A 110022-nucleotide genomic window follows, 5' to 3' on the forward strand; every position below is an offset into this window, starting at 1 on the left:
TGAGTTCTCAAGGAACGGACGCTTCCTTCGTACTCACCCTCTCGGGCTTTCCTCCGGGCGCTTCCCTTCGGTGTTTCCAACCTTACCAGATCCGATTTCCGGCCCTGGCCCCCTGCTGGAGCGGGGTCTTTCTCGCCTTTCCGCTTTCGCGGCCCGGCGTGATCACTACTTTAGCGGATTTCCCCGACGGCTCCCAATCGAGCCGTTCGGCACCGTATTTCGACACAGCAAAATACGACCCCGTCCGGGGCATCCTCGTGAGTAGTGGTGGTGCCGCCCAGGGCTGCGCACGGCGCTGCCCGGCTCAAGCGGCTCGGGCTACGTTAGGGGGTCCCGGCCACGGAGTCAAGCAGCCTGTCCGGCCGTCCGGTTCCGGTTGCGCGGCACATGGGCCCGGTACGGGCTGACCGTGGGATCGCCGTCGATCCAGAAGCGCCAGGGGTGATCGGCGCCGTCACCGCCGACTCCGGTGCGGGGGCCGTTGCGGATGCGCTCGGGAGGCACGGGGTGCCCGGTGAGTACGGAGAGCGGGGAGTCCTGGCCGGAGCAGAGGTCGGTGCCGTTGAGGCCGCGGTCGACGTCGAGCGCTGTGGCCAGGCGGGCGGGGCCCTGCGCCAGTTCGCGGTCCCGGCGGGCCTTGGGGCGGCGGGTGCGGGCGAGGTCCGCGCCCTTGACCACTTCGCCGCCGCGCAGGAGTACGCCGCTCGCGGTGCCTTCCGGCCCGCAGACGAGGTTGAGACTGAACCACATGCCGTAGATGAAGTAGACGTATGCGTGGCCGGGTGGTCCGAACATCGCGGCATTGCGTTCGGTGCGGCCGCGGTAGGCGTGCGAGCCCGGATCGGCCTCTCCTGCGTAGGCCTCGACCTCCGTGATGCGCAGTTCGATCGGACCGTCCGGGGTTCTGCGGACGAGGACGCGCCCGAGCAGTTCGGGGGCCACGTCCAGGACAGGGCGGTCGAAGAACTCGCGGCCGATCGGCCGACGGTCAGGCGCGGAGGTCATGCCGAGCGAGCGTAGTGGACCCCGGGGCACGGCCGCTCCGCGCCTTTAGCCGGCCGCTCCTCAGCCGAGCAGCACCGCCAGGGGTGCCTCGCGGTCGGCCCAGTAGTCGACGGCTTCGGTGAGGATCGCCTCCGCGGTGCGGGCGTCCTTGGGGGCCGCCTTGCTGAAGGGGTCCCAGTCCTCGGTCAGCAGCAGGTAGCCGCGGGCCTTGCCCTCGTTGCGCCACCAGGACAGGTCCATGAGGCAGTCGGCGAGGGCGTCCCAGTTCTTGCCGAACCAGGCGGGAAACTCCAGGTCGGAGGCGCTCTGGTCCAGGAAGGCGGCCTTGCCGGTGACGCCCTTGAGGCGCAGTACGGCCGCGCGCCAGTCGCTCTCGGCGGCGAGGGACACCGCCAGGGGGACGGACTCGGTGGGCGGCAGTCGGTAGACGCCCGGGGGGATGGAGCCGTTGAGCAGCCCGGGGACTCCGGGTGCGGGCAGCAGTCCGGTCATGGTTGCACCACCGCTTCGAAGGTCTCGTAGTGGTCGCTGGTGTAGTAGCGCTCGGAGTGGTCGCCGGTGATGATGCGCTGGGCGCCGCGGTTGCGGGCGCCGGGGGTGGGGACCGTGTACTCGTGGTAGTAGCCGCGGCGCTGCTTGGGCAGGCGGTTCTCGTAGTTGCCGAAGACGGTGCCGTCCTTGTCGTACGGGAACGGGCCGCCCTTGTCGATGAGGTCGAGGGTGTGCCGGGCCTCGGCCGGCAGCTTGCTGCGGGAGACCGTCTTCATGCCCTTCGCCCAGGGCGGGGTCGCGGCGGCGGCCGCCCCCGAGGTGGCGCCGGGCGCCGGGGCGGCCGTACTCCCGGAGGAGCCGGCGGCCGGGCGTTCGGTCTTGTGCCCGCCGGAGGAGCAGGCGGGCAGCAGGAGCAGGGGCAGGGCGGCCAGGAGGGCGGTCAGCGTGCGCAGGGCGCGTCCGGCCGGTCTCCGCCCGGGAGTACGTGCGGAAGAAGTCCGGGGCAGGTTTCGGGGGGTGGGCAGGGCGAGGAGTTGTCGTAGCTGTCGAAGCACGCTCGTATGGTCGCAGCCCGGGCGGAGTTCGCCTCGTTAGGCTGGCGTTTTCACCGTTCCTCGCGTACAGGAGGTGTCGCCAGTGTCCGAGCAGAAGCGTCGGCCGCTGCCCCACGATTTCCACCCGCCGGTGCCGTCGTTCGCCGTGGTGAGCGACGATGTGACGCCCGGTGGGAAGCTCGGCAGCGCTCAGGTGTACAGCGGGGGCAACACCTCGCCGCACCTGCGGTGGGAGGGCTTCCCCGAGGGGACGAAGAGTTTCGCCGTGACGTGCTTCGATCCTGACGCTCCGACAGGCAGCGGGTTCTGGCACTGGGTGCTGTTCGATATTCCGGCGTCGGTCACGGAGCTGCCGGCGGGGGCCGGGAGCGAGGGTTTCAAGGGGCTGCCGGCGGGTGCGGTGCACGCGCGCAACGACTACGGGACGCGGGACTTCGGCGGCGCGGCGCCGCCGGCCGGGGACGGGCCGCACCGGTACGTGTTCACGGTGTACGCCGTGGACCGGGAGAAGCTGGGCCCGGACGCGGCGGCGTCGCCGGCGGTGGTGGGCTTCCACCTGCGTTTCCACGCGCTGGGCCGGGCGCAGTTGATCGGCGAGTACGAGGTGCCGGCCGGGGGCTGAGGACCGCAACCGGCGTGCGGCGTCCGGAAATTCCGTTGCGCCCCGCCGCCCCGGGCCGCACAGTGGTGCGTGGCCGCTCGGCAGTCGGACCGCCTGTCGGGCAGCGGGCACCGCAGTGGCGGGGGCGGCGGGGCGCGCGAGCGCCGGGCCGTCCGCCGGAGCCCGGTCCTCGTACCGGGTGACCGCGTCCGCTGCCGTACGCTCCGGGCCCGCGTCGATGACACGGGGGAACGGGCCCGGAGCGCTGCCCCGTCAGTCCCTGCCGATCAGCTGGACGATGGCGACGACGCCGACCGCGACGATGACGCCGCGCAGCACGGTGGGCGGGAGCCTGCGGCCGACCTTGGCGCCCAGGCGGCCGCCGAGCGCGGAGCCGGCGGCGATGAGCAGGACGGCGCGCCAGTCGAAGCGGGCGGCGCAGAGGAAGAAGAGCGCGGCGACAGCGTTGACGATCAGTGCGAGGACGTTCTTCAGGGCGTTGATGCGCTGCAGGTCGTCGCGGAGCAGTACGCCCATGAGGGAGAGGTGGAGCACGCCCTGGGCGGCGCCGAAGTAGCCGCCGTAGGCGCTGGAGAGCAGCAGGCCGGCCAGCAGGACGGGGCCGCCGTCCGGGGATGCTGCCCGGTTCCCTCCGGGGGAGCGTTCGCGGCGGCGGGCGAGGGCGGCGGCGAGTCTCGGCTGGAGGACGACGAGGACCAGGGCGAGGCCGATGAGGGCGGGCACGATCACATCGAAGGCCCGTGAGGGGAGGGCGAGCAGCAGGACCGCGCCGACGAGCCCGCCGGTCAGGGCGGTAATGCCGAAGCGGATGATCCGGCCGCGCTGGCCGCGCAGTTCACGGCGGTAGCCCAGGACCCCGCTGATGTTGCCGGCGACCAGGCCGAGGGTGTTGGAGACGTTGGCGGTGACCGGTGGCAGGCCGAGGGCGAGCAGGACCGGGAAGGTGACGAGGGTGCCGGAGCCGACGACGGTGTTGATGGTGCCCGCGCCGATGCCGGCGGCGAACACCGCCGCCGCCGCTGCGAGTGTCATGTGCCGCTCTCCCCGTCATGATCGGTGGCCGGTCGGCACGATCATGACGGACGAGGGGGCGGGAGAGAGGCCGGCGGACGGATGTGCCGACCGGTGCGCTGCCGTCCGGGCGACGGCCCCGGCGGTGTCTCAGTCGATGGGGGGCTGCTCGCGGCGGGGCTCCCCCTTGGTGAGCTTCGGGCCGCCCCCGGGGGAGCCGAAGTTGCCGACGGCGCCGCTGAGGCCCTTGAGGGCGTCGCCGATCTCGCTGGGCACGATCCAGAGCTTGTTGGCGTCGCCCTCGGCGATCTTCGGCAGCATCTGCAGGTACTGGTAGGAGAGCAGCTTCTCGTCCGGGTCGCCGGCGTGGATGGACTCGAAGACCGTGCGGATCGCCTGGGCCTCGCCCTCGGCGCGCAGGGCGGCGGCCTTGGCCTCACCCTCGGCCCGCAGGATCGCGGACTGCTTCTCGCCCTCGGCGGTGAGGATCTGGGACTGGCGGATGCCCTCCGCGGTGAGGATCGCGGCGCGCTTGTCCCGGTCGGCGCGCATCTGCTTCTCCATCGAGTCCTGGATGGAGGTGGGCGGTTCGATGGCCTTGAGCTCGACGCGGTTGACGCGGATGCCCCACTTGCCGGTGGCCTCGTCGAGGACCCCGCGCAGGGCGGCGTTGATCTCCTCGCGGGAGGTCAGGGTCCGCTCCAGGTCCATGCCGCCGATGATGTTGCGGAGCGTGGTGACGGTGAGCTGTTCGATGGCCTGGATGAAGCTGGAGACCTCGTAGGTGGCGGCACGGGCGTCGGTCACCTGGTAGTAGATGACGGTGTCGATGTTGACGACGAGGTTGTCCTGGGTGATCACCGGCTGGGGCGGGAACGGCACGACCTGCTCGCGCAGGTCGATGCGGTTGCGGATCGAGTCGATGAACGGGACGACGATGTTCAGGCCCGCGTTGAGGGTCCGGGTGTAGCGGCCGAAGCGCTCCACGATGGCGGCGCTGGCCTGTGGGATGACCTGGACCGTCTTCATGAGGGCGATGAAGACGAGCACCACCAGGATGATCAGGACGATGATGATCGGTTCCATCGTGGCTCCCCGTGCCTGTCGAGAGTGATCGAGTCGCTGGAGTCTTTCAGAACGCGGCGCCGTCGTGCAGCGGTTGGGGGCAGATCGCGCCCCGTGCGGGTCGCCCGGGAGGGTGGATCACGGTTCACATCACCACGGCCGTGGCGCCGTCGATCTCGACCACGTCGACCTGCTGGCCCACGTCGAAGGTCCGCTCGCTGTCGAGGGAGCGGGCCGACCAGACCTCGCCGCCGAGTTTGATCCGGCCGCCCTGGGCGTCGACCCGCTCCAGGACGACGGCCTGGCGGCCCTTGAGGGCGTCCACGCCGGTCGGCAGTGAGGGGCGCCGGTCGCGGTGGCGGTTGGCGAAGGGGCGGACGACGGCGATCAGGGCGACCGAGACCACGGCGAAGACGATGAACTGGGTGACGGTGCCCCCGCCGAGGCGGGAGGTGACGGCGGCGGCGACGGCTCCGAGCGCGAGCATGCCGAACTCGGGCAGCGCGGTGACGACCAGCGGGATGCCCAGTCCGACGGCGGCCACGAGCCACCACACCCATGTGTCCACGTGTTCATGGTAGGCGCGGTGGCCGCCCCCGGACAGGGCACCGGGCAAGGGCGTGGGGTCAGGACAGCGGCAGGCCCTGGGCGGTCCAGCGGTCGCCGTTGCGCTCGACGACCAGCGGCAGGCCGAAGCAGTGCGAGAGGTTGCGTGAGGTGAGCTCCAGCTCGACGGGGCCGGCCGCGAGCACCTTGCCCTGACGGATCATCAGCACGTGGGTGAAGCCCGGGGGGATCTCCTCCACGTGGTGGGTGACCATGAGCATCGAGGGGGCCAGCGGGTCGCGGGCGAGCCGGCCGAGGCGGCGCACCAGGTCCTCGCGGCCGCCGAGGTCGAGGCCCGCGGCGGGCTCGTCGAGCAGCAGCAGCTCGGGGTCGGTCATCATGGCGCGGGCGATCAGGGTGCGCTTGCGCTCGCCCTCGGAGAGGGTGCCGAACTTGCGGTCCAGGTGGTCCGACATGCCGAGCACGTCGAGGAAGGCGCGGGCGCGCTGCTCGTCGACGGCCTCGTAGTCCTCGCGCCAGCCGGCCGTCATGCCGTAAGCGGCGGTCAGGACGGTCTGCAGGACGGTCTGGCTGCGCGGCAGCTTGTCGGCCATGGCGATGCCGGCCACGCCGATGCGGGGGCGCAGTTCGAAGACGTCGACCGTGCCGAGCTTCTCCCCGAGGACCTTGACGGTGCCCGTGGTCGGGAAGAGATAGCTGGAGGCGACATTGAGCAGGGTGGTCTTGCCGGCGCCGTTGGGGCCGAGGATCACCCAGCGCTCCCCCTCCTTGACCGACCAGGAGACCTGATCCACCAGAGCCCGGCCCTCGCGGACCACGGATACGTCCACCAGTTCCAGCACTTCGCTCATGAGCGCCTTGTCTCCCATTGCCGTGTCGTCGTCGCCTGCGCCGGTGGGCGCGGCTCCCAAGGAAAACCTACGCCACCCGCTGTCGGTGCTGGTCCTTAGGCTGGGGCCATGCTCCTTGAACACCGCTCAGGACGGTTCACCGCGTGGGGAAATGCCCTCATTGCCGGTTTTGCTGCGCCGGATGACGCCGCGCACCACATCACGGGGAGTGACGCCGTGCACCGCGTCACCGGGCTGCCGGGGGAGAGCGGACCGGTCGGCCTCACGCTCGCGCTCGGCCGGCTGCGCGCGCTCGGCGCGACGGGGCTGCGGCTGGCGCTGCCGGTGCCCGGGCATCCGCTGGGCCTCAGCGGGCCGCCGGAGTTCAATGCCCGCGCCCTGGAGGCCGGCGAGGCCGTCGTCGCCTCGGGCGCGGCGCTGGGGCTCGTCCCGGAGGTCGCGGAGTACGGGCCGGAGGGCGATGTGCACGCCGAGGTCCAGTGGCGCTGCCTGGCCGTGCGGGACGCGCCGCCCGCAGACGTCCCCTCGCTCGGCGAGGCCGAGCGGGAGCTGGCGGAGGCCCTGCGCGAGGCGACCGAGGTGCTCGCCCGGCTCGACGTGGCGGGCTCGGGCCCGGTCGCGCAGGCCGCTCTGGAGGCGTACCGGGCGCGCGCGGAGCGCGGCCGCGAGCTGCTCGCTCCCGGCTATCCGCCGCGGGCGGCGCGGGTCCTGGAGCTGGCCCAGCGGGTGGGGGCGCTCGTCGCCATCGCCCACCGGCCGGGGGACGGCGGCGGCCGCGAGCACGGGGCGGCGGTGAGCGCCTCGCAGATAGCGGCCCGGGCGGAGGCGCTGCGCCCGGTGGAGCGCACGGCACGCCGGGCCGAAGTCGCCGCGTACAACGCGATGGTGGAGGAGCGCGAGCGGCGACGCCCCTGAAAGTTCCGTGCTTTCCGGGCACTTGGGCTTGCGCCGTGCCCAAGTGGGCTCCTCGTCGAGCGGCTTGGCGGACCATAAGGCGGCTCGGCACGCGAAGGCCCCCCGGACTTCCGGTCCGGGGGGCCTTCCTGACGTGGGCTCAGTCCGCGTTGACGCAGGTGTTGCCGAACGTCGGGTTCAGCAGACCGATGATGTCGATCGTGTTGCCGCACAGGTTGATCGGGAGCTCGATCGGAATCTGGATGACATCGCCGGTCAGGATACCGGGCGACCCCTTCGCGACACCTTCGGCGTCGGCCCCGCCATGGCGTCGGCCGTGATCCTCGTCGTGAGCGGACGCAACACCGACCGAGGCACTGACGGCGAGGCCCGTCGCCGCCAGGACGAGGGCCGCCTTCTTGGCTCTGTTCATGAGGTCTTCCTTCTGCTGATGTCCTTGACGGGCCCCAGCCGCGGGGCCGCGTACTGATGAACGCCAGCGCACCGCCGATGGCACGGCCATCGGCGGTGTTTGCCCTCGTTCGGACGATTGATCGCCCTCGCCCGCCCGGCCGGGCAGCCCCCGCGGCCGGGCGGAGCAGGTGTCGCTGCTTACTCGTTCACGCAGAGGTTGCCCATGGCCGGGTTCATGGCGCCGACGATGGTGATGGTGTTGCCGCACAGGTTGGTGTCGACATCGACGGGCACCTGGACAACATTGCCCGAGACAACGCCGGGGTTGCCCTCCGCCTTGCCCTGAGCACCATCCCCGCCGTTCCCGGACGCGGACGCGATTCCGGCACCGGCGAGGGCGAGGCCGCTGGCAGCGATCGTCAGGACAGCGGCCTTCTTGATGTTCTTCACTCTTCTTATGCCTTCCTCAAGCACGTTCGCCACGGCCAGGCGCCGCGGGGTACGCCATGGAGAACGGGCCGCCGGAAGCGGAGTTGCGGGGGCGGATCGACCACCACACGACCGTATGAATCTCTCATCGGAAGAACGACTTCCGGCACGGCGGGCACATACGTGCCGGAAGGCTGCCCGCACCCTCGCGCGTTCAGTCCCCGATCCCATGCCGTACGGCCCACAGGGCCGCCTGGGTGCGGTCGGCGAGGTCGAGCTTCATCAGGATGTTGGAGACGTGGGTCTTGACGGTCTTCTCCGACAGCACGAGAGCGCGGGCGATCTCACGGTTGGAGCGGCCGTCCGCGATCAGGGCGAGGACCTCGCGCTCCCGGTCGGTGAGCGCGTTGCCGCGGCCCTGGCCGCCGCCGGCCTCCTCCTGGGAGAGCAGCGCGCCGGCCACCTCGGGCTGGAGCAGGACGTGCCCGGCGTGCACGGAGCGGATGGCACCGGCCAGGGCGTCGGGGTCGACGTCCTTGTAGACGTAACCGGCCGCGCCCGCGCGCAGGGCGGGGATCACGGTGCGCTGCTCGGTGAAGCTGGTGACGATCAGCACCCGGGCGGGGTTGTCGCGCTCGCGCAGCCTGCGCAGTGCCTCGATGCCGTCGGTGCCCGGCATCTTGACGTCCATCAGGACGACGTCCGGGCGCAGTTCCTCGGCGGCGGCCACGCCCTCGTCACCGTCGGCGGCCTCCCCCACGACCTCGATGTCGTCCTGCACCTCCAGGAAGGTGCGCAGGCCGCGGCGGACGACCTGGTGGTCGTCGACCAGCAGTACCTTGATCACGTCTTCAGCCACCGGGCACCTCCATCTTGATCGCGGTGCCCTTCCCGGGCTCCGACACAACGCTCAGCCGGCCGCCCACGCCGCTCGCGCGGTCGCGCATCGACACCAGGCCCAGGTGGCGGCCCGCCCGGCGGACGGCGGCGGGCTCGAAGCCGCAGCCGTCGTCGCTCACGCACAGCGCGGCGCCCGGGCCGCGCCGGGTGAGGGTGACCTCCACGTGCTCGGCGCCGGAGTGGCGCAGGGCGTTGTGGAGGGCCTCCTGGGCGACCCGCAGCAGCGCCTCCTCCTGGGCGGAGGGCAGCGCCCGTACCCCGCGGGAGGCGAAGGTGACGTGCGCGGCGTGGGCGCGGTCGAGTACCTGCACCTGGGTGCGCAGGGTCGCCACCAGCCCGTCCTCGTCGAGCCCGGCCGGGCGCAGTTCGACGACGGCGGCGCGCAGTTCGTCGGCGGCCTCGGCGGCGAGCCGGTTCACCTCCTGCAGCTCGCCCTTGGCGCGCGCCGGGTCACGGTCGACGAGGGCGGTCGCGGCCTGTGCGGTCAGCCGCAGGGAGAACAGCTTCTGGGCGACGGCGTCGTGCAGCTCGTGGGCGAGGCGGGCGCGTTCCTCGACGATGGTCAGCTCGCGGCCGCGCTCGTAGAGGCGGGCGTTGGTCAGGGCGATGGCGGCGTGCTGGGCGAGGACGCGCAGGAGTTCCTCGTCCTCGGTGGTGAAGGAGCAGCCGTCGGTGCCCGGGCCGCAGGGCTGCCCGTGCCGCTGCTTGTTGGCGAGGAACAGGGCGGCGAGGATCTCCTCGCCGTCGGCCACCGGCACGCCGATGAAGTCGGACATGTCGGGGTGGGTGGCGGGCCAGCCGCGGAAGCGGGGGTCCTTGCGGACGTCGGCGAGGCGGGTCGGGGTGCCGTGCTGGAGCATCGCGGCGAGGATGCCGTGCTGACGGGGCAGCGGACCGATGGCCTTCCACTCGTCGTCGCTCACGCCGTCGACGACGAACTGGGCGAAGCCGCCGTGGTCGTCAGGGACGCCGAGCGCGGCGTACTGGGCGTCGAGCAGCTCCCGCGCGGAGACGACGATGGTCTTGAGGACGTCGTGCACCTGCAGATGTCTGCTCATGGCGAGGAGTGCGGTGCTCACGGCTGTCAGTCCGGAGCGCGGGCCATGGGTCATGGGGCTCACGGTACCGAGGCGCGTACGGGGGTGTATCGGCCCGTCGGTGGCAGGGCGCTGGGGCCGGGGGCCTAGGTCCAAGGGCCCGGACGCTCACGGGGCGGGGGACGGGGTCCGGGCGCGAATCCGCGCGTACGGCTCCCGCGGCGCCCGGACGGGCACCAGACTCTGAACATGCCCACATCAACGACGCAGTGGACCCCGACCTACGGCGACCCCTACCGCCCGGTGCCCTACCGGCCCGGGCGGATGCCCGCCGCCGAGTCCCTCGCGCGCGCCGCCGAGCTGCGCGAGCGCATGGACCGGCGCCGGACCGTACGCCAGTTCTCGACCGATCCGGTGCCCGAGCAGGTGGTGCGGGACGCGATCGCGTGCGCGGCGACCGCGCCGTCCGGGGCGCATCAGCAGCCGTGGACCTTCGTCCTGGTCAAGGACCCCGAGGTGCGCCGGAGGATCCGGCGGGCGGCGGAGGAAGAGGAGCGGATCTCGTACGCCGGGCGGCTGGGCGAGGAGTGGCTGGCGGCGCTGCGGCCGCTGGGCACGGACGAGGTCAAGCCGCATCTGACGGACGCGCCCGCGCTGATCGTGGTCTTCCAGCAGCGGTACTGGCTGGGGCCGGACGGGGCGAGGCGCAAGCACTACTACGTGGACGAGTCGGTCGGCATCGCGGTGGGGATGCTGCTGTCCGCCCTGCATCTGTCGGGGCTCGCGGCGCTCGTGCACACGCCGAGCCCGATGCGGTTCCTCGCCGAGGTGCTGGGGCGGCCGGAGAACGAGAAGGCCTTCGCGGTGATCCCCGTGGGCTATCCGGCGCCGGACTGCCAGGTCCCGGACCTGGTGCGCAAGAGTCTCCAGCAGGTGCTCGTCGAGGTCTGAGCCGCGCGCCCCGGCGGGCGCCGCCGGTGCTCGACGATCACACACGGTCCGTACGGAAGGGCTCACAGCGGGCGACCCGGGCGGGTGCCCGGTGTGAGCCCGGGCATAGGACCCAGATCACGTACGAAGCCGCCTAGTGGACGCATAAGGCGGCGATAAACACACGCTGAGAGCGTGTCCTCTCCCTCTCGCGGCCTCTCCCCCGGGGCCCCGCAACGAAGCCGGGTAGTACGTCGCGGCTTTGCTTCGGGATTTTGCGGCCGCTAAGAATTTCCCCCGTCGCAGGGCGCCGCCGATCGAGGGGTGGCGCTTTTTTGCGCCTCCTGGGCCACTGCGACGTCAAGCGATTGGAAGAGGTTCAGCTCAGTCATGCGCTCCACCATCTCCGGCAGTCGTCGGCTGTCCAAGGTCCACATGTTCTCCGCCGCCGGCATCGCCGCCGCGGGCGTCGCGACCGTGGCGTTCGCCGTGGTCCCCGCGGGCGCGGAGGACAAGACCCGGGCCGTCTCCGTCAAGCCGGTCGCCTGGAACACCGCCGACTTCGGCACGCTGGAGCAGCAGGACCACCTCAACCAGCAGGCGGACAACGCCGCCCGGCAGGCGAAGGCCGAGGCCGAGGCGAAGAAGAAGGCCGAGGACGAGGCCGCCGCCAAGGCGAAGGCCGACAAGGAGCGCGCCGAGAAGGAGGCCGCGAGCCGCTCCGAGGAGCGCGCCCCGCTGCAGGCCGCGCCCGCCGCCCCGGCGAAGAAGGTCTACGCGAACAACCTGGACGGCTGGATCCGCGAGGCCCTGGACGTCATGCAGGCCAAGGGCATCCCCGGCTCGTACAACGGCATCTACCGCAACATCATGCGCGAGTCCACCGGCAACCCGCAGGCCATCAACCTGTGGGACTCCAACGCCGCCAAGGGCATCCCGTCCAAGGGCCTGCTCCAGGTGATCGACCCGACCTTCAAGGCGTACCACGTCGAGGGCACCTCCTGGGACATCTACGACCCGGTCGCCAACATCACCGCGGCCTGCAACTACGCGGCCAAGGTCTACGGCTCCATGGACAACGTGAACTCGGCCTACTGAGCCGGTCCGTCCGTTCACGCACGACGAAGGGCGGCCGCCCCGGACATCCCGGGGCGGCCGCCCTTCGTCGCACCGCACGCGGCTACTTGCGCATGACCTCCGGCTCGTGCCGCCGCAGCAAACGCGCGACTGCGAATCCGCAGAGGATGCCGAGGGCGGCGAGGACGCCCACGTCGACGGCCCACTGGCCCGCGCTGTGCGTCCAGAGCGGGTCGAGGTTGTCCCTGTTGTTCTTGTCCATCGGCGCCATGATGTGCGAGAGGTCCAGCGTGGTGCCGAGGCCCGCGAGCGCCCAGCGGGCGGGCATCAGCCAGGCGACCTGCTCGACGCCGGGCGCGTCGTAGACCTTGAACAGGATGCCGGTGAAGACGATCTGGACGATCGCGAACATCACCAGCAGCGGCATGGTCTTCTCCGTGGTCTTCACCAGGGAGGAGATGACGAGGCCGATCATCATGCACGTGATGCCGAGCGTGGTGACCACCAGGCACATCTCGACGGCGGGCAGGGACTTCAGGACCAGGCCCTGCTCGGGCAGCGTACGGACCGAGAAGCCGATGCCGCACATCAGGGCGGCCTGCACCGCGGCGATCACGCCCAGGACCACGACCTTGGACATCAGATACGCCGAGCGGGACAGGCCGACAGCGCGTTCCCGCTCGTAGATGACCCGTTCCTTGATCAGCTCACGGACGGAGCCCGCGGCACCGGCGAAGCACATGCCGACCGCGAGGATCAGCGTGATCACGCCGGCGTCCTGGTTGAAGTGGCCCTTCGCGGGGACGCCGAGGCCGTAGTCGGCCGGGATGACGGCGCTCACCCCGCCGATGACGGCCGGCAGGGCCAGCATCAGGCCCATGAAGCCGCGGTCGGAGGCGATGACCGACACATAGCGCCGCATGAGCGTCCACAGCTGGGAGCCCCAGCTCTGCGGCTTGGGCGGGCGCACGGTGGACCGCTGCGCGGCGGCGGACTGCGGGGCGACGGCGTCGATGTCCGCCGCGTACATCTGGTAGTGCTGCGAGCCGCGCCAGCGGCCGGACCAGTCGTAGTCGCGGTAGTTCTCGAAGGCCGAGAAGACATCGGCCCAGCTGTCGTAGCCGAAGAAGTTCAGGGCCTCCTCGGGCGGGCCGAAGTAGGCGACCGAACCGCCGGGGGCCATCACCAACAGCTTGTCGCACAGGGCGAGTTCGGCGACGGAGTGGGTGACCACGAGCACCGTGCGGCCGTCGTCGGCGAGGCCGCGCAGCAGCTGCATGACGTCGCGGTCCATGCCCGGGTCCAGGCCGGAGGTGGGCTCGTCCAGGAAGATCAGCGAGGGCTTGGTCAGCAGCTCCAGGGCGACGGAGACGCGCTTGCGCTGGCCGCCGGAGAGCGCGGTGACCTTCTTGTCGGCGTGGATGTCGAGCTTGAGCTCCCCGAGCACCTCGGCTATCCGGGCCTCGCGCTCGGCGGCCGCGGTGTCGCCGGGGAAGCGCAGCTTGGCCGCGTAGCGCAGCGCCTTTCTGACGGTGAGCTCCTTGTGCAGGATGTCGTCCTGCGGGACCAGACCGATGCGCTGGCGCAGCTCGGCGAACTGCTTGTAGAGGTTGCGGCTGTCGTAGAGGACGTCGCCCTCGTCGGCGGGGCGGTAGCCGGTGAGCGCCTTGAGCAGGGTGGACTTGCCGGAGCCGGACGGGCCGATGACCGCGACGAGCGACTTCTCGGGGACGCCGAAGGAGACGTCCTTGAGGATCTGCTTGCCGCCCTCGACCGTGACGGTCAGCCGGCGGGCCGAGAAGGACACGGCGCCGGTGTCGACGAACTCCTCCAGCCGGTCGCCGACGAGGCGGAAGGTGGAGTGGCCGACGCCGACGATGTCGTCGGTGCCGATGATCTGGCGGCTGACGGGCTGGCCGTTGACGTAGGTGCCGTTGTGGCTGCCGAGGTCGACGATCTCGAAGCGGCCGTCGGCGGTGGCCCGGAACTCGGCGTGGTGCCGGGAGACCTGGAGGTCGGAGACGACGAGCTCGTTCTCCAGCGCGCGGCCGATGCGCATGACCCGGCCGACCGCCACCTGGTGGAAGGTGGTCGGGCTGCGGTCGCCGTAGACGGGGGCGGCGGCGCCGTGCGCGGCGTCCGGTCCCGCCGACTGCGGTGGGACGCAGGGCTGTTGCTGCCCTGACTGCCAGGCGTCGGGGGACGGCTGCGGGTACGGAGCCTGCTGCGGCCGGCCCTGGGACTGCGGTTGGGCCTGGGGCTGATCCTGGGACTGGGATTGGGGCTGGGGTGACCAGCCGGGGCCGGGCTCTGCCTGCGGCTGGTGGTGCGCCGGGGGCTGGTGCGGATGCTGCTGCGGCGCGGTGGTGGCCGCGTGGTGGGCCTGCGCTGCATGAGCCTCCGCGCCCGGGGCGGCCACGCCCGCCGGGGTCGCGGCACGGACACTCAGCCGCGGGCCGTCGGCGGCGTTGCCCAGGTGCACGGCCGCACCGGGGCCGAGCTCCAGCTCGTGGATCCGCCGGCCCTCCGCGTAGGTGCCGTTGGTACTGCCCTGGTCCTTCAGGACCCAACTGCGGCCGCTCCAGCGGAGGGTGGCGTGCCGCCACGAGACGCGGGCGTCCTGCAGCACCAGGTCGCCCTGCGGGTCCCGGCCGAGGGTGTACGACCTGGACGGATCGAGCGTCCAGGTCTGTCCATTCAATTCCAGTACGAGTTCAGGCACTCCATGCCCCACTACTTGTCCCCCGACGAGCGCCCTGTCTGCACAGGGAGTCCAGGGATGGCGAACATCGGGAGGCACTATTTCAGGCACAGTCACGGAACGGGAAGTCGGGGACTCGCGCACTCCGCGCCGGGCGCCGTTGACTGCGGAGAAAAGCGCCCTGAGAGTAGGTACCACCACGGATACGCACGGATCATCAGCATCCGGGCAAGCGGGCGGGGGACGGGGGTCCGTGATGGACAGCGCCGGGCGGGGCCGGACAGGGCGGGGCAGCGAGCTGCTGCTCTCCTCGATATCCGCTGTGAGCTGGGCTTTTATCGCCATGACCGGGGTCGCGGCGCTCGGTCTGCACCTGCTGGGGGCGGATGCCGCGGGCTCGCTCGGACCGATGACGGCGGCGGTCGTCGTCCTCGCCGTGGGCGGTTCACTCACTCCTTCAGGGGCTGTCGAAGCATTCGGTCTGACGGGCGCCGGGGCGCACAGCACCGTCGAAATCACGCCACTCGGTGTGAGTCTGGTGGGGGCTCTGTTACTGGGCGGCATCTTCGCGCGGTCGCTGCGGAGGGCGGGGCCGGTGCTGGCCGCCCGCGAACTGGCCGCGCGGGCGGGCACGGTGGCCGTTCTCTTCCTGCTGCTCGTCGCCGGACTGGCCTGGGCGGGCTCGGACACGATCACCTTCGACGGCCTCGGGCTCGGGGGCTCCGGTGCGTCACGGCAGGGGCTGCCCGGGCTCGGCGACCTCGGTGACCTCGGCGGCGAACTGCCCGACCGGCTCGCGGGGCTCGCCCGCGCCAAGGCCGAGGTCGGTTTCACCGTGCGCACCGGCCCCTCACTGCTGCACGGCGCGGTATGGGTGCTCGTCGTGCTGCTGATCGTGCTGCTGACGGCCCGCCGGGCGCCGCTGCCGCGCGGCTGGGAGCCCCTGCACCGGGGGCTGCGGCCGGCCGCCTCGGCACTGCGGTCGGTGCTGGTGCTCGCGGTCGGCGCGGGGCTGGCGGCGGCGCTGTACGCGGCGGCGGGCGACGACCACCCGGGGCGGGTGGCGGGCGCCGCGCTGCTGGGGGCGCCGAACGGGGTGTGGCTCGGGGTGCCGTTGGGGCTGTTCGTCTCCTGGCACGCCACGGCGAGCGGCGGCCTGGTGCACGTACTCCCCTCCCCCGTCGACGAGTTGCTCGGCGGGCGGGCGGAGGAGTCGCTCACGGTCGGCCGGCTGGCGGGGCTCGACGCGGGGGTGTGGCTGCTGACGGTGGCGTGCGTGGCGATGATGCTGACGGCCGGGGTGCTCACGGCGGTCCGTACGCCACGGACGGGCCCCGGGGCGCTCGCCTTCGCGGCCCGCTGCGCGCTGTGGCTGGGGGTGACCGGCGCGGTGGCGATGCCGCTGCTGGTGCTGCTGACCCGGGTGAAGGCGGACGCGAGCCTGTCGGTGCTGGGCGTGGACGCCTTCGGGGCGGGGCTGGAGCTGCGGGGCGACACGGCGATGGCGGTGGTCCTGGGCGCGGCGTGGGGGGCGGCGGCCGGACTCCTCGGCGGCCTGCTGGCCTGCGCGGCGGGGGCGGCGGGGCGCGGGGCGCTCGCGTACGGGCCGGGGGGCGCGGGACCGTCGGCGACGGCCGGGGGCGGGGGCGGACGGACGGTGCCGGAGCGTGCCTGGCCCCCTGGCGTGGGGGCTCCGCCGGCGAACCCCGGAGCGGCGGGCGGGCGCCACTCACCGTACGGGGGGCCGAACCCCTACCGCACCCCGCAACCACCGGAAGGCGACCGGACCGCCGGTACGCGGAACCCGGCAGGACCTGCGGGGGCTCCCCCGGCGAACCCTGGAGCGGCGGGTGGGCGCCGCCCGGCATACGGGGAGCCGGACCCATACCGCGTCCCGCAACCACCGGAAGGCGACCGGACCGCCGGTACGCGGAACCCGGCAGGACCTGCGGGCCCTCCCCCGGTGAACCCCGGCGCGGCCGATGGGCGCCACTCGCCGTACGGACGCCCGGACCCGTCTCCGGCGGGCCCCGGGGCCCCTTCTTCTGCGGGCCCCGTGCCGTACGGAGGCCCGAATCCCTGCCGCACTCCGCACGCCACAGAGCCGGGACAGCCGCCGGACCCGTACCGGCGGCCGTCCCTCGGTGCTCCGACGCGGCCGGGGCGGCCGCTGCCTCCGCCGCCGCAGGGGCACGGCTAGGGCCACGGGGCAGGGGCGGCACTGTCTCCGCGCCCGCAGAAAACCCGCACGTCAACGTTCCGTGGGCAAGCCGTCACCAGTTCTTCGCCGACCGGTCGGCGGGACACCTGTACGGTTCGATCGTGGCGCCCGATACGGTTAGAAGACCATGAGCGCATCCCAGATCCCGCCTGCCACCACTGTCGCGGGCGACGACGATCCCACTCTCCTCGTCAAGATCTACGGGAAGGACCGGCCGGGCATCACCGCCGGCCTCTTCGACACACTCGCCGCCTTCGCGGTCGACGTGATCGACATCGAGCAGGTCGTCACCCGGGGCCGCATCACCCTGTGCGCGCTGATCACCGCGCCCGCCGGGAACGGTGCGACGGAGGGCGAACTGCGGTCCACGGTGCACAGTTGGGCCGACTCGCTGCGTCTGCAGGCCGAGATCATCTCGGGCCGGGGCGACAACAGGCCCCGTGGCGAGGGGCGTTCGCACGTGACCGTGCTCGGCCATCCGCTCACCGCCGAGTCGACGGCGGCCATCGCGGCCCGGATCACCGGCACCGGCGGCAATATCGACCGTATCTTCCGGCTCGCCAAGTACCCCGTCACCGCCGTGGAGTTCGCGGTCTCGGGCGCCGAGACCGAGGCGCTGCGCACCGCGCTGGCGATGGAGGCGGCAGCGCGCGGGGTGGATGTCGCGGTGGTGGCGGCCGGGCTGCAGCGGCGTGCCCAGCGGCTGGTCGTCATGGACGTGGACTCCACCCTCATCCAGGACGAGGTCATCGAACTGTTCGCGGCCCACGCGGGCTGCGAGGCCGAGGTCGCGGAGATCACCGCGCGGGCGATGCGCGGCGAGCTGGACTTCGAGGAGTCGCTGCACGCGCGCGTGGCGCTGCTGGCGGGCCTGGACGAGTCGGTCGTGGACAAGGTACGGGCGGAGGTGCGGCTCACTCCGGGCGCCCGGACCCTGATCCGCACCCTGAAGCGGCTCGGCTACCAGGTGGGCGTGGTCTCCGGCGGCTTCACCCAGGTCACGGACGATCTGCGGGAGCGGCTGGGGCTGGACTTCGCCTCCGCCAACACCCTGGAGGTGGTGGACGGCAGGCTCACCGGCCGGGTCACCGGGGAGATCGTGGACCGCGCGGGCAAGGCCCGGCTGCTGCGCCGCTTCGCCGCCGAGGCCGGGGTGCCCCTGGCGCAGACGGTGGCCGTGGGCGACGGCGCGAACGACCTGGACATGCTCAACGCGGCGGGCCTGGGGGTGGCCTTCAACGCCAAGCCCGTGGTGCGGCAGGCCGCGCACACGGCGGTGAACGTGCCGTTCCTGGACACGGTGCTGTATCTGCTGGGCGTCACGCGCGAAGAGGTCGAGGCCGCCAACACGCACGAGTGAGCGCGCCCGGGGCACGGCCTGGCCGTGCCCCGGGGGCGAGCCCCCGTGCTGCGCCCCGCCCCGGGGCGGCGGCCGGCGCCGACGGCCCCGCTGCTGCCGCCCTCCCCCGCGCCGGGGCGCGCCCCGGCCCCGGGCACGCGGCCGCGCTCCGCGCCAGAGCCTTGCGGTGCCGGCCGACCCGCGCTCAGGCACGACGCAGCACCGGGCACACGATCGGCGGCTCGCCCCCGAGCGCGCTCCGCGCCAGGGCCCCGCAGCGTCCGGTCGGCCCCCGCCCGGCCGCCCGGGTCCGGCAGCGCTCGCAGTCGGCGCGAACCGCCCGGCGGACGCGGCTCCGGCGACGTCAACGGGCCCACGGGGCCCCTCAGTCGGCCTGGCCGGGTCGACACCCGGCCGGCCCGCGGTCAGCCCCGCGGGGACCAGTAGGCGACCAGCCGGGCCACTCCGTGCTCGACGGACTTCCAGGAGCCGGTGAAGGTGAGCACCGCCATCGCGCTGGTGGGGAAGCCGGAACGGTTCATCCGCGGCAGGAGATCGCCCTCGGCCTCCCCGGCCAGGGCGTCGGCCAGTGCGTGCATCCCGGGGTTGTGGCCGACGAGCAGCAGGTCGGCCACCTCGTCGGAGACCGTGTTGAGCAGGGCGATGAGCTCGCCGAGAGACGCTTCGTACAGCCGGTCCTCATAGATCGTGCGCGGCCTGTCGGGCAGTTCGTGGGCGACGAGCTTCCAGGTCTCGCGGGTGCGGGCCGCGGTCGAGCAGAGAGTGAGGTCGGGGATGATGCCGGAGCCGGCGAGCCAGCGGCCGGCGACGGGGGCGTCCTTGCGGCCGCGCTCGGCGAGCGGGCGCTCGTGGTCGGACTCCTCGGACCACTCGGCCTTGGCGTGACGGAGAAGGACGATCCTGCGAGGTGTATCGACGCTCATGTTTTCCAGCTTCGCATGAAACAGGCCCTCGGTCGCGGGGTGTTGACAGGGCGGGGAGCACGGGCACCGGCTGCCGCGGAGCGGGCACTCCGGGCCCCGGGGAGGGGAGCCTGCGGGAGGCGGCCGGGCCGGATCGCCCGCCCGGCCGCGCCCTCAGGGGGCTATGGCCCGCAGCGCGTGGGCGACCGCCCCGACGATCCCGGAGAGCGAGACTCCCGCCCCGGGGGCCGGGCCGGAGGCGGCCGCGGAGGCCGGGCCGGGAAAGACCGTCAGGGCCAGCAGCACCGCGAAGACAGCGCCGGGGATCAGCAGGGCCCACCACGACAGGCGGCGCTGCGCGGTGCCGTGCGTCGGGTACTGCGTGCCGGCGGACATGGGATCGCCTCCGAGGCTCCGGGAAGGGGTCGGCGCACCGCCGTCCCGCGGTGCACTTCGACGTTACGGAGCCACGCGTCCCCCGGCCATCCGGTGAACCACCCACTTACCCCTGACGGCCACCCCCTAGGGGATCACTGGGGAAGACCCCACCCCCCGGGGGACCGCCGTCCGGGATCAGGGCGAGGCGAGCGTGGCGATCACGGCGATGACGACGGTGATCGCGAGCATCACGCCGAGAATGGTGACCAGGGTCTTCTGGCCGTTCTGGGGATTCGGTTCGAGCACGGGCATGCGCCCAGTGTCCCACCCCGGCTCCGGGCCCCTTGCGGGGGTGTCCCCGCCGGGCTCCTCACAGCTCGTCCCCGACTCACAGCCTGCCCCCGACTCACAGCTCGTCCTCGACCGTGCGGTTCCGCCCGGCCAGCACGCCCGCGATGATCTGAGGCACCATCAGCGCGGCCATCAGCGCGAGCGGCGCGTTCCAGCCGCCGGTGGTCTCGTTGAGCCATCCCACGAGCAGCGGGCCGGGGATGGAGACGAGATAGCCGACGCTCTGCACGAACGCGGACAGCCGCACCACGCCCGCGCCCGTGCCCGCCCGCATCCCGATCATGGTCAGGGCCAGCGGGAAGGAGCTGTTGGAGGCGCCGAGCAGCACGGCCCACACCCACGCGCCGCCCGCCGGGGCCAGCCACAGCCCCGCGTATCCGACGAGCCCGCAGGCCGCCAGCGCGACGGCCAGGCCACCCTGCTGCGACATCCGGGCGGCCAGGCGCGGCAGGACGAAGGAGAACGGCACGCCCATCACCATCGTCACCGTGAGCAGCACCCCGGCGGTGGAGGCGGACACCCCGGCGTCCCGGAAGATCGCGGGCATCCAGCCCATGGCGATGTACGCCTGGGTGGCCTGGACGCCGAAGAAGATGCCGAGGGCCCAGGCGGTGGGGCTGCGGGTGATGCTGGTGCGCGGAGCCTGGGGGGCCTGTCCCGGGGCGGGGGCGGCGGTACCGCCCGTACGGGAGCGGACGGTGATGACGACCCACAGCAGGGCCGCCACGGCGGCGAGCACGGCCCACGCGGCGAGCCCGGCGCGCCAGCTGTCGCCCAGTGCCTCGGCGAGGGGGACGGCGGTGGCCGGGGCGATGGCCGCGCCGCCGGAGACGCCCATGGAGTACAGGCCGGTCACCGGGCCGACCCGGTCGGGGAACCAGCGCTTGACGACCACGGGCATCAGGACGTTGCCGATCGCGATGCCGGCCAGGGCGAGGGCGCTCAGAGCGAGGAAGCCGGGCACGCCGCCGAGGAACGGCCGCAGGGAGAGGCCGACGGCTATCGCGGCCATGCCGCCGCAGACGACGCCGGCCGGCCCGTACCTGCGGGCCAGTCTGGGTGCGGCGAGGCCGAAGAGGGCGAAGCACAGGGAGGGCACGGCGGTCAGCAGTCCGGCGACGGTGCCGCTCATGCCCAGGTCCGCGCGGACCTCCTTGAGCAGGGAGCCGAGGCTGGTGACGGCCGGGCGCAGGTTGAGCGCGGCGACGACCAGGCCCACGAGCAGTAACAGGCGCTGCGGGCCGTCGGCGGGGGGCGCGGTCGGCGGGGCCGCCTCGGGTGCGGCGGCGGGGGACGGTGCGGCGCGGTGGCCGGCTTTGAGGTCTTCGTCTGCCGTGCGGTCCATGCAGGCATCATAGAATCATGGGATGAATGGAGGTCACTGATGCCCCTGACGTCCCCCCGGCGCTCCCGGCTCGTCGACCAGGTGATCGCGGAGCTGCGGAAGCAGATCGTGTCCGGCGAGTGGCCGGTCGGTTCGCGCATTCCCACCGAGCCCGAGCTGGTCGAACAGCTCGGGGTGGCCCGCAACACGGTGCGCGAGGCCGTGCGCGCCCTGGCGCACAACGGGCTCCTGGACATCCGCCAGGGCTCGGGCACCTATGTCGTCGCGACGAGCGAGCTGGCCGGAGTGATGCACCGCCGCTTCGCCGATTCCGACCCGCTCGATGTCGCGGAGCTGCGCGGCGCGCTGGAGGTGAGGGCGGCCCGGCTGGCGGCCCGCCGGCGCACCGAGCAGGACCTGGTGCGGCTGGCGGCGCTGCTGGAGCGCCGTGAGCTGGCCTGGCGCTCGGGGGACGCGGAGCGCTTCGTCGAGGCGGACGCGACGCTGCACGCGGCGGTGGTCTCGGCGGCGCACAACGAGGTGCTGGCCGCGGTCTACGCGGACCTGGGCGGGGTGCTGCGCGCGGGTCTGCGCGCGCATGTCGACGAGGGGCTGCGCCCGGAGGCGCATGTGGACCACGAGCGGCTGGTGACGGCGATCCAGGAGGGCGACGAGGAGACCGCGGCGGTGGAGGCGGGCTCGTACACCTCGGCCTGCCGCGGCTAGCCGGCTAACACGGGGGAAGCGCGGGAAGACGACGGGCCCGTGCGGCCGTTCCTCGGAGGAACGGCCGCACGGGCCCGTCGAGTCGGCCGGTCAGGCACCCATCATGTGGACGCCGCCGTCCACGTGGACGATCTCGCCCGTGGTGCGCGGGAAGAAGTCCGAGAGCAGGCCGACGACACCGCGGCCGGCCGGCTCCGGGTCGGCCAGGTCCCAGCCGATCGGGGCGCGGTGGTTCCACACGTCCGCGAGCTCCTCGAAGCCCGGGATGGACTTCGCGGCCATGGACTTGATCGGCCCGGCCGAGACGAGGTTGCAGCGGATGCCCTTGGGGCCGAGGTCGCGGGCCAGGTAGCGGTTGGTGTTCTCCAGGGCCGCCTTGGCCACGCCCATCCAGTCGTACTTCGGCCAGGCGAACTGCGCGTCGAAGGTCAGACCCACGATGGAGGAGCCCTCCCCCATCAGCGGGAGCAGCGCCGTGGCAAGCGACTTGTAGGAGTAAGCCGAGACATGGACGGCCGTGGAGACGTCCTCCCAGCCCGCCTCCAGGAAGTTGAAGGCGCCCTGCGGGCCGAACGCGATGGAGTGCACGACGCCGTCGAGCCGGGCGTCCTCGCCCTGCACCTCGCGCACCTTGTCCGCGAGCCCGTCCAGGTGCTCCTGGTTGGTGACGTCCAGCTCGATGACCGGCGCTTCCTTGGGCAGCCGCTTGGCGATGCGCTCGACCAGCGACAGCCGTCCGAAGCCGGTCAGGACGACCTCGGCGCCCTCGTTCTGGGCGACCTTCGCGGCCTGGAAGGCGATCGACGCCTCGGTGAGGACGCCGGTGACCAGGACGCGCTTGCCTGCGAGGATTCCACTCATGACGTTCAGTGACCCATGCCCAATCCGCCGTCGACGGGAACGACGGCTCCAGTGATGTATGCGGCGTCGTCGGAGGCGAGGAAGCGCACCGAGGCGGCGATCTCCTCCGGCTGCGCGTAGCGCGCGAGCGGCACCTGCTTGACGATGTTCTCGCGCTGCTCGTCGCTGAGCACCCGCGTCATGTCGGTGTCGACGAAGCCGGGCGCGACCACGTTGACGGTGATGTTGCGGGAGCCGAGTTCGCGGGCGAGCGAGCGGGCGAAACCGACCAGACCGGCCTTGGAGGCGGCGTAGTTGGCCTGGCCCGCCGAGCCCATCAGGCCCACGACGGAGGAGATCAGCACGACGCGGCCCTTACGGGCGCGCAGCATGCCCTTCGAGGCGCGCTTGACGACCCGGAAGGTGCCCGTGAGGTTGGTCTCCAGGACCGAGGTGAAGTCCTCCTCGGACATGCGCAGCAGCAGCTGGTCACGGGTGACGCCGGCGTTGGCCACCAGCACCTCGACCGCGCCCTGCTTCTCCTCGATCTCCTTGTACGCCTGCTCGACCTGCTCGGGGTCGGTGATGTCGCACTTGACCGCCAGGCAGCCCAGATCCTTCAGGGCCTCGGGGGGCTCGCCCGAGCGGTAGGTGATGGCGACCTTGTCGCCCGCCTCGGCGAAGGCGCGGGCGATGGCGAGGCCGATGCCCCGGTTTCCTCCGGTGACGAGAACCGAGCGGCTCAAGGGACCACCCTTCCTTCACGTGAACAGCTGCGTTCGCTGCGTTGGCCGTCTGTACCGTACGAAAACTATCGGGCCGACGTACGGGACGTGCAGCCCGCCCCGAACAGGAGCACATGACAGACCCTGTCGGGTCCCTACAGAAATCAATGAGGGTGCGTCCGCGGCGGGCGGGGCGGCATGATGCTCTGCGACGACCACCGGGAGGGACTCGTGCACCGTTCGATCGACCCGTCATTCCTCGCGCTGCCCCTGCGGCCGCTGGCCGACGCGGCGCTCGCGCGTGCCCGCGCGCTGGGCGCCGAGCACGCCGACTTCCGCTTCGAGCGGGTGCGCACCGCCGCCTGGCGGCTGCGCGACGCGCAGCTCGCGGGTTCCTCGGACAGTACGGACCTGGGGTACGCGGTGCGTGTGGTGCACGGCGGGAGCTGGGGTTTCGCGGCGGGCGTGGAGCTGACGATGGACGCGGCGGCCCGGGTGGCCGGGCAGGCCGTCGCGATGGCGAAGCTGTCGGCGAAGGTGAGCGCGGCCGCCGGCGCGGAGGAGCGGGTGGAGCTGGCGGACGAGCCGGTGCACGCCGAGCGCACCTGGGTCTCCGCGTACGAGGTGAACCCCTTCGACGTGCCGGACGCGGAGAAGACCGCGCTGCTCGCCGACTGGAGCGCGCGGCTGCTGGCGGCGGAGTCGGTGGCGCACGCGGACGCGTCGCTGATGACCGTCCAGGAGAACAAGTTCTACGCGGACTCGGCGGGCACGACGACCACGCAGCAGCGGGTGCGGGTGCACCCCGCGCTCACGGCGGTGGCGGTGGACCCGGCCAGCGGCGAGTTCGACGCGATGCGCACGCTGGCCCCGCCGGTCGGGCGCGGCTGGGAGTATCTGACCGGCACCGGCTGGGACTGGGACGCCGAGCTGGCGGAACTGCCGGAGCTGCTGGCGGAGAAGATGCGCGCGCCCAGTGTCCGCCCCGGCCGCTACGACCTGGTCATCGACCCGTCGAACCTGTGGCTGACGATCCACGAGTCGATCGGCCACGCCACCGAGCTGGACCGCGCGCTGGGCTACGAGGCCGCCTACGCGGGTACGTCGTTCGCGACCCCCGACAAGCTGGGCTCCCTGAAGTACGGTTCCCCGCTGATGAACGTCACGGGCGACCGGACCGCCGAGCACGGGCTGGCGACGGTCGGCTACGACGACGAGGGCGTCGCCGCCCAGTCCTGGGACCTGGTCAGGGACGGTGTCCTCGTCGGCTACCAGACCGACCGCCGCATCGCCCGCCTCACCGGCGCCACCCGCTCCAACGGCTGCGCGTTCGCCGACTCCCCCGCGCATGTGCCCGTGCAACGCATGGCGAACGTCTCGCTGCGGCCGGATCCCGACGGCCCGTCGACGGAGGGGCTCATCTCCCGTGTGGAGGACGGGATTTACGTGGTCGGCGACCGCTCGTGGTCCATCGACATGCAGCGCTACAACTTCCAGTTCACCGGCCAGCGCTTCTTCCGGATCACGAACGGCAGACTCGCCGGGCAGCTGCGGGACGTCGCCTACCAGGCGACGACGACGGACTTCTGGGGCTCGATGGCGGCGGTCGGCGGCCCGGAGACGTACGTCCTGGGCGGCGCGTTCAACTGCGGCAAGGCGCAGCCGGGGCAGATCGCGGCGGTCTCGCACGGCTGCCCGTCGGCGCTGTTCTCGCACGTGAACGTTCTCAACACCACGCAGGAGGCGGGTCGATGAGCCCTCGCAGCAGCAACCGGCCGCACGAGCTCGTCGAGCGGGCCCTGGGCCTCTCCCGCGCCGAGGGGTGTGTGGTGATCGTCGGCGAGGAGTCGACGGCGAATCTGCGCTGGGCGGACAACGCGCTGACGACCAACGGCGCCACGCGCGGCCGTACGGTCACCGTGATCGCCACCGTCGACGGCGCCGAGGGCACCGCCTCCGGGGTCGTGAGCCGCTCGGCCGTGACCGCCGGGGAGATCGAGGAGCTGGTACGGGCGGCGGAGGCGGCCGCGCGCGCGGCGGGCCCGGCCGAGGACGCCCGGCCGCTGGTGTCCGGGGGGCCGCCGGCGGCGGACTTCACGGCGCCGCCCGCCGAGACCTCCCCGGCGGTCTTCGACGGCTTCGCGCCCGCGCTCGGGGAGTCCTTCGCCGCGGCCCGCGCGCAGGGCCGCGGGCTGTACGGCTTCGCCCAGCACGAGGTCGTCTCGTGGTACGTGGGCACCTCCACCGGAGTGCGGCTGCGGCACGACCAGCCCACCGGGACACTGGAGTTGAACGCCAAGGCGCCCGGCCACGGTACGTCCGTGCCGCGTTCGGCGTGGCTCGGCCGCGCCACCCGCGACTTCACCGACCTCGACCCGCTGGCCCTGGACGCGGAGCTGGCCGGGCGGCTGGCGTGGGCCCGCCGCAGGACCGCGCTGCCGGCCGGGCGGTACGAGACGCTGCTGCCGCCGACCGCCGTGGCGGACCTGCTCGTGTACACCATGTGGTCGGCCACGGCGCGTGACGCGGCGGAGGGCCGTACGGTCTTCTCCAGGCCGGGCGGCGGCACCCGCGTCGGGGAGAAGCTCTCCTCGCTGCCGCTGACGCTGCGCAGCGACCCGGGGGCGCCGGGCCTGGAGTGCGCGCCGTTCGTGGTGGCGACCAGCTCCGACGAGAGCGCGTCCGTCTTCGACAACGGGCTGCCGCTGCCCGCGACGGAGTGGATCCGCGGCGGCGTGCTGGAGCGTCTGATCACCACGCGGCACAGTGCGGAGCTGACCGGGCTGCCGGTCGCGCCCATGGCCGACAACCTCGTCCTGGACGCGGGCGGCACCGCCTCGCTGGAGGAGCTGGTCGCGGCGAGCGGCCACGAGGGGCCCGCGCTGCTGCTCACCTCGCTGTGGTACATCCGCGAGGTCGACCCGGCCTCGCTGCTGCTGACCGGGCTGACCCGGGACGGTGTCTATCTCGTGGAGGGCGGGGAGGTCACCGGCGAGGTCAACAACTTCCGCTTCAACGAGTCGCCGGTGTCGCTGCTGTCCCGGGTCACGGAGGCGGGCCGCACCGAGCGGACGCTGCCGCGCGAGTGGGGCGAGTACTTCACCCGTGCCGCGATGCCGGCGCTGCGGGTGCCGGACTTCAACATGAGCTCGGTGAGCCAGGGGGTGTGAGGGCGGCCCGCGCCCGTACGGCCCGCGACCGGTCCGAATAGACTGGTCGCGGCCGATCGTCCCCTACCTCTGCTTCCGTTTCCTTCTGTCCTTTTCCGTCCTTGTTCCCTCTCTCCTCAGGACTGTCATGACACGCCTCGGCGAATCCGTCGCCCGCGCCAGCGAGCTCCTCCAGCAGGACCTCTCCTCGGACCAGACCGTTCAGCGGCTGCTCACCGAGACGGGCTCGCGGCGCTATCTGGACCTGACGGACCTGTCGCCGAAGGAACAGGCCGAGCTGATCGCGGCACGTACGGTCGACGTGCTGCCGGGCGTGGAGAAGCTGGCGGAGCGCATCGAGCGGCGCCGCGCCGAGGGCAAGGGCCTGGCCGTCAAGCTGGGCATCGACCCGACCGGCAGCGATGTGCACCTCGGGCACGCGGTGCCGATCATCGTGCTGAGCCGGCTGCAGCGCATGGGCCACGAGGTGACCCTGCTCATCGGTGACTTCACCGCGAAGATCGGCGACCCGACGGGCCGTACGGCCGAGCGCCCGCCGCTGACCGACGAGGACATCGCCCGCAACCTCGCGACCTACCGCGAGCAGGTGCGGCCGTTCTTCGACTTCGAGAAGGTGCGGTTCCGGCAGAACAGCGAGTGGCTGGCGCCGTACACCTTCCCGGAGCTGCTGGCGCTGCTCGCGCACGTACCGGTCTCGCAGCTGCTGCAGCGCGAGGACTTCCGCAACCGGCTGTCCGCGGGGTCCGGCCTGACCATGACCGAGATGCTCTACCCGATCGCCCAGGGCCTGGACTCCGTGGCCCTGGACTGCGACGTCGAGCTCGGCGGCGCCGACCAGCTGCTCAATCTGCAGATGGGCCGCAAGCTGATGGAACTCAAGGGGCAGAAGCCGCAGCTCGTCGTGACCATGCCGCTCATCGAGGGCACGGACGGCACGGGCGCGAAGATGTCCAAGTCCAAGAACAACTACGTCGCGCTGACCGCGTCGGCCGAGGACGTCTTCGGCAAGATCATGTCGGTGCCGGACCGGCTGATGGAGCCGTACCTCAAGGCGTGGACGGAGTGGACCGACACGGAGATCGCCCTGGCCGTCTCCCGCGTCACGGACCGCTCGCTGCACCCGATGGACCTCAAGAAGGTGCTCGCGGGCGAGGTCGTCACGGCGCTGTACGGCGTCGAGGCGGCGATGGCGGCGCGGGCCGGGTTCGTGGCGCAGTTCTCGAAGAAGAGCTTCACGGACGTGGAGACGCTGCCGGTCGTCGAGCTCGCCGAGCACGGTGACGCGCCGGCGACGGCCGTGCTCAGCCAGGTGCTGGGCTTCCAGCCGAGTGCCTCGGCGGCGCGGCGGGTCGCCAAGCAGAACGGGCTGCGGCTGATCGTCGAGCACGCGGACGGCCAGGAGTCGGTGGTCCTGCCCGAGGCCGACGCGATCCGCCCGCTGGCGGAGGTCGTCGCGGAGACCCTGGACAAACTGCCCGGCGAGCCGTCGGGGGTCTACCTCAAGGCGGGCCGCAAGATCGCGCAGCTGTCGGTGGCGTAACGCCTCGCGGCGGGCCCGCGCACGAAGGGCGGCCGGAACCGACGGTTCCGGCCGCCCTTCGCCGTGCCGGCGGGTACGCGGACGGGTGTACGGGCGCGGGGCCGCGGCCCGTACCCGGCCCTGCGCGCCCGGGAGCCCCGACGGGACCCGAGCGGGCCAGGACGGCGCCCCGCCGAAGCCGCGCGCTGAGCCCACGGAGGCACGGCCGCCCAGGCGGGCCGGGCACAGGCCCGTCAGGGACCCCACACGCCGAGCCCGCGAGAACCCGGCCACGCCGCACAGGCCCACCCGGCCGGAGCCTTCAGCCCGTACACCGGCCCGCCGACGCTCGGCCTCCACCGGCGGACACGACCGTCACCGGCCCGAGCGGGCCAGGACCGCACCCCCGCCGAAGCCCCGCACGGCGCCCCGCGCCGAGCCCGCGAAATCCCGGCCACCCCCCGCACAGGCCCACCCGGCCGGAACCTTCAGCCCGTACACCGGCCGACCAGCGCTCAGCCTCCACCGACGGACACGACGTCACCGACCCGGGCAAGCCGGGACACAGGCCCGACGGGAACCCCGCACGGCGCCCCGCGCCGAATCCGTGGAACCCGGCCACCCCCACACAGTCCGGCCCGGCCGGAACCCTCGCCCCCGGCGGCGGGGCATGCCCTTCATCGTGTTCCGGGGGCGCCGGGCCGCCGGGTCACGCCTGTTTGCGGCGGCCGCGGATCGCCGCCCACAGGCGGTCGCCCACGCCGACCACGACGACCGCTCCCACCAGTTGGAGCGCGTGGCGGGTCCAGTCGACGCCGCTGGTGTTGTTGACGCCCAGCCCCGTCGCCGCCCAGTTGCCGAGGGAGCCGCCGATCATGCCGAAGATGATCGTCAGCCAGAGCGGGATGTGCTGTTTGCCGGGGAGGATCGCCCTGGCGATGACGCCCAGGATGAGCCCGACGACGATTGCCCACAGCCAGTTCATGCTCGCCTCCTCACGGCGCGATATGGCGCGCTCCGTCAGTGTCGGCCCACTCGCCCTACGGCGCACGTCGGAGCGGGGCGTACCGCGACTGCGGCAGAGAGTCGCAGGTCGGGGCGGAGGCGCGGGGCGGACCCGGTCTCGTACCCGGTCTCCGCGCGGCGTACCGTTGGGGGTGTCCCGGAGCGAGGGCGTCGGCGTGGCGAGCAGGTGGTGGAACGTGATGCGGAAGCACGGCGGGCAGGAGGTCTTCCGGATCACCGGGGCCCGTGCGGGGCTGGCCGAGGACGTGCGCGGCCGCCAGCGCCGTTACGTCGTGTCGATGACGGTCCGCACCCTGTCGGTGATCCTGACCGTGATCCTGTGGAACATCGAGCGCTTTGTGGCGGTCGGCACGCTGGTGCTGGGGCTCGCGCTGCCCTATATCGCCGTGGTGATCGCCAACGCGGGCCGGGAGAACGCCCCTTCGCTGCCCGGGACGTTCGTGCCTGCGGCGACGCGGCCGGTGCTGACGCGCGGGCCCGAGGAGGCACCCGAGGCGCGGGCCGGGGACGGCGAGGACCGCGCGGAACCCGTCCCGGAGTCCGACTCCGCGCCCCGTCGCGATCAGTGAGCTGACCACGGGCGATGCGCGTCCCGGCGCAACGGGGCGCGGAGCGGAGCGACAAGCTCAAGAAAACCTCAGATCAATCATGTGGTTTCAGTGCCGCTGACCGGTCACCGCGTGACATACTTCCTAAGCGCTCCGCATCCCCCGTCGGAGCGACTGACCGACGCCGGGCGGCTCCCCCCGTGGCTGCCCGGCGTCGCCGTGCGCGGGGGCGGCTGCGTAGAGTCGGGGGTGTGAACTCCCCTGATACGAACCGCGATACGAACTCCGTGCCGAAGCCCGGTCCGGCCTCCGGTACGGGCGGTGCGGGCGACGCAGCCGTGATCTGTTCCGCGAAGGGCTGCCGCGCCGCAGCCGTCTGGGTGCTGGCGTGGAACAACCCGAAGCTGCACACTCCCGAGCGCCGCAAGACCTGGCTCGCGTGCGAGGAGCACCGCGAGCACCTGTCCAACTTCCTTGCGCTGCGCGGTTTTCTGAAGGACGTCGTGCCGCTGGCGGAGTGGGAGGCGGCGAACCGGCCCTGAACGGGGGGCCGTTCAGCCGCCGATGGCCGACATGGGCCGCTGCGGCTGGAGGAAGGCGGGGTCGTCCAGCCCGGAGCCGGCCTTCTTGCCCCACATGGCCTTGCGCCACAGCTCGGCCAGGTCCGCGTCGCGGGCCCCCGAGCGCAGGGCGCCGCGCAGATCGGTCTCCTCGCGGGCGAAGAGGCAGTTGCGGATCTGGCCGTCGGCGGTGAGCCGGGTGCGGTCGCAGGCGGCGCAGAACGGGCGGGTGACGGAGGCGATGACGCCGACGCGGGCGGGGCCTCCGTCGACGAGCCAGCGTTCGGCGGGGGCGGAGCCGCGCGCGTCCGCCTGCTCGGGGGTGAGGGTGAAGCGGGTGCGCAGGCTCGCGAGGATCTCCTCCGCCGTGATCATTCCCGAGCGCTGCCAGCCGTGCTGGGCGTCGAGCGGCATCTGCTCGATGAAGCGCAGTTCGTAGCCCTCGGCGAGGGCCCAGGCGAGCAGTTCGGGGGCCTCGTCGGCGTTGTGGCCGGGCATCAGCACGGAGTTGACCTTGACGGGGGTGAGGCCGGCGGCGCGGGCGGCGGCGAGTCCGTCGAGGACGTCCTGGTGGCGCTTGCGGCGGGTGAGGGTCCGGAAGACCTCGGGGCGCAGGGTGTCGAGGGAGACGTTGACGCGGTCGAGGCCGGCGTCGGCGAGGGCCTGGGCGGTGCGGGCGAGGCCGATGCCATTGGTGGTGAGGGAGAGCCGGGGGCGCGGGGCGAGGGCGGCGCAGCGTTCGACGATGGAGGGCAGTCCGGGGCGCAGCAGGGGTTCGCCGCCGGTGAAGCGGACATCGGTGACGCCGAGGTCCGTGACGGCTATGCGGACCAGGCGGACGATCTCGTCGTCGGTGAGCAGTTCGGGCTTGGCGAGCCAGGCCAGGCCCTCTGCGGGCATGCAGTAGGAGCAGCGCAGATTGCACCGGTCGGTGAGGGAGACGCGCAGATCGGTGGCGGTGCGACCGTAGGTGTCGACGAGCACGGTGCGGGCCCCTCCTGCGGAATGGAACGTAGGCGTTCGATGCTCCGCAGCGTACGCGATCCCCCACGACATCAACAGTTCGTTGAGGGTGGGGGATCGGGTCCACGGGGGACGGGCGGTGCCTCAGTGCGCGCCGTGGCCGGTCAGGGACCGCACCTCCAGCTCCGCGTACGGGCGCGGATCGGCCGGGGCCGGGGAGAGCAGCGAGCCCAGCCAGCCCAGCAGGAAGCCGAGCGGGATGGAGACCAGGCCGGGGTTGCCCAGCGGGAAGACGTCGAAGCTCATGCCCGGGAAGAGCGCCTTGGGGTTGCCGGAGACGACCGGGGAGAGGATCACCAGGGTGACCGAGGAGACGAGCCCGCCGTAGATCGACCACAGCGCTCCCCGCGTGGTGAAGCGCTTCCAGAAGAGGCTGTAGAGGATGGTGGGGAGGTTGGCGGAGGCCGCGACGGCGAAGGCGAGGGCCACCAGGGCGGCCGCGTTGAGCCGGTGGGCGAAGATGCCCAGCACGATGGAGACCGCGCCGATGACCACGGCCGCGATCTTCGCGGTGAGGATCTCCTCGCGTTCCTCGGTGCGGCCGCGCCGGATGACATTGACCCACAGGTCGTGCGCGAAGGACGCGGAGGAGGCGAGGGTGAGTCCGGCGACCACGGCGAGGATCGTCGCGAAGGCGACCGCCGAGATCACCGCGAGGAGGATCGCGCCGCCGGTGGAGCCGGCGCCGCCGCCGACCTCCTGGGCGAGCAGCGGGGCCGCGGTGTTGCCGGACTCGTTGGAGGCGATGATCTCCTTCGGGCCGACGAGGGCCGCGGCGCCGAAGCCGAGCGCGATCGTCATCAGATAGAAGGCGCCGATGATGCCGATCGCCCAGTTCACCGACTTCCGGGCGGCCTTGGCGGTGGGCACGGTGTAGAAGCGGATGAGGATGTGCGGCAGCCCGGCGGTGCCCAGGACGAGGGCGAGGCCGAGCGAGACGAAGTTGAGCTTGGACGTGCCGTCCTTGCCGTACTGCAGGCCGGGTTCGAGGAAGGCCCTGCCCTTGCCGCTGGCGTCGGCGGCGCGGCCCAGCAGCGTGGAGAGGTTCCAGCCGACCTTGTTGAGCACCAGGACGGTGATGAGCACGGTGCCCGCGATGAGCATGACCGCCTTGACGATCTGCACCCACGTCGTGCCCTTCATCCCGCCGACGGTCACGTACAGCACCATCACCAGGCCGACCAGGCCGATGATCCAGCGCCGCGAGCCCTCGCCGGTCGCGCCGAGCAGCAGGGCGACGAGCGCGCCCGCGCCGACCATCTGCGCCAGCAGATAGAAGATCGACACGACGATGGTGGAGGTGCCTGCGGCGGTGCGCACCGGCCGCTGCGCGAGCCGGTGGGCCAGCACGTCGGCCATGGTGAACCGGCCGGAGTTGCGCAGGGGTTCGGCGACGAGCAGCAGGGCGACGAGCCAGGCGACGAGGAAGCCGATGGAGTACAGGAAGCCGTCGTAGCCGAAGAGGGCGATGGCTCCGGCGATACCGAGGAAGGACGCGGCGGACATGTAGTCGCCGGAGATGGCGAGACCGTTCTGCAGTCCGGTGAAGGAGCGGCCGCCGGCGTAGAAGTCGGTGGCGTCCTTGGTCTGCCGGCCGGCCCAGACGGTGATGCCGAGGGTCGCGGCGACGAAGACGGCGAACAGCGTGATGATCAGGGTGCGGTGCTCGCCCGCCGCGCCGCGGGCGGCGGCGGCGAGCAACGGGCCGTGGTACGCGGTCACTCGCCCGCCTCCAGCCGGCTGCGCAGGGCCTCGGCCCTGGGGTCGAGGCGCGTCGCGGCGTGGCGCGAGTACCACCAGGCGATGAGGAAGGTGGTGAGGAACTGGGCGAGGCCCAGGACGAGCGCGACGTTGATGTTGCCGACGAGCGTGGTGCCCATGAAGCCGCCCGCGTAGTTGGACAGCAGGACGTACAGCAGGTACCAGGCGAGGAAGGCGGCGGTGAGGGGGAAGGCGAAGGAGCGCTGGGCGCGGCGGAGTTCGGCGAACTCGGGGCTCGACTGCAGCGCGGTGAAGCGGTCGGGTGCGGCTGCGGCGGTGGGGGTGCCGGGCTCCTCCGGCTCCTGGGTGGTGGGCTGTGCGGTGTCCACGGTCTCTCCTGTACGAGGTACGAGTACGGGGTTGCGGTGCGCGAGCCGTCGGCGTGTGATCCGGGTCACGCATCGTAGAGGCAGGTCGCAGTATGCGACAGGGGCGCGGGCGGGAAATCCGGGACGGCGGCCGCGCGGGGCGGCACCGGCCGCCGGCGGACTCGTCGACCCTGGTGCGGGCACCGCGCCGCCCCCTCCGAGGCCGTCCCCCGGCCGACGACCGCCCGGGAGCGTCAGGTTGACGGCGCCGGTCCGGACGACCACGGTTCGCGCCTCGGCTCCCGCGCCGCACCCCAGGACCGCACCCGCCCCCACCGTGACGGCGACCGCGCTACCGGCTCCGGCCCCCACGGCGACGGCTGAAGGCCCAGCGCCGGTCCGGACGGCCACGGTTCGCGCTCCTGTCCCCGGCGCTCTCGCCCCCCGCGCACCCCGGCTCCGCCTGACGCGGCGTCATATCGGTGCGGACCGCAGGTCTTCCCGCACGTTGTCGCCGGAATTCGTCCCCGGAATCCGTTGTCCCGGGGGCCTGACCGGCGCTAGCTTCACTCGTCATGTACCCGCCGGGCGCATCCGCGTCCGGCGGCCCTCGGATGATGTGGAGAACCCATGGCTCCCGCACGTTCCAGACGCCGCCTCGCGCTGCTGGCCGTCCCGGCCGGGCTCGCGCTCACCGCCTCGATCGGTCTGCTGCCCACCGCCGCCTCGGCGGCCCCGCAGCCGCCGGCCGCCACGGACGGGCCGCTGCTGTCGTACGTGGTCAACTCGGCGACCGACCACGCGACCGTCTCCCGCGTGAAGCAGGCCGTCGGCAAGGCCGGCGGCAGCGTCGTCGCGGCCTACGAGAAGATCGGCGTCGTCGTCGCCCACTCCGCGAACCCGGACTTCGCCAAGACCCTGCGCACCGTGCCGGGAGTGGCCTCCGCGGGCGCCACCCGTACCGCGCCGATCACCTCCTCGGCCACCACGGACATCGGCAAGCCCGAGAAGGTCGAGCTCCCCAAGAAGGGCGCGCGGAGCCTGGTCCGGGCCAAGGAGGACGGCAAGGAGCCGCTGGAGGGCCTGCAGTGGGACCTGCCGGCCATCAAGGCGGACGAGGCCGCGCGGGTCAACCCGGGCAGCCGCGCCGTCACCGTCGGCGTGATAGACACCGGCGTGGACGACACCCACCCGAACCTCGCGCCGAACTTCTCCCGTTCGCAGTCGGCGAGTTGCGTCACCGGCAAGGCCGACACGAGCCCCGGCGCCTGGCGGCCGTTCGACCCGGAGACCGACTACCACGGCACGCACGTGGCCGGCACGATAGCCGCCGCCCGCAACGGGCAGGGCGTGGCGGGCGTCGCCCCGAACGTGAAGGTCTCGGCCATCAAGGTCTCCACGAAGGGCGGCAGCCTCTTCTACGCGGAGAGCGTGGTGTGCGCGTTCGTCTTCGCCGCCGAGCACAACATCGCGGTGACGAACAACAGCTACTACGTGGACCCGTGGCTGTTCAACTGCGCCGACCAGCCCGACCAGAAGGCGATAGCGGACGCGGTCGGCCGGGCCGCCGCGTACGCCCAGCGCCGGGGCACCGTCAACGTGGCCGCCGCCGGCAACTCCAACATGAACCTGGCGGCCAAGGAGCTGCAGGACTCCTCCAGCCCCAACGACTCGACCCCGGTGACGCGCACCGTCGACCCGGCCAAGTGCCTGGACGTCCCCGCCGAGTTGCCGGGCGTCGTCTCCGTCTCGGCGACCGGCGCGAAGTCGCTGAAGTCCTACTACTCCAACTACGGGCTCGGGCGCGTGGACGTCGCGGCGCCCGGCGGCGACAACCGCCAGATCCCCGAACTGCCCGGCAAGGACGGCCGGATACTCTCCACGCTGCCCGGCGGCGAGTTCGGCTATCTCCAGGGCACCTCGATGGCCAGCCCGCACGTGGCCGGCGTGGCCGCGCTGATCAAGAGCGCGCACCCGAAGTACACGCCGCAGGAGATCCGCTGGGTGCTGCGCGCCGAGGCGGACAACCCGGGCTGCCCCGTTCCCTCCGGTGAGAACTCCGGCGAGAGCAAGGCCGACCCGACCTGCACCGGTACCCAGCACATCAACAGCCACTTCGGCTACGGCATCGTCAACGCCCTGAAGGCCGTCACCGAGTGACCTGGGGCTGAGCCGGTACGCGCCGCAGCAGCCCGTCCGCCAGCAGGAACTGCGCCACGAGATACGTGAGCATGATCCAGAACTGCGGTGCGGGCGGCTGCGGCCACCCGGCCAGGCCGCTCGCGATGAGCGTGTCCGACAGCAGGAACGCCAGCCCGCCCGCCGCGGTCCGCGCTCCCGCGCGGGTCGCGGCCAGGGCCGTCGCGGTGAGCAGCAGGCTGTACAGGCCGACGGGCACCCGCAGCCCGTCCTCCAGCCCGGGCCACAGCAGCGTCACGGTACCCAGCCAGGCGGCCCCGTACCCGGCCGCGAGCACGTAACCCCGGCCGCGCGCCCGGGAGTCGGCGCCGTGCCGGGCGAACAGCGCGAGGTAGCAGCCGTGCCCGGCGGCGAAGGAGCCCATACCGAGCAGAAACGGCAGCCGCCCGCCGAGTTGCAGCAGCACGTCTCCCCCGCAGCCGAACAACAGCGCCCCCACCAGCAACCGGGGCCCGCCCCGCGCGAGCGCGTACGCGCCGAGCAGCGGCATCAACGCCGGCTTGGTGACCTGCGCGACGGGCGCACCGGCGAGCAGCGCACCCAGGTGAGCGGCGGCGACGCCACCGAAGCCGGCGAGCAGCACGCGGGGCACCGCGGGGTGGGGGTGGCTCGCACCACCGTCCACGGCGGGTGCGCGCAGCGCCGTGCGGGCGGCGGCGAGCGCGGCGCGCAACGCACGGGGCGCCGCCGGGCGGACGCGGCCTGCACCATCGCCCGCTGCGGATGCCTGCACCGCCGTACCGGCGGCGACAGCTGCGCGCAACGCACGGATCGCCGCCGGGCAGGCGCGGCCCGCACCACCGTCCGCCGCAGACGCCCGCACCGCCGTACCGGCAGCAGCCACCGCGAGCAGTGCCGAGACGGCCGACGGACGGGCTCGGCCCCTGTCGTCGTCCGCGACGGCCGCGCGCACGGCCGCACGGATCGTGGTCACAGCCCGGGCCGTGCGGGCCCGGGCCCGCGCTCTCACGCGACCCGCTCGGTGGCTGGCGCGGAACCCCGTGCCGGAGGGGGTGGTTCGTTCGTTGCGGCCGCTGTCGCGGGCTTCGGCTGCCAGCCCGGGCCCCTGAAGACGCGGCCCGCGCGCTCGCCCCAGCCGCGGGCCGCCCGCAGGTCGCGGGCGATGGCCACGTACTCGTGGGTGGCCACGCGCAGCGGGTTGTAGGTGTGGATGTTCTTCGTCAGCCCGTAGACGGGGCGTTCGGTCTCGGGGACGAACGTCCCGAAGAGGCGGTCCCACACGATGAGGATGCCGCCGAAGTTCCGGTCCAGGTAGGAGCCTTGGGAGGCGTGGTGGACGCGGTGGTGGGAGGCGGTGTTCAGCACGTACTCGAAGGGCGCGGGCAGCCGCCGCACCCGCTCGGTGTGCACCCAGAACTGGTAGACGAGGTTGGCGGAGGAGCAGAAGCCCACGGCCGCCGGGTGCACGCCCAGGGCGACCATCGGCACGTAGAACGGCCACACCGTGAGCGTGGTCCAGGGCTGCCGCAGGGCCGTCGTCAGATTGAACTTGCGGCTGGAGTGGTGCACGACGTGGCAGGCCCACAGGATGCGTACGACGTGGTGGCCGCGGTGCGACCAGTAGTAGAAGAAGTCCTGGACGAGCAGCATCAGCGGCAGCGTCCACCACAGGACGGGCACACGCAGGGGGGTGAGTTCGTAGACGGCTGTGTAGATGCCGACGATGGGGATCTTCCACAGCGCGTCGAAGACGAGGCTGCCCAGGCCCATGGTGATGCTCGTCGCCGCGTCCTTCGCCTCGTAGCCCGCGGCGCCGCTCTCCTCGGCCGGGTGCAGCCGGTAACTCACCAACTCCAGCACGGTCAGCAGGAGAAAGGCGGGTACGGACCACAGCACGACATCGGGAAGGTGTGGCATGGCGGCACCATAAGCGCGTCAACGCGCGCTCCGCCAGAGGCCGTTACCGTGCGGTACGGATTTTTGTTACCTCGGGTTCGGGCAGGCGGGGCGCGGCGGAGGGCGCGGGTCCGGACCGGGCGCGGGCGGCGGTGTCAGCGGGGGCCCGTAAGCTCTTGGACCATGCTCGCAGACCGCACCGCAGCCGAATCGTCGCCGACTCCCTGGCCGGCCGCGTATCCCGAGGGGTACGCGGTCGTCGACGTGGAGACCACCGGGCTCGCCCGCGACGACCGGATAGTGTCGGCCGCCGTCTACCAGCTCGACGCCCGGGGCCGGACGCAGGACCGCTGGTACACGCTCGTCAACCCCGAGCGGGACCCCGGCCCGGTGTGGATCCACGGGCTGACCTCCGAGGTCCTCGCGGACGCGCCGCGCTTCCCGGAGATCGCGGGCGCGCTGGCCGAGCGGCTGGCCGGGCGGGTGCTCGTCGCGCACAACGCGGCCTTCGACTGGTCGATGATCGCCCGTGAGTACGCGCGCGCGAGCGTCACCGCGCCGGTGCGGCAGCGGCTGTGCACGATCGCGCTGTCGAAGGAGCTGGGGCTGCCGCTGCCCAACCACAAGCTGGAGTCCCTGGCCGCGCACTACGGCGTGGTGCAGGAGAGGGCCCATCACGCGCTCGACGACGCCCGGGTGCTGGCCGAGGCGTTCCGGCCGAGCCTGCAGCGGGCGGCGGAGCGGGGGCTGCGGCTGCCGCTGCTGGCCTGCCAGCCGCTGACCGAGTGGTCCGACGAGCCGGTGCGCCCGGCGGCCGGCTTTCTGCCGTCGGCCCGGTCGGCGACCTGGCGGACCAGCCGCAGACGGCCCGCGTGCCCGTATCCCAACCCCGGCCGCTACGAGCGGGGCGGGCAGCTCGTGCAGGGCATGCGGGTGGCGTTCTCCGGCGACACCTCCATCGACCGCGAGCTGCTGGAGGACCGTGCGACCGAGGCCGGGCTGCATGTGGCCAGCGGTGTCTCCCGGCTCACCAGTGTTCTGGTCACCAACGACCCCGGCTCCCCCACGTCCAAGACCTCCCGGGCGCGTTCCTACGGCACTCCGGTGATCGACGAGGCCGCGTTCGTCCAGCTGCTCTCGCACGTGCTGCCCGCGCCCCGGGCCTGATCCGCGCCCGGGGTGTCCCCCGGTGCCGGGCCGATGGAAGGCGGTGCGCGGGCGCGGGGTACCGTCGAGCGCGTGTACCGCTTCCTGTTGTCCCGGCAGTGGGTGATCCTCACGCTCGTGGGGCTCGTCCTGATTCCGGTGATGATCGAACTGGGCTTCTGGCAGTTCCATCGCCACGAGAGCCGGGTCGCCCGCAATGCCCTGGTGGCCCGCAGCATCGCCGCCGACCCCGTCCCCGTCACCGAGCTGACCGCCCCCGGGCGGGCCGTGCCGGGCGAGGACGTGTGGCGCACGGTGACCGCGAGCGGCACGTACGACACCAAGGACGAGGTCGTGGTGCGGCTGCGCACCGGCGAGGACGGCAAGTCGGGCTACTGGGTATTGACCCCGCTGCTGCTCGACGACGGGCGGGCCGTGCTCGTCAACCGGGGCTGGATCCCGGCCGACCGCAGCCAGCGGGACTTCCCCGACGTGCCCGCCGCGCCGTCCGGCCGCGTCACCGTCACCGGCCGGCTGCGGGCCGACGAGCGGCCCGGTGAGGGCATCAAGGACACCAAGGGGCTGCCGCCCCGGCAGGTCATGCTCATCAACAGCGAACGGCAGGCGCGGGCCCTGGGCCGGCCCGTCCTCGGCGGCTACATCGAGTTGAGCGACGAGAAGGTCTCCGGCGGCACCCAGCTGGTGCCCGCCCCGGACCACGACAGCATCGGCCCGCACATGGCGTACGCGATCCAGTGGTGGCTCTTCTCGGCCTTCGTGCCGGTGGGCTGGGTGATCCTGGTACGCCGGGAACGGCGCGACCGTGCCGCGACCGCGGCCGCGGCCTCGGCGAAGACCACGGACGCCGGCACCGGAACCGCGCCGGCACCGGACACGGCGAACCCGGCCGCGAGCCGCTGACGCGGCGCAGGACGCCGGGCCGCCCCGCAGCGTCCGTACCCCCTGGCCCCGCACCGGACCGCACCCCCGCGCCTGCCTCCGCCGCCACAGCCCTCGTCCGGGCACCGGCCGCCTCCACGCGGGCAACGCCCGGAACGGACGGCGGTCCCTGAACGGACGGCCCCGGTGGCACACTGCCCGCATGGATCTTGGACTCAAGGACCGGGTGTACGTGCTGACCGGCGCGAGCCGGGGGCTGGGCCTCGCGACGGCCCGCGAACTGGCCGCCGACGGCGCGAAGGTGGGCCAGTCCGCGCGAGACGGGCGGGCCGTGCGGGCCGCCGCCGAGGAGCTGGGCGCGGAGCGCGCCGTCGGCGTCGCCGCCGACAACAGCGACCCCGCGACCGCCGCCCGTCTGATCGCCACCGCCCGCGAGCGCTTCGGACGCTTCGACGGCGTCCTGGTCAGCGTCGGCGGCCCGCCGCCCGGTTCGGCGGCCGGGAACACCGACGAGCAGTGGCGGTCCGCGTTCGAGTCGGTCTTCCTCGGCGCGGTCCGCATGGCGCGCTCGGCGGCCGCCGAGCTCGGCGAGGGCGGGGTCGTCGGCCTCGTGCTGTCCGGCTCGGTGCGCGAGCCGATCCCCGGACTGACCATCTCCAATGGGCTGCGCCCCGGCCTCGCGGGCTTCGCGAAGTCGCTGTCGCTGGAGGTGGGACCGCGCGGCATCCGGGTGGTCGGGCTGCTGCCGGGCCGTATCGACACCGACCGGGTCCGCGAACTCGACGGCGCCGCCCCCGACCCGGCGGCGGCCCGGGCCCGCGCCGAGGAAGGCATCCCCCTGCGCCGTTACGGCACCCCGGAGGAGTTCGGCAGGGTCGCGGCCTTCCTGCTGTCCCCGGCGGCCTCGTATCTGACGGGCGTGACGGTGCCGGTGGACGGGGGCGCGCTGCACGGCTGGTGAGGGGCGCCTGCCCCGCAGGCCCCCCTCACCCCCTCACTCCACGCGTTCCGCCCGGTGCCGCAACGCCGTCAGGCGGACCTCCGCCGGGAGGGCGTCCAGGCCCGCCGAGGCACGGGCGTGCGCCAGCACCTCGGCGTCCAGCAGCCGCAGGGCCTCGGACGGGGAGGCGTGCGGGGACAGCCGCAGGGCCACCCGGGCCTCCGGGGCCGTACGGCGCCCCCGCAGGGCGACCAGGGCGCGGTCGACGCCCTCCAGTGACTCCGCCTCGGCGGACAGCGCCTCCTCCAGCGCCCGGCCGCGCACCACCGCGGCCTCGCCGTCGCCGCAGTCCACCAGGACGTCCGTGGTGCGGCGCCGGCGCAGCTGGGCCAGCAGCCACCACACCGCGAGCAGCGCCACGGCCGCGAGGGCGGCGAGGACGGCCGGCCACCACCACTCCTCGTGCCGCCAACGGCGCCGGGTGCCGGCGGGCAGCAGCACGTCGTGCGGGTCCTGGTAGGGCCACCACGAGGGCAGGGGGAGACCCCAGTGGTGCTTCAGGCTCAGCGCGCCGACGAGTACGGCGGCGCCGCACGCGATCAGCAGCGCTCCGGCGAGCCCCAGCAGGATCCGGTTGACACTTCTCAGCACCGTGCGCTCACCTCTTCACCGGCCGGTGCACCCGCACCGACAGCACCGGGTGCCGGGCGAGCCCCAACTCCCGTACCCCGTCGGCCAGTACGTCGTCCAGGTCGGACCGTACGTCGTCGAGGTCCCTGAAGTGCGACTGCGCCCGGACCCGGATCAGACGGCGGCCGACGTCGACGCGCACCGACTGCACGCCGGGGATCCGCAGGGCCCGGTCGCGCAGGACGAGCGCGGCCGCCCGGCGGTCGAGCCCGGCCCGCAGGCCCGGGGTGTCGCGGCGCATCGGCAGCACCCCGCGCAGCCCGGGGGTGACCGCGAGCACGAGCAGCCAGCCGCCCAGGACGACCGCCACCGCCGCGCCGGCGACGATCCAGGCGTCGTCCAGGGGGCGTTCGGCCAGTTCGCGGGCGAGCCGGCGGCGCCAGGCGGTCGCGGGGCGGGAGGCCCGTACGGCCGCGACGTCGTAGAGCAGCGCCCCGGCCGCGCCCAGCACCACGACCGCCGCGAGCACGGCGGGCACCCGCCGCGCGGACCGGAACCGGCGGGCACGCGGGGCGCCGTCCGGCGCGGCGGGAGGGGCCGGGGGCGCCGGGACCGTCCCGGACAGATGGAGCTCCGGCACCCCGGGCCGGACCGGACGGCGGGGGCCGCCGGACTGCCGCGCACCGACGGGCTCCCACGCGTCCCCGGCCCCGGCCGGAACGGCACCCGACTCCGGGACACCGGGGTCCTTCGACCCGCCCCCACGCCCAACACCCGACTCCGGAGCACCGGAACCCCTAGGCCCGCCCCCACGCCCGACACCCGGCACCGGAGCACCGGAACCCCTAGGCCCCTCCGCACGCCCGACACCCGGCACCCGGGCACCGGAACCCCTCGATCCGCCCGCACGCCCGGCACCCGGCTCCGGGGCACCAGAACCCCTCGATCCGTCCCCACACCCGACACCCGACTCCGGAGCACCAGAACCCCTCGGCCCGCCCCCACACCCGACACCCGACTCCGGAGCACCAGAACCCCTCGGCCCGCCCCCACGCCCAACACCCGACTCCGGAGCACCAGAACCCCTCGGCCCCTCCCCACGCCCGGCGCCCGGCTCCCGCCCCCGCCCCTCCTCCTGACGTCCCGTCATCGCACCCGCTCCCGTCCGGCGGAGAGCGTGTGCGGCGAGTGCAGCCGCTCCACCATGACCGTGACCTCCGGCACCGACAGGTCCGCGAGTTCCCGTACGCGCTCGGTGATCCGCTGCCGTACGGCGCGGCAGCGGGCGGCGATGTCGCAGGGGTAGTCCAGTTCGACGGCGACGCGGACCCGGGCGGCGCCGTCGTGGACGACGACCGTGGCGTACGGGGGCGTGCTGTCCTCCGGGGCGGTGGCGCTCAGCGCCTCCCGCGCCGCCTGCGAGGCCAGCTTGGCGACGACGCGGTCGGCGATCCGCGTCGCCCCGCGCTCAGCCGGTTCCACCACGCGCCCTCACCGCTCCCCCGGCGGCGAACCCGCCCTCGACGCCGACGCCGCCACGACCGCCACCGTCACCGGCGCCGTCCGTCGCGCTCGCGCGAGCGGAAGAAGTCGCCCGGGTCGAGATCCCCGTCCAGGAACCGGCCCACCACGAACCCGATCGCGCCCAGCGCCGCGACCAGCAGGAAAGCCCCGAACCCGCCGAAGTACCCGGCGAATCCGAGCGCCATGCCGGCGATCATGCCGACCACGGCCATGCTCATCGCACGCCCCCTTTACTGGAGCCTCGGCTCCGGCTCGTCCTCTTCCTCGTCCGGCAGTTTCACATCGCTCACGGCGATGTTGACCTCGACGACCTCCAGGCCGGTCATCCGCTCCACCGCCGCGATGACGTTCTCCCGCACCGAGCGGGCGACCTCCGCGATCGCCACCCCGTAGTCCACGACGATCTCCAGGTCGAGGGCCGTCTGGACCTCGCCGACCTCCGCCTTGACCCCGCGCGCGACGGACTTGCCGCCGGGCACCCGGTCGCGCACGGCGCCGAAGGTGCGGGCGAGGCCGCCGCCCATCGCGTGCACCCCGACGACATCCCGGGCCGCGAGCCCGGCGATCTTCTCCACGACGCCGTCGGCGATGGTGGTGCGGCCGCGGTCGGCGGGGGCGGGCAGCTCCCGGCCGGGGCCCGCCGGGCCGCCCGTGGCCTCGGTCCGGTTCCGCGGTGCGCTGTCGGTCATCGTCGATCGCCTCATTTCCGTGCGGGAGTTGCGGGCCGTGCGGCTGGAGCGGTGGCGGGGCCGACGGGAGCGGCTCCTTCTGCCACCCTAGGTGTGCTTTCCCCGCCCCGCGCGGGAGATCCCACGGAAGGAGGGGCCGATGAGCCAGGACCGCTCGGTACGGACCGTACGGCGGCAGCTCCGGCTCGGCCGCACCCTGCCGCTGGGCGGGCCGGAGGACGGCGCGTGGATCCTGGAGTGCGCGGCGGCCGGCGCGCTGCGGCGGGCCGTGGCCGGCGCCCTGCCCGGCGTGCGCCTGGAGACGCTGCGGCTGGACCTCGCGGAGGCGGGCGCGGCGTCGCGGCCGGCCGTCCCGCCGCCGCCCGGCGCCCTGCCGCCCGGCCCGCTGCGGATCACGGCGGACTTCGCGGCCACGGCGGACGCCCCGCTGCCGGCCGTCGCCGCACGGCTGCGCGCGGCCCTGTGGTCGGCCTCCGAGGAACTGCTCGGGCTCGCGCTCGACTCGGTCGACCTGCGGGTGACGGCGCTGTTGGACCAACCTGCCGAACCTGACGAGCCGCCCGGGCCGCCCGGGCCGTGGGAGGCGGAGTCCCCCGCCGACGCCCTCGCCCGCGCCGTGCGCGCCGTGCCGGGCGTCGCCCGCCTCGCCCCCGCGCTCGCCGGGGCGGAGCGCGCGGTCCGCGTCGAGGACCGTACGGGCGAGGGGCCCGGGAGCCATACGGTCCGGCACGTGAGCGCGCAGTTCGCGGTCGCGGCGGGCCACCGCGCGCTGGAGGTGGCCCGCGCGGTACGGGCGGCGACGGCCGCGGCCTCCCCGGCACCGGTCACGGTCGCCGCCGTGGTCACGGCCGTCGACGCGAAGTGAACCGGGGGGAGCGGGCCGTGGGGCGGGCACGCCCCCGACTCGCCCGTACCGCGCCCCGGTTCACTCGCCCAGGCCCGCCAGGTCGCGCAACCGGCGTGCCTGGGCGGCGCGTTCGGCCGACCGCTGCTCCTCGTACGTACGGCCGAGGCCGTCGCGCAGCAGCGCCTTCGTCTCGATGAGCGCGTCGCGCGGCGCGGCCAGCAGGGCGGCCGCGAGGTCGGCGACGGCCGCGTCGAGTTCGGCGAGCGGCACGACGAGATTGGCCAGCCCGGTGCGCTCGGCCTCCTCGGCGCGTACGAAACGGCCCGTGGCGCAGATGTCGAGCGCGCGGGCGTAGCCGACGAGCGAGAGCAGCGGATGGGTGCCGGTGAGGTCGGGCACCAGGCCCAGGCTCGTCTCGCGCATCGCGAACTGCGCGTCCTCGGCGCACACCCGCAGATCGCAGGCGAGGGCGAGCTGGAAGCCGGCGCCTATCGCGTGTCCCTGCACGGCCGCGACGGAGACGATGTCATTGCGCCGCCACCAGGTGAACGCCTCCTGGTACGCGGCGATTTCGGCGTCCAGCTCGGCGTCGGAGCCGCGGGCCAGGTCCAGGAAGGACGGCTCGCCCTCGAAGCCGTCGGGGGTGAACGCCTGCCGGTCGAGCCCGGCGGAGAAGGACTTGCCCTCCGCGCGCAGCACGACCACCCGCACATCGCCGGGCAGTTCCCGGCCCGCCGCGGCCAGCGCCCGCCACATCGCGGGCGACTGGGCGTTGCGCTTGGCGGGGTTGGCGAGCGTGACGGTGGCCACCGCGCCGTCCACGGTGAGCCGGACGCCGTCCTTGTCGAGCAGGGCGTCGCGCGGGACGTCGCGCGAGGGGTCGCGCTGTGCGTCGGGCAGGGGCTCGGGAGCGGTCATACAGGGCCTCCGGTTCGGCTGCAGTCACTGTGATACTGCACAGTAACCACCCGGCCGACGGCTCGGCCGGGTGGCACTGGTCACACCGACGGTGCCCTGGGGATGCGCGGCTTGCGTGAACAGCCGCCGCGGACCGCGGACCGGGCCGGGCCCTGGAGGCGGACCCCCGGAGTCAGACCGAGGCTGCCTTCTTGCCGCGCGTCGCTCCGCCGCGGCCGCGCAGGACCACGCCGGACTCGGTCAGCATCCGGTGCACGAAGCCGTAGGAGCGGCCGGTCTCTTCGGCCAGCGCCCTGATGCTCGCACCCGCGTCGTACTTCTTCTTCAGGTCTGCCGCGAGCTTTTCGCGCGCGGCGCCGGTCACCCGGCTGCCCTTCTTCAGAGTCTCGGCCACCCGTGCCTCCTCATGGGAGATGCGCCTCTTGACTCTCATGATCACCCCTCCCCGGCCTCCTGGCCACCCATTCGACAAGGTCCACAAGAAGTCCAAGGGAAGATGCATCCGCTGTTTCCGGCGGTGGAAGCGGCCGGAACAGCGCCTTCCGATCGGTCGCGCTCGTACGGCCGTCCGGGTGGCGCGGCGAAGCGGCAGGTCAGGCGGGGCACGGTGAGCGGGCGGGTCGGATGCTCCGGCGCATGGCACGGGGCGTGCGCCGGAGCGGCGGCCGCAGCCGGGGTACGAGCCGCCCTCACTCAGATGATGGATCACCCGTCGGCCGAATGATCGGGACCGCGCTGATCGACGCGCGGCCGGGCACCGCGGCGCCGTCCCGCCGGGGCGCCCGGCCGCCGTCACGCGAGGGCGACGAGATCCGCGTAGTCCGGGCCCCACAGGTCCTCGACACCGTCCGGCAGCAGGATGATGCGCTCGGGCTGGAGCGCGTCGACGGCGCCCTCGTCGTGGGTGACCAGGACGACCGCGCCCTTGTAGGTGCGCAGGGCGCCGAGGATCTCCTCGCGGCTGGCGGGGTCGAGGTTGTTCGTGGGCTCGTCCAGCAGCAGCACGTTGGCGGAGGAGACGACCAGCGTGGCCAGCGCGAGACGGGTCTTCTCGCCGCCGGAGAGGACGCCCGCGGGCTTGTCGACGTCGTCGCCGGAGAACAGGAACGAGCCGAGCACCTTGCGCACCTCGACCAGGTCGAGGTCGGGCGCGGCGGAGCGCATGTTCTCCAGGACCGTGCGGTCGGGGTCGAGGGTCTCGTGCTCCTGCGCGTAGTAGCCCAGCTTGAGGCCGTGGCCCTCGACGACCTTGCCGGTGTCGGGCTTCTCGACGCCGCCGAGCAGGCGCAGCAGGGTGGTCTTGCCCGCGCCGTTGAGGCCGAGGATGACGACGCGGGAGCCCTTGTCGATGGCCAGGTCGACGTCGGTGAAGATCTCCAGCGAGCCGTACGACTTCGACAGGCCCTCCGCCATCAGCGGGGTCTTCCCGCAGGGCGCGGGCTCGGGGAAGCGCAGCTTGGCGACCTTGTCGGCGGCGCGCTCCGCCTCCAGCCCGGAGAGCAGCTTCTCGGCGCGGCGGGCCATGTTCTGCGCGGCGACGGTCTTGGTGGCCTTGGCGCGCATCTTGTCGGCCTGGGCGTTGAGCGCGGCGGCCTTCTTCTCCGCGTTCTGCCGCTCGCGCCTGCGGCGCTTCTCGTCGGCCTCGCGCTGCTGCTGGTAGAGCTTCCAGCCCATGTTGTAGATGTCGATGACCGAGCGGTTGGCGTCGAGGTAGAAGACCTTGTTGACGACGGTCTCGACGAGGTCGACGTCGTGGGAGATGACGACGAAGCCGCCGCGGTAGGTCTTCAGATAGTCCCGCAGCCAGGCGATCGAGTCGGCGTCGAGGTGGTTGGTGGGCTCGTCGAGCAGCAGGGTGTCGGCGTCGGAGAAGAGGATCCGGGCGAGCTCGACACGACGGCGCTGACCGCCGGAGAGGGTGTGCAGCGGCTGGCCGAGCACGCGGTCGGGCAGGCTGAGCGCGGCGGCGATGGTCGCGGCCTCGGACTCGGCGGCGTAGCCGCCCTTGGTGAGGAACTCGGTCTCCAGGCGCTCGTACCTCTTCATGGCCTTCTCGCGGGTCGCGCCCTTGCCGTTGGCCATGCGGTCCTCGTTCTCGCGCATCTTGCGCAGCAGGACGTCGAGGCCGCGGGCGGAGAGGACACGGTCGCGGGCCAGCACGTCGAGGTCGCCGGTGCGCGGGTCCTGCGGCAGATAGCCGACCTCGCCGGAGCGGGAGATCGTGCCGCCGGCCGGCATGCCCTCGCCGGCGAGGCACTTGGTGAGGGTGGTCTTGCCGGCCCCGTTGCGGCCGACGAGCCCGATGCGGTCGCCCTTGGCGATCCGGAAGGAAGCGGACTCGATCAGCACACGGGCGCCGGCGCGCAGCTCGATACCGGAAGCGGTGATCACGGGGAATTACTCCTGGGCGGAAGGGACGGCGGTCGGGACGGGGGGTGGAACACGGCCGGCGGCGGGCCCCGCACGGCTGCGGGGCGGGCGGCGGGCCGGGCCGACGCCGTCTAATGCACGAGGAGAATTGCCATACGAAGAAGTCTAACGGGGGCGCGCAAGCGGTTTTCCCGGTCCGGTGGAGCCGGAGTGCGCGGCTGCGGCGTGTTCACCGATACTCAGGGGTGGAAGGCGGTGGCGCATGCAGTTCGACGACGACGCGAACCTCGACACGTCCCAGGTGCAGGACGAGCGGGGCGGGCGGATCCCCGGCGGGGGGTACACCATCGGCGGCGGCATCGTGGGGTTGCTCGCGCTGCTCGCCGGGCTGTTCTTCGGGATCGGCCCGGAGGAGCTGGGGCTGAGCGGCACCCAGGGGCAGGGGCAGCAGCCCCGGTCCTCGGCCAGTACGGACGCGCAGGTGTCGCAGAACTGCCGCACGGGCAAGGACGCCAACACCCGCGAGGACTGCCGGATCGTCGCGGTCGTCAACAGCGCGCAGTCCTTCTGGAGCCAGGAGCTCGCCCGTCAGGGCACCACCTACACCCCGGCCTCGACGGTGCTGTTCAGCAACCGCACCAACACCGCGTGCGGAGCGGCGACTTCGGCGGTGGGCCCGTTCTACTGCCCCGGTGACCGCAAGGTGTATCTGGACCTGGGGTTCTTCGACGAGCTGCGCAGCAAGTTCGGGGCGAGCGGCGGCCCGTTCGCGCAGGCGTACGTCGTCGCCCACGAGTACGGGCACCACATCCAGAACCTGACCGGCACCCTGAACCGGGCCCAGGACCGGCGCACCGGCGCCAACAGCAATTCCGTCAAGGTCGAGCTGCAGGCCGACTGCTACGCGGGCGTGTGGGCCCGGCACGCGACGTCGACGCCGGAGAAGTCCACGGGCCGGCCGCTGCTCAAGCAGCTGACGCAGGCCGACATCCAGGACGGGCTGTCCGCGGCCGCGGCGGTCGGCGACGACCGTATCCAGGAGAAGTTCCAGGGCCGGGTCACCCCCGAGAGCTGGACCCACGGCTCGGCCGCGCAGCGGCAGCAGTGGTTCACCACCGGGTACCGCACGGGCGACATGCGGCAGTGCGACACGTTCCGCTGAGCCGGGCCGCCTGAAGGCGGTGCGGGAGCGGGCCGGGCCCCCGCCGCGGGAGGCCCGGCCCGCTCGCGGGGCTACGCCCCGCCGGTGTGCACCTGGAACGCCGCCCGGCGCACCGCCTTCGCGAGTGCCGGGTCCGGGTGGGCGGCGGCCAGGGCCACGAGGACCTGCACGGTGCGCGGGTGCCCCACGGCCCGTACCTCCTCCAGCAGGCCCGGGACCGTGCCCTGCACGGCCGAGTCCAGGTGGCGGACCAGCAGCCGGCTCTCGCCGTGGTCGGCGACGGCGGCGGCGGTGTCCACCCACAGCCAGGTCGCCTCCTCGCGGGTGAGCACGTCGGCGGTCTCCTCGGGGTCGTGCCCCTCGTGCTCGGCGAGCCACAGCAGCGCGTACGGGCGCAGGCACGGCTCGTCCACGGCGGCCCGTACGGCGGGCTCGGCGGGCGCGCCGACCGCGCGCAGCGCCTCGAAGGCCAGCCCCCGCACCAGGGCGTCGTCGCCGCGCGCGGCGTCGAGGAGCTCGGTGACGGCGCTGCCCACGGGCCGGGCGGCGAGCCAGGCCCGGTACTCGGCGCGGGCCGGGCCGGGGGTGAGGTCGGCGCAGCCGCGCAGCATGGCCTCGGCGGACAGCTCGATATGGCCGGCGGGGCTCTGGGCGGCGACACAGATCTGTTCGAGCTTGACCCACACCGCCCAGTTGCCGAGCGGGGTCAGGGTGGCCTCGCGCGCGCCGTCGGCCTCGTTCCGCCGCACGTCGAGGGCGCCGACGGAGGCGAGCCCTTCGAGGGCCCAGTCGAGGAGCCCGGCCAGCGGGTCGCTGCCGTCGGCGGCGGGGACGGGAGCCGGCCGGGGTGCGGGCGGGCCCGGGCAGCCGGTGGGGACCTCGCAGCGCTCGGCGCGGATCTCGGCGACCCGCTGCTGCAACAGGTCCAGCAGCATCGCGACGGCGACCGGCCCCGCCGACAGGTGCATCACGGACAGCAGCTGGGGCGCCGCCTCGACGACCTCGGCGGCGACGGTCGCGTCGGTGCCGGGGGGCGCGGGGTGGGCGAGGGACCAGGCGTCGAAGAGGGCGACCCAGCCGCGCAGCACGGCACCGTCGTCACGGTCCCAGGCGTGCAGCCGCCAGCCGGGGCGGGCGCTGTCGCCGTGGAGCTCGATGAGGCCGGCGAGGCGGGCCCGGTCCCAGTCGGCGCGCACCCGGTGCGGCGTCAGGCGCAGGGTGGCGGCGGCCTGTTCGGCGGCGGCCGCGTCCAGGCCGCCGGACGCTCCGGGCCGCAAGGGGGTGCCGCGGCCGCGCTCGGCGGCGGCCCAGCGGGCCACGTGGACGGCGCCGGTGAGGCCGCCTCTCGCCTGCCGGGCGAGTTCGGCGGGGGCCGGGGTGCCGGCGGGCGGTCGGGGCGCCGGTCGGGAACCCCGTCCGGCCACCGCCCTGCGGGCGGCGGCGATCGGCTGTCGGGGGACGAGTCTGAGCCGGGAGTCGCGCGGAGTACGGGACGTCACAGGAGCAGTCTTGCCGTTGACGCTCCGAAAACCCAATCGGAATCGACTCTCCGGACCGGGCCCCGGGCGGGGGTGGCCCGCGCCGGCCGCCCGGCCGCCGTCAGCGGGGCTGCCCGTAGCCGCGCAGTTTGTCGGTGGCGGCGGCGAGTTGGTCCCGGCTCAGCAGGGCCGGGCTGCGGCCGGGGACGGCGGAGGCGGCGAGCCACACCCTGCACATCCACTCCAGCTGCGCGGTGCGGTCGTAGGCGGCGTCGAGGCCGGGGCCGAAGGTGAGGGTGCCGTGGTTGCGCAGCAGGCAGCCCGTGCGTCCGTCGAGGGCGCGCAGCATGTGGCGGGCGAGTTCCTCGGTGCCGTAGAGGGCGTACGGGGCGACGCGCACCGGTCCGCCGAGGGCGCCGGCCATGTAGTGGATGAGCGGCAGCTCGGTGACGAGGGTGGAGACGGCGGTGGCGTGCACGGCGTGGGTGTGCACGACGGCGGCCGCGTCGGTGGCCCGGTAGACGGCCAGGTGCATGGGCAGTTCGCTGGTGGGGGCGAGGGCGCCGAGCACCTGCCGCCCGTCGAGGTCGACGCCGACGGCGTCGTCGGGGCCGAGCCGGTCGTAGGGGACGCCGCTGGGGGTGACGAGGATCGTTTCGCCCACTCTCGCGGAGACGTTGCCGGAGGTCCCGACGACGAGCCCGTCGGCCACGGTGCGCCGCGCGGCGGCGACGACGCCGGCCCACGCCTGCCGGATCGCCTCGCGGCGGGCGGCGGAGTCCCGGGGGGAGGTCTCCCGGCGCGCGCGGCCGCCCCGCTGTGCGGTTTCGCCTCCGGCGCCGGGCGCGTACCGGACGGCCTCGCCGCCCGCGCGCCCGCCCGCCCCCGGCCGGGCGGGCCCACCGCGCCCGCCCCCGGCAACCGCGTCCCCGTGGGACTGCCCGCTCCCGGTGTCGTCACCGTCACAGCTCCGGGCACCGCGGTGCTCGGCCCCGCCGTCGGTCCGGCCTCCGCGCGCCCCCGCGCCCCCGTGTCCGTCCCCGCGCATGTCCGGGCCCTGGCCGCCGTTCACAGCACCCTCGTTCATGGATGACCCCCTCCGGTTCGCCTCACCGCTCGGCCCGACCCCGTTCACCTTCCGTTCACCCAGAGTCCTTACGGTCCTGGCTGTACTGTCCATCGAGCGATTGCCTGGGTGACCAGACGGACATGGAACACATCACGCTTCTCATCGGGATCGTGATCGTCACGGCCTTGGTGTTCGACTTTACGAACGGCTTCCACGACACGGCCAACGCCATGGCCACCACCATCTCCACGGGAGCCCTCAAGCCCAGGACCGCGGTGGCCATGTCCGCGGTCCTCAATCTGGTCGGCGCGTTCCTGTCGGTGGAGGTCGCCAAGACCATCTCCGGCGGGATCATCGACGAGAGCTCGGGAATCCGCCCGGAAGTGATCTTCGCGGGGCTGGTCGGGGCGATCGTGTGGAATCTGCTGACGTGGCTGGCGGGCCTGCCGTCCAGCTCCTCGCACGCGCTGTTCGGCGGTCTGATCGGCGCGACGCTGGTGTCGGTCGGCGCCGGCGGTGTGCACGGCGACGCCGTGGTGATGAAGGTTCTCATCCCGGCGGTCGCGGCCCCGGTCGTGGCCGGTCTGGCCGCCATGGCCGCGACCCGGCTGACCTTCCGGCTGGCCCGGGGCCGGGACGAGAACGACACCGCCAAGGGCTACCGCGCGGGGCAGATCGCCTCGGCCGCGCTGGTCTCCCTCGCCCACGGCACCAACGACGCCCAGAAGACGATGGGTGTGATCACCCTGGCCCTGGTCACCGGCGGCGTCGTGGCCCCGCACTCGGACCCGCCGGTGTGGGTCGTCGTCTCGGCGGGCCTGGCCATCGCGCTCGGTACGTACCTGGGCGGCTGGCGCATCATCCAGACCCTCGGCAAGGGTCTGACGGACATCAGGCCCGCGCAGGGCTTCGCCGCGCAGACCGGTGCCGCGACCGTCATCCTCGCCTCCTCGCACATCGGTTTCGCGCTCTCCACGACGCAGGTCTGCTCCGGTTCGATCATGGGCGCGGGGCTGGGCCGCAAGGGCGGCGTGGTGCGCTGGTCGACGGCGGGCCGCATGGTGATCGCCTGGTGTCTGACGCTGCCGGCCGCCGGTCTGGTCGCGGGCGGGGCCGCGCTCCTGGCGGAGCAGGGCGACTGGGGTGTCGCCGCGGTGGCGGTCCTCGGTCTCGCGGTGAGCGGAGCGATCTGGCTGGCCTCCCGCCGCAGGCCCGTCACGCACGACAACGTCACCGATTCCCCCGCGGAGCCGCAGGCCGAGCCGGTGGGTGTGGTCACGGCCGCGATCCAGGCCGTCGCCCCGCCGCCGCCCGCCGCGCTCGCCGCCACCGCCACCGCCGCCCCCGAGCCCGCGCCCGCCGCGGCCGCGAGCTGACCGGAGAGAAGCGATGAACATCAACTGGGCAGCTCTCGGGCAGGTCTTCGGCGTCAGCCTCGTGGTGACCGTCGGGCTGGTCGGCGTCTTCACCCTCGGCATCGTCGGCACCTCCCGCAAGGCGGGTACGGACGCTTCCGCTTCCGGGGGCGCGACGCCCCTCGCGCGCACCGGCGCGTACCTGTGCTACGCGGTGTGCGCGGCGGCCGTCGGCTACGGGATCCACCTGATCGTGGCCTGAGCCCGCGCCGCCTCCGCTTCGCCCCTGTCCCGCCGGAAACGGCAGGGCAGGGGCATCTTCATGCCTGATGAGGCGAGTTGACGGGCCCTCGCGGACCGTGGTGGACTTCCGGAGCCAAACGGCGACAGCGCAGAGGAAGCCGGTGCGAATCCGGCGCGGTCCCGCCACTGTCACCGGGGAGTGTCCCCCACTGTCAGGCCACGGCCCGCCCTGAGCGGCGGGCGGGAAGGCCGGGGCGACGCGGATCCGGGAGCCAGGAGACTCTGGGTCGCCGGTCACGTCGAGCCAGGGCGCGGACCCTGAGTGAGGACACATCGCATGCGCGGCCGCCTTCGACCACTGCCCTGCCGGACGGAGCACTCGGGCCCGGGCACGGTCTGATCCGATGCGCGCCGAACACCTCGCCTTCGCGTGCGGTGCCGCGCTCGGCCACCTCGGCGATCTCGCCTTCGGCGATCCGCGCCGCGGCCATCCGGTGGCCGCGTTCGGGCGGGCCGCGCAGGCCGTCGAGCGGCGCCTGTGGCGCGACCACCGCGGGCGCGGGGCGCTGCACACCCTGGTCTGCGCGGGCGGTACGGCCCTCGGGGCCGCCCTGCTGGCCCGTACCGTCCGTACCCGGCTGCCCGCCCCCGCGCGTGTGCCCGCCGAGGTCGCCCTGACCGCCGTCGCCACCTGGGCCGTGCTGGGCGGGACCTCGCTGGGCCGGGAGGCGCGGTCGGTCGCGAAGGCGCTGGAGGCCGGGGACCTCGACGCGGCGCGCGAGCGGCTGCCGCACCTGTGCGGGCGCGACCCGCAGGCGCTGGACGGGCAGCAGATCGCGCGGGCCGTCGTGGAGTCGGTCGCCGAGAACACCTCCGACGCCGTGGTCGGCGCCCTCGTGTGGGGGGCGCTCGTGGGCGTGCCGGGGCTCGCGGGCTTCCGCGCGGTCAACACCCTGGACGCGATGGTGGGGCACAAGTCGCCGCGCTACCGGCGGTTCGGCTGGGCCTCGGCGCGGCTGGACGACGCCGTGGGCTGGCCCGGCGCCCGGCTCACGGCGGTACTGGCCGTGCTGGCCGGCCCGGATCCGCGGACCGCGTGGCGGGTGGCCCGGCGGGACGCGGCCCGGCACCCGAGCCCCAACGCGGGCCCGGTGGAAGCCGCGTTCGCGGGCGCGCTCGGGGTGCGGCTGGGCGGCACCCTCGCCTACGGCGGCCGTGTGGAGCACCGGCCGGTCCTGGGCGCGGAGCTGCGTCCGGTGGAGGTCGCGGACATCGAGCGCGCGGTGCGGCTCTCGCGCCGGGTCGCGTTGCTGGCGCTCGGGGTCGCGGCCGGCGCGCGCACCACCGGGCAGGCGCTGCGCGCGGGCGGGATCCGGCGTGCGGCGGGCAGCATCTCGAAAGGCGTCCCGACAGGCGTCGCACAAAGCATCGTGAACGGGGCGAGGGGGAGGAACCGGTGACAACAGCGGTACGGGGCGGGGGTCTGCTCGTCGCCGGGACGACCTCGGACGCGGGCAAGAGCGTGGTGACGGCCGGGATCTGCCGCTGGCTGACCCGCAAGGGCGTCAAGGTCGCCCCGTTCAAGGCGCAGAACATGTCGCTGAACTCGTATGTGACGCGCGAGGGCGCCGAGATAGGGCGGGCGCAGGCCATGCAGGCGGCCGCCGCGCGCGTGGAGCCGAGCGCGCTGATGAACCCGGTGCTGCTCAAGCCGGGCAGCGACAGCAGCAGCCAGGTCGTGCTGATGGGCAAGCCGGTGGGCGAGTTGAGCGCGCGCGGCTACCATTCCGGGCGCCAGGAGCGGCTGCTGGAGACGGTCACGGGCTGTCTGGAGGAGCTGCGGCGTACGCACGACGCGGTGGTCTGCGAGGGCGCCGGCAGCCCGGCCGAGATCAATCTGCGGCGTACGGACATCGTCAACATGGGGCTCGCGCGGGCCGCGCGGCTGCCGGTGGTCGTGGTCGGCGACATCGACCGGGGCGGCGTGTTCGCGTCGTTCTTCGGGACGACGGCGCTGCTCTCGCGCGAGGACCAGGAGCTGATAGCGGGCTATCTGGTCAACAAGTTCCGCGGCGATGTGAGCCTGCTGGAGCCGGGCCTGGACATGCTGCGCGGTCTGACGGGGCGCCGGACGTTCGGGGTGCTGCCGTTCACGCACGGTCTGGGCATCGACGAGGAGGACGGCCTGAGGGTGTCCCTGCGCGGGGTGGTGCGCGAGTCGGTAGTGGCGCCGCCGTACGGCACGGACGTGCTGCGGGTCGCGGTGTGCGCGGTGCCGCTGATGTCGAACTTCACGGACGTGGACGCGCTGGCCGCCGAACCGGGCGTGGTCGTACGGTTCGTGGACCGCCCCGAGGAGCTGGCCGACGCCGATCTCGTGGTGGTGCCGGGCACGCGCGGCACCGTGCGCGCGCTGGCGTGGCTGCGCGAGCGCGGGCTCGCGGACGCGCTCGCGCGCCGCGCGGCGGAGGGCCGGCCCGTGCTGGGCATCTGCGGTGGTTTCCAGTTGCTGGGCGAGCGCATCGAGGACGAGGTCGAGTCGAGGGCGGGAGTCGTCGACGGGCTGGGGCTGCTGCCGGTCCGGGTGCGGTTCGCGCGGGAGAAGACGCTGACGCGGCCGTCCGGCAAGGCGCTGGGCGAGCCCGTCGAGGGCTACGAGATCCACCACGGGGTCGCCGAAGTCCTCGGCGGTGAGGGCTTCCTGGACGGCTGCCGGGTCGGCCAGGTGTGGGGCACGCACTGGCACGGTTCGCTGGAGAGCGACGGCTTCCGGCGGGCGTTCCTGCGCGAGGTGGCGCGGGCGGCGGGCCGGGCGTTCGTTCCCGCCCCGGACACGAGCTTCGCCGCGCTGCGCGAGGAACAGCTCGACCGGCTGGGCGACTTGATCGAGCAGCACGCGGACACGGAGGCGCTGCTGCGGCTGATCGAGGACGGGGTGCCCGGCGGGATGCGGTTCATCCCGCCGGGGGCGCCGTGACCGCTCGCGCGGAGCCGGGAACACAGCCGCGCCGCCCCGGCCCGTACGGCGCCCGCAGCACCACACCGACCACCGCACCGGCGTCTGCCGAAGGAGCAATCACCGCATGAGCACCCCGTACCCCTTCGCCGCGATCGTCGGCATGGACCGTCTGCGGCTCGCGTTGCTCCTCAACGCGGTGAGTCCCTCCGTGGGAGGCCTCCTCATCCGCGGCGAGAAAGGCACCGCGAAGAGCACCATCGTGCGCGCCCTGGCCACCGTCCTCCCGGACGTGCCGGTGGTCGCGGGCTGCCGCTTCGCCTGTGATCCCGCCTCGCCCGACCCGCAGTGCCCCGACGGCCCGCACCAGGACGGCTCGGGCACCACCCGCGCGACCCGCTTGGTCGAACTCCCCGTCGGCGCCTCCGAGGACCGGCTCGTCGGCGCCCTCGACATCGAGCGGGCCCTGTCGGAAGGTGTGAAGGCCTTCGAGCCGGGCCTGCTGGCCGACGCGCACCGGGGCGTGCTGTACGTCGACGAGGTCAACCTCCTCCACGACCATCTCGTGGACCTGCTGCTCGACGCGGCAGCGATGGGCACCTCGCACGTGGAACGCGAGGGTGTCTCCGTCCGCCACGCCTCCCGTTTCCTGCTCGTCGGCACGATGAACCCCGAAGAGGGCGAGCTGCGCCCTCAGTTGCTGGACCGCTTCGGGCTGACCGTCGAGGTCGCCGCTTCCCGCGAGCCCGACGAGCGCGTCGAGGTCGTCCGCCGCCGGCTCGCGTACGACGAGGACCCGGTGGCGTTCGCCGCCAAGTGGGCGGCGGAGGAAGAGGAGTTGCGCGAGCGCATCGTGGCGGCGCGCGCCCTGCTGCCGGACGTACGGCTCGGTGACGGCGCTCTGCGCCGCATCGCGGCGGTGTGCGCCGGGTTCGAGGTGGACGGTATGCGCGCCGACATCGTCACGGCGCGTACGGCCACGGCGCTGGCCGCCTGGGGGGGCCGTACGGACGTGGCCACCGAGGACGTCCGGCAGGCCGCGCTGCTGGCGCTCCCCCACCGCCGCCGGCGCTCCCCCTTCGACGCGCCGGGTCTCGACGAGGACAAACTGGACGAGATCCTCGCGCAGTTCGAGGACGAGGACCCCGAGCCGGAAGGGCCGGACGGACCTGACGGACCGGAAGGCCCCGAGGACCCGCAGGACCCCCAGGGTCCGGACGGCGGACCGGACGGCGACGGCGGCCCCGACGGCGGCGGCCGTCCCCCGCAGGAGCCGGCCGGCCAGGGCGTCCCCGACCTCCCCTCCCAGCAGCGCGACGAGCCCTCCCCCGACGGGACGGCCCCGCACGCCGAGGAAGCCGCCCCGCACGCCCGGAGCGAAGCGCAGGGACAAGCACAGGGCGAAGCGCCGGCCGAGGCCCCCGCCGTGCCCGCCGAAGCCCCCTTCCGCGCCCGGAAGTTCACCGTGCCCGGCCTGGGCGAGGGCGCCGACGGGCGGCGCTCCCGCGCCCGTACCGCGCACGGCCGCACCACCGGCGCGCAGCGGCCCCGCGGCACCCTGTCGCGGCTGCACCTGGCGGCGACCGTGCGGGCCGCCGCCCCGCACCAGCGGGCGCGCGGGCGCAGCGGGCCCGGCCTGGTCGTGCGCCGTGACGACCTGCGGGAGGCGGTCCGCGAGGGCCGTGAGGGCAATCTGGTGCTGTTCGTCGTGGACGCCTCCGGTTCGATGGCGGCCCGCAAGCGGATGAGCGCGGTCAAGGGCGCGGTGCTGTCGCTGCTGCTGGACGCCTACCAGCGGCGGGACAAGGTCGGCCTGGTCACCTTCCGGGGCTCCGGGGCGCGGCTGGCGCTGCCGCCGACGTCGTCGGTGGAGGCGGGCGCGGCACGGCTGGAGACGCTGCCCACGGGCGGCCGTACCCCGCTCGCGGCGGGCCTCGCTCGGGCCCGTGAGGTGCTGCGGGTGGAGAAGCTGCGCGATCCGTCGCGGCGGCCGCTGCTGGTCGTGGTGACCGACGGGCGGGCGACGGGCGGGCCGGAGCCGCTCGCGCGGGCCTCCCGCGCCGCGCGGGCGCTGGCGGCCGACGGCGTGGCCTGCGTGGTGGTGGACTGCGAGTCCGATCCGGTACGGCTGGGGCTGGCGGGCGAGTTGGGCCGGGAGCTGGGCGGCCCGGTCGTGACGATCGACGACGTTCGCGCGGACACCGTGTCCGCGCTGGTGCGGACCGTACGCGCCGACAACCACAGGAGGGCCGCGTAATGCCCAAGGGGCAGCCGACCGTCGTTCCCGACGACGGGCTCACCACGCGCCAGCGCCGCAACCGGCCGCTGGTGTTCGTCCACACCGGCACCGGCAAGGGCAAGTCGACGGCCGCGTTCGGGCTCGCGCTGCGGGCGTGGAACCAGGGCTGGCCGATCGGGGTGTTCCAGTTCGTGAAGTCCGCGAAGTGGCGGGTCGGCGAGGAGCGGGCGCTGAAGGTGCTCGGCGACAGCGGCGAGGGCGGCCGGGTCGACTGGCACAAGATGGGTGAAGGCTGGTCGTGGATCCAGCGGGATGCCGATGTCAGCAATGAGGAGAAGGCCCGTGAGGGCTGGGAGCAGGTCAAGCGGGACCTGGCGGCGGAGACCTACCGGCTGTACGTGCTCGACGAGTTCGCCTATCCGCTGCACTGGGGGTGGATCGACACCGACGAGGTGATCTCGGTGCTGCGGGAGCGGCCCGGCACCCAGCACGTGGTGATCACCGGCCGCAACGCCCCGGAGATGCTCGTGGAGTTCGCGGATCTGGTCACCGACATGGCCAAGGTCAAGCACCCGATGGACGCGGGCCAGAAGGGCCAGCGGGGCATCGAGTGGTGAGTTCCGCCGTGCGTGTCCCCCGGCTGGTGATCGCCGCGCCGTCGTCCGGCAGCGGCAAGACGACCGTGGCCACCGGTCTGATGCGGGCCTTCACCGACGCCGGGCTGAAGGTCTCGCCGCACAAGGTGGGGCCCGACTACATCGATCCGGGCTATCACACGCTCGCCGTGGCGGGCGCGCGGCCGGGCCGCAATCTGGACGCGTTCCTGTGCGGGCCGGAGCGGATCGCGCCGCTGTTCCTGCGCGGCGCGGAGGGCTGCGACCTCGCGGTCGTCGAGGGCGTGATGGGCCTGTACGACGGGGCGAGCGGGCAGGGGGAGCTGGCGTCGACGGCGCACGTCGCGAAGCTGCTGAAGGCGCCGGTGGTGCTGGTCGTGGACGCCTCCGCGCAGTCGCGTTCGGTGGCGGCGCTCGTGCACGGCTTCGCCTCCTGGGACCCGCGGGTGCGGGTCGCGGGCGTCATCCTGAACAAGGTGGGCTCGGACCGCCACGAGGCCCTGCTGCGCGAGGCGTTGGCGGAGTCCGGGGTGGAGGTGCTGGGCGCGCTGCGCCGCGCTGAGGACGTGCACACGCCGAGCCGGCACCTGGGGCTGGTGCCGGTGGCCGAGCGGGCCGCCGAGGCCACGGACGCGGTCGCCGCGCAGGCGGCGCAGGTGCGCGCGGGCTGCGATCTCGACGCGCTGCTGGCGCTGGCCCGCAGCGCGCCGCCGCTGGCCGGCCCGGCCTGGGACCCGGCGGCGGAGGCGGGCGTCGGCGCGCCCGCCGGGGGCGGCCGGCCGGTGATCGCGGTCGCGGGCGGCGCGGCGTTCACGTTCGCGTACGCCGAGCACACGGAGCTGCTGACGGCGGCCGGCGCGGAGGTCGTCCCCTTCGATCCGCTGCGTGACGAGAAGCTGCCGGACGGCACGGCCGGGCTCGTCGTCGGCGGGGGGTTTCCGGAGGTGTACGCGCCGGAGCTGAGCGCCAACGAGCCGCTGCGCGCGGCGGTTTCGGCGCTGGCGGCGGGCGGCGCGCCGGTCGCGGCGGAGTGCGCGGGGCTGCTGTACCTGGCCCGTTCGCTGGACGGCAGGCCGATGTGCGGGGTGCTGCCGGCCGAGGCGCGCATGTCGGGGCGGCTGACGCTGGGCTACCGCGAGGCGGTGGCACTCGCCGACAACCCCCTCGCGGCGGCGGGGAGCCGGGTGCGCGGGCACGAGTTCCACCGCACGGTGATCGAGCCGGGCGCGGGTGCCTGTCCGGCGTGGGGGATGACGCATCCGGAGCGCCGGGTGGAGGGCTTCACGCACGGCGGCGTCCACGCGTCGTACCTGCACGTGCACTGGGCGGGGGCGCCGGGCACGGCGGGCCGTCTCGTGGCGCACGCGGCGCGGTACGCGGCAGGCGGATGACCGTACGTCCGGTGGCGCGCGGAACGTCCCGTTCGGGAACGGCCCGTTCAATGGGCGAGGCCCACCACCAGCCAGATGAAGAGCACGCCCGCGACCGTGCAGGCCAGCGTGGAGCGCGCGGGGTGCTCGTGGTGGGCCTCGGGCAGGATGTCGGAGGTCGCCAGGTACAGCAGCACCCCGGCGAAGAAACCGAGGTACGTGCCGAGGAACTGCTCCGGAAGGGTGAACAGCAGCGTCGAGGCGGCCCCGGCGACGGGGGCCAGGGCGTCCAGCGCGAGCATCAGCTGCGCGTGGTGCCGCCGGCTGCCGTACAGGTCGGTGATCGTGTACGTGTTGAAGCCGTCCGCGAAGTCGTGGGCGATCACGGCGATGGCGACGGCGGCCGCGACTCCGCCGCCGACCTGGAAGGCCGCGCCGATGGCGACACCGTCCATGGCGCTGTGCCCGACGAGCGCGGCGGCGGCCGTCAGCCCCACCTGCGGGGCGCGGCTGCGGGCGCCGCGGTGCGCCCTGCGCACGGCGAGCAGCCGCTCGACGAGGTGGGCGGTGAGGAAGCCGAGGACGAAGCAGAGCAGCGCGACGGGCACGCCGAAGGTCTCGCGTCCGGCGGCGTGCAGCGCCTCCGGCAGCAGGTCGAGGCCGACGACGCCGAGCATCAGCCCGCCCGCGAGGCCGAGGACGAGGTGCCGGCGGTCGACGACGCGCTGGGCGGTCCACCCGCCGAGCAGCGTCATCACGAACGCGCCCACGGCGATCACGACCGGCACGCCGCCACCTCCTGCCAGGCTCCTTCCCTTCTCCTGCTTACGGGCGGGCGGCGGGCCGCGCACCTCCACCGCGCGCCCGGGGGCCCGAGGTGAGCGCCGCCGTGCCGCTGTCCGTGGGGGTGGGCGCGCGCAAGGGGGTCACGGCCGAGGAGGTGCTGGCGCTGGTCGGGCCGGTGGTGGCGGAGGCGGTACGGGCGCTCGGCGGCGGCCGTACGGGCGTGGTCGCCGCCCTCGCGACGGCCGGGGCGAAGGCGGGCGAGCCGGGCCTCGCGGAGGCGGCGGCCCGGCTGGGCGTCCCCCTGCGGGCGTACCCGGCGCGGGAGCTGGCGCGCGTGGCGGTGCCCGCGCCGTCCGAGGCGGCGCTCGCCGCCGTGGGAGCGCCGGGGGTCGCCGAGGCGGCCGCGCTGCTGTCGGCGGGGCCGGGGGCGGCGCTGCTGGTCGGCAAGCGGAAGGCGGCGCGGGTGACGTGCGCGGTCGCCCGCGGGCCCGGCGGCCCGGCGAACACCCCCGGGTGCGGCCCCGTTTGACACACCTGCACCATGGTTCTCTCCGGATCCGGCACAGAAAGCAGCTCATGCACCGACCCCTCGAACCCGATCTCAGACACCACGGCGACGCCGAAGTACGCGGCGCGGGCGCGGACTTGACCGACCTCGCCGTCAACGTGCGTTCGGGCACGCCCCCGCAATGGCTGCGCGAGCGCGTCGCGGCGTCGCTGGACGGGCTCGCCGCCTACCCCGACGGGCGGGCCGCGCGCCGGGCCGTGGCCGCGCGGCACGGGCTGCCGGAGGAGCGGGTCCTGCTGACGGCGGGCGCGGCGGAGGCGTTCGTGCTGCTGGCCCGCGCGCTGCCGGTGCGGCGGCCGGTCGTGGTGCACCCGCAGTTCACCGAGCCGGAGGCGGCGCTGCGGGACGCGGGGCACGCGGTGGAGCGGGTGCTGCTCGACGCGGCGGACGGCTTCCGGCTGGATCCGCGCGCGGTGCCGGGCGACGCCGATCTGGTGGTCGTCGGCAACCCCACCAACCCGACGTCCGTCCTGCACCCGGCCCGGACGCTCGCCCGGCTCGCCCGGCCCGGGCGGACGCTGGTGGTCGACGAGGCTTTCATGGACGCGGTGCCGGGCGAACGCGAGTCGCTGGCCGCGCGCACGGACCTGCCGGGGCTGGTCGTCCTGCGCAGCCTGACCAAGACGTGGGGGCTGGCCGGGCTGCGCATCGGCTACGCCCTGGCCTCGCCCGGCACCGTCGCCGCGCTGGAGCGGGCGCAGCCGCTGTGGCCGGTGTCCTCCCCGGCGCTCGCGGCGGCGGAGGCGTGCAGCGCCCCGGCGGCGCTCGCGGAGGCCGCGCACGCCGCGCACCGGATCGCGGCGGACCGGGCGCATCTGGTGGCGGCACTGGGCGAGTTCGCGCAGGTGACGGTGTACGGGCCGGCGGCCGGCCCGTTCGTGCTGATCCGCCTCCCCGACGCCGCCGCCGTCCGCACCCGGCTGCGTGCCCTGGGCTTCGCGGTACGCCGCGGCGACACGTTCCCGGGCCTGGGCCCGGACCATCTGCGACTCGCGGTCAGGGACCGCGCGACGACGGACCGCTTCGCGGCCGCGCTGGGGAAGGCACTGACGGAGGGGTGAGGGCGGGGGCCGGCGGGGACGGCGCTCCGGGCGCGCGGGCCCCGTGCCCGCCGGTTGGTGCTCCCCCTCAGCGGATCACCCTCCCCCGCAGCACCACCCGTTTCGGCGTCCCCAGGACCCGGACGTCCTGCCGGGGGTCGGCCCCGTAGACGACCAGGTCCGCCGGGGCGCCCTCCTCCAGGCCGGGGCGGCCGAGCCAGGCGCGGGCGTCCCAGGAGGCGGCGGCGAGCGCGGCCCGGGGCGGCAGCCCGGCCCTGACCAGTTCACCGACCTCCCGGCCCACCAGCCCGTGCGCGAGCGAACCGCCCGCGTCCGTACCGACGTAGACGGGGATGCCGGCGTCGTGGGCGGCGCGTACCGTCTCGTAGCGGCGGGCGTGCAGCCGGCGCATGTGCTCCGCCCAGCGCGGGAACTTCTTCTCGCCGCTGTCCGCGAGCTGCGGGAACGTCGCGGTGTTCACGAGCGTCGGCACGATCGCCACGCCCCGCTCGGCGAACAGCGGAATGGTCTCCTCCGTCAGCCCGGTGGCGTGCTCGACGCAGTCGATGCCGGCTTCCACGAGCGGGGCGAGGGACTCCTCCGCGAAGCAGTGGGCGGTGACGCGGGCGCCCAGCCGGTGCGCCTCGGCGATCGCGGCCTCGACCTCGCCGCGCGGCCAGCACGCGGCGAGGTCGCCCTGCGTACGGTCTATCCAGTCGCCGACGAGCTTGACCCAGCCGTCGCCGCGCCGCGCCTCGCGGGCCACGTAGGCGACGAGGTCGCCGGGTTCGATCTCGTGCGCGTAGTTGCGGATGTAGCGGCGGGTACGGGCGATGTGGCGCCCGGCGCGGATGATGCGCGGCAGGTCCTCGCGGTCGTCGACCCAGCGGGTGTCCGCCGGGGAGCCGGCGTCGCGCAGCAGCAGCGCTCCGGCGTCGCGTTCGGCCAACGCCTGTTTCTCGCTGGTGGATTCGTCGACCGCGCCGTGCGCGTCGAGGCCGACGTGGCAGTGCGCGTCCACCAGCCCCGGCAGTACCCACCCCTCGATCGTGGTGACGTCGCGCGCGCCCGCCGGCCGCTCGAAGGTGATCCTTCCGCCGACGGCCCACAGCTCGTCGCGCACCCCCTCCACCGGGTCCGCGCCGACGAGCACCCGCCCCTTGATGTGCAGCACACCACTGTCGCTCATGGTCCGCACTGTACGAGCCCGCCGGCCGGGCCCGGCATCAGGGGCGGCGCGGTCACATGAAGGGGGTCAATTGCCGGACGGCCGTTTGCGGGCCACGACCATGGACTCCGCTCCCGCGAGGTGGACGACGCGCGCGTCGCGGAAGCCCGCGTCGGTGAGCCAGCCCCGGCAGTCGGCGCCGGTGTAGTCGAAGCCGCCGGGCGTCTCGATGAGCATGTTCAGACTCATCAGGAGCCCGGCCGCGTTGTGGCGGCGGCCGTCGTCGATGAGGGTCTCGTGGACGACGACGGTGCCGCCGTCCGGCAGCGCCTCGTACGCCTTCTCCAGCAGCGTCCGTTTCGTGGGCAGGTCCCAGTCGTGCAGGATGTGGCCGAAGACGATCACGTCGGCGTGCGGGAGCGGGTCGGTGAAGAAGTCGCCGGGGACGAAGACGGCCCGTTCGGCGACGCCGAGGCGCTGGGCGCGGCGCTCGAAGTGCGGCCGTACGGCCTCCAGGTCGAAGCCGATGCCTCTCAAGTGCGCGTGGTGCCGCAGCAGCAGGCTGAGCACTCCGCCCTCGGCGCAGCCGATGTCGGCGACGACGCCGTGCGCGCTCCAGTCGACCCCGCCGGGCGCGTCGGCCATGGCGAGCGCGGCACGCGCGGACAGCCCCGTCATGGCCTGCATGAACTCGGCGATCTGCACGGGGTCCCGGTAGAGGGTCTCGAACAGGCCGCCGCCGCTCTTGATCTCGTTCTGCGGCTCCCCGGTGCGCAGCCCGTCGGCGAGGGTGCCCCAGAAGCCGTAGAGCCGGGTGTCGGCCATCTCCAGGAAGCCGCCCAGGTAGGAGGGCTGTCCGCGGTCGAGGAAGCGGGCGGTGGCGGGGGTGTTGGCGTATCTGCGGTCGTCGGGGGTGTCGCGGTCGTCGCGTTCCAGCATGCCGAGGGCGACGAGCGCGTCGAAGAAGTCGCGCGCGGAGCGCGGGTGCAGCCCGAGGCGCAGCCGCAGTTCCTCGCAGGGCAGCGGGCCCTCCGCGAGCTCGGTGAACAGGCGCAGCCGGACCGCGGTGAGGAGCACTTTCGACGCCTGGAAGCCGAGCGCGATCCCGAGGATCCGGTCGAGTTCGGCGGAGTGTTCCTGCGCGGGGTTCTCCTGCGTGGAGTCCTCCCGCGCGGGGTTTTCCTGCTCGGTGGGTGCTGTGCTCATGTGGTTCACCTCGGCCGGGGCGCAACTGTTCAATGCTGTACCGCTCTTGTGGACCCGTTCCTACCCCGTCACACGCGTTCCAGCACCTCCAGCAGACGGTCCACATCGGCGGCGCTGTTGTACAGATGGAAGGCGGCGCGCAGATTGCCCGCCCGGGGGCTCACCCGCACTCCGGCGGCCGCGACGCGCTCCGCGGCGTGTTCGAGTCCGGGGACGGAGACGATCACGGACCCCTCGGCGGCCACCGGCGTGTGCCCGAGCGCGGCGAGCCCGGCGCGGAAGCGGTCGGCGAGCGCCCGGTCGTGCGCGCCGATGCGCTCGATGCCGAGCTCCTCGACCAGGGCGAGGCTCGTGCGGGCCGCCGGGTAGCAGAAGACGCTGGGGGCCTCGTCGAACCGGCGGGCGGAGAGCGCGAGTTGCTCCACCCTGCCGTACGTGCTCGCCCCCGGCTCCTCGCCGCCGACCCAGCCGGCGAAGACGGGGTACAGCGCGTCGAGTTCTCCGGGGCCTTCGGGCACGGTGAGGAAGGCGGTGCCGCGCGGGCACATGAGCCACTTGTAGCCCACGCACACCGTGTAGTCGTGGGCGGCGGCGTCGACGGGGTACCAGCCGACGGCCTGGCTGACGTCGACGAGCGTACGGGCGCCGTGGGCACGGGCGGCCGCGCCGATCGCGGCGAGGTCCGCGATCCGGCCGTCGGCCGACTGCACCGCGCTGACGGCGACCAGGGCCGTCGCGGGCCCCACGGAGTCGGCCAGCTTCTCCAGCGGGACGGTACGGACGCGTACGTCGCCCCGGGTGTCGGCCCGCACATGGAAGGGGTTGACGAGGGAGCTGAAGTCGCCCTCGGCGACGAGGACTTCGGAACCGGAGGGCAGGGACTGCGCGACGAGTCCGCAGTAGACGGCCACCGAGCCGCCCATCGCGACCCGGCCGGCGGACACGCCGACGATCCGCGCGTAGGCGGCGCGCACGTCCTCCACGGCGGCGAACAAGTCCGGCCCCGAGGAACCGGAGGTGGCGGCCGCGGAGACGGCCGCGGTCATCGCGGCGACGGAGGCGGTGGGCAGCAGCCCGGTCGACGCCGTGTTGAGGTAGGCGGACGGACCGGACGTTCCGGCGGGCAGGGGGGTGAAGTGACGGGGCGCCAGGTGCTCGAGGTTCTCCATGGCGCCACTATGAGGGAGGAAGATCGACTCGTCCATGGCCGCCTTCCGGAACGACAACCCTGAGCGGGGCGCCGTCCCTGGGGTGGAGCGTGCGCCGACCGCTCTCTACCCGGGGGTGGAGAGGGCCTTCAACCTGCTGGGGGACAGCGATTCACCTGCTGGGCCGAGGCGCGAAACCCCTTGCCACGGAACCCTGTTCGTATGAACAAGACCACAGCGAACACGACGGTGAAGGCGACAGTGAACGTGGCGTTGGGCAGGGTGCCGGGCGGCCGCTCCATCGGTGACGACGATCACGCGACGGTGTGCCCGGCCCCCGTCCGGCGGTCCTGCCGCAACTCGGGCGGCCGGAGCGGCGGTTACCCGCTCACCACACACGCGTGCACCGCCCCGGCGAGGCGCTCCGCGTCGGGGCCCGCTCCGCCGGGGTATCCGAAGCGGCGCCGCGTGTAGCCGAAGGCGAGGCCGCGGGCGGGGTCGGCGAAGGCCTGCGAGCCGGCCGCGCCGCTGTGCCCGAAGGCCCGCGCGCCCAGGAACCGGTAGCAGTCGCCGAGGGCCTCGAAGCCCACCGCGAACGCGTGGTGCTCGCGCCCCACCATGCCGTAACCGACGGAGTGGGCCTGCGAGAAGACGGCCACGGTCTCCGGGGCGAGCAGCGCGGGCCGGCCGTCGAGGCCGCTGACGGCGGCCGCGTACAGCTGGGCGAGGCCGCGGGCGGAGCCCGTCCCGCCGACCGAGGCGGGCCCGCCCGCACGGACCGCGCGGTGGTTGGGCAGCTCGTCCAGCGGGACGGCGTCGGGCCGGGTCCGGTTGAACGCGATGGCGTCCAGACTGTCCGGGCCGCCCTCCGTCTCCCGCAGGGTGCGCTTCTGCTCGGGCGTGGGGTCCATCGGCAGGGTCGAGCGCACCCGGTGCTCCAGTTCCTCGGGCAGTCCGAGATACAGATCGATGCCGTAGGGGGCCCTGATATGCGCCTCGTAGTACTCCTGAAGGCTCCGGCCGGTGACCCGGCGGACGACCTCGCCGGCCAGCGCCCCGACGACCAGGGCGTGGTAGCCGAAAGCCGTGCCCGGCCGCCAGTACGGGCGACGGCCGGCCAGCCGCTCAGCGATCAGCCGGTCGTCGGAGAGCTCCTCGGTCGACAGCCCCTCCTCGACACCGACGAGCCCCACGCGGTGGGTCAGCAGCTCGCGCAGGGTGACGGCCTCCTTGCCACCGGCCGCGAACTCCGGCCAGTAGCGGGCGACTCTCTCGTCCAGATCGAGGGTGCCGTCCTGGACGAGCAGCGCGACGACCAGATAGGCGGCGCCCTTGGTGGAGGAGTAGACGCCGGTGAGCGCGTCGCCCGTCATCTCCGGGCCGCCCCACAGGTCGACGACCTGCTGCCCGTCCACGTAGGCGGCCAACTGCGCCGCGTGCCCGAGGCGTTCCTCGGCCAGTACGGCCGCGAACTCCTCGTGCACGGCCTCGAAACCCTTGGCGACGGTGCCGCCGACGACGGGATCGGACATGTCCCCTCCTCCAGGATCCTGCGCCGGCCGGGCCCGGCGCGGTAGAAACGTACCGTTCCCGGCCCCTCGCCCCGCAGGAGTCACGGCCCCATGCCCGAGCCCTCCACGGTTCTGCTCACCGGCGCCGCCGGCCGCATCGGCACGTTCCTGCGCGAGCGGCTGCCCGCGTACGGCCACCGGCTGCGCCTGTTCGACGTACGGCCCGTCAGCGGCGCCCCGGAGGCGGTCACCGCCGACCTCGCCGACGAGGCGGCACTGGAGGCGGCCGTGCGCGGCACCGACGCGGTGGTGCATCTCGCGGGCATCCCCGTGGAGGCCCCCTTCGCGGACATCCTGCGGGTCAACATCGAGGGCACGTACCGGCTGTACGAGGCCGTGCGCCGGGCGGGGGTGCGCCGGGTCGTGCTCGCCTCCAGCAACCACGCCGTCGGCTTCACCCCGCTCCCGGCGCCGGGAGAGGCCCTCGTCCCCGTCGGCACCCCGCACCGGCCCGACACCTACTACGGGCTCTCCAAGGGCTTCGGCGAGGACCTGGCCTCCCTGTACTGGGACCGGTACGGCATCGAGACGGTGTCCCTGCGCATCGGCTCCTGCTTCCCCGAGCCCAGGTCGGTACGGATGCTGTCGCTGTGGCTGAGCCCCGGTGACTGCGCGCGGCTCGTGCACGCCGCGCTCACCGCCGAGGGCGTGGGCCACACCGTCGCCTACGGCAGTTCCGCCAACACCCGGCTGCGCTGGGACCTGTCGACGGCCCGCGCCCTGGGCTACGAGCCGCGCGACGACTCCGAGCCGTACGCGGCCGCGCTGCTCGCCGCGCAGGGCGAGGAGGACCCCTCCGACCCCGCGCAGGCTTGCCTGGGCGGTGAGTTCTGCGGCGACAATCCGCCGCGCAGGACGAACTCCGGGCAGGCGAACTCCGGGTAACGGAACCGCAAAGCGGCGCCACGCGTTACCCGGGGCATGACCGTAATGACACCCGGCTCGAACATCCCGCTTCCCGTCACGCGCGTGACGGTGGACGTCACCGCCCCGGTGCGGCTCGACGTGTCGGGCCTGCTGCTCACCGCCGACGGCAAGGTGCGCTCCGACGACGACTTCGTCTTCTACAACCAGCCGCAGGGCCCCGGTGTGACCCACCGCGCGGCGGCCGGCGGCACCCCCGACGCGATCGCCGTGGACACGGCCGCCGTCCCCGCCGCCATCGACAAGGTCGTGGTGACCGCGAGCCTGGACGCGCCGAACGCGACCTTCGCCGGCACGGAGCCGACCGCGACCGTCCGCGACACGGACAGCGGCGCCGTCGTCGCCACCTTCACCCCGCCCCGGCTCGGCACGGAGACGGCCCTGGTCGTCGTGGAGCTCTACCGGCGGGCCGGCGCGTGGAAGCTCCGCGCCGTGGGCCAGGGCTATGCCGACGGACTGGCGGGCATCGCGACGGACTTCGGGGTGACGGTGGAGGAGGAGGCGGGGACCCCCGGGGCGCCGGAGGCGCCGACGCCCGGGGCCCCCGTGCCGGGCCAGGCCGCAACGCCCGTGCCGGGCAGGCCCGTTGCCGCTCCCGGCGCACCGCTGCCCGGTGCCGTACCGCCCGGCATGCCTGCCGAAGTCGCCCCCGGCGGTCAGTTCGACCCGCACTCCTACCCCCCGCACCCCGAGGGCTACGCGCCCATGCCGCCCGCGCCCGGCGCACCCGGCACCGCGCCCTTCGGCGCCACCGGCGGCTCCACGCCCGTACCCGGCGCACCCGGCTACGGCGACCGGGCCCCCGCGCCCGGCGCGGCACCCGGCACCCCGCCCTTCGGCACCTCGAACCCGCCCGCCGCGGCCCCGGGAAGCCCCGTACCCGCCTTCGGCGCCCAGCCCTCCGCACCCGGCCCCGCCGCCCCCGCCTTCGGCGCCCCCGGCAAGGTGAATCTCGACAAGGGCCGGGTCAGCCTGCAGAAGAACCAGACGGTCTCGCTCGTCAAGGGCGGCCGTCCCCTCACCCAGTCCGTGCGCATGGGCCTGGGCTGGGAGCCCGCGTACAAGGGCCGGGACATCGACCTGGACGCCTCGGTCATCGCCTACGGCCCCGACCGCAACCCCATCGACGCCTGCTACTTCGGCAAGCTGATGATCCTGGGCGGAGCGGTGCAGCACTCCGGTGACAACCTCACCGGCGAGGGCGCGGGCGACGACGAGTCCATCACCGTCCACCTGGGCGGCCTGCCCCCGGAGGTCACCGGACTGGTCTTCACCGTCAGCTCGTTCAACGGCCAGAAGTTCACCGAGGTCGCCAAGGCGTACTGCCGGCTGCTCGACGGCCGTACCGGCGAGGAGCTCGTGCGCTTCGACCTGACCGGCTCCGAGCCGAAGACGGGCGTGCTCATGTGCAAGTTCATCCGCCAGTACTCGGGCGAGTGGGAGATGACGGCCGTGGGCGAGTACGTGAAGTCCCGCACGGTGCGCGACCTGATCAAGCCGGGGGCCATGGCCCTGTGAGCGGAACGGCGTGGGCCCGCACCCCGGACCGGGGTGCGGGCCCACGCCGCGTCATACGGGATATGACGCCCGGTCAGTGCCGCGAACGCGCCTTGTACGCCGCCTTGCGGGCCTCCTTGGCGACCTTCTTCTCCGGGTGGAGGCGGCTCATCGCCTCCAGGACCTCGGCCGTGGCCGGGTGGTCCACGCGCCAGGCCGTGTCGAAGAAGCCGGCGTGCCGGCCGACCAGGTCCGTCACCAGGGCCTGCAGTTCCTCCGAGTCGCCGTCGGTGGCGAGCTGCGCGGCGATGGTGTCGACGGTCAGCCAGAAGACCATGGCCTCGTCCGGCTCGGGGACGCCGGCCGCCCCGCGCTCGGTGAGCCAGACCCGGGCGAGCCCGCCGAGTTCACGGTCGTCGAGCACCTCGCGCAGCGCGGGCTCGGCCTCCGGGCCGGTCAGGGCGAGCGTCTGCTGGCAGGCGAGACGGCGGGCCGGCGCCTCGGGGTCGGTGCCCCGGGCGGCGGCCAGGAGTTCGCGGGCGGCGTCGAGGGGCGTACGGCGGGCGAGCCAGGCCTCGGTCTCGGCGCGGGCGGCCGGCTCCGGGTAGCCGGGGAGTGCTGCGAGCAGCACGTCCGCGCCCTGCCCGGCGAGGTCGCCGACGGCCGGGGCGTCGACGCCGGCGTCCAGCATCCGGCTGCGCACGGCGAACAGGCCGAGCGGGGTGAGGGAGACCATGCCGTACCGGCTGACGTCCTCCTCCTCGGGCTTCTCGGAGTCCACGGCGTCCACGGACTCGCGGATGTGCCCCTCGCCGTCGACCTCCTCGATGAGGGCCTCGTCGACCGGCTGGTACTCCACGAGGCCGGTCGGCTCCAGCAGCCGGAACTGGTCGTCCAGCCGCATCATCGCGTCCGAGACCTCTTCGAGGATGTCGTCGGTGGGCTCGCCCATGTCGTCCGGGACGATCAGGGAGGCGGCGAGGGCGGGCAGCGGCACGGGGCGCTCGGTGCTGCCCGCGTCGAGCACGGTGAGCATGTAGAGGTTGCCGAGGATGCCGTCGAGGAAGTCGGCCTCCTCCTCGGGGTTCCAGTCGAGGGCGTCGAGGTCGAGCTCGCCGCCGTCGGCGAGCGCTTCCGCGAGCTCGCCCAGGTCGGGGGCGGCGGCGTCGGCGAGCACGCTCTCCAGCCCGGTCAGCCACACGTCGAGGATCCCGGCGGGGCTGCCGGAGGTCAGGGTGGTGAGCTCCTCACCGGCGACGGCGGTGCCGCAGGGCTCGTCCTCGCCGAGGTCGTCGCGGGCGTCCTCGTCCTCGGTGAACTCCACGAGGCCGGTGTCCAGCGCGTACTGCCAGGCGTCGGCGGCGTACGCGACGCCGTCCTCGTCACCGGCGAGGCCGAGCAGCTCGGCGGCGGCCCGCAGCTGCTCGGCGAGCAGCTCGCCGCCCACCCCGACCGGCGTGCCCTCGCCCGCCCAGCGGGCCAGCCGCACGGCGCGGTCGAGCAGCGGGGCGCGCAGCGCGTCCCGCGCGAGCTCCGCGTCGGAGGGGAGCCGCACCGGCGGCATGGTCGGGCGGTCTCCGGACATCAGGGGGGTCATCTCCTCGTCGTGACGGCCGCGCCGGATCGGCGGATCGCCGGGCGCGGTCTCCCAGCCTAGACGGGTGCGGCGCACCGCCGCCGGGCCGCCGCCCCCGCTCGTGGGACCCGCGTTGACGCGCGCGGGCGACGCGGCGGCAACTTCCGTCCTGCGCAGGGGTGTTGCCGGTCCGGTACGGCGGCTTCCGCCGCCATCTCGTAGTGATGCTGAAGGGTCCCGGTCAGAACTTCTCGATGGACCTGTACGGTCGGCGGCCTCCAGAATCCAGCGGAAGGAGACACCGACCGCCCGGAGAGTGAGTGCCATGTCCGTTACGTCCACGAGCCCTTTCGGCCGCACCGTCTGCGCGATGGTGACCCCGTTCGCCCCGGACGGCACCCTCGACCTGGACGGGGCGCAGCTCCTCGCCGACCACCTCGTCACCCACGGCCGCTGCGACGGGCTGGTCCTCAACGGGACGACCGGCGAGTCGCCGACCACTTCGGACGAGGAGAAGACGCGGCTCGTGCGGGCGGTCGCCGAGGCCGTCGGCGGCCGGGCCCGGATCGTCGCGGGCGTCGGCACGGCCGACACCGGGCAGTCGGCGGCGCTGGCCGCCGCAGCGCAGCGGGCGGGCGCGCACGGCGTGCTGGTGGTCACCCCGTACTACAGCCGGCCCCCGCAGGAGGACGTCGAGGCGCACTTCCGCACGGTCGCCGACGCGGTGACGATCCCCGTGATGCTCTACGACATCCCCGGCCGCACCGGCACCCGTATCGAGCCCGCCACCCTGCTGCGGCTCGCCGGGCACCCGGGGATCGCCGGCGTCAAGGACTGCGCGTACGACCTGCTGAGCAGCTCCCGGATCATCGCGGAGACCCCGCTCGCCTACTACTCGGGCGTGGAGGAGCTGAACCTGCCGCTGCGCGCGGTGGGCGCCGCCGGCTACGTGAGCACGGTCGCCAATGTCGCGGGCCCGCTGCTGGCGGCGCTGCTCGACGCGTACGACCGCGGGGACACCGCGGCGGCCACGGCCCTGCACCAGCGGGCGCTGCCGCTCGTGACGGCGATGATGGCGTCCGGCCTGCCGGGCACGGTGACCGCCAAGGCCCTGCTGAACGCGCGGGGCCTGCCCGCAGGCCCGGTCCGGGCCCCGCTGCGCGCGGCCGGCGAGGAGCGCACGGCCGCGCTCCTCGCCGCGTACGAGCACGCCATGGCCCACGAGGACGACCTCGCGCCGGCCCGCTGAGGGGGCACACGTGAGGGGCCGTACCGCGGTCGCCCGCGGTACGGCCCCTCAAGTCGTGGTGCCGGCCGGTCAGTTGTGGCTGTGCAGGATCTCGTTGAGCCCGCCCCACGTGCTCTTGTACGGGCGGGCCTCGACGGCGCCCGTGGTGGAGTTGCGGCGGAAGAGGATGTTGTCGGCGCCGGAGAGCTCCAGGGCCTTGACGACCTGGCCGTCGGGCAGGGTCACGCGGGTGCCCGCGGTGACGTAGAGGCCGGCCTCGACGACGCACTCGTCGCCGAGCGCGATACCGATGCCGGACTCGGCGCCCAGCAGGCAGCGCTCGCCGATCGAGATGATCTGCTTGCCGCCGCCGGAGAGGGTGCCCATGGTGGAGGCGCCGCCGCCGATGTCGGAGCCGTCGCCGACGACGACGCCGGCGCTGATGCGGCCCTCGACCATGGAGGTGCCGAGCGTGCCCGCGTTGAAGTTGACGAAGCCCTCGTGCATGACGGTCGTGCCGGAGGCGAGGTGGGCGCCGAGGCGGACCCGGTCGGCGTCGGCGATGCGCACGCCGGACGGGGCGACGTAGTCGGTCATGCGCGGGAACTTGTCGATGCTGGTCACCTGGAGGTGCAGGCCCTCGGCGCGGGCGTTCAGGCGCGCGGTCTCGACCCGGTCGACGGGGACGGGGCCGAGCGAGGTCCAGGCGACGTTCGCGAGCAGGCCGAAGATGCCGTCCAGGTTCTGGCCGTGCGGCTTGACCAGGCGGTGGGAGAGCAGGTGCAGCCGCAGGTAGGCGTCGTGGGCGTCGAGCGGCTTGTCGTCCAGCGAGGCGATGACCGTACGGACGGCGACGACCTCGACCCCGCGGCGGGCGTCCGGGCCGACGGCCTTCAGGGCGCCCTCGCCGAGCAGCTCCGCGGCGCGCTCGGCGCTCAGCCGCTCGGTGCCGGCCGGGCCGGGCTCCTGGACCAGCTCGGGGGCCGGGAACCAGGTGTCGAGGACGGTCCCGTCCCCGGTGATCGTGGCGAGGCCGGCGGCGACGGCGCCGGTGATGGGGGAAGCAACTGCGTCGGTCATGTCCGAAAACCTAACCGGACGGGGCCACCGAACGCGAACCGGTGGCCCGGGGGGGGGCGCTCTCAGTCGCGCAGCGACCGTTTCGGGCTCAGCACGCAGAACTCGTTGCCCTCCGGGTCGGCGAGGACGGCCCACGTCACCTGCGCGCTCTGTCCCACGTCCACGCGCCGCGCCCCGAGCCCCACGATCCGCTCGACCTCGGCGTCCCGGTCGTCCGGGTTGAGGTCGAGGTGCAGCCGGTTCTTGAGGGTCTTGCTCTCCGGCACGGTCACGAAGCACAGGCCCGGGGTCGCGGACGCGTCCGCGCCGATGGTGACCTCGTGCTCGTCGGCGTACACGACCTTCCAGTCGAGGACCGCGCACCAGAAGGCGGCCTGGGCGCGCATGTCGTGGGCGTCGATGACCACGGTGTACAGGGAAGATGCCATGCCCGAAGTCTGCGAGGAGAACTGATGGCGCATCAAATGGTTTTCGGGGCCACCCACCCGCACACGGCGACAGCCCGCCGGCTGACGGGAGTCAGCGCGGCGGGCTGTCGCGAGCGCGATCCGTGGCTCAGACGTTGAAGCCCAGCGCCCGGAGCTGCTCACGGCCCTCGTCCGTGATCTTGTCCGGGCCCCACGGCGGCATCCAGACCCAGTTGATGCGCAGCTCGTTGACGATGCCCTCGGTCGCCGAGCGGGCCTGGTCCTCGATGACGTCGGTCAGCGGGCAGGCCGCGGACGTCAGCGTCATGTCGAGGGTGGCGACGTTGGAGTCGTCGATGTGGATGCCGTAGATGAGGCCGAGGTTGACGACGTCGATGCCCAGCTCCGGGTCGACCACGTCGTACAGCGCCTCGCGCACCTCCTCCTCGGTGGCCGGCTGCGTCGTCGCCGTCGTCGTCGCTTCCACGTTGTCACTCATGCGGTCTTCCCTTCCGCGCTCTCGCCCAGGGCCTGGGCCGTCGCGTCCTTCCACGCCATCCAGCTGAGCAGGGCACACTTCACGCGCGCGGGGTACTTGGAGACTCCGGCGAACGCGACCGCGTCCTCCAGCACCTCCTCCATCGCGTCGTCCGGCTCCAGACGGCCCTTGGACTGCATCAGTTCCAGGAAGGTCTCCTGGATCCGGCGCGCCTCGGCGAGGTCCTTGCCGACCAGCAGCTCGTTGAGCACGGAGGCGCTGGCCTGGCTGATGGAGCAGCCCTGGCCCTCGTAGGAGACGTCCTCGACGGTCTGTCCGGACAGCCGCACCCGCAGGGTGATCTCGTCACCGCACGTCGGGTTGACGTGGTGCACCTCGGCGTCGCCGGCCCGCAAGCCCCGTCCGTGCGGGTTCTTGTAGTGGTCCAGGATGACGTCCTGGTACATCGAATCAAGCTTCACGTCTGGGGCTCCCGGTCAGCCGAAGAAGTTGCGGACGTGCTCCAGGCCCGCTATCAGCGCGTCGACCTCGGCGGGCGTGGAGTACAGATAGAACGACGCGCGCGTGGTCGCGGGAATTCCGTACCGCAGGCAGACCGGCCGCGCGCAGTGGTGGCCGACCCGCACCGCGATGCCCTGCTCGTCGAGGACCTGGCCCACGTCGTGCGGGTGGATGTCGCCCAGGGTGAAGGAGATCGCCGCGCCGCGCTCCTCGGCCGTGGCGGGGCCGATGATGCGCAGATCGGGCACCTCCTTGAGTCTGGCGATCGCGTACTCGGTGATCGCGTGCTCGTGGCGGGCGATGTTCTCCATGCCGATCGAGGTGAGGTAGTCCACGGCGGCGCCGAGGCCGACGGCCTGGGCGATCGGGGGCGTACCGGCCTCGAACTTGTGCGGGGCGGGCGCGTAGGTGGAGGAGTGCATCGAGACGGTCTCGATCATCTCGCCGCCGCCGAGGAAGGGCGGCAGGTCCTCCAGCAGCTCCTGGCGGCCCCACAGCACGCCGATGCCGTCGGGCCCGCACATCTTGTGGCCGGTGAAGGCCACGAAGTCGGCCTGCAGCGCCTGCACGTCCAGCGGCATGTGCGGGGCGGCCTGCGAGGCGTCGACGACGACGAGGGCGCCGACCTCCTGGGCGCGGCGGACGATCGCCTCGACCGGATTGACGGTGCCGAGGATGTTGGAGACCAGCACGAAGGAGACGACCTTGGTCTTCTCCGTGATGACCTGCTCGATGTCGGACAGGTCCAGGCGGCCGTCGTCGGTGAGGCCGAACCACTTCAGCTTCGCGCCGGTGCGCTGCGCGAGCAGCTGCCACGGGACGATGTTGGAGTGGTGCTCCATCTCCGTGATGACGATCTCGGTGTCGCGGTCGACACGGTAGGGCTCGTCCGCCCAGCCGAGCATGTTGGCGACGAGGTTGAGCGACTCCGAGGCGTTCTTGGTGAAGATCACCTCGTCGCGGCTGGGCGCGTTGACGAACGCGGCGACCTTGTCACGGGCGCCCTCGTACGCCGCGGTGGCCTCCTCGGCGAGGACGTGCACTCCGCGGTGGACGTTGGCGTTGTGCCGCTCGTAGTGCTCGGCGAGCACGTCGAGGACCTGGCGCGGCTTCTGCGAGGTCGCCGCGTTGTCCAGGTAGACGAGCTTGCGGCCGTCGTGGACCACGCGGTCCAGGATGGGGAAGTCCTTGCGGATCGCGTCCGTGTCGAGCAGCCCCGGCAGGGTCTTGATCACTGCGTTACGCCGCCCTTCACGTACTCCTCGTAGCCCTGCTCCTCCAGCTTGTCCGCGAGCTCGGCGCCGCCGGACTCGACGATGCGGCCGTTCGCGAAGACGTGCACGAAGTCGGGCTTGATGTAGCGCAGGATGCGCGTGTAGTGGGTGATCAGCAGGGTGCCGGTCTCACCGGTCTCGCGGACCCGGTTGACGCCCTCGGAGACGATGCGCAGGGCGTCGACGTCCAGGCCGGAGTCGGTCTCGTCGAGGATCGCCAGCCTGGGCTTGAGGAGCTCCAGCTGCAGGATCTCGTGGCGCTTCTTCTCACCGCCGGAGAAGCCCTCGTTGACGTTGCGCTCGGCGAAGGCGGGGTCCATCTGGAGGCGCTCCATGGCCTCCTTGACCTCCTTGACCCAGGTGCGCAGCTTGGGGGCCTCGCCGCGCACCGCGGTCGCGGAGGTGCGCAGGAAGTTGGAGACGGAGACACCGGGGACCTCGACCGGGTACTGCATGGCGAGGAAGACGCCGGCGCGGGCGCGCTCGTCGACGCTCATGGCGAGGACGTCCTCGCCGTCGAGGGTGACGGTGCCGCCGGTGACGGTGTACTTGGGGTGGCCGGCCAGCGAGTAGGCGAGGGTGGACTTGCCGGAGCCGTTGGGGCCCATGATGGCGTGGGTCTCGCCCTGCTTCACGGTCAGGTCGACGCCGCGCAGGATCTCCCGGGGGCCGTTCTCGGCGTCGACGGAGACGTGCAGGTCGTGGATCTCAAGCGTTGCCATGGGGAACTCAGGACTCCTGGGTGACGGAGACGAGCACAGTTGCGTCTGGGCCGTCTCCTTCGATCTTGACGGGGTACACGGGGACGGGGCGCGTGGCGGGCAGCCCGGAGGGCTTGCCGGTGCGCAGGTCGAAGCTGGAGCCGTGCAGCCAGCACTCGATGGAGCAGTCCTCCACCTCGCCCTCGGAGAGGGAGACGTTCGCGTGCGAGCAGATGTCGTTTATCGCGAACACCTCGCCCTCGGTGCGGACGAGGGAGACGGGGACGCCGTCGAGCTCGACGCGCTTGGGGGTGTCCTCCTCCAGCTCGCCGAGCGCGCAGGCGCGGATGAAGCCACTCATGCGACCGACGCCTCCAGCTCTGCCTCGATCTTGGCGATGAGGCGCTCCTCCAGGTCCGGGATGCCGATCTGCTGCACGAGCTCGGCGAAGAAGCCGCGCACCACGAGGCGGCGGGCCTCGGCCTCGGGGATACCGCGGGCCATGAGGTAGAAGAGCTGCTCGTCGTCGAAGCGGCCGGTGGCCGAGGCGTGGCCGGCGCCGACGATCTCACCGGTCTCGATCTCCAGGTTGGGGACCGAGTCGACGCGGGCGCCGTCGGTGAGCACGAGGTTGCGGTTGAGCTCGTAGGTGTCGGTGCCCTGGGCGGCGGCGCGGATGAGGACGTCACCGATCCACACGGCGTGCGCGTCGCGGCCCTGGAGCGCGCCCTTGTAGGCGACGTTGCTGCGGCAGTGCGGGGTGTCGTGGTCGATGACCAGGCGGTGCTCCTGGTGCTGGCCGTTGTCGGTGAAGTACAGGCCGTACAGCTCGGCCTCGCCGCCGGGGGCGCCGTAGACGACCCGCGGGTGCAGGCGCACCAGGTCGCCGCCGAAGGTGACGATCACGGACTTGAAGGAGGCGTCGCGGCCGACGAGCGCGGTGTGCTGCCCGGCGTGGACGGCGGTCGCGTCCCAGTCCTGGACGGAGACGACGGTGAGCTTGGCGCCGTCGCCGATGAGGTACTCGACATTGGCGGCGAGGGTGGCGTCGCCGGTGTGGTCGATGACGACGACGGCCTCGGCGAAGGCGCCGATCTCGACGATCTGGTGGCCGAAGGCGACGCCGCCCTCGCCGTGCACGGAGATCCGGACGGGCTCGGTGAGCACGGTCTCCTTGGGCACGGAGACCACCGAGGCCTTCTCGAAGGAGCTGAAGGCCTGGGCGGCGACCCGGTCGACGGGCTTGCCGGCCCTGCCCAGGCGGGCGTCCTCGCGTCCGACGGTCTCGACGGTGACGCCCTCGGGGGCGCTGACCTCGACCTTGACGCCGCCGCCGGCGGCGGACGCGGCGGCCGTGCCGTCGTGCAGACCGCGGAGCCGCTCCAGCGGGGTGAAGCGCCACTCCTCCTCACGGCCGTGGGGCACGGGGAAGTCCGCGACGTCGTAGGAGGCGGGCGCGCTCGTGCGCGCGTCGATGGGCTGCCGGGGCCCGCCCACCTGGATGGCGCCGTCGGTCGTGCTGCCGGCGGGGGTGTTGTCGGCCATGGCTGTCGTGGTGCTCTCTTCCTGTCACAAAGGGATTCGCTGCAAAGGGCTGCCGGGCCGGCCCGGGTGCCGGCCGGCCGCGGCGGGGGGTCGGCTAGCCGACCGCGCCTTCCATCTGCAGCTCGATCAGCCGGTTGAGCTCCAGCGCGTACTCCATGGGCAGCTCGCGGGCGATGGGCTCGACGAAGCCGCGGACGATCATCGCCATCGCCTCGTCCTCGGACAGACCGCGGCTCATCAGGTAGAAGAGCTGGTCCTCGCTGACCTTGGAGACGGTCGCCTCGTGGCCCATGGACACGTCGTCCTCGCGGACGTCCACGTAGGGGTAGGTGTCCGAGCGGGAGACCGTGTCGACGAGCAGGGCGTCGCAGAGCACGTTGGACTTGGAGCCGTGGGCGCCCTCGCCGATCTCGATCAGGCCGCGGTAGGAGGTGCGGCCGCCGCCTCGCGCCACCGACTTGGAGACGATGTTGGAGGAGGTGTTGGGCGCCATGTGGACCATCTTGGCGCCGGCGTCCTGGTGCTGGCCCGTACCGGAGAAGGCGATGGAGAGCGTCTCGCCCTTGGCGTGCTCGCCCATCAGGTAGACGGCCGGGTACTTCATGGTCACCTTGGAGCCGATGTTGCCGTCGACCCACTCCATGGTCGCGCCCTCGTAGGCGACGGCGCGCTTGGTGACCAGGTTGTAGACGTTGTTCGACCAGTTCTGGATGGTCGTGTAGCGGCAGCGGCCGCCCTTCTTGACGATGATCTCCACGACGGCGCTGTGCAGCGAGTCGGAGGAGTAGATCGGGGCGGTGCAGCCCTCGACGTAGTGCACGTAGGCGTTCTCGTCGACGATGATCAGGGTCCGCTCGAACTGGCCCATGTTCTCCGTGTTGATGCGGAAGTAGGCCTGCAGCGGGATGTCGACGTGGACGCCCGGCGGGACGTAGATGAACGAGCCGCCGGACCACACGGCGGTGTTCAGGGAGGCGAACTTGTTGTCGCCGACCGGGATCACCGTGCCGAAGTACTCCTGGAAGAGCTCCGGGTGCTCCTTGAGCGCGGTGTCGGTGTCGAGGAAGATGACGCCCTGCTTCTCCAGGTCCTCACGGATCTGGTGGTAGACGACCTCCGACTCGTACTGGGCGGCGACACCGGCGACCAGGCGCTGCTTCTCGGCCTCCGGGATGCCCAGCTTGTCGTAGGTGTTCTTGATGTCCTGGGGCAGGTCCTCCCAGGAGGCGGCCTGCTTCTCGGTGGACCGCACGAAGTACTTGATGTTGTCGAAGTCGATGCCCGACAGGTCGGAACCCCAGGTCGGCATGGGCTTCTTCTCGAAGAGCCTGAGGCCCTTCAGACGCAGCTTGAGCATCCACTCCGGCTCGGACTTCTTCGCCGAGATGTCGCGGACGACCTCCTCGGACAGGCCGCGCTTGGCCGCGGCACCGGCCGCGTCGGAGTCGGCCCAGCCGTATTCGTAGGTGCCCAGGCCCTCGAGCTCAGGGTGGGCAGTCTCCGTGGGGAGAGTCATGCGGGGTTCCTCCCGGCCGTGCTGGCGGATGCTGTGGTGGTCTTGGTGATGCGTCGCGGCTTGCTCCGCGGGACGAACGTCGTACAGACACCGTCCCCGTGGGCGATGGTGGCCAGACGCTGCACATGGGTCCCCAGCAGGCGGGAGAAGACCTCGGTCTCCGCCTCGCACAGCTGCGGGAACTGCTCGGCGACATGGGCGACCGGGCAGTGGTGCTGGCAGAGCTGTTCGCCGACCGGTGCGCTACGCGCCGTAGCAGCGTACCCGTCGGCGGTCAATGCCTCGGCCAGGGCCTCGGTGCGCTTGTCGGGGGCGGCGGCCTCCAGGGCCTCGCGGTAGCCCTCGGCCTGCGCGGCCATCCGGGCGCGGGCGAAGGCGGCGACGGCCGCCTCGCCCTGCTCGCCGCCGCCCGCGCACCGGGCGATCCAGCGCAGGGCGTCCTCGGCGAGCTTGTCGTAGGCCTGGTCGAAGGCGTCCCGGCCGCAGTCGGTGAGCGCGAAGGCCTTCGCGGGGCGGCCGCGGGTCCGTGCGCCGTAGACCCGCTTCTCGCGGGGCTCGACCACGCCCTCGGCGACGAGGGTGTCGAGATGCCGGCGGACGGCGGCCTGGGTCAGCTGCAGGCGCAGCGCCAGCTCGGCCGCCGTGGACGGACCGTGATCGAGGATGGACCGGACGACACGGTTGCGCGTGCCGCGCTCCTCCTCACGCGCCGCCGTGACCCGGGGCGCAGGGGCCGGGGTCCCGGCGGCCTGCCCGGCCGTGGGGTCCTGCGGAGCCTTGCGCGCGTTTTTCACAACACCATTGTTGCGTAATTAGCCGGAGGCGGACAAGCGCCGTCGGGGCCGCCGAACGGTGTCCTCGATCACTAAGGGTCACCTAACCAACACCTGGTGATCATGCCGCGGCGCACCCCGGCGGGGTCCGGGGCGGCCCGGAGTTCGTAGACTTCCCTGCCATGCGCAGCGTCTTTCCGGGGGACACCCCCCGGCCCCGGGAGCCCGCGGTCGAGGTGCACGGCCTCGTCAAGCGGTACGGGCCGAAGACCGCCGTCGACGGGCTGGACCTGACCGTCGCCCGCGGCTCGGTCACCGCCGTGCTCGGCCCCAACGGCGCCGGCAAGACCACCACCGTCGAGACCTGCGAGGGCTACCGCCGCCCCGACGCCGGCACCGTCCGCGTCCTGGGCCTGGACCCCGTCGCCGACGCCGCGAAGCTGCGCCCCCGCATCGGGGTGATGCTGCAGAGCGGCGGCGTCTACCCCGGCGCCCGCGCCGGGGAGATGCTGCGCCACACCGCGACCCTGCACGCGCACCCCCTCGATGTCGCGGCCCTGACCGAGCGGCTCGGCCTGGGCTCCTGCGGCCGCACCCCCTACCGGCGGCTCTCCGGCGGCCAGCAGCAGCGCCTGGCGCTGGCCATGGCCGTCGTCGGCCGTCCCGAACTGGTCTTCCTCGACGAGCCGACCGCCGGCCTGGACCCGCAGGCCCGGCGCGCGACCTGGGACCTGGTGCGCGAGCTGCGCGCCGACGGCGTCACGGTCGTCCTGACCACCCACTACATGGACGAGGCCGAGGCACTCGCCGACGACGTCGCGATCGTCGACGGCGGCCGGGTGATCGCCCAGGGCGGCCCAGACGAGCTGTGCCGCGGCGGCGCGGAGAACACCCTGCGCTTCTCCGGCCGCCCCGGGCTCGACCTGGCCTCCCTCCTCAAGGCCCTGCCCGCGGACTCCGCGGCCGTGGAGCTGACCCCGGGCACGTACCGGGTCAGCGGCGAGATCGACCCGCAGCTGCTGGCGACCGTGACCACCTGGTGCGCGCAGCACGGCGTCATGCCGGACCGGATAGCGGTCGAACGGCACACGCTGGAGGACGTCTTCCTGGAACTGACCGGCAAGGAGCTGCGGGCATGAGCACGGACGCCGCCGACACCACCGCCGGCACCGCGAGCGGCCGGACGCCCGCCGGGGGCTTCTCCCCCAGGCCCGGCGCCGCGCCCCTGGGCCGGATGATCCGGGCGCAGGCCGCGCTGGAGACGCGGATGCTGCTGCGCAACGGCGAGCAGCTGCTGCTGACGGTGGTCATCCCCACCGTGCTGCTGGCCCTGTTCTCCAGCGTCGACATCGTCGACACCGGGGCCGGGAAGGCGGTGGACTTCCTGGCGCCGGGTGTGCTCGCGCTCGCCGTGATGTCGACGGCGTTCACCGGCCAGGCCATCGCGACCGGCTTCGAGCGCCGTTACGGGGTGCTCAAGCGGCTGGGCGCCTCGCCGCTGCCGCGCTGGGCGCTGATGACCGCGAAGACCTGCTCGGTGCTGGTCACCGAGGTGCTGCAGATCGCCCTGCTGACGGCGGTCGCCTTCGCGCTGGGCTGGTCGCCGCAGGGCGACCCGTTCTCCGTCGCGCTGCTGCTCGTGCTCGGCACGGCCGCGTTCTCCGGGCTCGGGCTGCTGATGGCGGGCACCCTCAGGGCCGAGGCGACGTTGGCCGCCGCGAACCTGGTCTTCCTGCTGCTGCTGGTCGGCGGCGGCGTGATCGTGCCGCTGGAGAAGTTCCCGGACGCCGCGCGTACGGTGCTTCAGCTGCTGCCGATCTCGGCGCTCTCGGGCGGGCTGCGGGACGTCCTCCAGCACGGCGCGGCCCTGCCCTGGGGGCAGCTCGGGGTGCTCGCCGCGTGGGCGGTGCTCGGGCTGGGCGCGGCGGCCCGCTTCTTCCGCTGGGAGTAGCGTCCCGCCGGGAGCAGCGCGCACGCCGGACCGGCACCCCCTCGTGAATTCATGCACAAGCGGGCGCTTACGATGACTCCCGTGCCGAAAACGCTGAATCCTCTCCAGCTCGTCGCCGACCGCTGGCAGCCCTCCGCGCGCTTCGTCGAACGGGCGGCGCTGGCCTGCGTCGTGATGTCCGTGGTCATCGTCGTGACCGGCGGCGCGGTCCGGCTCACCCAGTCCGGGCTCGGCTGCCCGACGTGGCCGACGTGCACGGAGGACAGCCTCACGCCCACGCCCGCGATGGGCATCAACGGCATCATCGAGTTCACCAACCGCATGCTCACCTACGTGCTGTGCGCGGTCGTGGGCGTGGCGATCACCGCGGCCCGCGCCCGGGATCCGCGGCGGCGCTCGCTGACCCGGCTGGGGTGGGCGCAGTTCTGGATCGTCGCGGCCAACGGCATCATCGGCGGCATCACCGTGCTCACGGGCCTCAACCCGTACATCGTCGCCGCGCACTTCCTGGCGGCGACCTCGCTGCTGACGGTGGCCGTGGTGATGTGGCTGCGCGCCCGCGAGGGGGACGCGGAGCCGCGCGATGTGGTGCCCCGGCCGGTGCGCCACATCGGCTGGGCACTGGTCGTCACCACCGCGCTGCTGATCCTGGCCGGCACGGCCGTCACCGGCTCCGGGCAGCACGCGGGCGACGCCTCCAGGGACGTCCACCGCATACCGCTGGACTGGCGCGAAGTCACCCAGCTGCACGCCGACTTCGTCTTCGTCGTGGTCGGTCTCGTCGTGGCGCTGTGGTTCGTGCTGCGGGCCGTGCGGGCGCCCGCGACGCCGCGCCGCCGGGTGGCGGAGCTGTTCGTCGTGCTGATGCTGCAGGGCGTCGTCGGCTACGTGCAGTACTTCAACGACTCGCCCGAAATCGTCGTCGGCACCCACATGTTGGGCTCCTGCCTGGTGTGGATCGCCGTGCTGCGGGTCTTCCTCTCGCTGCGGGAGCGCGGCGAGGCCGTGGCCGTGCCGCAGCCCTCCGGCTCCGGCGCGCAGGAGCCCGTACGCGCCGACGAGCCGACCCCCGCAGGCCGTTAGCGGGCCACCGGCCCGCCGGGAACGACCGCGCCCCCTTCTCACCGTGTGCGAGAAGGGGGCGTTCGCGTATCGCGTAGCGCGTACGGGCCGGGGCGGCTATGCAGGGCGGGCGAAGTTCACTGCGGTACGGCAGCGCCCCGAAGGGGCGCGGGGAACTGCGCGACCAGCCACGACGGCGCCGCAGTCGATCGACGACCCGTTCGCGGCACTTCCAGCGGAGCGCTCAGGCGGCGGGGTTGCGCGGCCCGCCGAGCTGGATGCCGGCCATGCGGGACCACTCGTAGGGGCCCGTACGGACCTTGGCCGCGAGCTCTCCGTCGAATTCCTCGTGCAGGGTCAGGCCCGCGAGTTCGGCGGCGCGGGCCGCGCTGGCGCGGGTCGGGGCGACGAGGTTGCCCCACTCCCCGTTCGCGCCGACGAGGGCGATGCGGGTGCTGCCCCGGCCGATGTGGGCGAGCTGGCCCTCGGCGCCGCCGCCGTGGCTGCGGGCGAACGCGGTGATCTGCCGGGCCAGCCGGGCCGCCCAGCGCTGTTCCCTGGCGTCGAGGGCCGCCTGCCCGGCCTGCTCCTCGGCCTGCTTGGTGTCTGCCATGACCAGGATGCTACCGACGGGTAGCACATATGGCGACGGGCGGCACCCGTGGCCTTGACCACCGGTGCCGCCCGCCGTCGCAACGCTCGTAGCAGCGCTCGTTCCCTAGCGCAGGAACGGATCTATCGCCACCGCCGTGAACAGCAGCGAGACATAGGTGATGGACCAGTGGAACAGCCGCATCTCCTTGAGCTTCGGGCCCGTGACGCCCGCCTTGGCCCGGGCCTGGAGCGCGTGCGCCTCCTTCAGCCAGAACGCGCCGCACAGCACGGCGACGGTGGTGTAGAACCAGCCCGTGTAGCCGAGCGGGGTGAGCAGCAGCGAGACGCCGACCATCACCCAGCTGTAGAGGACGATCTGCCGGGCCACGGCCTTGTTGCCGGCGATGACCGGCAGCATCGGCACGCTCGCCCGCTCGTAGTCGTCCTTGACCTTCATCGACAGCGGCCAGTAGTGCGGCGGCGTCCAGAAGAAGATGACGAGGAAGAGGATGAGCGAGGCCCAGGAGACCTCGTTCTTCACGGCGGACCAGCCGATGATGACCGGCAGACAGCCCGCGATGCCGCCCCAGACGATGTTCTGCGCGGTGCGGCGCTTGAGAATCATCGTGTAGACGACGGTGTAGAACAGCGAGGCGCCCAGCGAGAGCATCGCCGACAGGGGGTTGACCAGGTACCAGAACCACACGGTCGAGCCGACGGTGAGCACCGAGGCGAAGACCAGGCACTCGCGCGGCGAGACCATGCCGGTCACCAGCGGCCGCTGGGCGGTACGGGCCATCAGCGCGTCGATGTCGCGGTCGTAGTACATGTTGAACGCGCCCGCGCCACCGGCGGAGAGATAGCCGCCGACGCACGTGGCGAGAACCAGCCACAGGTCCGGGACGCCCTGTGCCGCGAGGAACATCACCGGCACCGTCGTCATCAGCAGCAGCTCGATGACGCGCGGCTTCGTCAGCGCCACGAAAGCCTTGACTCGGGCCCCGAGCGGCCGGTGACGAACAGGGCTCCTGGAGCTCTCTGCAAGCACCCCCGCAGGACGGGATTCGACGGCCGTCACGCACACCCCTGACAGAGATAAGGCCAGCAAGCACGTCCGGGTGTGAATCCCCGGTAAAGGCTTGCGCGTACCACGCCACTCTAGACGCAGGGGGGAGCACGGCCTTCGCCGGGGTGCGCTCGTGTCCGCACCCTTGTCCGTACCGTTGTCCGTACCGTTGTCCGCGCTCCTGCCCGCGCCTTCGCCCGCCCCGTAAAGGCCGTCGGCGGCCCCCGGACCTGACAGAACGGTCGCGCTCGGGAGGCGGGCCCAGGGCGGGGGCGGCAGGCTGGTGCCATGGCCGAAGTGTGCCTCCGGGAATCATTCGGTTCCGTGTGCGGTTGCCCGGGACATCACGTCGACACCCGACAATTCAGACGGCTGATGCGGGCCCCGACAAAGAGGCCGAAAAGATGCGCGTCAAAGCGGGGGTAGGCTCGACAACGCCGCGTCGTGGCGGAACATACCGCCCCCGGCCGATTGACCATGTGGAGAGGAGCCCTGATCCGAGGGTGAGCACCAAGCCGACCACCACAGACCTCGAATGGACCGAACTGGACCAGCGGGCCGTCGATACCGCCCGCGTCCTGGCCATGGACTCCGTGCAGAAGGTCGGCAACGGCCATCCGGGCACGGCCATGAGCCTGGCGCCCGCCGCGTACCTGCTGTTCCAGAAGCTGATGCGGCACGACCCCAGTGACGCCGACTGGGTCGGCCGTGACCGCTTCGTCCTCTCGCCCGGCCACACCAGCCTGACGCTGTACGTCCAGCTGTTCATGGCGGGTTACGGCCTGGAGCTGTCGGACCTGAAGTCGTTCCGCACCTGGGACAGCAAGACGCCCGGTCACCCGGAGCACGGTCACACGCGCGGTGTGGAGACCACCACCGGCCCGCTGGGCCAGGGCATCGCCAACGCCGTGGGCATGGCGATGGCCGCCCGTTACGAGCGTGGCCTGTTCGACCCGGAGGCACCCGAGGGCGCCTCGCCGTTCGACCACACGATCTGGGCGATCGTCTCCGACGGCGACCTGGAGGAGGGCATCTCCGCCGAGGCGTCCTCGCTCGCCGGTCACCAGAAGCTCGGCAACATCGTCGCGCTCTACGACGACAACCACATCTCGATCGAGGGCGACACCGAGACCGCCTTCTCCGAGGACGTGCTCAAGCGCTACGAGGCCTACGGCTGGCACGTGCAGCGCATCGAGCAGGCGGCCAACGGCGACTTCGACGTCCAGGCGCTGTACGCGGCGCTGAAGGCGGCGCAGGCCGAGACCGAGCGCCCCTCCCTGATCGCGGCCCGCACGATCATCGCCTGGCCGGCCCCGAACGCGCAGAACACCGAGGCCTCGCACGGCTCGGCGCTCGGCGCGGAGGAGGTCGCCGCCACCAAGCGCGTGCTGAACTTCGACCCCGAGCAGCACTTCCAGGTCGAGGACGAGGTCTTCGAGCACGTCCGCAAGGTCGTCGACCGCGGCCGTGAGGCGCACGCCACCTGGGACAAGAAGCTGCAGGAGTGGCGGGCCGCCAACGCCGGGCGCGCCGCCCTGTTCGACCGCGTCTGCGCGGGCGAGCTGCCCGACGGCTGGGAGAAGGCCGTCCCGGTCTTCCCGGCGGGCAAGGACGTCGCGACCCGCAAGGCCTCCGGCGAGGTCCTCAAGGCGCTGGGCGCCGTGGTCCCCGAGCTGTGGGGCGGCTCCGCCGACCTCGCGGGCTCGAACAACACCACCATCGACCCGTCCTCGTCGTTCCTGCCGAAGGGCAACCCGCTGCCGGAGGCCGACCCCTACGGCCGCACCGTGCACTTCGGTATCCGCGAGCACGCCATGGGCTCGACCATGAACGGCATCGCGCTGCACGGCAACACCCGTGTCTACGGCGGCACCTTCCTGGTGTTCTCCGACTACATGCGCCCGGCCGTGCGCCTGGCCGCGCTGATGAAGCTGCCGGTCACCTACGTGTGGACGCACGACTCCATCGGCCTGGGCGAGGACGGCCCGACGCACCAGCCGGTCGAGCACATGGCCGCGCTGCGTGCCATTCCGGGCCTGAACATGGTGCGCCCGGCCGACGCCAACGAGACCGCGATCGCCTGGCGCGAGATCATGCGCCGCCACTCCGTCAAGCCGGCCCCGCACGGGCTCGCGCTGACCCGCCAGAACGTGCCGACCTACGAGGTCGACGAGGGCGCGGCCAAGGGCGGTTACGTGCTGCTGGAGGCCGAGGGCGGCCGTCCGCAGGTGATCCTGGTCGCCACCGGTTCCGAGGTGCAGCTGGCCGCCGAGGCCCGTGACGTGCTGCAGGCCGAGGGCATCCCGACCCGGGTGGTCTCCATGCCGTGCGTCGAGTGGTTCGAGGAGCAGGACCAGGCGTACCGCGACGGCGTGCTGCTGCCGGACGTCAAGGCCCGGGTCGCGGTCGAGGCGGGCATCGGCCTGACCTGGCACCGCTACGTCGGCGAGGCCGGCCGGATCGTCTCGCTGGAGCACTTCGGCGCCTCCGCCGACTACCAGGTGCTCTACCGGGAGTTCGGCATCACCGCCGAGGCCGTGGTCGCCGCCGCCCGCGAGTCGATCGAGCACGTCGAGGCCAACCGTCGCTGACGCGGCGCCCGCCCCAGACCTTCCCATCAAGTAGGAGATGCAGTTCCCATGACAGACGCACTCAAGCGCCTCTCCGACGAGGGCGTCGCGATCTGGCTGGACGACCTGTCCCGCAAGCGCATCACGTCCGGCAACCTCGCCGAGCTGATCGACGAGAGCCACGTCGTCGGTGTGACGACGAACCCGTCGATCTTCCAGAAGGCGATCTCGGGCGGCGACGGGTACGAGCGCCAGCTGGCCGACCTCGCGGCCCGCAAGGTCACCGTCGACGAGGCCATCCGCATGATCACGACGGCGGACGTACGCGACGCCGCGGACATCCTGCGCCCGGTCTTCGACGCCACCGACGGCCAGGACGGCCGGGTCTCCATCGAGGTCGACCCGCGCCTGGCCCACAACACGACCGCCACGGTCGCCGAGGCCAAGCAGCTGGCCTGGCTCGTGGACCGTCCGAACACGCTCATCAAGATCCCGGCGACCAAGGCCGGCCTCCCGGCGATCGCCGAGGTCATCGGCCTGGGCATCAGCGTCAACGTCACGCTGATCTTCTCGCTGGAGCGCTACCGCGCGGTGATGGACGCCTACCTGACGGGTCTGGAGAAGGCGAAGGCCGCGGGCCTGGACCTGTCCCTGATCCACTCGGTGGCCTCCTTCTTCGTCTCCCGCGTCGACACCGAGATCGACAAGCGGCTGGACGCGCTGGGCACCGACGAGGCCAAGGGGCTGCGCGGCAAGGCGGCGCTCGCCAACGCCCGTCTGGCGTACCAGGCCTACGAGGAGGTCTTCGCCTCGGACCGCTGGCTGGCCCTGGAGAAGGCCGGCGCCAACAAGCAGCGTCCGCTGTGGGCCTCGACCGGTGTGAAGGACCCGGCCTACAAGGACACGCTGTACGTCGACGACCTGGTCGCCCCGAACACGGTCAACACCATGCCGGAGGCCACCCTGGAGGCGACCGCCGACCACGGGCAGATCACCGGTGACACCGTGCGCGGCACCTACGAGCAGGCCAGGGCCGAGCTCGACGCGGTCGAGCGGCTGGGGATCTCCTACGACGAGGTCGTCCAGCTCCTGGAGGACGAGGGCGTCGACAAGTTCGAGCAGTCCTGGAACGACCTGCTGAAGTCCACCGAGGCGGAGCTCAGGCGCCTCGCCCCGGAGGCATGAATTGAGCACCAGCAGCAACGCGCTGCGTGACGCTCAGGACCGACGGCTCCCGCGTATCGCGGGGCCGTCGGGCCTGGTCATCTTTGGCGTCACGGGCGATTTGTCCCGAAAGAAGCTGATGCCGGCGGTCTACGACCTCGCCAACCGCGGGCTGCTGCCGCCGGGCTTCTCGCTCGTCGGCTTCGCACGCCGCGACTGGGAGGACGAGGACTTCGCCAAGGTCGTGCACGACGCCGTCAAGGAGCACTCGCGCACGCCCTTCCGCGAGGAGGTCTGGCAGCAGCTGGTCCAGGGCTGCCGGTTCGTCCAGGGCGACTTCGACGACGACGCGGCCTTCGAGACCCTGAAGCACACGGTCCTCGAACTGGACAAGGCGCAGGGCACGGGCGGCAACTTCGCCTTCTACCTCTCCGTCCCGCCGAAGTTCTTCCCCAAGGTCGTCCAGCAGCTCAAGAAGCACGGCCTGGCCGACGCCCCCGAAGGCTCCTGGCGGCGCGCCGTCATCGAAAAGCCCTTCGGCCACGACCTGAAGAGCGCCCAGGAGCTCAACGCGATCGTCCACGAGGTCTTCCCCCCGCAGGAGGTCTTCCGGATCGACCACTACCTGGGCAAGGAGACGGTCCAGAACATCCTGGCGCTGCGCTTCGCCAACACCCTCTTCGAGCCGATCTGGAACCGGTCCTACGTCGACCACGTGCAGATCACCATGGCCGAGGACATCGGCATCGGCGGCCGGGCCGGCTACTACGACGGCATCGGCGCCGCGCGCGACGTCATCCAGAACCACCTGCTGCAGCTGCTGGCGCTGACCGCCATGGAGGAGCCCGCCTCCTTCGACGCGGACGCGGTGGCGGCGGAGAAGACCAAGGTCCTGGGCGCCGTCCGGCTGCCGAAGAACCTCGGCAAGGAGACCGTGCGCGGCCAGTACGCGCACGGCTGGCAGGGCGGCGAGGAGGTCGTCGGCTACCTGGAGGAAGAGGGCATCGACCCCGCCTCGAAGACCGACACCTACGCGGCCGTCAAGCTGGAGATCGACAACCGCCGCTGGGCGGGCGTCCCCTTCTACCTGCGCACCGGCAAGCGGCTCGGCCGCCGCGTCACCGAGATCGCGGTGGTCTTCCAGCGCGCCCCGCACTCGCCCTTCGACCACACCGCCACCGAGGAGCTGGGGCAGAACGCCCTGGTCATCCGGGTGCAGCCGGACGAGGGCGTCACCATGCGGTTCGGTTCGAAGGTGCCGGGCACCTCGATGGAGGTCCGGGACGTGTCGATGGACTTCGCCTACGGCGAGTCCTTCACCGAGTCCAGCCCGGAGGCGTACGAGCGGCTCATCCTCGATGTGCTGCTCGGCGAGTCCAACCTCTTCCCGCGCCTGAAGGAGGTCGAGCTCTCCTGGCAGATCCTCGACCCGATCGAGGAGTACTGGGACAAGCACGGCACGCCGGCGCAGTACCCGGCCGGCACCTGGGGCCCGGTCGAGGCGGACGAGATGCTGGCACGAGACGGACGGAGCTGGCGCCGGCCATGAAGATCGACCTTACGGACACCACGGCCAGCAAGATCAACAATGCTCTGGTCCACGGGCGCCGCGCCATCGGCACCCCGACCATCGGCATGGTGCTCACGCTGGTCATCGTCACCGACGAGGAGCACGCCTACGACGCGCTCAAGGCCGCCAACGAGGCCTCCCGCGAGCACCCCTCGCGCAAGCTCGTGGTCATCAAGCGCGTCAGCCGCTCCCCCCGCGAACGGGCCAAGGCCCGCCTCGACGCCGAGGTCCGCGTCGGCACCTCCGCCGGCGCGGGCGAGACCGTCGTGCTGCGGCTGTACGGCGATGTCATCGACCACGCCCAGTCGGTGGTCCTGCCGCTGCTGCTGCCGGACGCCCCCGTGGTCGTCTGGTGGCCCGTCGGCTCGCCCGTCGACCCCAAGCAGGACCCGCTCGGCGCCCTCGGGCAGCGGCGCGTCACCGACACCTACGCCGCCGAGGACCCGCTCGCCGACCTCACCGCCCGCGCCTCGCGCTACACGCCCGGCGACACCGACCTGGCCTGGACCCGGATCACGCCGTGGCGCTCGATGCTCGCGGCCGCGCTCGACCAGCAGCACGCCCCAATCGTCTCCGCCGAGGTCGAGGGCGAGAGCTACAACCCCAGCGCCGAACTGCTGGCCATGTGGCTCGCCGACCGCCTGGGCGTGCCCGTCGAGCGCACCGTCTCCGACGGGCCGGGCCTGACGGCCGTACGCCTGGAGACCAAGAACGGGCCGATCGTCCTGGACCGCCCGAACGGCTCGCTGGCCACCCTGTGCATGCCCGGCCAGCCCGACCGCTCGGTCGCCCTCCAGCGGCGCGACACCTCCGAGCTGCTCGCCGAGGAGCTGCGCCGCCTCGACCCGGACGTCATCTACGAGTCCGCGCTCAAGTACGGCACGGACCGGCTCGGCGCACCGGCCCCCGAGGCGGCGGACGCCCCCAAGGCCGCCGAGGCCAAGGCCGCTCCGGCCGGGGCCGACGCCGGGGCGAAGCCCGCGGCCCCCGCGAAGAAGGCCGCCGGCGGCGGCAAGAAGGCGGCCGGCAAGTGAGCGCACCGCAGATCGTCGTCCACCGGGACAAGGAGCTGATGGCCCAGGCCGCGGCGGCCCGGCTGATCACGAAGATCGTGGACGCGCAGGCCGCGCGCGGCTCCGCCTCCGTCGTCCTGACCGGCGGGCGCAACGGCAACGGGCTGCTCGCGGCCCTCGCCGGGGCGCCCGCCCGGGACGCGGTGGACTGGTCGCGGCTCGACCTGTGGTGGGGCGACGAACGCTTCCTGCCCGAGGGCGACCCGGAGCGCAACGACACCCAGGCCCGGCAGGCGCTCCTCGACACGGTGCCGCTGGACCCGGCCCGGGTGCACACGATGCCGGTGGTCGGCGGCCCGTACGGCGCCGACGCCGACGCGGCCGCCGCCGGGTACGCGGCCGAACTCGCCGCCGCCGCGCGGCCCGAGGACCACGCGGCCGTGCCCGCCTTCGACGTCCTGCTGCTGGGCGTCGGCCCGGACACGCACGTGGCCTCCCTCTTCCCGGAGCTCCCGGGCGTCCGCGAGACCGAACGCACGGTCGTCGGCGTCCACGGCTCCCCGAAGCCGCCGCCGACCCGCATCTCACTGACCCTCCCCGCGATCCGGGCGGCCCGCGAGGTGTGGCTGCTGGCGGCGGGCGAGGACAAGGCGGGTGCGGTGGCGATGGCGCTGTCGGGTGCGGGCGAGATCCAGGCACCGGCCGCCGGTGCGTACGGCCGGTCACGCACGCTGTGGCTACTGGACCAGGCGGCTGCGGCGCAGCTGCCGCGGGCTCTGTACCCGCCGGCGTCGGCCTGAGAAAACCAAACGCCGGACGGGCTTGATTTTCAAGCCCGTCCGGCGATTGAGGACGAGCGGCGCAGCCGCGATCGGGGGGTCCGGGGGGCGCAGCCCCCCGGAACAGCAAGCCCGGTTCCGGGCAACCGTTACGCGTGACCCAAGGTCTCGTCCTCCGACGGCTCCTCGCGAAGCGACAACGCGTCAACCTTCGTCTCGTCGATCACCGGCGGAGCCGGCCGCGGCGGCCTGGGCATGACGGCCGCCTCGGAGTGGCCGCCGCAGCCGTACGACAGGGAGACCACGTGCCCGTCGGCGGGGCCGAACTCGTTGGCGCACACGCCGAAGGCCTGGCCGAGGGAGCCCCCGATGGGGACGAGGAAGCCGCAGGTGACGCAGGAGGCGGGGGCGGCCTGTGCCATGGGGGTCTTCGCGCCGTGGGACTCGTCCCAGCGGTCGGCGGCGGTGTGCAGGCCGTAGCGGGAGAGGACGCGGGCGCGCCGCATGCCGAGTTCCTCGGCGACGGCGGCGATGGAGCCGCGCGCGGGCGCGGTCGGCTGCGCGGAGGGCGGTCCGGCGGAGACGTCCGCGTCCTCGGCGTCGGCGAGCGCGGTCATCTCGGCGGAGACGGCCGAGTTCGGCGGCGGCGCGTCCTCACCGGAGTAGCCGGGCTCCAGGCGCAGGTCCTCGGAGTCGGTGGGCAGCAGGTCGCCGGGGCCCATGTCGCCGGGGCGCAGCCGCTCGCTCCAGGGCACCCATTCGGGGGCGAGGAGCGCGTCGGGGCCGGGGAGCAGCACGGTCTCGTCGAGGGTGACGCTGCGGGCGCGGGAGGCGCGGGCGACGGTGACGGCCCAGCGCCAGCCGCGGTAGCCGGGGTCCGCGCAGTGGAAGTAGTGCGTGACGACGCGGTCCCCGTCGGCGACGGCCTCGACGTGCTCGCCGACCGTGCCCGGGCGCGCGGCCTCCTCGGCGGCCTCCCGGGCGAGTTCGACCGCCTCGGCGCACAGGCGGTCCGGGGTACGGCTTCGCATCGCAGCACTCACAAGAATCGATTCTCTCTTCCACGCCGTCTCACGAGTGCGCCGGCCGGTACGGCCGGGACGGCGGACGGAGCGGACCGCAGGACCGCGTCGACGTCCACGCCCGAACGGCCTCGGGGCGCACCTGGTCACTTCCCATTCTGCGGGATGGTGACCCGGGGCGCGGAAAGGAACGACCGCCGGTGGCGCGTTGTGCACGCTACCCCGCTGGGAGCCGTGGAGAACAGCCGGGCCGCGCGGACGAGCGTGAGGTGACGGAGTGCGCCGTGCGGTCGCACTCGGTGCCCGGGGCGGTGCGGGGTGGGGCAGTATGGCGTGGTGGGAGCCATCCGGTCGGCCTCGGGAGGTCCGTTCCGCCGCGGTGTCCGCGGTGCGGGCCGGGCCCTGCGCCGCCCGGTGACGGGCCTGGCACGCGGGGTGCGCAGGGCCACGCACGCGCACGGGGCGGGCGAGTCGGGGCTGGGCAAGCTCATCGAGCTGCACGCGGTGCACTCGGCGGGCGACATGCTGATCACGGTGGCGCTCGCGTCCACGGTGTTCTTCTCGGTGCCCACGGACCAGGCGCGCGGCCGGGTCGCGCTGTACCTGGCGGTGACGATGGCGCCGTTCGCGCTGCTGGCCCCGGTGATCGGGCCGCTGCTGGACCGGATCCCGCACGGCCGGCGCGCGGCGATGGCCGGGGCGATGGTCGCGCGGGCGCTGCTGGCGCTGATGATGTCGGGCGCGGTGGAGAGCGGCGGTCTGGAGCTGTATCCGGCGGCGCTGGGGGTGCTGGTGTCGTCGAAGGCGTACGGGGTGGTGCGCTCGGCGGTCGTGCCCCGGCTGCTGCCGCCCCGGATCTCCCTGGTGAAGGCGAACTCGCGGGTGACGCTGGGCGGGCTGATCGCGACGGGGGCGGCGGCCCCGCTGGGCGCGGGGCTGCATCTGCTGGGGCCGGCGTTCCCGCTGTACGGGGCGTCCGCGGTGTTCGTGCTGGGCACGGTGCTGTCGCTGTCGCTGCCGCACAAGGTGGACTCGGCGAAGGGCGAGAGCCGGGCCCGGCTGCTGTCGGGCGACCGCCGCCCGTACCGGCCCGTACGCGGCTACAGCACCCTCACCCGGTACGGGCGCGAGCGCGGCAAGCGCAGTGATCGCCGTAAGCAGCGCAGGGCGCCGGGGCTGACCACGGTGGGCAGTTCGGTGCTGCACGCGCTGCAGGCCAACAGCGCGCTGCGCTGGCTGTCGGGCTTCCTGACGTTCTTCCTGGCGTTCCTGCTGCGCGTGCATCCGCTGGACGGTCTCAGTCCGGTGGTCTCCATGGGGATCGTCGCCGTCGCGGCGGGCGGCGGCAACGCGCTGGGCACGGCCATCGGCGCGCTGCTGCGCTCGCGCAGCCCGGAGTGGACGATCGCGACGGTGCTGAGCGCGACGCTGGGCGCGGCCGTGTTCGCGGCCGTGTTCTTCAGCCCGTTCGCGGTGGCCGCGGTCGCCGCCGTCGCCGGCATCTCGCAGGCCCTGGGCAAGCAGTCCCTGGACTCGCTGATCCAGCGGGACGTCCCGGAGAGCGTGCGCACCTCGGCGTTCGCCCGCTCCGAGACGCTGCTGCAGATGTGCTGGGTGGCCGGCGGGGCCATCGGCATCCTGCTGCCCCTCAACGGCGTCCTGGGCATGGCCGTGGCGGCGGCCGTGCTCGCGCTGGGCGTGGCCACTGCCGTACGGGGCCTGCTGACGGCGGCCCGGCGCGGCTCGCCGCACCCCCGCGTGGCGTGATCGGAGCGGCCCGATAGCCTGCCCGCATGACCGCTGCGTTTTTCCGGGGCAAGCGCCGCCGTGCCGTTGCCGCCGCCGGGGCCGTGACCTTCGGGCTCCTGGCTCTCTCCGCCTGCGACAAGCCGACGCCGCTGGCGACGGTCACCGTCGGCTCGACCACGGTGACCTCCGAGGCCGCCTGCTACAACGACGGTGACGCCATCGCCACCAAGGAGGCGCCCGGCTGCCTGAACGAAGAGGGCAAGGCCATCAAGGCGTCCATGGAGGACAAGGTCCGCCTCGGTGTGGAGCCGAAGGTCGCCGACGAGGGCTGGACCATCTTCATCAACGGCGCCCCGGTCGAGCCGGAGCCCAACAAGAAGACCTACCGGTCCATTCCGGCCAGCGCCTTCTTCTCCTCCGGCACGGGCGGCTTCTCCGAGAAGGCCCGGGTCAGCATCGTCGAGGCGAAGTCCGGCAAGGCGCTGGGCATCTGGAACTTCACGCTGGAGCGCTCGAACTGACGCCGCGGGAACCCGGAACCGTGCGCGTCCTCGTCGTCACGGCCGTCGACGCCGAACGCGACGCGATCCTGCGCGGCGCGCCTGCGGCGGGCCCGCCGGAAGTGATCGCGGTACCGGGCGCGGTGCTGCACCGGGTGGTCTGCCCGGCCGACGCGGCGCCGGTCCGGCCGCCGGCCGGGGGCGCCACGGACACGAATCCGGCGCCCGCCGACGGCCGGTCGAGGGCGGACGCCCCGTCCACCGCCGACGCGGCCACGACGCGGCACAGCACCCCGACGGCCCGGCCGTCGGCCGAGGACACCACGGACACGAATCCGCCGCCCCCGGCCCGGCCGACCCCTGACGGGGAATCACCGCACGGCCGGACACCGACGGCAGCCCCGTCCGCCAACAGCGCGGCCACGACACAGCACAGCACCCCAGCGGTCCGGCCGACGGCCGGGGACGCCACGGACACGAACCCGGCGGCCCCGGACGGCCGGACGTCGGCGAGTGCCCCGCACACCGACGACACGGCCACGACGCAGCACAGCACTCCGGCAGCCCGGCCGTCGGCCGAGGACGCCACGGGCACGGGCCCGGCCCGGCCGACCCTCGACGGGCAGTCACCGCACAGCCGGACACCGGTCGGCGCCCCGTACGCCCCTGGCGACACGGCCACGCCGGCCGGCCCGGCGGCAGCCGCCCCTGGCGGGGACCCGCGCGAGCAGACGCCGGCAGCCGGCCCGGCCCGTGCCGGCGCTCCGCAGGGCGCGCACGCCCCTGCGGCCGTCGTCCGGAGCGGGTCGCTCGTGCTCGACGTGCTGGCCGCCGGTGTCGGGCCCGCCGCCGCTGCTGCCGGGGCGGCCTCCGCGTTGGCGGCGGCTGCCGCTGGCGGGCGGCCGTACGGGCTTGTGGTGTCGGCGGGGATCGCCGGCGGTTTCCCGGGGGCGGCACTCGGCTCGCTCGTGGTGTCCGACGTGATCGTCGCGGCGGATCTGGGCGCCGAGACCGCCGACGGGTTCGTGCCCGTCACCGGCCTCGGTTTCGGCACGGTCGAGCACCGGCCGCCCGCCGCGCTCGTGGCGGCCGTGGCCGCCTCGACCGGGGCCGCGCGCGGCGAGGTGCTCACCGTCTCCACGGTGACCGGTACCGCCGGCCGCGCGAGCGCGCTCGCCGCGCTGCGGCCGGGGGCGCTCGCGGAGGCAATGGAGGGCTTCGGGGTGGCCGAGGCCGCGGCCGGGCACGGCGTGCCCGTCCTCGAACTGCGGGCCGTCTCCAACGCGGTGGGCCCCCGCGACCGCGCGGCCTGGCGCATCCCCGACGCGCTCGCGGCCCTCGCCCGGGCCTTCGCCGCCCTGCCCCCGGCCCTCGCGGCCGCGGCGGCCGCAGCGACCGCATGACCTGCCCGAACGACCGCGCCCGCGAGGAGGACGCCGTGAGCGAAGCACCGTTGAAGATCGCCTATTCGCCCTGCCCGAACGACACCTTCGTCTTCGACGCGTGGGCCCACGGCCGCGTCCCCGGCGCCCCCGCCCTGGACGTGACCTTCGCCGACATCGACGTCACCAACGGCATGGCCGAGCGCGGCGAGTTCGACGTGCTCAAGGTGTCGTACGCGGTCCTGCCGTGGGTGCTCGACGAGTACGCCCTGCTGCCCTGCGGCGGCGCCCTCGGCCGGGGCTGCGGGCCGCTCGTGCTGAGCCGGGAGCAGGCCGGGCCGAAGGACCTCGCGGGGCGGACGGTGGCCGTGCCGAGCGAGCGCTCGACGGCGTATCTGCTGTTCCGGCTGTGGGCGGCGGCGGAGGTGCCGGGCGGGGTCGGCAAGGTCGTCGTGCTGCCGTTCCACGAGATCATGCCCGCCGTCCGCGACGGCAGGGTGGATGCCGGGCTGGTCATCCACGAGGCCCGCTTCACCTACGGCCAGTACGGTCTGACGTGCGTCGCCGACATGGGCGAGCACTGGGAGCTGACCACCGGCCTGCCCATCCCGCTCGGCGCGATCATCGCCAAGCGCTCGCTGGGCGCCGCGACGCTGCGCCGTCTCGCGGACGCGGCCCGCACCTCGGTGCGGATGGCCTGGGACGATCCGGAGGCGTCCCGCCCGTACGTGCTGGAGCACGCGCAGGAGATGGACCCGGCGGTCGCCGACGCGCACATCGGGCTGTACGTCAACGAGTTCACCGCCGACCTCGGCGAGGACGGCTACGCCGCCGTGCGCGGGCTGCTCACCCGCGCGGCGGCCGAGGGGCTCGTACCGCCCCTCGGCCCGGACGCGCTCTCCTTCGTCTGACCGGCACTCCGGCCGTGGCGGATCAGACGTCGAGCTGGTCCGCCACCGCCCGCAGCATGTTCGCGATCTTCGCGCCGTGGGCCTTGTCGGGGTAGCGGCCGCGCTCCAGCTGCTGTGTGACGTTCTCCAGCAGGGTCGTCAGATCCTGCACGATCGACGCCAGCTCGTCCGGTTTGCGGCGCTGTGCGGCCGCGATCGACGGCGGCGCCTCCAGCAGCGTCACACTGAGCGCCTGGTCACCGCGCTGACCGGCCACGACGCCGAACTCGACGCGCTGGCCCGGCTTGAGGGCGTCGACCCCGTCCGGGAGCACCGAGGAGTGCACGAAGACGTCTCCGCCGTCGTCACGGGAGAGAAAGCCGAAGCCCTTCTCGCTGTTGAACCACTTGACCTTGCCGGTAGGCACGTCTGTCCTCGTCCTCGTGTCTCGTCGGAATTACGGAAAGGGCTGCCCCGCTGCCCTCACGGAAAAACAGCTCACGGAAAACAGCTCTTGATAGCACTACAGCGGGCCGCAAGACCCGCTACTGACAAGGCTAATGGTCCCGAGCCCGGTGACAAGACGTCCCAGGCCGCCACATCCGCGCGTCCGGGACGTCCGCGGCGGCCGCCCGGGTCCGCCCGGTGCTCCCCTCCCCCAGGGGGGCCGCCGCGCCGACGCCCTGGGACCTACCCTGGTCGGGTGAGTAGCGAAACGCCCCAGGACGGGGATCTGCTGGTACGCGTGGGCGCGGTCGTCTTCCTCGTCGGCGCGGTGGCCACCCTGGCGACGATGGCCCCGCTGTTCCTGGGCCTTCATCCCCTGCCGCCCGCCGCCTACTTCGTGTGCATGCTGATGGGCGTGGGCTTCGTGCTCGCCGGTGCCGGGGTGCTGCGGTCGATCGCCGCGCAGCGCCGTCAGGCGCGGGCCTCTGCCGCCGCCCCGTCGTCCTCGGCACCGTCCTCCTCAGCACCGGCCCGGTAGCCGCGCAGCCACCGCGGAAAGGCCGTCAGGTCGGCGAGGGCCACGTCGGCGCCCGCCGCGCGCAGTTCGTCCGCGCCGTACGGGCCGGTGGCGACGGCGACGGACAGCGCGCCGGCGGCGCGGGCGCCGCGTACGTCCCCGAGGTGGTCGCCGACGTAGACGCTCGCGCCGTGCTCGCGCAGTGCGACCGCTTTGCCCTCGGCCCACAGGTCACCGGCGAGTTCGTCGGGCTCGATGCCCAGGTGGTCCAGGTGCAGGCGGGCGCTGGGCCCGTGCTTGGCGGTGACGACGACGGCCCGCCCGCCGAGGGCGCGGACGGCGGCGACGGCCTCGCGGGCGCCGGGCAGCGCGGTCGTCGGGGCTATCGCGTGCGCCGGGTACGCCGAGCGGTACAGCGCGATCGCCTCCGCGACGCGCTCCTCGGGGAACCAGTGGGCGAGTTCCTGCGCGAGCGGCGGGCCGAGCCGGCTGACGGCCAGGTCGACGTCGATGTCGGTGCCCGTCTCGGCGGCCAGCCACCGGTAGGTGGCCGCGATGCCGGGCCGGGAGTCGATCAGGGTCATGTCCAGGTCGAAGCCCACCGTGAACCGGGCGTCGTCCGCGGGGCGTGAGCGCAGGGTCATGAACCCCATTCTGCCGGTCCGCCCCACCCGTAGACTTAGCCTCACCTAACCCGGATCTTCTGGACAGTGGACCTCGCCGACCGCTCCGGACGCGCACCCGAAGGAAACGATCCACGACGTGGAAGCGATACCCACCGCGGTCTCCCCCGCCCCCCGCGCCGCCTCCGCGCGCCGCGCGGCAGGCCGGACGCTGGCGGCGGCCGCCGTCCTGCTGCTGGCAGTACTGCTCAGCCTCGCCGTCGGGGCCCGCCCCGTGGCACCCGGCCAGGTCCTCGACGCCCTGATGGGGCACGGTTCGGGCGGCGACGCCTCGGTCGTACGCGAGATGCGCCTGCCGCGTACGGTCGTCGGCCTGCTCGTCGGCGCCGCGCTCGCCCTCGCCGGCACTGCCCTGCAGGGCATCACCCGCAACCCCATCGCCGACCCCGGCGTGCTGGGCATCGGGCACGGCGCGGCCGTCGGCGTGGTGCTGGCGATCTCCCTGGCGGACGTGCGGTCGGCGGCGGGCTGGGTGTGGTGGGCGTTCGCGGGCGCGGCCCTAGCGGCCGTCGCCGTGTACACGATCGCCGCGCGCGGCCGGGACGGCGCCTCGCCGGTGAAGCTCGCGCTGGCCGGGGCGGCCGTCAACGCGCTGCTGGTGTCGGTCGTGACGGGCGTGCTGACCGCGAAGGCGTCCGTGCTGGAGCAGTTCCGCTTCTGGCAGGTGGGCGCCCTCTCCGGCGCGAAGGCCGAGGTGATCGGGCAGCTGTGGCCGTTCCTGCTCGTCGGCGCGGTCATGGTGGTGTCGGTGGCGCGCGGCCTGGACGCGCTCGCGCTCGGCGAGGACGTCGCCACGGGGCTGGGCCGCAACGTGGCGGCCGTACGGATCGTCGGCGGGCTCGGCGCCACCGTGCTGACCGGGGCCGGGGTCGCGGCGGCCGGGCCGATCGCGTTCGTCGGCCTCGCCGTGCCGCACATGGCCCGCGCGCTCGTCGGCGGCGACCACCGCCGGCTGCTGCCGATGGCGGCCCTCCTCGGCCCGGCCGTCCTGCTCCTCGCGGACACGGCGGGCCGGATCCTCTTCCCGCCGGGCGAGGTGCCCTCCGGCGTGATGACGGCACTGCTCGGGGTGCCGTTCCTGGTGGCGCTGGTGCGCCGCAGGCAGGCGGGGGGTGCGTGGTGAGCGTCGCACGCGCGGCCGCCGGGCCGCAGACGGAACACGACGCGCGCTTTCGCCGCGCGGGCGGAGAAGCGAACGGAAAGATGCTGTGAGTGCCCGTACGGCCGTGCGGCCCGCCGGTTTCGCGCTCGTACGGGCCGGGCGCGCGTCCTTCCTCGTGCACCGGCGCTCCACCGTGCTCGCGCTGACGCTCGCCCTGCTGCTGGCCGGCGCGTGCCTGGCCTACCTGTGCGTGGGCCACACCTTCGTACCGCCCGGCGCGGTGCTCGACGTCCTCCTCGGCCGGCCCTCCCCCGACGAGCTGACCGTCGGCACGCTGCGGCTGCCGCCGATGACCGTGGGCGTGCTGGTGGGTGCCGCGTTCGGGATCGCGGGCGGGCTCATCCAGACCGTGGCCCGCAACCCGCTCGCCAGCCCGGACGTCATCGGCGTCGGCCAGGGCGCGAGCGCCCTCACCGTCGCCGCGCTCACCTTCGGGATCACCTCGTACGCGGCACTGCCGTACGTGGCGGTGGCCGGCGGGCTGCTCGCGGCCGCGCTCGTGTACGTCTTCGCCTGGCGGCGCGGACTGCACGCGACGCGCTTCGTCCTGATCGGCATCGGCTTCGCGGTGGCCCTGCGCTCGGTCACGCACCTGTTCATGACCAAGGGCGACTACCTGGTGGCCCAGCAGGCACAGGTGTGGATGACCGGTTCGCTGAGCGGGCGCGGCTGGGACGAGGCCGCGCCGGTGGCGTGGGCGCTGCTGGCGCTCACCCCGCTGGTGTGCTGGGCGGGCCGGGCGCAGCGGGCCGTGGCCCTGGACGACGACACCGCGACGGCGCTCGGCACGCGCCTGGGCCGGGTGCGGTTCGGGCTCGTCCTGCTCGGCGTCGTCCTCGCCGCCCTCGCCACGGGCGCGGCCGGGCCCGTGGACTTCGTGGCACTGCTCGCCCCGCAGCTGGCCCGGCGGGCGGCGCGCACCGCCCATGCGCCGCTGCTGTGCGCGGCGCTGACCGGCGCGCTCATCGTCGTCGTCGCGGACCTGCTGGCCCGTACGCTCTTCGAGCCCACCGTCCTGCCCGTGGGCGTGCTCACCGCCGCCGTCGGCGCCCCGTACCTGATGTGGCTCCTGGTCAGGGGCCGCAGCTCCCGCAGCCGTTCCGGAGGAACCGCGTGACCGACGCCCGGCTCACCGCCCGCGCCCTGACCCTCGCCTACGAGGACCGTACGGTCGTCGACGGACTCGACCTCGCGGTCCCCGACGGCGAGGTCACCGTCATCGTCGGCCCCAACGCGTGCGGCAAGTCCACGCTGCTGCGCGCCCTGGGCCGGCTCCTCAAGCCGGTGTCGGGGGCCGTGCTGCTCGACGGCCGGGAGCTCGCCTCGCTGCCCACGCGCCGCATCGCGCGGGCCGTGGGACTGCTGCCGCAGTCCCCCGTCGCGCCCGAGGCCATCACCGTGGCGGACCTGGTCGCGCGGGGCCGGCAGCCGCACCAGCGCTGGTGGCAGCAGTGGTCCGAGGACGACGAACGGGCCGTCACCGACGCCCTGGAGCGCACCGGGACCGCCGCCCTCGCCGACCGCCCCGTCGACGAGCTCTCCGGCGGGCAGCGGCAGCGCGTGTGGATCGCGATGGCGCTGGCGCAGGAGACGGACCTGCTGCTCCTGGACGAGCCGACGACCTATCTCGACATCGCCCACCAGGTCGAGGTCCTGGACCTGGTGCGCCGTCTGAACCACGAGCGGGGCCGTACGGTCGTCGCCGTCCTGCACGACCTCAACCAGGCCGCCCGCTACGCGGACCACCTCGTGGCGATGAAGGCGGGCCACGTCGTGGCCCGGGGCCGCCCGGCCGAGGTCATCACCGCCGGCCTGGTCCGCGAGGTCTTCGGCCTGGAGTCGGTGGTGGTCCCGGACCCGGTGACGGGCAGCCCGCTGGTGGTGCCGGGTAAGCCGTGGGCTGGGGAACCCAGCCCGTCCGGCGTTTGAGGACGAGCGGCGCAGCCGCGATACGGGGTCTGGGGCGGAGCCCCAGTTTCGGGAAGGGGAAAGTCCGCCGGAGGCACCACAAGCCCACACCCCCTACCCCGGCCTCCGCGCCCGCCACATCACATAAGCCGCCGACGCCAGCGCAGCGACCCGCACCGCCCACGGCCACGTGTCGGCGAGTGCCTGTCCCATCGCCCCTTGCGGCACCGGGTCCCCCCAGCGGCCCGCTGTCCGCCCCCACAGCCACACCACGGCCCCGGTCACCGTCAGCCCCGGCAGGAACAGCACGGCCCACTGCGACTCGGTGTACGACAGCTTGCGGGTGACGTAGGCGAGCGCCCAGCCGGCCGCGAGCACCAGCCAGTTGCCGAGGACGGCCCCGACGACCAGCAGCAGTGAGACCAGCAGCAGGAACACCGGTACCGGGGCGCCGTCGGGGCGGCGCAGCAGATGGAAGCCCTGGCGGGCGGCGGTCTCCTGGCCCTGCGCCGCACCGGCGTCCGCGCCGCCGCCGTCCTCGGCGCCTTTTTCGACTCTTTCGGTCTTTTCGGCTCCCTCGCCCTTGCCGGAGCGCTCCCCCGGACCGCCGTCGCGTCCCGGCCCGTCCCGGCCGGGCGGCGGGGGTGGTTTGAGTATGTCGGGGATCTCGATGCCGCCGACGAAGCCGTGCACCGGCTCCCGGCCGGCGTACGGGCCCGCCTCGCCGGTGAACGGGCGGCGGTCGGCCCGCCACCACTCGGGGACCTCCCCGGGGTCGGGGCCGGCCTGCGCGGGCCCGCCGAGTTCGGCCTCGCCCGCGAGGTGCGGGGGCGCGGCTCCCGGGGGGTCCGCGGGGACGGCCGGGCGCGGGGCCTCCTCGCGGCGCGGGGCCGGCACGCGGGCGCCGTCGGCGGCCCCGGCGTTGTGCCCGGCGTCGGCGACGGCCTCGTCCGGGCTGCCGAGGCCGGCGAGGATGCGCTGGACGGCGGCGGGGGTGTCGGCGCCCTCGGCCGCCCTGCGCCGCTCGATCTCGGTGCGCAGCCGGGAGACGAGCCGCATGCGCTCGGCGGAGGTGAACGCCTGCCGCTGGGCGATGTCGCCGACCCGGCTCAGATAGTCGTAGACAAGCTGATCGCTCTCGATCCCCACCGCGTTTCCCCACCGTCCCCGCCGTGTCCCCGGAACACCCGCCGGGGACCACCAGCCGCTGCCTCACCGACGGTACCGGTTCCGCGCGGGCGCGACAGAGCGCACAGGGGGCACACGGCGCGCTGCGTCATGGTGGACGTACGGCACACGCGCAGCGGCCGCCCCGACGCCACGGCCCGGTACCGTTAACAGAATGACCACCTCGCGGGAGACAGACAGCGCGGACGGAGCCCCAGGAACCACAGCACCACGCGCCACGGGCAAGGACAGCGCGCCCCGGACGAAGGGGGCGCGCAAGGGACGCGGCGCGCCCGGCGGCGAGGAGCAGCCGCGCGCTCCCCGCACCCTCGCCGAGGAGCTGCGCTCCCGCCCGGACAGCGCCCTCGCCGCCCTCCTGCGCGACCGCCCCGACCTGCTGGCCCCCGTGCCCGGCGACCTCACCCAGCTCGCCACCCGGGCCGGCACCCGGGCCTCCGTGGTCCGCGCCCTGGAGCGCCTGGACCGTTTCGCCCTGCAGGTCGCGGAGGCGCTCGCGGTGGCCCCCGACCCGTGCCCGTACCCCGTGCTCGCCTCGCTGATGAGCGGCGAGGAGCCGCGGGACCCGCGGATCGCGCGCGAACTGCCGCGCGCCGTCGGCACGTTGCGCGAGCAGGCCCTGCTGTGGGGTACGGACGAGCAGCTGCGGCTGGTGCGCACCGCCCGCGAACTCCTCGCGCCCGGCCCGTCCCGCCCTTCCCCCACCGGCCTCGGCCCCACCGTCTCCGAGGCCACGGCGGGCATGTCCCCGGGCCGGCTGCAACAGCTCCTGGCCGCCACGGGGCTGCCCGCCACGCACGACGGGGTGACGGCGGTCGCCGCCCTCTCGGGGCTCTTCGCCGACCGCGAGCGGATGACGGCCCTGCTCGCCGGGGCGCCCCCGGAGGCGCGGGCCGTCCTGGACCGGCTGCTGTGGGGCCCGCCCTACGGCACGGTCACCGCCGACCCCGCCCCGCACCTGCGCTGGCTCCTCGACCGGGGCCTGCTGCTGCCCGGCACTCCCGGCAGCGTGGTCCTGCCCCGCGAGGCCGCCCTGCACCTGCGCGGCGGGCTCGCCCACCGGGTGTGCGAGCCCGTGGCACCGGAGCTCGCGCCGGTCGCCGATCACGCCCCGCAGGTCGTGGACGCGACCGCCGCCGGAGCGGCCTTCACCGCGCTGGCCACCGTCGAGGAACTGCTGACCGCCTGGGAGCAGGACGGCCCGCTCGTCCTGCGCGCGGGCGGCCTGTCCGTACGCGACCTCAAGCGCACCGCCGCCGCCCTCGACACCAGCGAGGACGCCGCCGCCTTCTGGACCGAACTCGCCTACGCGGCAGGCCTGTTGGCCTCCGACGGCGAGGTCGACGAACGCTACGCCCCCACCCCCGCCGCCGACGACTGGCTGCGCCTGCCCGCCGAGCGGCGCTGGACGCGGCTGGCCACGGCCTGGCTCGCCGCCACCCGCGCCCCCGGCCTCGTCGGCGGCCGCGACGCGCGCGGCCGTACGCTCTCCGCGCTCGGCCCGGACCTGGACCGGGGCCCCGCGCCCGAGGTCCGCCGGCGCGTCCTGGAGCTGCTGGCCGCGCTGCCGCCGGGCGGCTCGGTGGCCGCCGACGTCCTGCTGGCCCGGCTGCGCTGGGAGCGCCCGCCGCGCACCGAGGGCCCCGACGCGCCCGAGGACCTGCGCTCCCGGCTCGCCCGCTGGACCCTCGCCGAGGCCGAACGCCTCGGTGTCACCGGCCGCGGCGCCCTCTCCGCGCACGGCCGCGCCCTGCTCGCGGCGGCCTCTACGGAAACCGCCGTGGAGGAGGCGGCCGCCCTGCTGGCCCCGCTCCTGCCCCAACCCGTCGACCACGTCCTGCTCCAGGCCGACCTCACCGCCGTCGCCCCCGGCCCGCTCCAGCGGCCGCTGGCCCGGCTCCTGGGCGTGCTCGCCGACATCGAGTCCAAGGGCGGCGCGACCGTCTACCGCTTCACGCCCGCCTCGGTGCGCCGCGCCCTGGACGCCGGACGCACCGCCGACGACCTCAAGTCCTTCCTCGCCGCGCACTCGCGCACCCCCGTGCCGCAGCCGCTCGCCTACCTCGTCGACGACGTCGCCCGCCGCCACGGCCTGCTGCGCGTCGGCGCCGCCTCCGCCTACCTGCGCTGCGACGACGAGAACGTCCTCGCCGAGATCCTCGCCGACCGGCGCTCCGCCCCGCTGCGGCTGCGCCGCCTCGCCCCCACCGTGCTCGCCGCGCAGGCCGCGCCGGACAGCCTGCTGGAGGGCCTGCGGGAGATGGGCTACGCGCCCGCCGCCGAGTCCGCCGAGGGCGACGTCCTCATCACCCGCGCCGACGCCCGCCGCACCCCGCCGCGCTCCGCCCCCGCGCCCGTCCCCGAGGGCCCGCCCGTCCCCGACGCCACCCTGCTCGACGCGGCGGTCCGCGCCATCCGCGCGGGCGACCTGGCCGCCACCGCCGAACGCAAACCGGCGAGCACCCCGGCCCCCTCCCCCGCCGACGGCCGCCTCCCCCGCACCACCTCCGCCGAGACCCTCGCCACCGTGCAGGCCGCCGTCCTCACCGGCGCCGCCGTCTGGATCGGCTACGTCAACGCCGACGGCGCCGCCAGCCAGCGCGTCATCGCCCCGGTCCGCGTCGAGGGCGGCTTCGTCACCGCCTACGACCACACCGCCGACGAGGTCCGCACCTACCCCCTGCACCGCATCACAGGGGTTGCCGAACTCGCCGACGACCACGTGTAGGGGCCGCCGACCGCCACGCCGCGCTCCCGTCCGAGTGCGCGACACTGGATCCTTGCCCGCATCGGACCACAGGGAAGGGCCGCACCCGTGCAGAACGCAGCTGGGCCGCTCATCGTCCAGAGCGACAAGACCTTGCTCCTGGAGGTCGACCACGACCAGGCCGACGCCTGCCGGCGGGCCATCGCCCCGTTCGCGGAGCTGGAGCGCGCCCCCGAGCACATCCACACCTACCGGCTCACCCCGCTCGGGCTGTGGAACGCGCGAGCGGCCGGGCACGACGCCGAGCAGGTCGTGGACGCGCTCGTGACGTACTCGCGGTATCCCGTGCCGCACGCGCTGCTCGTCGACATCGCCGAGACGATGGACCGCTACGGGCGGCTGCGGCTGGTCAAGCACCCCACGCACGGGCTGGTGCTGGAGAGCACGGACCGGCCGGTGCTGGAGGAAGTGCTGCGGTCGAAGAAGGTCGTGCCGCTGACCGGGGCCCGGATCGACGCGGACACGGTGGCCGTGCACCCCTCGGAGCGCGGGCAGATCAAGCAGGTGCTGCTCAAGCTGGGCTGGCCGGCGGAGGATCTCGCGGGCTATGTCGACGGTGAGGCGCACCCCATCGAGCTGGCCGAGGACGGCTGGTCGCTGCGCCCGTACCAGCGGCAGGCCGTCGAGGGCTTCTGGCACGGCGGCTCGGGTGTCGTGGTGCTGCCGTGCGGCGCGGGCAAGACGCTCGTGGGCGCGGGCGCGATGGCGCGGGCGAAGGCGACGACGCTGATCCTGGTCACCAACACCGTCTCGGCCCGGCAGTGGAAGCACGAGCTGGTCAAGCGGACCTCGCTGACCGAGGACGAGATCGGCGAGTACAGCGGCACGAGGAAGGAGATCCGCCCGGTCACGATCGCCACCTACCAGGTGCTGACGACGAAGCGGAAGGGCGTCTACCCGCACCTGGAGCTGTTCGACTCCCGTGACTGGGGGCTGGTCGTCTACGACGAGGTGCACCTGCTGCCCGCTCCGGTCTTCAAGTTCACCGCCGATCTGCAGGCCCGCCGCCGGCTCGGGCTGACCGCGACGCTGGTGCGCGAGGACGGCCGCGAGTCCGACGTCTTCTCGCTGATCGGCCCCAAGCGCTTCGACGCGCCGTGGAAGGAGATCGAGGCGCAGGGCTACATCGCGCCCGCCGACTGCGTGGAGGTGCGCGTCGATCTGACGGACTCGGAGCGGCTGGCGTACGCGACGGCCGAGACCGAGGAGAAGTACCGGTTCTGTGCGACGACCGCGACCAAGCGGCGGGTCACCGAGGCGCTGGTGCGCCGGCACCGGGGCGAACAGACCCTGGTCATCGGGCAGTACATCGACCAGCTCGACGAACTCGGCGAGCACCTGGACGCGCCCGTCATCAAGGGCGAGACCAGCAACGCGCAGCGCGAGAAGCTCTTCGACGCGTTCCGGGCGGGCGAGATCTCGGTGCTGGTGGTCTCCAAGGTCGCGAACTTCTCCATCGACCTGCCGGAGGCGACGGTCGCCATCCAGGTCTCGGGCACCTTCGGCTCACGGCAGGAGGAGGCGCAGCGGCTGGGCCGGGTACTGCGGCCGAAGGCGGACGGGCACGAGGCGCGCTTCTACTCGGTGGTGGCCCGGGACACCGTCGACCAGGACTTCGCGGCGCACCGCCAGCGCTTCCTGGCCGAGCAGGGCTACGCCTACCGGATCGTGGACGCCGACGAACTGCTCGCGGGCGAGGGCGCCTGAGCGCGCTCCCGGCGCGCCGGGCCTCCCGCGCGCGCCGGGACCGTCCCGGGTGGACGGCCGCGTCGGTAGGCTGGTCAGCCGGACACGTGTACCAGGGCGAGGGCCGGGCAGGGAGGGACAGGATGCCTCACCAGGACATCTATGAGGTGCTGTACACCGAGCCCGCGGCACGCGACCGCGACCGCCTGGACCCGGCCCGGCGGGCGTCCTTCGAGAAGGCGGTCGAGCTCCTGGCACGCGACCCGTACACGAAGCTGTCACGGCCGATCGGGGTGAGCGAGCAGGACCGGGAGATCCGGCTGACCTCGCAGATCGTGGCGGAGTACATGGTCTCGCGGGGGCGGCTGCTGCTGGTGGTGCTGCGGATCTTCGACGACGCGGACATCCTGCTGCCGGAGGGCTGAGCGGGGCGGATCCGGCGTCAACTGTCGGGCTGCGCACGGCTTGTACGGCCCGTACGGCTCGTACGGGCGGCGGACGCCCCGGAGACGGGGCAGCGCACGCGAGCCTAGGCGGCTCGGTTCAGACCGTGTGCAGGGGCTGCTTGTCGCTGTACTCGCCGAGGAGGACGACGCTGACGGCGGCGGCCGCGAAGACCTTGATGGCGCGCAGGGCGCCTGCGGCCGTGCGGCGCTCGGCGGCGGGGGCGGCGGTGCCGGCGGGGGCACCCTGGGCGGCGGTGGCTGCGGTGGTGGCGTTCATGGCATCCATGATGGTTTTCCGGCGGGCGCCGCACATCGGCCTGCCGGTGTAACCGTGATCGTCCGGCTCTCCGACCAGAGGGTGAGCGCGAGCCCGTCCCACGCCCTCCCCCAGATGGACGGCGACCCCGAGGTCTCCTCCCTCCGTACCCCGGGACGCCAACCACCGCCGACAACCGCCGGCAACCGCCGCGCACCGCACGGGGACCGCCCGGGAAATCCGTTGGCGCGCCCCTCGGCCCGCTGACTAGAATCGCCCGCCTTGCCACGCCTCCCGCCGCCGGGGGCGCCCCGGCCGGACGGAAACCGGCGGGCCACGCTCGATTCCTTCGTACCGTTCAGCCCGCTTCGCACCCGTCCGGAGGCCCTTCCCGTGCCCGCGCCGCTCCCCGAACCCGCCACCGAAGCCACCGCCGAACCCACCGCCCGGGCCACCGGCTCACCCGTACCGTCGCCCCCTCCGGCCGCCCCCGACGACCCCCTCGGCCGCGAGCGCGCCCACCTCGCCGCCTCCCGGGCGGCGCTGCGGGCGATGCGCGCCGACGTCGAGGCCCTGGACATCAAGGACGTCACCGCGAACTGGGTCAACTCCGAAGTCCTCAAAGGGCAGATCGAGGAGCGCATCGCCGCGCTGGCCGACCTCGCGGGCACCCCGCTGTTCTTCGGCCGCCTGGACTACGCGCGGGCGCCCGGCGCGGAGTTCACCGGGGGAACCGAGGGCGGTGACGGGTCCGACGCCTTCTACATCGGCCGCCGGCACGTGCACGACACGGACGGCGACCCCATGGTCGTCGACTGGCGCGCGCCCGTCTCGCAGCCCTTCTACCG

106 protein-coding genes, 1 pseudogene and 1 riboswitch (1 of these 108 only partly in view) are annotated in these 110022 nt (G+C 73.7%); of the genes and pseudogenes, 50 read left to right on the forward strand and 57 right to left on the reverse strand.

All coding sequences use genetic code 11. From position 1 onward, the window contains the following. Positions 1–345: 345 nt before the first annotated feature. Genes ACFP1Z_RS19845 through ACFP1Z_RS19855 form a run of 3 tightly spaced genes read right to left on the reverse strand, consistent with a single transcriptional unit; the run spans position 346 to position 2003 of the window. The gene (locus tag ACFP1Z_RS19845) at positions 346–1005 is read right to left on the reverse strand and encodes a DNA-3-methyladenine glycosylase (RefSeq protein ID WP_390317888.1); all 660 of its coding nucleotides are present in this window, start codon (positions 1003–1005) and stop codon (positions 346–348) included. A gap of 60 nt (positions 1006–1065) precedes the next feature. Further along, positions 1066–1497, reverse strand: coding sequence for a barstar family protein (locus ACFP1Z_RS19850; RefSeq protein WP_390317890.1), 432 nt, complete (start codon positions 1495–1497; stop codon positions 1066–1068). Continuing rightward, positions 1494–2003: a guanyl-specific ribonuclease gene (locus tag ACFP1Z_RS19855; RefSeq protein WP_390318282.1), complete on the reverse strand. Its 510-nt coding sequence runs from the start codon at positions 2001–2003 to the stop codon at positions 1494–1496. The genes ACFP1Z_RS19850 and ACFP1Z_RS19855 overlap by 4 nt, the downstream gene beginning before the upstream one ends. A gap of 130 nt (positions 2004–2133) precedes the next feature. On the opposite strand from ACFP1Z_RS19855, the gene ACFP1Z_RS19860 reads away from it, so the two are divergent. Continuing rightward, positions 2134–2673, forward strand: a complete 540-nt coding sequence (locus tag ACFP1Z_RS19860) for a YbhB/YbcL family Raf kinase inhibitor-like protein (protein ID WP_390317891.1) — start codon at positions 2134–2136, stop codon at positions 2671–2673. Between the two features lie 252 nt (positions 2674–2925). Here ACFP1Z_RS19860 and ACFP1Z_RS19865 read toward each other — a convergent pair whose 3' ends face one another. The 4 genes from ACFP1Z_RS19865 to ACFP1Z_RS19880 all read right to left on the reverse strand — a co-directional run bounded on the left by ACFP1Z_RS19865 (position 2926) and on the right by ACFP1Z_RS19880 (position 6167). Further along, positions 2926–3705: a sulfite exporter TauE/SafE family protein gene (locus ACFP1Z_RS19865; RefSeq protein WP_390317893.1), complete on the reverse strand. Its 780-nt coding sequence runs from the start codon at positions 3703–3705 to the stop codon at positions 2926–2928. Positions 3706–3834: 129 nt separating this feature from the next. Next, positions 3835–4770 carry an SPFH domain-containing protein gene (locus ACFP1Z_RS19870; protein ID WP_390317894.1) on the reverse strand — a complete coding sequence of 312 codons (936 nt, stop codon included), beginning with the start codon at positions 4768–4770 and terminating at the stop codon, positions 3835–3837. Positions 4771–4894: 124 nt separating this feature from the next. Beyond that, on the reverse strand, positions 4895–5317 hold the full coding sequence (locus ACFP1Z_RS19875) for an NfeD family protein (RefSeq protein WP_390317896.1): 423 nt from the start codon (positions 5315–5317) through the stop codon (positions 4895–4897). Positions 5318–5375: 58 nt separating this feature from the next. Continuing rightward, positions 5376–6167, reverse strand: coding sequence for an ABC transporter ATP-binding protein (locus tag ACFP1Z_RS19880; protein ID WP_390317898.1), 792 nt, complete (start codon positions 6165–6167; stop codon positions 5376–5378). Between the two features lie 108 nt (positions 6168–6275). Here ACFP1Z_RS19880 and ACFP1Z_RS19885 point away from each other — a divergent pair, with 108 nt between their 5' ends. After that, positions 6276–7082 carry a hypothetical protein gene (locus ACFP1Z_RS19885; RefSeq protein WP_390317900.1) on the forward strand — a complete coding sequence of 269 codons (807 nt, stop codon included), beginning with the start codon at positions 6276–6278 and terminating at the stop codon, positions 7080–7082. 139 nt (positions 7083–7221) lie between these two features. Here the strand turns inward: ACFP1Z_RS19885 and ACFP1Z_RS19890 are convergent, their stop codons facing one another. The 4 genes from ACFP1Z_RS19890 to ACFP1Z_RS19905 all read right to left on the reverse strand — a co-directional run bounded on the left by ACFP1Z_RS19890 (position 7222) and on the right by ACFP1Z_RS19905 (position 9916). Next, positions 7222–7494 carry a chaplin gene (locus tag ACFP1Z_RS19890; protein WP_390317901.1) on the reverse strand — a complete coding sequence of 91 codons (273 nt, stop codon included), beginning with the start codon at positions 7492–7494 and terminating at the stop codon, positions 7222–7224. Positions 7495–7673: 179 nt separating this feature from the next. Then, positions 7674–7925 carry a chaplin gene (locus ACFP1Z_RS19895; RefSeq protein ID WP_390317902.1) on the reverse strand — a complete coding sequence of 84 codons (252 nt, stop codon included), beginning with the start codon at positions 7923–7925 and terminating at the stop codon, positions 7674–7676. A 193-nt stretch (positions 7926–8118) separates the two neighbouring features. After that, positions 8119–8763 carry a response regulator gene (locus tag ACFP1Z_RS19900; RefSeq protein WP_390317904.1) on the reverse strand — a complete coding sequence of 215 codons (645 nt, stop codon included), beginning with the start codon at positions 8761–8763 and terminating at the stop codon, positions 8119–8121. Next, positions 8756–9916, reverse strand: coding sequence for a GAF domain-containing sensor histidine kinase (locus ACFP1Z_RS19905; protein ID WP_390317906.1), 1161 nt, complete (start codon positions 9914–9916; stop codon positions 8756–8758). Before ACFP1Z_RS19905 ends, ACFP1Z_RS19900 begins: the two co-directional genes overlap by 8 nt. A 174-nt stretch (positions 9917–10090) precedes the next feature. On the opposite strand from ACFP1Z_RS19905, the gene ACFP1Z_RS19910 reads away from it, so the two are divergent. Next, positions 10091–10792 carry a nitroreductase family protein gene (locus ACFP1Z_RS19910; protein WP_390317907.1) on the forward strand — a complete coding sequence of 234 codons (702 nt, stop codon included), beginning with the start codon at positions 10091–10093 and terminating at the stop codon, positions 10790–10792. Between the two features lie 369 nt (positions 10793–11161). Then, complete coding sequence (locus ACFP1Z_RS19915; RefSeq protein WP_390317909.1) at positions 11162–11869, forward strand: transglycosylase SLT domain-containing protein; 708 nt, start codon at positions 11162–11164, stop codon at positions 11867–11869. A gap of 82 nt (positions 11870–11951) precedes the next feature. Here the strand turns inward: ACFP1Z_RS19915 and ACFP1Z_RS19920 are convergent, their stop codons facing one another. Further along, entirely contained in the window at positions 11952–14570 is a 2619-nt protein-coding gene (locus ACFP1Z_RS19920) for an FHA domain-containing protein (RefSeq protein WP_465269278.1), read from the reverse strand. Positions 14571–14805: 235 nt separating this feature from the next. Here ACFP1Z_RS19920 and ACFP1Z_RS19925 point away from each other — a divergent pair, with 235 nt between their 5' ends. Together ACFP1Z_RS19925 and serB are read left to right on the forward strand one after the other, a co-directional pair. Further along, positions 14806–16749, forward strand: coding sequence for a streptophobe family protein (locus ACFP1Z_RS19925; RefSeq protein WP_390317913.1), 1944 nt, complete (start codon positions 14806–14808; stop codon positions 16747–16749). A gap of 148 nt (positions 16750–16897) precedes the next feature. After that, on the forward strand, positions 16898–18130 hold the full coding sequence (gene serB, locus ACFP1Z_RS19930; RefSeq protein ID WP_390317915.1) for a phosphoserine phosphatase SerB: 1233 nt from the start codon (positions 16898–16900) through the stop codon (positions 18128–18130). A gap of 404 nt (positions 18131–18534) precedes the next feature. On the opposite strand, the gene ACFP1Z_RS19935 is transcribed toward serB, so the two are convergent. The 4 genes from ACFP1Z_RS19935 to ACFP1Z_RS19950 all read right to left on the reverse strand — a co-directional run bounded on the left by ACFP1Z_RS19935 (position 18535) and on the right by ACFP1Z_RS19950 (position 21106). Beyond that, entirely contained in the window at positions 18535–19053 is a 519-nt protein-coding gene (locus tag ACFP1Z_RS19935; protein WP_390317916.1) for a SixA phosphatase family protein, read from the reverse strand. 153 nt (positions 19054–19206) lie between these two features. After that, entirely contained in the window at positions 19207–19428 is a 222-nt protein-coding gene (locus ACFP1Z_RS19940) for a hypothetical protein (protein WP_390317917.1), read from the reverse strand. A 177-nt stretch (positions 19429–19605) separates the two neighbouring features. Further along, positions 19606–19722, reverse strand: coding sequence for an SGM_5486 family transporter-associated protein (locus ACFP1Z_RS19945; protein WP_390317919.1), 117 nt, complete (start codon positions 19720–19722; stop codon positions 19606–19608). A 94-nt stretch (positions 19723–19816) separates the two neighbouring features. Then, entirely contained in the window at positions 19817–21106 is a 1290-nt protein-coding gene (locus ACFP1Z_RS19950; RefSeq protein WP_390317921.1) for a CynX/NimT family MFS transporter, read from the reverse strand. Positions 21107–21145: 39 nt separating this feature from the next. Here ACFP1Z_RS19950 and ACFP1Z_RS19955 point away from each other — a divergent pair, with 39 nt between their 5' ends. Continuing rightward, positions 21146–21811, forward strand: a complete 666-nt coding sequence (locus ACFP1Z_RS19955) for a FadR/GntR family transcriptional regulator (protein WP_390317922.1) — start codon at positions 21146–21148, stop codon at positions 21809–21811. A gap of 90 nt (positions 21812–21901) precedes the next feature. On the opposite strand, the gene fabI is transcribed toward ACFP1Z_RS19955, so the two are convergent. Together fabI and fabG are read right to left on the reverse strand one after the other, a co-directional pair. Continuing rightward, complete coding sequence (gene fabI / locus ACFP1Z_RS19960; protein ID WP_390317924.1) at positions 21902–22672, reverse strand: enoyl-ACP reductase FabI; 771 nt, start codon at positions 22670–22672, stop codon at positions 21902–21904. 5 nt (positions 22673–22677) lie between these two features. Continuing rightward, on the reverse strand, positions 22678–23397 hold the full coding sequence (gene fabG / locus ACFP1Z_RS19965) for a 3-oxoacyl-[acyl-carrier-protein] reductase (protein ID WP_390317926.1): 720 nt from the start codon (positions 23395–23397) through the stop codon (positions 22678–22680). A 180-nt stretch (positions 23398–23577) separates the two neighbouring features. Between fabG and ACFP1Z_RS19970 the strand changes: the two genes are divergently transcribed. From ACFP1Z_RS19970 to tyrS, 3 genes are all read left to right on the forward strand, one after another. Next, on the forward strand, positions 23578–25131 hold the full coding sequence (locus ACFP1Z_RS19970; protein ID WP_390318284.1) for a TldD/PmbA family protein: 1554 nt from the start codon (positions 23578–23580) through the stop codon (positions 25129–25131). Next, positions 25128–26546, forward strand: coding sequence for a metallopeptidase TldD-related protein (locus ACFP1Z_RS19975; protein ID WP_390317928.1), 1419 nt, complete (start codon positions 25128–25130; stop codon positions 26544–26546). Before ACFP1Z_RS19970 ends, ACFP1Z_RS19975 begins: the two co-directional genes overlap by 4 nt. Positions 26547–26673: 127 nt before the next feature. Further along, a complete protein-coding gene (tyrS, locus tag ACFP1Z_RS19980) occupies positions 26674–28086 on the forward strand; it encodes a tyrosine--tRNA ligase (RefSeq protein WP_390317929.1) in 1413 nt (470 codons plus the stop codon). Between the two features lie 688 nt (positions 28087–28774). On the opposite strand, the gene ACFP1Z_RS19985 is transcribed toward tyrS, so the two are convergent. Next, positions 28775–29050 carry a GlsB/YeaQ/YmgE family stress response membrane protein gene (locus ACFP1Z_RS19985; RefSeq protein WP_390317930.1) on the reverse strand — a complete coding sequence of 92 codons (276 nt, stop codon included), beginning with the start codon at positions 29048–29050 and terminating at the stop codon, positions 28775–28777. Positions 29051–29270: 220 nt separating this feature from the next. Between ACFP1Z_RS19985 and ACFP1Z_RS19990 the strand changes: the two genes are divergently transcribed. After that, complete coding sequence (locus ACFP1Z_RS19990) at positions 29271–29660, forward strand: DUF3099 domain-containing protein (RefSeq protein WP_390317932.1); 390 nt, start codon at positions 29271–29273, stop codon at positions 29658–29660. A gap of 230 nt (positions 29661–29890) precedes the next feature. Next, positions 29891–30181, forward strand: a complete 291-nt coding sequence (locus tag ACFP1Z_RS19995) for a hypothetical protein (RefSeq protein ID WP_390317933.1) — start codon at positions 29891–29893, stop codon at positions 30179–30181. A 12-nt stretch (positions 30182–30193) separates the two neighbouring features. On the opposite strand, the gene moaA is transcribed toward ACFP1Z_RS19995, so the two are convergent. The 3 genes from moaA to ACFP1Z_RS20010 form a co-directional block, all read right to left on the reverse strand. Next, positions 30194–31183 (reverse strand): GTP 3',8-cyclase MoaA, encoded by a 990-nt coding sequence (gene moaA / locus ACFP1Z_RS20000; RefSeq protein WP_390317935.1) that lies wholly within the window; start codon positions 31181–31183, stop codon positions 30194–30196. Positions 31184–31306: 123 nt separating this feature from the next. Beyond that, entirely contained in the window at positions 31307–32944 is a 1638-nt protein-coding gene (locus tag ACFP1Z_RS20005) for a solute symporter family protein (RefSeq protein ID WP_390317937.1), read from the reverse strand. Then, positions 32941–33312, reverse strand: coding sequence for a DUF485 domain-containing protein (locus ACFP1Z_RS20010; RefSeq protein ID WP_390317939.1), 372 nt, complete (start codon positions 33310–33312; stop codon positions 32941–32943). Before ACFP1Z_RS20010 ends, ACFP1Z_RS20005 begins: the two co-directional genes overlap by 4 nt. 609 nt (positions 33313–33921) lie before the next feature. On the opposite strand from ACFP1Z_RS20010, the gene ACFP1Z_RS20015 reads away from it, so the two are divergent. Then, entirely contained in the window at positions 33922–35451 is a 1530-nt protein-coding gene (locus ACFP1Z_RS20015) for a S8 family serine peptidase (RefSeq protein WP_390317941.1), read from the forward strand. Here ACFP1Z_RS20015 and ACFP1Z_RS20020 read toward each other — a convergent pair. Together ACFP1Z_RS20020 and ACFP1Z_RS20025 are read right to left on the reverse strand one after the other, a co-directional pair. Continuing rightward, the gene (locus tag ACFP1Z_RS20020; protein WP_390317943.1) at positions 35441–36424 is read right to left on the reverse strand and encodes a lysoplasmalogenase; all 984 of its coding nucleotides are present in this window, start codon (positions 36422–36424) and stop codon (positions 35441–35443) included. The two genes, ACFP1Z_RS20015 and ACFP1Z_RS20020, sit on opposite strands and share 11 nt — an antisense overlap. Before the next feature lie 32 nt (positions 36425–36456). Further along, positions 36457–37368 (reverse strand): sterol desaturase family protein, encoded by a 912-nt coding sequence (locus ACFP1Z_RS20025; RefSeq protein WP_390317945.1) that lies wholly within the window; start codon positions 37366–37368, stop codon positions 36457–36459. Between the two features lie 162 nt (positions 37369–37530). Between ACFP1Z_RS20025 and ACFP1Z_RS20030 the strand changes: the two genes are divergently transcribed. The 3 genes from ACFP1Z_RS20030 (at position 37531) to ACFP1Z_RS20040 (ending at position 40354) form a co-directional block, all read left to right on the forward strand. Further along, the gene (locus tag ACFP1Z_RS20030) at positions 37531–38514 is read left to right on the forward strand and encodes a DEDDh family exonuclease (RefSeq protein WP_390317947.1); all 984 of its coding nucleotides are present in this window, start codon (positions 37531–37533) and stop codon (positions 38512–38514) included. A gap of 72 nt (positions 38515–38586) precedes the next feature. Beyond that, entirely contained in the window at positions 38587–39414 is an 828-nt protein-coding gene (locus tag ACFP1Z_RS20035) for an SURF1 family cytochrome oxidase biogenesis protein (RefSeq protein ID WP_390317948.1), read from the forward strand. Between the two features lie 181 nt (positions 39415–39595). Beyond that, the gene (locus ACFP1Z_RS20040; protein WP_390317950.1) at positions 39596–40354 is read left to right on the forward strand and encodes an SDR family oxidoreductase; all 759 of its coding nucleotides are present in this window, start codon (positions 39596–39598) and stop codon (positions 40352–40354) included. 33 nt (positions 40355–40387) lie between these two features. Here ACFP1Z_RS20040 and amaP read toward each other — a convergent pair whose 3' ends face one another. The 5 genes from amaP to ACFP1Z_RS20065 form a co-directional block, all read right to left on the reverse strand. Next, positions 40388–40984, reverse strand: coding sequence for an alkaline shock response membrane anchor protein AmaP (gene amaP, locus ACFP1Z_RS20045; protein WP_390317951.1), 597 nt, complete (start codon positions 40982–40984; stop codon positions 40388–40390). Between the two features lie 7 nt (positions 40985–40991). Then, positions 40992–41603: a DUF6286 domain-containing protein gene (locus ACFP1Z_RS20050; RefSeq protein WP_390317953.1), complete on the reverse strand. Its 612-nt coding sequence runs from the start codon at positions 41601–41603 to the stop codon at positions 40992–40994. Positions 41604–42109: 506 nt separating this feature from the next. Continuing rightward, positions 42110–42445: an Asp23/Gls24 family envelope stress response protein gene (locus ACFP1Z_RS20055; RefSeq protein WP_390318285.1), complete on the reverse strand. Its 336-nt coding sequence runs from the start codon at positions 42443–42445 to the stop codon at positions 42110–42112. A gap of 68 nt (positions 42446–42513) precedes the next feature. Next, positions 42514–42705 (reverse strand): hypothetical protein, encoded by a 192-nt coding sequence (locus tag ACFP1Z_RS20060; RefSeq protein ID WP_390317955.1) that lies wholly within the window; start codon positions 42703–42705, stop codon positions 42514–42516. A 12-nt stretch (positions 42706–42717) separates the two neighbouring features. Further along, the gene (locus ACFP1Z_RS20065; RefSeq protein ID WP_390317957.1) at positions 42718–43176 is read right to left on the reverse strand and encodes an Asp23/Gls24 family envelope stress response protein; all 459 of its coding nucleotides are present in this window, start codon (positions 43174–43176) and stop codon (positions 42718–42720) included. Positions 43177–43315: 139 nt separating this feature from the next. Between ACFP1Z_RS20065 and ACFP1Z_RS20070 the strand changes: the two genes are divergently transcribed. Beyond that, positions 43316–44041: a nucleopolyhedrovirus P10 family protein gene (locus tag ACFP1Z_RS20070; protein WP_390317959.1), complete on the forward strand. Its 726-nt coding sequence runs from the start codon at positions 43316–43318 to the stop codon at positions 44039–44041. Positions 44042–44101: 60 nt separating this feature from the next. Here the strand turns inward: ACFP1Z_RS20070 and ACFP1Z_RS20075 are convergent, their stop codons facing one another. From ACFP1Z_RS20075 to ACFP1Z_RS20085, 3 genes are all read right to left on the reverse strand, one after another. Next, positions 44102–44941 carry an enoyl-CoA hydratase/isomerase family protein gene (locus ACFP1Z_RS20075; RefSeq protein ID WP_390317961.1) on the reverse strand — a complete coding sequence of 280 codons (840 nt, stop codon included), beginning with the start codon at positions 44939–44941 and terminating at the stop codon, positions 44102–44104. Positions 44942–45113: 172 nt separating this feature from the next. Beyond that, complete coding sequence (locus tag ACFP1Z_RS20080) at positions 45114–45335, reverse strand: helix-turn-helix domain-containing protein (RefSeq protein ID WP_390317963.1); 222 nt, start codon at positions 45333–45335, stop codon at positions 45114–45116. A 398-nt stretch (positions 45336–45733) separates the two neighbouring features. Continuing rightward, positions 45734–47332: an ABC-F family ATP-binding cassette domain-containing protein gene (locus tag ACFP1Z_RS20085; protein WP_390317965.1), complete on the reverse strand. Its 1599-nt coding sequence runs from the start codon at positions 47330–47332 to the stop codon at positions 45734–45736. 241 nt (positions 47333–47573) lie between these two features. Here ACFP1Z_RS20085 and ypfJ point away from each other — a divergent pair, with 241 nt between their 5' ends. Then, positions 47574–48473, forward strand: a complete 900-nt coding sequence (gene ypfJ / locus ACFP1Z_RS20090; protein ID WP_390317967.1) for a KPN_02809 family neutral zinc metallopeptidase — start codon at positions 47574–47576, stop codon at positions 48471–48473. A 71-nt stretch (positions 48474–48544) separates the two neighbouring features. On the opposite strand, the gene ACFP1Z_RS20095 is transcribed toward ypfJ, so the two are convergent. Together ACFP1Z_RS20095 and ACFP1Z_RS20100 are read right to left on the reverse strand one after the other, a co-directional pair. Continuing rightward, positions 48545–49972, reverse strand: a complete 1428-nt coding sequence (locus tag ACFP1Z_RS20095; protein ID WP_390317969.1) for a hypothetical protein — start codon at positions 49970–49972, stop codon at positions 48545–48547. A 100-nt stretch (positions 49973–50072) separates the two neighbouring features. Further along, positions 50073–50708: a class II aldolase/adducin family protein gene (locus ACFP1Z_RS20100; RefSeq protein ID WP_390318287.1), complete on the reverse strand. Its 636-nt coding sequence runs from the start codon at positions 50706–50708 to the stop codon at positions 50073–50075. Positions 50709–51160: 452 nt separating this feature from the next. On the opposite strand from ACFP1Z_RS20100, the gene ACFP1Z_RS20105 reads away from it, so the two are divergent. From ACFP1Z_RS20105 to ACFP1Z_RS20135, 7 genes are all read left to right on the forward strand, one after another. Beyond that, a complete protein-coding gene (locus tag ACFP1Z_RS20105) occupies positions 51161–52396 on the forward strand; it encodes an inorganic phosphate transporter (protein ID WP_390317970.1) in 1236 nt (411 codons plus the stop codon). Between the two features lie 13 nt (positions 52397–52409). Beyond that, positions 52410–52637 (forward strand): hypothetical protein, encoded by a 228-nt coding sequence (locus tag ACFP1Z_RS20110; RefSeq protein WP_390317972.1) that lies wholly within the window; start codon positions 52410–52412, stop codon positions 52635–52637. Positions 52638–52770: 133 nt separating this feature from the next. Continuing rightward, positions 52771–52900: riboswitch (cobalamin riboswitch) on the forward strand. 122 nt (positions 52901–53022) lie between these two features. Beyond that, positions 53023–54078, forward strand: a complete 1056-nt coding sequence (locus ACFP1Z_RS20115; protein WP_390317974.1) for a cobalamin biosynthesis protein — start codon at positions 53023–53025, stop codon at positions 54076–54078. After that, positions 54075–55595: a cobyric acid synthase gene (locus tag ACFP1Z_RS20120; protein WP_390317976.1), complete on the forward strand. Its 1521-nt coding sequence runs from the start codon at positions 54075–54077 to the stop codon at positions 55593–55595. The genes ACFP1Z_RS20115 and ACFP1Z_RS20120 overlap by 4 nt, the downstream gene beginning before the upstream one ends. Before the next feature lie 106 nt (positions 55596–55701). Further along, positions 55702–57831 (forward strand): putative cobaltochelatase, encoded by a 2130-nt coding sequence (locus ACFP1Z_RS20125; RefSeq protein WP_390317978.1) that lies wholly within the window; start codon positions 55702–55704, stop codon positions 57829–57831. After that, on the forward strand, positions 57831–58430 hold the full coding sequence (gene cobO / locus ACFP1Z_RS20130) for a cob(I)yrinic acid a,c-diamide adenosyltransferase (protein ID WP_390317979.1): 600 nt from the start codon (positions 57831–57833) through the stop codon (positions 58428–58430). The genes ACFP1Z_RS20125 and cobO overlap by 1 nt, the downstream gene beginning before the upstream one ends. 8 nt (positions 58431–58438) lie before the next feature. Further along, on the forward strand, positions 58439–59818 hold the full coding sequence (locus tag ACFP1Z_RS20135) for a cobyrinate a,c-diamide synthase (RefSeq protein WP_390317981.1): 1380 nt from the start codon (positions 58439–58441) through the stop codon (positions 59816–59818). Positions 59819–59865: 47 nt separating this feature from the next. On the opposite strand, the gene ACFP1Z_RS20140 is transcribed toward ACFP1Z_RS20135, so the two are convergent. Then, a complete protein-coding gene (locus ACFP1Z_RS20140) occupies positions 59866–60552 on the reverse strand; it encodes a ZIP family metal transporter (RefSeq protein WP_390318288.1) in 687 nt (228 codons plus the stop codon). 122 nt (positions 60553–60674) lie between these two features. On the opposite strand from ACFP1Z_RS20140, the gene ACFP1Z_RS20145 reads away from it, so the two are divergent. Together ACFP1Z_RS20145 and cobC are read left to right on the forward strand one after the other, a co-directional pair. Next, positions 60675–61112 (forward strand): cobalamin biosynthesis protein, encoded by a 438-nt coding sequence (locus ACFP1Z_RS20145; protein WP_390317983.1) that lies wholly within the window; start codon positions 60675–60677, stop codon positions 61110–61112. 47 nt (positions 61113–61159) lie between these two features. Continuing rightward, positions 61160–62212: an Rv2231c family pyridoxal phosphate-dependent protein CobC gene (gene cobC / locus ACFP1Z_RS20150; RefSeq protein ID WP_390317985.1), complete on the forward strand. Its 1053-nt coding sequence runs from the start codon at positions 61160–61162 to the stop codon at positions 62210–62212. 67 nt (positions 62213–62279) lie between these two features. Here cobC and ACFP1Z_RS20155 read toward each other — a convergent pair whose 3' ends face one another. The 4 genes from ACFP1Z_RS20155 to ACFP1Z_RS20170 all read right to left on the reverse strand — a co-directional run bounded on the left by ACFP1Z_RS20155 (position 62280) and on the right by ACFP1Z_RS20170 (position 67245). After that, positions 62280–63380, reverse strand: a complete 1101-nt coding sequence (locus ACFP1Z_RS20155) for an amidohydrolase family protein (protein ID WP_390317986.1) — start codon at positions 63378–63380, stop codon at positions 62280–62282. 66 nt (positions 63381–63446) lie between these two features. Further along, positions 63447–64565: a methyltransferase gene (locus ACFP1Z_RS20160; protein ID WP_390317988.1), complete on the reverse strand. Its 1119-nt coding sequence runs from the start codon at positions 64563–64565 to the stop codon at positions 63447–63449. A 68-nt stretch (positions 64566–64633) separates the two neighbouring features. Continuing rightward, entirely contained in the window at positions 64634–65770 is a 1137-nt protein-coding gene (locus tag ACFP1Z_RS20165; RefSeq protein WP_390317989.1) for an aminotransferase class V-fold PLP-dependent enzyme, read from the reverse strand. Between the two features lie 323 nt (positions 65771–66093). Then, positions 66094–67245 (reverse strand): serine hydrolase domain-containing protein, encoded by a 1152-nt coding sequence (locus ACFP1Z_RS20170; RefSeq protein ID WP_390317990.1) that lies wholly within the window; start codon positions 67243–67245, stop codon positions 66094–66096. A 90-nt stretch (positions 67246–67335) separates the two neighbouring features. Here ACFP1Z_RS20170 and ACFP1Z_RS20175 point away from each other — a divergent pair, with 90 nt between their 5' ends. Together ACFP1Z_RS20175 and ACFP1Z_RS20180 are read left to right on the forward strand one after the other, a co-directional pair. Further along, positions 67336–68169, forward strand: a complete 834-nt coding sequence (locus tag ACFP1Z_RS20175) for an NAD-dependent epimerase/dehydratase family protein (protein ID WP_390317992.1) — start codon at positions 67336–67338, stop codon at positions 68167–68169. A gap of 45 nt (positions 68170–68214) precedes the next feature. Next, positions 68215–69726, forward strand: a complete 1512-nt coding sequence (locus ACFP1Z_RS20180; protein ID WP_390318289.1) for a TerD family protein — start codon at positions 68215–68217, stop codon at positions 69724–69726. A gap of 73 nt (positions 69727–69799) precedes the next feature. Here ACFP1Z_RS20180 and ACFP1Z_RS20185 read toward each other — a convergent pair whose 3' ends face one another. Continuing rightward, positions 69800–71290: a hypothetical protein gene (locus tag ACFP1Z_RS20185; protein ID WP_390317994.1), complete on the reverse strand. Its 1491-nt coding sequence runs from the start codon at positions 71288–71290 to the stop codon at positions 69800–69802. A 316-nt stretch (positions 71291–71606) separates the two neighbouring features. On the opposite strand from ACFP1Z_RS20185, the gene dapA reads away from it, so the two are divergent. Beyond that, positions 71607–72530 (forward strand): 4-hydroxy-tetrahydrodipicolinate synthase, encoded by a 924-nt coding sequence (gene dapA, locus ACFP1Z_RS20190; RefSeq protein ID WP_390317996.1) that lies wholly within the window; start codon positions 71607–71609, stop codon positions 72528–72530. A gap of 69 nt (positions 72531–72599) precedes the next feature. Here dapA and dapD read toward each other — a convergent pair whose 3' ends face one another. The 10 genes from dapD to ACFP1Z_RS20240 all read right to left on the reverse strand — a co-directional run bounded on the left by dapD (position 72600) and on the right by ACFP1Z_RS20240 (position 80826). Then, positions 72600–73589 carry a 2,3,4,5-tetrahydropyridine-2,6-dicarboxylate N-succinyltransferase gene (gene dapD / locus ACFP1Z_RS20195; RefSeq protein ID WP_390317997.1) on the reverse strand — a complete coding sequence of 330 codons (990 nt, stop codon included), beginning with the start codon at positions 73587–73589 and terminating at the stop codon, positions 72600–72602. 62 nt (positions 73590–73651) lie between these two features. Further along, entirely contained in the window at positions 73652–74017 is a 366-nt protein-coding gene (locus tag ACFP1Z_RS20200; RefSeq protein ID WP_390317999.1) for a VOC family protein, read from the reverse strand. 127 nt (positions 74018–74144) lie between these two features. After that, positions 74145–74495, reverse strand: a complete 351-nt coding sequence (locus ACFP1Z_RS20205; protein WP_390318001.1) for a metal-sulfur cluster assembly factor — start codon at positions 74493–74495, stop codon at positions 74145–74147. Then, complete coding sequence (sufU, locus tag ACFP1Z_RS20210; RefSeq protein WP_390318003.1) at positions 74492–74956, reverse strand: Fe-S cluster assembly sulfur transfer protein SufU; 465 nt, start codon at positions 74954–74956, stop codon at positions 74492–74494. Before sufU ends, ACFP1Z_RS20205 begins: the two co-directional genes overlap by 4 nt. Positions 74957–74971: 15 nt before the next feature. Then, a complete protein-coding gene (locus ACFP1Z_RS20215) occupies positions 74972–76228 on the reverse strand; it encodes a cysteine desulfurase (protein WP_390318291.1) in 1257 nt (418 codons plus the stop codon). Then, positions 76228–76992, reverse strand: a complete 765-nt coding sequence (gene sufC / locus ACFP1Z_RS20220) for a Fe-S cluster assembly ATPase SufC (RefSeq protein ID WP_390318005.1) — start codon at positions 76990–76992, stop codon at positions 76228–76230. Before sufC ends, ACFP1Z_RS20215 begins: the two co-directional genes overlap by 1 nt. 7 nt (positions 76993–76999) lie before the next feature. After that, on the reverse strand, positions 77000–77332 hold the full coding sequence (locus ACFP1Z_RS20225; protein WP_390318006.1) for a non-heme iron oxygenase ferredoxin subunit: 333 nt from the start codon (positions 77330–77332) through the stop codon (positions 77000–77002). Continuing rightward, positions 77329–78516, reverse strand: coding sequence for a Fe-S cluster assembly protein SufD (sufD, locus tag ACFP1Z_RS20230; protein WP_390318008.1), 1188 nt, complete (start codon positions 78514–78516; stop codon positions 77329–77331). Before sufD ends, ACFP1Z_RS20225 begins: the two co-directional genes overlap by 4 nt. 94 nt (positions 78517–78610) lie before the next feature. Continuing rightward, positions 78611–80032 carry a Fe-S cluster assembly protein SufB gene (gene sufB, locus ACFP1Z_RS20235; RefSeq protein WP_390318010.1) on the reverse strand — a complete coding sequence of 474 codons (1422 nt, stop codon included), beginning with the start codon at positions 80030–80032 and terminating at the stop codon, positions 78611–78613. Then, positions 80029–80826 carry a helix-turn-helix transcriptional regulator gene (locus ACFP1Z_RS20240; protein ID WP_390318013.1) on the reverse strand — a complete coding sequence of 266 codons (798 nt, stop codon included), beginning with the start codon at positions 80824–80826 and terminating at the stop codon, positions 80029–80031. The genes sufB and ACFP1Z_RS20240 overlap by 4 nt, the downstream gene beginning before the upstream one ends. Positions 80827–80987: 161 nt before the next feature. Here ACFP1Z_RS20240 and ACFP1Z_RS20245 point away from each other — a divergent pair, with 161 nt between their 5' ends. The 3 genes from ACFP1Z_RS20245 (at position 80988) to ACFP1Z_RS20255 (ending at position 83839) form a co-directional block, all read left to right on the forward strand. Further along, complete coding sequence (locus ACFP1Z_RS20245) at positions 80988–81944, forward strand: ABC transporter ATP-binding protein (protein ID WP_390318015.1); 957 nt, start codon at positions 80988–80990, stop codon at positions 81942–81944. Further along, on the forward strand, positions 81941–82756 hold the full coding sequence (locus ACFP1Z_RS20250) for an ABC transporter permease (RefSeq protein ID WP_390318017.1): 816 nt from the start codon (positions 81941–81943) through the stop codon (positions 82754–82756). The genes ACFP1Z_RS20245 and ACFP1Z_RS20250 overlap by 4 nt, the downstream gene beginning before the upstream one ends. A gap of 81 nt (positions 82757–82837) precedes the next feature. Further along, the gene (locus ACFP1Z_RS20255) at positions 82838–83839 is read left to right on the forward strand and encodes a COX15/CtaA family protein (RefSeq protein ID WP_390318018.1); all 1002 of its coding nucleotides are present in this window, start codon (positions 82838–82840) and stop codon (positions 83837–83839) included. Between the two features lie 223 nt (positions 83840–84062). On the opposite strand, the gene ACFP1Z_RS20260 is transcribed toward ACFP1Z_RS20255, so the two are convergent. Then, positions 84063–84431, reverse strand: a complete 369-nt coding sequence (locus ACFP1Z_RS20260; RefSeq protein WP_390318020.1) for a hypothetical protein — start codon at positions 84429–84431, stop codon at positions 84063–84065. 105 nt (positions 84432–84536) lie between these two features. Continuing rightward, positions 84537–85490, reverse strand: a complete 954-nt coding sequence (locus ACFP1Z_RS20265) for a heme o synthase (RefSeq protein ID WP_390318022.1) — start codon at positions 85488–85490, stop codon at positions 84537–84539. A gap of 491 nt (positions 85491–85981) precedes the next feature. Between ACFP1Z_RS20265 and tkt the strand changes: the two genes are divergently transcribed. Genes tkt through pgl form a run of 5 tightly spaced genes read left to right on the forward strand, consistent with a single transcriptional unit; the run spans position 85982 to position 92595 of the window. Next, positions 85982–88069, forward strand: coding sequence for a transketolase (gene tkt, locus ACFP1Z_RS20270; RefSeq protein ID WP_390318024.1), 2088 nt, complete (start codon positions 85982–85984; stop codon positions 88067–88069). 48 nt (positions 88070–88117) lie between these two features. Then, positions 88118–89233: a transaldolase gene (gene tal, locus ACFP1Z_RS20275; protein ID WP_390318025.1), complete on the forward strand. Its 1116-nt coding sequence runs from the start codon at positions 88118–88120 to the stop codon at positions 89231–89233. Position 89234: 1 nt separating this feature from the next. Further along, positions 89235–90761: a glucose-6-phosphate dehydrogenase gene (zwf, locus tag ACFP1Z_RS20280; RefSeq protein ID WP_390318027.1), complete on the forward strand. Its 1527-nt coding sequence runs from the start codon at positions 89235–89237 to the stop codon at positions 90759–90761. Next, the gene (opcA, locus tag ACFP1Z_RS20285) at positions 90758–91816 is read left to right on the forward strand and encodes a glucose-6-phosphate dehydrogenase assembly protein OpcA (protein WP_390318028.1); all 1059 of its coding nucleotides are present in this window, start codon (positions 90758–90760) and stop codon (positions 91814–91816) included. The genes zwf and opcA overlap by 4 nt, the downstream gene beginning before the upstream one ends. Then, a complete protein-coding gene (pgl, locus tag ACFP1Z_RS20290) occupies positions 91813–92595 on the forward strand; it encodes a 6-phosphogluconolactonase (protein ID WP_390318030.1) in 783 nt (260 codons plus the stop codon). Before opcA ends, pgl begins: the two co-directional genes overlap by 4 nt. Before the next feature lie 128 nt (positions 92596–92723). On the opposite strand, the gene ACFP1Z_RS20295 is transcribed toward pgl, so the two are convergent. Next, positions 92724–93605, reverse strand: coding sequence for a DUF3027 domain-containing protein (locus ACFP1Z_RS20295; protein WP_390318031.1), 882 nt, complete (start codon positions 93603–93605; stop codon positions 92724–92726). 327 nt (positions 93606–93932) lie between these two features. Between ACFP1Z_RS20295 and ACFP1Z_RS20300 the strand changes: the two genes are divergently transcribed. The 4 genes and pseudogenes from ACFP1Z_RS20300 (at position 93933) to ACFP1Z_RS20315 (ending at position 98138) form a co-directional block, all read left to right on the forward strand. Beyond that, on the forward strand, positions 93933–95363 hold the full coding sequence (locus ACFP1Z_RS20300) for an MFS transporter (RefSeq protein ID WP_390318033.1): 1431 nt from the start codon (positions 93933–93935) through the stop codon (positions 95361–95363). A gap of 26 nt (positions 95364–95389) precedes the next feature. Then, positions 95390–95866 (forward strand): DUF2771 domain-containing protein, encoded by a 477-nt coding sequence (locus tag ACFP1Z_RS20305; RefSeq protein WP_390318034.1) that lies wholly within the window; start codon positions 95390–95392, stop codon positions 95864–95866. Positions 95867–96594: 728 nt separating this feature from the next. Continuing rightward, a pseudogene (locus ACFP1Z_RS20310) lies at positions 96595–97248 on the forward strand (futalosine hydrolase); the annotation flags it as partial. Between the two features lie 35 nt (positions 97249–97283). Further along, positions 97284–98138, forward strand: a complete 855-nt coding sequence (locus ACFP1Z_RS20315) for a 1,4-dihydroxy-6-naphthoate synthase (RefSeq protein ID WP_390318036.1) — start codon at positions 97284–97286, stop codon at positions 98136–98138. Positions 98139–98160: 22 nt separating this feature from the next. On the opposite strand, the gene ACFP1Z_RS20320 is transcribed toward ACFP1Z_RS20315, so the two are convergent. Beyond that, positions 98161–98544 carry a cold-shock protein gene (locus tag ACFP1Z_RS20320; RefSeq protein WP_390318038.1) on the reverse strand — a complete coding sequence of 128 codons (384 nt, stop codon included), beginning with the start codon at positions 98542–98544 and terminating at the stop codon, positions 98161–98163. A 276-nt stretch (positions 98545–98820) separates the two neighbouring features. On the opposite strand from ACFP1Z_RS20320, the gene ACFP1Z_RS20325 reads away from it, so the two are divergent. Beyond that, entirely contained in the window at positions 98821–99102 is a 282-nt protein-coding gene (locus ACFP1Z_RS20325) for a hypothetical protein (protein WP_390318040.1), read from the forward strand. Here ACFP1Z_RS20325 and ACFP1Z_RS20330 read toward each other — a convergent pair. Beyond that, positions 99036–99725 (reverse strand): HAD family hydrolase, encoded by a 690-nt coding sequence (locus tag ACFP1Z_RS20330; RefSeq protein ID WP_390318042.1) that lies wholly within the window; start codon positions 99723–99725, stop codon positions 99036–99038. The two genes, ACFP1Z_RS20325 and ACFP1Z_RS20330, sit on opposite strands and share 67 nt — an antisense overlap. A gap of 118 nt (positions 99726–99843) precedes the next feature. On the opposite strand from ACFP1Z_RS20330, the gene ACFP1Z_RS20335 reads away from it, so the two are divergent. The 3 genes from ACFP1Z_RS20335 (at position 99844) to ACFP1Z_RS20345 (ending at position 102855) form a co-directional block, all read left to right on the forward strand. Beyond that, positions 99844–100887: a FecCD family ABC transporter permease gene (locus ACFP1Z_RS20335; protein ID WP_390318044.1), complete on the forward strand. Its 1044-nt coding sequence runs from the start codon at positions 99844–99846 to the stop codon at positions 100885–100887. 85 nt (positions 100888–100972) lie between these two features. Then, on the forward strand, positions 100973–102043 hold the full coding sequence (locus tag ACFP1Z_RS20340; RefSeq protein ID WP_390318046.1) for a FecCD family ABC transporter permease: 1071 nt from the start codon (positions 100973–100975) through the stop codon (positions 102041–102043). Then, positions 102040–102855 (forward strand): ABC transporter ATP-binding protein, encoded by an 816-nt coding sequence (locus ACFP1Z_RS20345; RefSeq protein WP_390318048.1) that lies wholly within the window; start codon positions 102040–102042, stop codon positions 102853–102855. Before ACFP1Z_RS20340 ends, ACFP1Z_RS20345 begins: the two co-directional genes overlap by 4 nt. A 93-nt stretch (positions 102856–102948) precedes the next feature. On the opposite strand, the gene ACFP1Z_RS20350 is transcribed toward ACFP1Z_RS20345, so the two are convergent. Beyond that, positions 102949–103983 carry a hypothetical protein gene (locus ACFP1Z_RS20350; protein WP_390318049.1) on the reverse strand — a complete coding sequence of 345 codons (1035 nt, stop codon included), beginning with the start codon at positions 103981–103983 and terminating at the stop codon, positions 102949–102951. Between the two features lie 193 nt (positions 103984–104176). Between ACFP1Z_RS20350 and ACFP1Z_RS20355 the strand changes: the two genes are divergently transcribed. From ACFP1Z_RS20355 to ACFP1Z_RS20365, 3 genes are all read left to right on the forward strand, one after another. Continuing rightward, a complete protein-coding gene (locus ACFP1Z_RS20355) occupies positions 104177–106747 on the forward strand; it encodes a helicase-associated domain-containing protein (protein ID WP_390318051.1) in 2571 nt (856 codons plus the stop codon). An 87-nt stretch (positions 106748–106834) separates the two neighbouring features. Further along, the gene (locus ACFP1Z_RS20360) at positions 106835–108493 is read left to right on the forward strand and encodes a DNA repair helicase XPB (RefSeq protein ID WP_390318053.1); all 1659 of its coding nucleotides are present in this window, start codon (positions 106835–106837) and stop codon (positions 108491–108493) included. Positions 108494–108615: 122 nt separating this feature from the next. Then, positions 108616–108897: a type II toxin-antitoxin system RelE family toxin gene (locus ACFP1Z_RS20365; RefSeq protein ID WP_390318055.1), complete on the forward strand. Its 282-nt coding sequence runs from the start codon at positions 108616–108618 to the stop codon at positions 108895–108897. Between the two features lie 118 nt (positions 108898–109015). Here the strand turns inward: ACFP1Z_RS20365 and ACFP1Z_RS20370 are convergent, their stop codons facing one another. Further along, positions 109016–109195 (reverse strand): hypothetical protein, encoded by a 180-nt coding sequence (locus ACFP1Z_RS20370; protein ID WP_390318056.1) that lies wholly within the window; start codon positions 109193–109195, stop codon positions 109016–109018. A gap of 372 nt (positions 109196–109567) precedes the next feature. On the opposite strand from ACFP1Z_RS20370, the gene ACFP1Z_RS20375 reads away from it, so the two are divergent. Further along, positions 109568–110022, forward strand: partial view of a HelD family protein gene (locus ACFP1Z_RS20375; protein WP_390318057.1) — the start only. The gene runs 1690 nt beyond the window's last position; only the first 455 of its 2145 coding nucleotides appear in the window; it begins with the start codon at positions 109568–109570; its stop codon lies off the right edge, out of view.

Origin of the sequence: Streptomyces gamaensis, assembly GCF_042656465.1 — a bacterium.
Taxonomy (GTDB): domain Bacteria; phylum Actinomycetota; class Actinomycetes; order Streptomycetales; family Streptomycetaceae; genus Streptomyces; species Streptomyces gamaensis.

Excerpts from the sequence above, each read along its gene's own strand:
- opcA (WP_390318028.1), top strand. The coding sequence starts at position 90,758 with ATGAAGATCGACCTTACGGACACCACGGCCAGCAAGATCAACAATGCT.
- ACFP1Z_RS20200 (WP_390317999.1), bottom strand. The coding sequence starts at position 74,017 with ATGGCATCTTCCCTGTACACCGTGGTCATCGACGCCCACGACATGCGC.
- ACFP1Z_RS19890 (WP_390317901.1), bottom strand. The coding sequence starts at position 7,494 with ATGAACAGAGCCAAGAAGGCGGCCCTCGTCCTGGCGGCGACGGGCCTC.
- ACFP1Z_RS20170 (WP_390317990.1), bottom strand. The coding sequence starts at position 67,245 with ATGTCCGATCCCGTCGTCGGCGGCACCGTCGCCAAGGGTTTCGAGGCC.
- ACFP1Z_RS19985 (WP_390317930.1), bottom strand. The coding sequence starts at position 29,050 with ATGAACTGGCTGTGGGCAATCGTCGTCGGGCTCATCCTGGGCGTCATC.
- ACFP1Z_RS19955 (WP_390317922.1), top strand. The coding sequence starts at position 21,146 with ATGCCCCTGACGTCCCCCCGGCGCTCCCGGCTCGTCGACCAGGTGATC.
- ACFP1Z_RS19975 (WP_390317928.1), top strand. The coding sequence starts at position 25,128 with ATGAGCCCTCGCAGCAGCAACCGGCCGCACGAGCTCGTCGAGCGGGCC.
- ACFP1Z_RS20225 (WP_390318006.1), bottom strand. The coding sequence starts at position 77,332 with ATGAGTGGCTTCATCCGCGCCTGCGCGCTCGGCGAGCTGGAGGAGGAC.
- ACFP1Z_RS20245 (WP_390318015.1), top strand. The coding sequence starts at position 80,988 with ATGCGCAGCGTCTTTCCGGGGGACACCCCCCGGCCCCGGGAGCCCGCG.
- ACFP1Z_RS20110 (WP_390317972.1), top strand. The coding sequence starts at position 52,410 with ATGAACATCAACTGGGCAGCTCTCGGGCAGGTCTTCGGCGTCAGCCTC.
- ACFP1Z_RS19845 (WP_390317888.1), bottom strand. The coding sequence starts at position 1,005 with ATGACCTCCGCGCCTGACCGTCGGCCGATCGGCCGCGAGTTCTTCGAC.
- ACFP1Z_RS19850 (WP_390317890.1), bottom strand. The coding sequence starts at position 1,497 with ATGACCGGACTGCTGCCCGCACCCGGAGTCCCCGGGCTGCTCAACGGC.
- ACFP1Z_RS20185 (WP_390317994.1), bottom strand. The coding sequence starts at position 71,290 with ATGTCCGGAGACCGCCCGACCATGCCGCCGGTGCGGCTCCCCTCCGAC.
- ACFP1Z_RS20155 (WP_390317986.1), bottom strand. The coding sequence starts at position 63,380 with ATGAGCGACAGTGGTGTGCTGCACATCAAGGGGCGGGTGCTCGTCGGC.
- sufC (WP_390318005.1), bottom strand. The coding sequence starts at position 76,992 with ATGGCAACGCTTGAGATCCACGACCTGCACGTCTCCGTCGACGCCGAG.
- ACFP1Z_RS20125 (WP_390317978.1), top strand. The coding sequence starts at position 55,702 with ATGAGCACCCCGTACCCCTTCGCCGCGATCGTCGGCATGGACCGTCTG.
- ACFP1Z_RS20040 (WP_390317950.1), top strand. The coding sequence starts at position 39,596 with ATGGATCTTGGACTCAAGGACCGGGTGTACGTGCTGACCGGCGCGAGC.
- ACFP1Z_RS20070 (WP_390317959.1), top strand. The coding sequence starts at position 43,316 with ATGAGCCAGGACCGCTCGGTACGGACCGTACGGCGGCAGCTCCGGCTC.
- cobC (WP_390317985.1), top strand. The coding sequence starts at position 61,160 with ATGCACCGACCCCTCGAACCCGATCTCAGACACCACGGCGACGCCGAA.
- ACFP1Z_RS20365 (WP_390318055.1), top strand. The coding sequence starts at position 108,616 with ATGCCTCACCAGGACATCTATGAGGTGCTGTACACCGAGCCCGCGGCA.
- ACFP1Z_RS20025 (WP_390317945.1), bottom strand. The coding sequence starts at position 37,368 with ATGCCACACCTTCCCGATGTCGTGCTGTGGTCCGTACCCGCCTTTCTC.
- ACFP1Z_RS19935 (WP_390317916.1), bottom strand. The coding sequence starts at position 19,053 with ATGAGCGTCGATACACCTCGCAGGATCGTCCTTCTCCGTCACGCCAAG.
- ACFP1Z_RS19990 (WP_390317932.1), top strand. The coding sequence starts at position 29,271 with ATGCGGAAGCACGGCGGGCAGGAGGTCTTCCGGATCACCGGGGCCCGT.
- ACFP1Z_RS20330 (WP_390318042.1), bottom strand. The coding sequence starts at position 99,725 with ATGACCCTGCGCTCACGCCCCGCGGACGACGCCCGGTTCACGGTGGGC.
- ACFP1Z_RS20165 (WP_390317989.1), bottom strand. The coding sequence starts at position 65,770 with ATGGACGAGTCGATCTTCCTCCCTCATAGTGGCGCCATGGAGAACCTC.
- dapA (WP_390317996.1), top strand. The coding sequence starts at position 71,607 with ATGTCCGTTACGTCCACGAGCCCTTTCGGCCGCACCGTCTGCGCGATG.
- ACFP1Z_RS20105 (WP_390317970.1), top strand. The coding sequence starts at position 51,161 with ATGGAACACATCACGCTTCTCATCGGGATCGTGATCGTCACGGCCTTG.
- ACFP1Z_RS20140 (WP_390318288.1), bottom strand. The coding sequence starts at position 60,552 with ATGACGCTGCTCGGCGGGTGGACCGCCCAGCGCGTCGTCGACCGCCGG.
- ACFP1Z_RS19970 (WP_390318284.1), top strand. The coding sequence starts at position 23,578 with ATGCTCTGCGACGACCACCGGGAGGGACTCGTGCACCGTTCGATCGAC.
- ACFP1Z_RS20175 (WP_390317992.1), top strand. The coding sequence starts at position 67,336 with ATGCCCGAGCCCTCCACGGTTCTGCTCACCGGCGCCGCCGGCCGCATC.
- serB (WP_390317915.1), top strand. The coding sequence starts at position 16,898 with ATGAGCGCATCCCAGATCCCGCCTGCCACCACTGTCGCGGGCGACGAC.
- ACFP1Z_RS20295 (WP_390318031.1), bottom strand. The coding sequence starts at position 93,605 with ATGCGAAGCCGTACCCCGGACCGCCTGTGCGCCGAGGCGGTCGAACTC.
- ACFP1Z_RS20115 (WP_390317974.1), top strand. The coding sequence starts at position 53,023 with ATGCGCGCCGAACACCTCGCCTTCGCGTGCGGTGCCGCGCTCGGCCAC.
- fabI (WP_390317924.1), bottom strand. The coding sequence starts at position 22,672 with ATGAGTGGAATCCTCGCAGGCAAGCGCGTCCTGGTCACCGGCGTCCTC.
- ACFP1Z_RS19865 (WP_390317893.1), bottom strand. The coding sequence starts at position 3,705 with ATGACACTCGCAGCGGCGGCGGCGGTGTTCGCCGCCGGCATCGGCGCG.
- ACFP1Z_RS20015 (WP_390317941.1), top strand. The coding sequence starts at position 33,922 with ATGGCTCCCGCACGTTCCAGACGCCGCCTCGCGCTGCTGGCCGTCCCG.
- dapD (WP_390317997.1), bottom strand. The coding sequence starts at position 73,589 with ATGACCGACGCAGTTGCTTCCCCCATCACCGGCGCCGTCGCCGCCGGC.
- ACFP1Z_RS19905 (WP_390317906.1), bottom strand. The coding sequence starts at position 9,916 with ATGACCCATGGCCCGCGCTCCGGACTGACAGCCGTGAGCACCGCACTC.
- ACFP1Z_RS20370 (WP_390318056.1), bottom strand. The coding sequence starts at position 109,195 with ATGAACGCCACCACCGCAGCCACCGCCGCCCAGGGTGCCCCCGCCGGC.
- ACFP1Z_RS20060 (WP_390317955.1), bottom strand. The coding sequence starts at position 42,705 with ATGAGCATGGCCGTGGTCGGCATGATCGCCGGCATGGCGCTCGGATTC.
- ACFP1Z_RS20260 (WP_390318020.1), bottom strand. The coding sequence starts at position 84,431 with ATGGCAGACACCAAGCAGGCCGAGGAGCAGGCCGGGCAGGCGGCCCTC.
- ACFP1Z_RS19940 (WP_390317917.1), bottom strand. The coding sequence starts at position 19,428 with ATGTCCGCCGGCACGCAGTACCCGACGCACGGCACCGCGCAGCGCCGC.
- ACFP1Z_RS19885 (WP_390317900.1), top strand. The coding sequence starts at position 6,276 with ATGCTCCTTGAACACCGCTCAGGACGGTTCACCGCGTGGGGAAATGCC.
- ACFP1Z_RS19880 (WP_390317898.1), bottom strand. The coding sequence starts at position 6,167 with ATGAGCGAAGTGCTGGAACTGGTGGACGTATCCGTGGTCCGCGAGGGC.
- ACFP1Z_RS19945 (WP_390317919.1), bottom strand. The coding sequence starts at position 19,722 with ATGCCCGTGCTCGAACCGAATCCCCAGAACGGCCAGAAGACCCTGGTC.
- ACFP1Z_RS20180 (WP_390318289.1), top strand. The coding sequence starts at position 68,215 with ATGACACCCGGCTCGAACATCCCGCTTCCCGTCACGCGCGTGACGGTG.
- ACFP1Z_RS20075 (WP_390317961.1), bottom strand. The coding sequence starts at position 44,941 with ATGACCGCTCCCGAGCCCCTGCCCGACGCACAGCGCGACCCCTCGCGC.
- cobO (WP_390317979.1), top strand. The coding sequence starts at position 57,831 with ATGCCCAAGGGGCAGCCGACCGTCGTTCCCGACGACGGGCTCACCACG.
- ACFP1Z_RS19870 (WP_390317894.1), bottom strand. The coding sequence starts at position 4,770 with ATGGAACCGATCATCATCGTCCTGATCATCCTGGTGGTGCTCGTCTTC.
- sufB (WP_390318010.1), bottom strand. The coding sequence starts at position 80,032 with ATGACTCTCCCCACGGAGACTGCCCACCCTGAGCTCGAGGGCCTGGGC.
- ACFP1Z_RS19950 (WP_390317921.1), bottom strand. The coding sequence starts at position 21,106 with ATGGACCGCACGGCAGACGAAGACCTCAAAGCCGGCCACCGCGCCGCA.
- ACFP1Z_RS20030 (WP_390317947.1), top strand. The coding sequence starts at position 37,531 with ATGCTCGCAGACCGCACCGCAGCCGAATCGTCGCCGACTCCCTGGCCG.
- sufD (WP_390318008.1), bottom strand. The coding sequence starts at position 78,516 with ATGGCCGACAACACCCCCGCCGGCAGCACGACCGACGGCGCCATCCAG.
- ACFP1Z_RS20305 (WP_390318034.1), top strand. The coding sequence starts at position 95,390 with ATGACCGCTGCGTTTTTCCGGGGCAAGCGCCGCCGTGCCGTTGCCGCC.
- ACFP1Z_RS20205 (WP_390318001.1), bottom strand. The coding sequence starts at position 74,495 with ATGAGTGACAACGTGGAAGCGACGACGACGGCGACGACGCAGCCGGCC.
- ypfJ (WP_390317967.1), top strand. The coding sequence starts at position 47,574 with ATGCAGTTCGACGACGACGCGAACCTCGACACGTCCCAGGTGCAGGAC.
- ACFP1Z_RS19925 (WP_390317913.1), top strand. The coding sequence starts at position 14,806 with ATGGACAGCGCCGGGCGGGGCCGGACAGGGCGGGGCAGCGAGCTGCTG.
- ACFP1Z_RS19915 (WP_390317909.1), top strand. The coding sequence starts at position 11,162 with ATGCGCTCCACCATCTCCGGCAGTCGTCGGCTGTCCAAGGTCCACATG.
- ACFP1Z_RS19910 (WP_390317907.1), top strand. The coding sequence starts at position 10,091 with ATGCCCACATCAACGACGCAGTGGACCCCGACCTACGGCGACCCCTAC.
- tal (WP_390318025.1), top strand. The coding sequence starts at position 88,118 with ATGACAGACGCACTCAAGCGCCTCTCCGACGAGGGCGTCGCGATCTGG.
- ACFP1Z_RS20250 (WP_390318017.1), top strand. The coding sequence starts at position 81,941 with ATGAGCACGGACGCCGCCGACACCACCGCCGGCACCGCGAGCGGCCGG.
- ACFP1Z_RS20065 (WP_390317957.1), bottom strand. The coding sequence starts at position 43,176 with ATGACCGACAGCGCACCGCGGAACCGGACCGAGGCCACGGGCGGCCCG.
- tyrS (WP_390317929.1), top strand. The coding sequence starts at position 26,674 with ATGACACGCCTCGGCGAATCCGTCGCCCGCGCCAGCGAGCTCCTCCAG.
- ACFP1Z_RS20355 (WP_390318051.1), top strand. The coding sequence starts at position 104,177 with ATGACCACCTCGCGGGAGACAGACAGCGCGGACGGAGCCCCAGGAACC.
- ACFP1Z_RS20160 (WP_390317988.1), bottom strand. The coding sequence starts at position 64,565 with ATGAGCACAGCACCCACCGAGCAGGAAAACCCCGCGCGGGAGGACTCC.